The organism is Ramlibacter sp. (genome assembly GCF_035554825.1).
GTDB lineage: Bacteria > Pseudomonadota > Gammaproteobacteria > Burkholderiales > Burkholderiaceae_C > Ramlibacter.
In genome coordinates this window covers 1-114,762 of sequence record NZ_DATMHS010000077.1, presented here as the reverse complement: position 1 = coordinate 114,762, position 114,762 = coordinate 1, and the positions used below count along the sequence as shown (strand labels likewise).

The window sequence follows — 114,762 nt, the reverse complement described above, 5'->3', positions numbered from 1 at the left end:
TGGCCGGCGTCCGGCGCAGGCCGCTCTCGAAGCCGCGGCCGTAGCAGATCTTGCCGTACGCGCCCGGCAGGTTGTCGATGTCCGGCGCGTAGCCCAGCGTCATCCCGTCGAAGGCATAGTCGACCAGCAGCGAAGGCGTGCCGCCGTTGCCCGGGCGCGGTTCGTTGAGCTTCAGGTTGCCGGGCGCGCCGTTGGTGGAGGGGCGCCGGCCCACCGAGAACCACAGGTCGCGTCCGCCGATGTTGCTCCAGGTGCCGTAGGCGCGGTCGACGCTCACCTGGCCGCTGGAGGGCAGGTGTCCCACCGTGCCGTCGAAGACCCCCACCCGGTCGGCGAAGAACGGCGCCGCCCCGCCGTTGACCACGGCGGCATCGTCCTGCGCGCCGAAGGTCTTGTACATCGCCAGGCGCGTCGTCACGCTCACGTCCTGCGTCGCTTTCGCGTGCAGGTCCAGGCGCAGGCGGTTGGTGTAGAGCGTGTCGTTCTTCGGCTTGTGCGCCGGCACCTGCGCGGCGAAGGCGCCTATGCCCTGGGCCATGCCGGCGTTGCGCGGCGCGCCGAGGAACGCCAGCGCGTCGTTGTAGGTGCGCACCGCGTTCATGCCCTGGGCGAACGCCATGAGACCGGACAGCGCGCCGGCCGTGCTCATGCCGCCGGCCTGCGGCGCGCCGAAGTACGCCGACGCGCCGCTGGGGTTGGCGAAGAAGTCGCCCTGCAGCCGGTTCTGCGCATTGGCGAAGGTGGCGCCGACGTCCGTGAAGGGGCGCGTTTCGCCGCGCAGGCTGTCGACGCGGAAGCGGTAGTCGCCGCCGACCGTCAGCCAGCGCTCCAGCGAGCGCTCCTCGCTGCGCCTGGCCTGGGCCTGGACGTCGGCCTGGCTCTTCGCCGCCTTGTCCTCGGTGGCCCGCACCTGGGCCTTCAGCTGCTCGATCTCGCGCGACAGCGCCTCGATCCTCCTCAGCACGTCTTCTTCGGCGGCCGCGGCCGCCATCGGCGCGAGCACGACCGCCACGGCGGCCATGACGCGGGACAGCTTTCTCCTGCTCATCGATTGCTCCTTGTCGGGATGAGCTCCTCCGGGACCGCCGGCGCCCTCGCGCGGTGGCCCCCTCCTCTTCGATGCGGCGCGCCGGTGTGCGCGCTGTTGTTGTCGTGGGCGGCCGCGCGGCTGTCGCCGCGCCGCGCGCCGCGCCCTCATTCCGGCGAAACGCCGGGCACGTTCTTCATGCGGCCGTTCTCGGCGTGACAGGCCTCGCAGGCAAGCGCCTTGGCCTTGGGCGCCACCATGTGCGTGATCGGCCACATGCTGTAGGTCTCGATGAAGCCGACCTGGCCCGAGAACGGCGCGCCGACGGCAGCCATGCCGGTGGCCACGGCCTTGGGCCAGTCGAGGTTGGTCCAGTACGCGGTGCTGTCGTTGCCGGCCAGGTGCGTGACGGCCAGCGTCCGGTTGACCGGGTCCCAGGCCTGCCTGGCGCGGAACACCTTCACCGGCCAGATCTTCGACTTGCCGTCGGTCGGGCTGCCTTCGAACCGGTTGATGGCCACCGGGCCCTTCTTCGGATCGAGCTTGTCGCGCGCCAGGGTGTAGGTCACCTTGCCGTTGAACCAGGCGTACTCGGGCACCACGTTCTCGGCGAGCGTGAAGTCGCCCTTCATGCCGTTGTAGACCTCGTAGCCTTCGGCATTGCGCCGCACCAGCGGCTTGCCGTCCGCGCCGCGCTGGCCGGCGGTCGACCAGTCCCAGACCATCTTGGTCGGCACGCCGCCGCGCGCGAAGGTCGGGATGTGGCAGGTCTGGCACGCGATCTTCGCGTTGTGCCGGTTGATGTCCTTGGAGGCATGGGGCGCCTCGCTGTGGCAGTTGGTGCAGGTCAGGGTCACGCCCATCGGCCCGTAGCGGCTGCCCGGCACGTCGTGGTTGCTGGTGCGGTGGCAGCTGGCGCAGCTGAAGTTCAGGCCCTTGGCATCCATGTGGACGTCCAGGGCGGCGTCGGGCGCTTCCAGCGACGAGTCCATGTCCCCGTGCTTGACGCCGTCGCCGCCGCCGCCCAGGAAGTGGCAGCTGCCGCACGAGGCGCGGCTGCTGCGGCCCACCGCCTGCGCGATCGACGACAGGTTGATCCCCTTGACGACCTTGCCGGAGCCGGGCAGCAGCTCGGTGTCCTGCGTCAGCACGTGGCCGGCCAGGCCGCCAGGCTTGGCATAGCGGCCGGTCGTGTCATGGCAGACCAGGCAATCGACGTTCGCTTCCGAAGTGAAGTCGAAGGTCTTGGCGTCCTTCATGCCGTAGCCGACGTGGCACGACGCGCAGGCGCCCAGGTTGGTGGCCGTGGAAGTGCAGAAGTTGTTGACGACGTGGCGCTTGCCGAGCAGTTGCCCGGCCGGGTTCACGTACTCCCACTTCCAGTGCTGGGTCTTGTGGATCTGCCTGGCCGACTCCTTGTGGCAGGTCAGGCAGGCCCTGGTGACCTCGGGGCCGGAGCGGAAGTCCTGCTTGAGGATCTTGAATCTGGCATGCAGCGGCGGCGCCGCGGAAGATTTGGCCGGCGCCTGGGCGTGCGCGACGCCCAGGAGCAACACGGCCATGGAACAGGCTGCAAGACACCGGGTGAGCATGTGGTCCGACCCCCTTTCCGGACAAAATTAGGAGCCGGATCGCTTTGCCACTTTGATCCAAATCAGCTATATGTCGATACAGTTATGGACTGTCGCCGGACGGGACCACCGGTTTTTGAGGGGATGACGCCATGAAGAACCTCGATGACGACGCGCTGGCGCTGGTCGCCCGCTACTTCGCCGCCCTGTCGGTGCCGATGCGGCTGCGCATCCTCAGGCACCTGCGCGACGGCGAACGCAACGTGGGCGAGATCACGGCGGCGACCGGCTGCACGCAGGCCAACGTGTCCAAGCATCTGGCCGTGCTCGCCCAGTGCGGGCTGGTGGCCAAGACCCAGCGCGGCACGAGCGCCTACTACCACTTCGCGGACGAGACGGTCTACCGCCTGTGCGACCTGGTCTGCACCCAGCTCGATCGCCGCTTCACCGAGCAGGCGGCGCAGCGCCGGGCCGTCGGCAACGCGGCGCGCGCGGCGGGCCAGCGCGGACGCTGACCGCCGGGCGGCGGGCCGGGCGACCACTTCGTGCCGCGCGCCGCGCCGCACCCGGTCGCCGGCCGCGCCGGCGCCGGCCCGACTACTGGTCGACGACGAACCCGTCGAAATGCGGGCGCATGGAGATCGGCTTGGACAGCGGCGGCCGGATCTTCTGCGCGTCCGCCAGCAGGTTCATGCCCAGCCCCGGGCCGGAGGGGATGTCGACGAAGCCGTTTTCGGGCAGCGGCACCTTGTCCACGACATTGCTGCCCAGGTGCTCGGGCCGCGATTCGAAGATCCCGGCCTCGAATCCGGTCGCGTACTCCTGGATCGCGAAGTTCGGGATCGCCGCGGCCACTTGCAGGCAGGCGGCCAGGCCGATGGGCGACAGCGGGTTGTGCGGCACCACCTGCACCTGGTGGGCCTCGGCCATCGCGGCCACCTTGCGCGCGCCGGTGATGCCGCCGCACAGGCACACGTCCACCCGCGCGTACTCGACGCCGCCGCGGGCCATCAGCGCCTGGAATTCGTAGATCGTCGCGAACCGCTCGCCGGTCGCGATCGGGATGTGGATCTTCTCGGCCACGCGCGCCATCGCATCGGCGCTCTCGGGGCGGATCGGATCCTCGATGAACATCGGATGGGTCTCCTCGATGCCGCGGGCGAACACGATCGCCTCGGCCGGCGTGAGCCGGCGGTGGATCTCGACCAGCAGGTCGACGCGGTCGCCGACCACCTCGCGCATGCGCCTGGTGTTGTCGATGGCGTCGCGCATCTTCTTGATGTGGGTCTTGAAATAGACCTGGTCGTGGCCTTCGTCCAGGAACGGGTTGAGGTGGCCGAACGCGTTGAAGCCCGCCTCCATCTTGGCCCGGCACTCGACCAGCATCTTCTCGATCGTGTTCTCGTAGATGTGGCCGTAGATGCGGGCCTTGCGGCGGGCCGCCCCGCCCAGCAGCTCGTAGATCGGCACGCCCAGCGCCTTGCCCTTGATGTCCCACAGCGCGATGTCGATGGCCGAGATCGCGGCGTTCTCGGCCAGGCCCTGGAAGTAGCTGAACCGGTGCATCACGTTCCAGTGATGCTCGATCGCGAACGCGTCCTTGCCCTCGAGGTATTCGGCGAACCGCCGGATGCAGGCGCCCGCGGCTTCGATGTGGCCCCAGGTGCCGGCCTCGCCGTAGCCGACGATTCCTTCGTCGGTGGTCACCCGGGCGTACATGAACTGCCCCACGTGCAGGGGCTCGATTTTGGCGATCTTCATTCGGTCTTTCGTGATCGGTGGCTCAGTCCACCTTGATGCGTGCTTTCTGGATCAGCTCGGCCCAGCGCTGCGCTTCCGTTTCGATGTGGCGATTGGCTTCGGCCGGCGTCATGGACACGGGCTCGGCCCCCGCCGCCAGCAGCTTCTCGCGCACGTCCGGGCGCTTGATCATCTTCTGCACCTCGGCCTGCAGGTAGTTGATGACGTCGGGCGGGGTGCCCTTGGGCGCGGCCAGGCCGAACCAGTTGGCGATGCGGAATTCAGGGAAGCCGGCTTCGGCCGCGGTCGGGACGTTCGGCAGCGAGGACAGCCGCTTGGTGTGCGCCACCGCCAGCGGCCGCATGCGGCCCGAGGCAAGCTGCGCGGACACGGTGGGCGCCGCGGTGATCAGCACTTCCACCTGGCCGCCCAGCAGGTCCTGCACCGCGGGCCCGGACCCCTTGTAGGCGACGTGGGTCATCTCGATGCCGGCCACGCTCTTGAGCAGTTCCCCGGCGATGTGCGGACCGCTGCCGGCGCCGCCCGAGGCGAAGTTGAGCTTGCCGGGCTGGGCCTTGGCGAGCGCCACCAGCTCGCGCAGGTTCTTCGCCGGCACGTTGGCGTTGACCACCAGCACGTAGGGCGCCTCGGCGAAGACCGTCACCGCGGCCAGGTCCTTGATCGGGTCGAAGGCCAGTTTCGGAAAGAGCGACGGCACGATCGTCTGCGTCATCTCGTTGGCCAGCAGGGTGTAGCCGTCGGCCGGCGCCTTGGCGACGTAGCCGGTCGCGATCGTCGTGCTGCCGCCGCCCTTGTTCTCGACGATGAAGGTCTTGCCGGTCGCGGCGCCGAGGGCCTGGGCCGCCAGCCGCGCGACGATGTCCGTGGTGCCGCCCGGCGCGTACCCGACCACGAGCGTAACCGGCTTGGACGGGTAGCTTTGGGCCTGGCCCGCCAGCGGCAGGGCCGACAGGCCGATCAGGACGGAACGGCGCGAGAGGGATGGCAGCGAACGGTTCACTTTGGCTCCTCGGTGGGGCCTTGCGACGGGAAGGCCGTGCGGAAAACTGTACGTTCGCGTTCGGCTGAATAATCGTCAGCGCGCTTACACCATTCTTCAACCGGACTTCACAATGATCGCGATCGCCAACGCCTCGGCGGAAATGGCCTTCTTCCACGTCCTGATGCGGTGCGGCAGCCTGTCCGCCGCGGCCCGCGAGCTGGGGCTGACCACGCCCGCGGTCAGCCGGCGGCTGGCGCTGCTGGAGGCCCGGCTGGGCGTGCAGCTGCTCAATCGCACGACCCGGCGCATCGGCCTGACCCCCGAAGGCGAGGCGTACCTGACCAGGGCCAGGCGCATCCTGGCCGACATCGACGATCTGGAGCAGCAGTTGAGCCGGGCGACCGCCGAGCCGCGCGGCCTGCTTCGCGTCAATGCCACGCTGGGTTTCGGGCGCAGCCACGTGGCGCCGGTGATCTCGAGGTTCTGCAAGGCGCATCCCGAAGTGCAGGTGCAGTTCCACCTCTCGGTCACGCCGCCGCCGCTGTCGGAGGACGCATACGATGTCTGCGTGCGCTTCGGCGAGCCGCCCGACGCGCGCGTGATCGCCCGCAAGCTCGCCGCGAACCGGCGGCTCCTGTGCGCCGCGCCGGCCTACCTGGCCCGGCACGGCACGCCGCGCACGCCGGCCGACCTCGTGCGGCACGACTGCATCAGCATCCACCATGGCGACGATGCCTACGGCATGTGGCGCCTTGCCTCGGCGCGCCGAAGCGCGGCGGTCAAGGTCACCGGCTCGCTCAGCACCAACGACGGCGACATCGCCGTCGCCTGGGCGCTGGACGGCCACGGGATCCTGATGCGCGCCGAATGGGATATCGCCAAGTACCTGCGCAGCGGGCGCCTGCGCCAGGTGCTCGAGCAGTACGCGACGCCGCCCGCGGACATCTATGCCGTCTACCCGCAACGGCACCAGACTTCACGGCGGGTGACGGCCTTCGTCGACATGCTCTGTGCGTCGTTGGATTCCACGGCCCGCAGGATCGCGGCGAACGGGTAGCACGGCGGCCGGCCGGCCAGCGCCGACTGCCGGTGGCGAGCCTGTCCGGCCACGGCGCCTCACCGCTCCCTGGCCGCGAACGCCTCGATGTCCTGGATGGCGTCCTCCAGCGCGCTCGCCTCCAGTTTTCGGCTCCCCCACTTCGGCTTGCCCAGGTAATCGTTCAGCGCCGTCACCCGCTTGATCACTTTCCCGTTCAGCCTGATGGCGTAGCTGCCAAAGCGATCGGCTTCGATCTCGAACTCCGGTCCCGTGGCGCCCTTGGGCGTGTACATCATCTTCATCCGGCGATTGTCTCCAGCCGTCGGCGAACGCCGGCGGTTGATAAGACCTGTTACCACCGGCAGTCACCGGTGCGGGGAGGCGGCACGCCCGCGCGGCACCGCCGCTCAACTGGTGCCGGTGGCCCAGGCCAGGTCCGAGAACGGATCGGCCTGCGCGGCGTCGCGCCGTTCGCACAGCGACTGCAGGTAGGCGAGCACTTCGGCTTCGTGCCTGGCGGCGTCCGGCATCACCCTGATGGGCACGATGCCGTCGGTGGCGCGGGCCTCGCCCGGCGGCGCCGCGAGGTCGGCGTCCCCGGCGGGTGTCGACGGCGGGCACAGCGGAACGTGTTTGCTCATGACGCAGTCTCCCAGTTCACCGGCAGTTCACCGGCAGCTCGCCATGGCGGGTGCCAGGCACGGCCGGCGCGCGTGAACTGCCATCGTGAAGCAACGCGGCAGCGCGGGCGTAGTCGCTTTGTCCCGAACGGGCGTGACAATGCTCTCTAGATGCGGCTGGCGGTCCGCTGGCGGGACGGCTGGCGTCCCCCCTGGCGCGCAAGATAGGCGGAGCCGCTGTCCTCGCCCGTGAAGGCCGCGACCTGCTCGCGCGCGGCGATGTATTCGCGGCGCAGCTCGGACCGGCGGCGGGTCAGCTTCGCCTGCGCGATCGGGTCGTAGGACATCGACCACGGGTCCACGGGCGCGGCCCGCTGCGCCACGGCACGGGACTTCGTCCGTAGATGGGCTGGCGGACGCCGGGCGTGGCGCCGCGCTGCCAGCTCGGCGACGGTCTTCGCTGGCGTGGGAGGCGCCGGGGTGGCCGCCGGCGGCGCTGGCGCTGGCGCCGGCGGCGCTGGCGAGGGCGCCGTCGCCTCGCACGGCGTCGCCGCCGGCTCGCGCGGCCCCTGCAGGTCCACCGCAACCACCTGCGTCAGCCGCGGCGGCGGCAACGGATCCAGCCGGACCATCTCGCCGGGCGGTCGCGCGGCGCGCCAGCTCATCGGCAACATGATGGCCACCGCGAACACGGCCGTGACCAGGCGAGTCCACGGAAAGCGCTCCGGCGCCGCCAGGCCCGGCGGGCCGGGGGATCGAAGGTGCGCACCGCCTTGCATGGATCCTCGCTTGGAACCCCACCATCGTAGTGCGCTTTCCGGGGCCGTGGGGCCATCCGGCGGCGCCATCGCTGCCGCGCTGGGCCGCCATCCCGGCGTTGTGCGCGCCGCGGCGCCGGCGTAATCTGCGGGATCCAACGCGGAGGCGCTTATGGAAGTCGAAGCACGAAGCCCGGACCTCACGCCAGACTGGCAGCGCAGCCTCGAGACGGCCGCCGCATTGGCGCGAGAGCAACTCGACTGCGCGCTGGAGATCGTGCAGGAGGTGCGCCCGCACCACCAGGACGACGCGCTCGTGGCCGCGGTCATGCAGGCGATCGCCCTCAACCAGGCCACGCTGCGCTCGCGCCCCGGCCCGGGCTGAGCCGCCGCGCCGCGGCCGATGCGACGCGGCGCCATCGCGCCGTGCGGCGTCGAGCCCGCGCGGCGGCATGCGTGATCGACGCGTGCGCCGCGGCCCGCCCGAGCGCTCGCGACGAGGTTCGTCGAAACGCACTTACAGGCCGGTAGCACCTCTTACCCCGGTGCAAGCACCATGCCGCTGCCGCCGGGCTTTACTGGTGGAGGGCAAGCCTGATGCGCAGCGCGTCGCGGTGGATCGGCGGCCCGTCGACGGGAGACCAACCATGAGCATCCTCGGCGCCCAGCGCACGCACCCGGCATCGATTGGCGTTGCATGCGTGGTCGCCGCGACGGTGCTCCTCCTCTCGCTGGCTGCCTGCGGCGGCGGGGGCGCGGCCGACCCGCTCGCGCAGCCCCCTGCGGCCAGCAGCCTGGCGGCCCCCAAGGCGGCGGCCGACCCCACCCTGGTTCCCCTGGGCGTGCGCCGCGTGAACACGACCCAGCCCGGCGACCAGACGCTGCGCGCCATGGGCGCGACCGCCGATGGCGGCGTCGCTGTCGCCTGGTTGTCCAGCGGCGAGCCGGGCGGCACGCCCGGCGGCAAGCGGCTGTCGATGCAGCGCTACGACGCCGGCGGCCAGGGTCTGGGCAGCGAAACGCCGATTGCGTTCGACGTCGCGGCCCGTCCCGACGCGAACGTCGCCGTCCTGGCCGACGGCAGCATCCTGCTGGCGTACAGCACCTTCACCGTGGTATCGGTGTCCGCCTCGCAATACCTGGTCCGCCAAAGCGTGTCCACCGAGCGATTCGATACCGGCGGGGCCGCGGTCGGGGGACCGCTCGAGGTGACGGCGCTGCAGAGGAACCTGTTTGCCAACCCGACGCAATTCAGCTTCCTCGATCCGGCCATCACGACCTGGAGCGACGGCAGCTACCTCGTGACCTGGACCGCGAAGGAGCAGGAGCCGGCCTATCCGCCGCTCATGAAATTCTTCGCGCAGCGCTACGACAGCCAGGGCGCGGCGCAGGGCGGCGCCCGGCTGGTCGCGGTCGGCGGTGGCGGCTGGGGCGTGCAATCGACCCTGTTCGCGGCCCTGCCGGACGGTGGTTTTCTGGCCGCCCTGACGCGCCTGGACATGGGGATCCAGTCGACCGCTTTCACCCCCTTCGACAGTGCCGAGCGCACCGCCACCATTCCCGCGGCAGCCAGCGGCCAGACCGACCCGGGTGGGACTTCGCTGCTGCCTTTGGCCAGCGGCGGGTACGTGCGCTGGTCGGTCAAGGCCGGCGCCGGCCCGCTGCAGATCCTGGACAACGCCGGCGCGCTGCTCGCAGCAACGGCGATCGCGCCGGCCGCCGCGATCGCTGCCTTGACCGACGGCGGCTTCGTCGTCTTGCGCAACGACAGCGCGCCGCCCCCCGCCGAGCCCCAGCTGGTTGCGCAACGCTACGACGGCGCCGGCGTGCCGGTGGGCGCCGCCCTCGCGATCGCCACCAACGGCGTCGTGCCGCGTGCGACGGCGCTGGCCGGTGGCGGCCTCGCGCTGGGCTGGACGACAACCGCCGCGGCGGCAGGGGACCTGGACGTGTATCTGGAACTGCTGCAGGCGCGGGCCGCGTCCTGGCAGGCGACGGTCCGTGCCTGCCGGACGGCAGCCGCCGCCTTGCAGGGATCGCAACACCGGCAGTTCATGAGCAACTGCCTGAAGGCCGCGTGAGTCGACCGGCCGCTGCGTGAAGAATGGGAGACCACATGAAGCGCATGCTCGGGGCGCTGGCGATCGCGCTGGCGGCACTGGCCGCCGGCTGCGGCGGTGGCGGCGACGTGACGGTGCAGGTGACAGCCGACGCCGTGGGCGGCGAGCTGCCAGCGCCGGGCAGCCTGCGCCGGGCGCCGTCCGACCCGTCCGCCTGCGGCTATGAACACGTCTACGTCACGGTGATGGCGGTTCGGATCCAGGACCGCCCGGGCGGCGGGCCCGGCACCGCCACCGAGCTGACGCTCGCGCCGGCCCGCCGCATCGACCTGCTGCACCTGGGGGACGGCCTGCTGCGCGAACTGGGGCTGCCGCCCCTGTCGGCGGGACGCTATGCGCAGGTGCAGCTCGTCCTGTCCGCCAACACGGGCGCCGAAGCGGGCATCGCCAATGCCGTGCAACCGGCCGGCGGCAGCCCGCTGCCGCTGGCGATCCAGGGTTCGGGCGGCGTGCTCAAGCTGCAGCGCGACTTCGACGTGCCGGCCGGCGCGCTGGCCGACCTGGCGCTGGACTTCAACGCCTGCCGCTCCGTCGTCAGCGCCGGCCACGGCGGGCGCTACCTGCTCAAGTCCGCGCTGGCCGCCCACCCCATGCCCGCGGCAGCCGTGGTGGACAGCGCGGAACACCAGGTGAACACCACGACGGCCGGCGCGCAGGTGCAGCCGGACGTGGCCGTGCTGACCGGCGGCGGGCCGGTGGTCGTCTGGAGCTCGCCGGCGCCCGCCGGCGGGGCCACCCGCATCTACGCCAGGCGCTACGCGCCGGGCGGCGATCCGGTGGGCGGCGAGACGCCGGTGAGCGCCGCCACCGCCACCGACCAGGCCTTTCCGAGCGTCGCCGCGCTGGCCGACGGCGGCCATGTGGTCGCGTGGGCAGTGCTGGACGGCGTCGGCGCCGCGTCGGGCCGCGGACTGGGCATCCGGTTGCAGCGATTCGGCAGCGACGGCGCGCCGATCGGCGCCGAACAGCAGGTCGACACGCAGGCCGCGCTCGAACAGACGCGGCCCCATGTCGCCGGTCTGGCCGGCGGCGGTTATGTGGTGGTGTGGAAAGTGCAGCACTCCACCGGCGGCGCCTTCCCCGGTGCCCTGCCGGGCATCGTCGCGCGCCGCTACGGCGCCGACGGGATCGCGCTCGGCCCGGAACAGGGCATCAGCAGCAGCTACTGGCTGGCCGACGCGGCGGTCACGCCGCTGGCCGACGGCGGCTACGTGGTGGCCTGGGACGTGATGAGCAAGACGACGATGTACGTCTACCTGGCCCGCTTCGACGCGGCGGGCGGCGCCGCCGGCCCGCTGCGGCAGGTGACGAACTGGGGCGAGCGGCCCGCCGTGGCGGCGCTTCGGGGCGGCGGCTATGTCCTCGCCTGGCGCTCGCTCGCCGGCGTCCTGCAGACGCAGCGGTACGGCGCCGACGACACGCCGCTGGGCGGCGCCGTGGGGATCGACCCCACCGGCGGCGACCCGGGCGAGGCAGCCGTCGCGACGATGGCCGACGGTGGCTATCTCGTGACGTGGACGGCCAACCACGCCGACACGACCGGCAAGGACGTCTACGCCAGGCGCTATGGCGCCGACGGATCGCCGGCCGGCGCCATGCGCGTCAACCTGACCACGCTGTCGGACCAGCAGTCGTCGAGGGTCGCGGCCGGTCCGGCCGGCGGCTTCGCGGTCACCTGGCTGTCGCTCGGCCAGGATGGCGACAGCTGGGGCGTCTTCGAGCGGCAGTTCGACGCCGGCACGCTGCGCTAGCAGGCCCCGTGGTGCACCGCGCCTGGCTCGCCGCGAAGGCGCGCCCGGCGCCGCGCTGCCGTTCACGTTTCGTTCAGCGACCGGCGGGCACAGTGGCTTCATCGCAGCCAGGAGCACCCGATGAACCGCTCAATCCAATCCAGCCTTCGCGCCGCCGCACTGGCGCTCGGCACGCTCGGCGCCGCCGCCGCGGCCAGCGCAGCCACCGACATCCATGTCTCCGTGGGCCTGCCGATGCCGGCGCCGGCACCCGTCGTGAGCGTGGCCCAGCCTCCCGTCTACCTGACTCAGCAGGGCTACGGCCACGACTGGCGCGACGAGCAGCGCGGCGGCCGGCGCGGCGCCTGCGGCGCCGCTCGCTGGAACCCCGACGCGCGCTACCTCCCGGGCGACACCGTCTGGCGGCGCGGCGAGCTGTACGTGGCGCGGCGGGTCTCGGCCGCGGTCTGGAACGTGAACAGCCCGCCCGAGTGGACGCCCAACTACTGGGCGCCGGCGCGCTGCAGTCCCGGCCAGGCGCGCTGGTGACCTGATCCACGGCGGCGCATTCGCGGCGGCCGCGCGCCATCCGTTCAGCCTTCGTTCACCCGGCCACCCGCACCATGCATCCACCAACCAGAGGAGCCCTCATGAAGAAGCACATCGCCCTTGTCCTGATCGCCGCGGCGGCCGGCGCCCACGCCGAAACCTTCGTCGACTCGGCCCGCGTGCGCAACGTCGAGCCGCAGTACGAACGCGTGACCGTGCCGCGCAACGAGTGCAACAGCCAATGGGTCAGCGAGGTGCGGCGCACCGACGACGGCCCGCAGTACGGCGGCGCCATCGTCGGCGGGGTCGCCGGTGCGCTGCTGGGCAACCAGGTCGGCCGCGGCCACGGCCGCGAGGCGGCGACGGCGCTCGGCGCGGTGGTCGGCGCCTTCGCCGGCGATCGCGTGGCCAACGGCAACCGGCCCGCGCCCTATGAAGAGGTGCCGCGCGAAGTGACGACTTGCCGCACCGTCAACGAGGTGCAGTCGCGCATCGCCGGCTACCGCGTCGGCTACGAGTACCGCGGCCAGTACTACACGACGTTCATGCACGAACAGCCCGGCCCGAACCTGCAGGTGCGGGTGTCGGTCGACCCGGTGGTGCGGTAGTACGATCGGCCGACCCATGGACAGGACGATCCGCCCGATGAACATGCTCCGACCGCTGATCCTGGCGTTGGCCGTGATCGCCGTGCCCGCGTGGGCCGACGTCAGCCGCGACGATGCGGCCGCCGCCGCGCAACGGCTCACCAGCGGCCGGGTGCTGGCGGTGGACAAGGCCGAGTCCGCGGGCCGCGCCGTGTGGCGCGTCAAGGTCGTCACGCCGCAGGGCGAGGTCAGGGTGATCCTGATCGATGTCGCCACCGGGAAGGCGCTGTAACGGCCGCCCTGCCAGCGATGCGGCTCCTCCTGATCGAAGACGATCCGGCATTGCGCCAGGGACTGGCACGCCAGCTGGCGGCCGACGGTTACCGCGTCGACGAGGCGGCGGACGGGGCGGACGGCCTGTTCCAGGCGCAGGAGTATCCGGTCGACCTCGCGATCGTCGACCTCGGCCTGCCGAAGCTGAGCGGGCTGGCCGTCGTGCAGCGCCTGCGGGCCGAGGGACGGGCGATCCCGATCCTGATCCTCACGGCACGCGGCAGCTGGCAGGACAAGGTGACGGGGCTGGAAGCAGGCGCGGACGACTACCTGGTCAAGCCGTTCGAATATCCCGAACTGGCCGCGCGGATCAAGGCGCTGCTGCGCCGGTCGCTGAAGGCGACCTCCGATGTCCTGGCGCTCGGTCCGCTCACGATCGATTTCGCGGCGCAGGTGGCGCGCCTGGATGGCGCGACCCTGGAGCTCACGGCGTTCGAATACCGCCTGCTGGAATACCTGGTGCGCGAGCGCGGCCGGGTGGTCGGCAAGCAGGAGCTGTCGGACTACCTGTACCCGCACGACGAGGACCGGGACAGCAACGTGCTGGAGGTGCTGGTCGGCCGGCTGCGGCGCAAGCTCGATCCCGGCGGCACGCTGGTGCCGATCGAGACCGTGCGCGGGCGCGGCTACCGCTTCGCGCTCGGATGAGGCTGGACGCCGTTTCGATCCGGGTCCGGCTGCTGCTCGGCGCCGCGCTGGTGCTGCTCGCGTTCATGGCCGGCGCCGGGCTGGCGGTCCAGCGCGCCCACGGCGACAGCGTGCGGGCCGCGCATTTCGCGCAACTGCAGGGCACCATCTACCTGCTGCTGGCCGGGGCCGAACTGGATGCCGACGGCGCGCTGGTGATGCCGCCCGCGTTCACCGAACCGCGGCTGTCGCTGCCGGGGTCCGGCCTGTACGCGAACGTCGTCAACGTCGCGCGGCGCCAGGACTGGCAATCGCCATCCACCCTGGGCCTGGCGCTGCCGTTCGGGCGCAGCGTGCCGGTCGGCCAGTGGCGCTACGAGACGCTGGCCGGGCCGGGCGCCGGATTTCTCGCCGCCACCTACGCGGTGAACTGGGCCGGCCGCGGCGCCGCGGCCCCGCTGGTGCTGTCGGTCCTCGAGGACAAGTCGCAGTTCGATCGCGAGATCCGGGTCTTCGGCCGCACGCTGTGGGGCTGGCTGGGCGCCGCCGGCCTGCTGCTGCTGGCGTCGCTCACGGCCTTGCTGCAATGGGTGCTGGCGCCGTTGCGGCGGGTGGCCAACGAGATCGCGCGCATCGAGAACGGCCAGCAACTGCAGATCGAGGGCCGCTATCCGGCGGAGATCGCCGCGCTCACCGGCAACCTCAACACCCTGGTCAAGCAGGAACGCATCCGGCAGACGCGCTACCGGGAAGCGCTGAGTTTCCTGGCCCACAGCCTGAAGACGCCGCTGGCGGTCTTGCGCACGGCCATGGCGCAGCCCGCCGAGCTGCCCGCGGCGGTGGCGCAGCAGGTGGGCCGCATGGACGATATCGTGCAGCACCAGCTCAGTCGGGCGGCGGCCAGCGGCGCCGCGCTGTTCGTGCCCCCGCTGCCGCTCGCGCCTGTCCTCCACCGGATCCGCGACTCGCTGGCCAAGGTCTACGCCGACAAGGCATTGAGTTTCGTCATCGACTGCCCCGCCGACCTGAAATGGCGCATCGACGAGGGCGACGCCTTCGAGCTGCTCGGGAACCTCATGGACAACGCGGCGAAATGGGCGAAGCACCAGGTGGCCGCGCAGGCCCGGCACGCTGGTGACCAGTTGGTGATCAGCGTGCAGGACGACGGCCCCGGCTTCACCGACACGCAGGCGATCCTGCAACTGCACGTTCGCATGGACGAACAGGTGCCGGGTCACGGCGTCGGCCTGGCCGTCGTGAGCGACCTGGTGGCCAGCCTCGGCGGCGAGTTGCGCCTGACGCGCGCGGCGCTGGGCGGCGCGCAGGTCGACATCGTCTTGCCCGCGGCCTGAACCGCCGGCCCGCCGCAGGCGCCGCGCACCGCCAAGCGCACTCGGTCGCGACCACCGCCTCTGGCTTGGAGGGTCGCGCGAAAAGACCCTTGGTCGCAGTTGAATGCCAGGAACAAGTCACACGCGACCGGTAAACAAGTGCGTGTTGAGGCACGGGCAGTAAGCGCCGAGCTGCAGGCCTGGCTCAACCTCGCGGCTCGCCCTATCTCAACAGTTGCACATCTGACCGTTTCGTACCGATGAGCTTCGGCCTCGTGTTATCCCTTGCTCACCACGGCTTATTGCTGTTGAGCTGCCGGGCCATTGCGTTTGCACGACCGCTTGCCCTGCCGCGCGCGCAATCTCGAACCCACTCAGCAATGTAAGAAAAACATGGTGGTCACTTACGGTTTGTCAGTATTGGCCTAGTGCGCTGTAGTCCGCGTCTTACTAAGATCGCGGCCCAGGAAGAGGTAGCGCTCGAAGCAGGCCGGACCCGCGGATTCCACGAGACCCGCACCGGATGCAGCACCTCTCCTCCCGGCTCGCTGACGGTTGCCACGCAACCGCAGCGGGCAGGACCGAACCGCGGCTGCAGTCTGCCGGGGCGCGGATCCTTCTTTACAGCCTTTTTGGAAAGAAACATGGGAACACGTGAAATATTCGCGCGCGCCGCTCGTGTGGCGAGCGGCACCTTCGCCGCGGCCGTGGTGCTGAGTGCCTGCGGTGGCGGCGGTGGCGGCAGTGCCAACGAGGGCGCTGTCGGAGCCACCGCTGGCGCCAGTGCCGCCACCGGTACCACTGCCGGGGCTGCAGCCGCCACCGGCCCCGCGGCCGCCACGTCGGTCGCGGCCCCCGCCGCGGCCGCTGCCAGCGGCGCCTCCGCCGGCACCGCCGTGCTGGGCGTGAGCGGGGAACTGGCGACCCGGTCGGCGGCCCTGGTGAGCGCATCGGCATCGACCTCGTCGACTGGCGCCAAGGCGCCGCTGCGCGCCGAATCGGCCAGCCTGAACTCGAATTTCGAGGCCGGCATGACCGACTGGGTGAACTGGAGCAACGCGCAGGTCGTCGACGGCGTCGGCGCCGCCGGCTCCTGGCGTGCCTTGCAGGTGGGCACCGCCGCCGGTGGCGCCGCCCATGACGTCGGCAGCATGGTGGCAGGGACCCAATACCGCCTGACCGGCCAGGTGAAGGTCACGGCCGCGTGGGACCCCGTCTACCTCGGCGTCAACATCCTCGACCAGTGGAACAACACGATCGCGCAGCAGGCGGTGCCGGTCAGCGGCACCGACTACTCGGTCGCGTCCGTGGACATCACCGCCCCGGCCAATGCGGCCAAGGCCGTGGTGTTCGTGTGGAAGAACGCGGGCGGTGGCTACGCGTACGTCGACGACGTCTCGTTCGGGCCGGTCGGCGCAGCGGCGGCCGCGCCGAGCGGCGGCAACCTGGTGTCCAACGCGGGCTTCGAGAACGCGCTCACCGACTGGGGCAACTGGGGCAACGCCACGCCCGTCACCGGCCAATCGAGCTCGGGCGGATACGCGGCCCGCGTCGGCAACGCCGCCGGCGGCATGGGGCATGACATCGCGGGCGTGGTGCCCGGCAAGACCTACCGCCTGGGCGGCCAGGTCAAGGTGAGCGACGGCTCGGAAGTGGCCTTCCTGGGCCTGAGCTTCTTCGACAACTGGGGCTCCAAACTCGCCGAACGCAGCGTGCTGGTCAGCTCGACGGCCTACACCGCCGCGCAGTTGGACCTGGCGGCACCGGCGAACGCGGCCAAGGCGACGGTCTACGTGTGGAAGAACGCCGGCAGCGGCTTCACCTACGTCGACGACGTCTCGCTCAGTGCCATCGACGGCGCTGCGGCTCCCGCACCGGCACCCGCACCCGCACCCGCTCCGGCGCCAGCGCCGGCTCCCGCTCCGGCGCCCGCGCCCGCGCCGGCCACGAACGTGGGCACGGTCCCGGTCGGGGCCTGGCCAGGCACGCTGCTGCAGACCGGCTGGGACAACGACGCGTACTGGGTGGAAGACGGTGTCTGGGCGCCCTGGGGCCTGACCCGCGGCACCTTCACCGGCATCTATGGCAACACGTTCGAGCAGTGGACCGGCGTCAGCGACAAGATGGGTCCGAACGGCGAGGTCGCGTTCCGGCTGGGCTGGAAGATGCCGATCTGCTGCAACGAGATCAAGAGCTTCCCGGCCATCATCAAGGGCCGCAAGCCGGGCTACTTCAACACCTGGACCAAGCCGGGCGGAAACGACGTGCGGCTGCTGAACGGCACCAACTCGCAGACCTATCCGTCGGGCGCGACCCCTGGCACGTTCTTCCCGCTGCAGCTGCCGCTCGCCCCGCTGAACGCGTCCGCCAACTACAAGCACCTGAGCACGCCGAACGGGCGCGGCCACCTGGCCTACGACATCTTCCTGCAGAACTCGCCGGAGCAGATCAACGGGTTCGGGGAGAACATCTCGCACGAGATCATCATTCCGCTGGATTACTGGGGCGGCTATGGCCAGTACCCGACGCGCAATCCGGCCTGGTATGACCACGACGTGACGATCGACGGGATGCTGTTCCACGTCTATGCGGCCAAGGACTGGGACGGCGGGCTGCGGCCCAACTGGGGCGGCGGCTGGAAGTTCATCGTGTTCGAACCGGATCGCCCGATCCCGCCCGGCACGACCCTGGACCTCGCGAAGTTCATCAACTACACGACCCACCGCAAGGACGCCCTCGGCACCCCGTGGTCCACCGGCAGGGAGTACGCCGTCAGCGTCGAACTCGGCGTCGAGCCGGAGTATGGCGAAGGCGACATCCAGGTCGAGAACTATCGGATCTGGAAGTAGCGTTGTCGTCGCCCCCGGCATCGCGCCGGGGGTGGCAATGGCCGGTCGATCCGGCCAGCCGAGCCAAGGCCCCGCCTTCTCTGACGGAGCGCGGGGCCTTGCATTTCGAAGGCGTGCGGCGGCACGGCCACGCGGGCGTCGACCCCGCCATCCCCTACCACATCCATGTAAGCGCCGGACCACGGCACTTGCATCCTTTGACGGCTGTAAGCGCGGTTCTCGAGCACAGAATGCGCGCCTGTTGAACTGAGAGGTAAGACGTGACTGACACGAAGAGAGCGCGTGCGCTGACCCTGATCCTTTGGAGCGCAGCAGTGCTGAGCGCCTGCGGAGGCGGCGGCGGCGGGGATCAGTCCGCGGCCACGGCTGCCGCCGGCGACGGGCTCGCCGCGCCCGCCCCCGCGCCGACCACGGCGGCCGAGGCGTCCGCCCCCGCTCCCGGCGCCACTGCGGCGGCGCCGACCAGCCCGGCGCCGGCGCTCTCGCCGCTGGCCACGGCGGCTGCGCCATCCACGACCGCACCGGCCCCGGCCCCCGCGCCGCTGGCCTCCTCCGGGGCGGTGCCGACGCTGGGCGACTGCGAGCTGTTCCCGGCCAACAACATCTTCAACACCCGCATCGACGATGTGTCCCGCTTCCCGGCCCACCCGAACAGTGCGGCCTGGGTGGACCTGGTCGGCCGCAACGTGCAGTTCCACACCGACTGGGGCTCCAACGACAACCCGGCCAACTACGGCACCTACTACGGGCTGCCGATCAACGTCATCGACGGCACGCCGGCCACCACCGACTGGCCGGTGGTCTCGTTCGACTTCTCGACCTCGGGTGCGTATTGGGAAACCGGCTGGCCCTTCAAGAGCGACTGCGCGGTGTCCGACGGCAACGGCTACGGCATGGTGCGCGACTGCACCTCGGTGCAGCCGTCGCAGCGGCGCTTCCCGTTCCCGCTGGACTGGAAGCTGCAGAGCCAGGGCGGCGCGTGCAACGACCCCGCCACCTGCGGCGACAAGCACGTGCTGGTGGTGGAACAAGGCGCCTGCCGCCTGTGGGAGAGCTACTTCGCCTACAAGCTGGGCGGCCAGTGGTACAGCCTGGCAACCTCGGCCTGGGACCTGAAGTCGAATGCCATGCGGCCCGACGACTGGGCCTCCTCCAACGCCGCCGGCCTGCCGATCACGCCGCTGCTGGCGAAGGCGGCGGAAGCCAACACCGGCGAGATCCGGCACGCGTTGTCGGTCGCCTTCCGCGATTCGGCGCTGGCGCTGAAGCATGCCTGGCCGGGTCGCTTCTCGGCCGGCGGCGACAACCCGGGCGCGATCCCGTTCGGCGCCGTGCTGCGGCTGAAGGCCGATTTCGTGATCCCCGCCAACTGGTCGACCCAGGCCAAGGCCATCGCGACCGCGGCCAAGCGCTACGGCATCTACGTGTCGGACAACGGCGCCGACTTCCACGTCGGCGGCGAGCCGAACTCGGCGTGGAACGAGCAGGCCTCGCAGGACCTGAAGGGCATCACGATGAACGACATGGAGTTCGTGGACCTCAAGTCGGTCACCAGCGATCCGCGCTTCTCGCCCGACTCGATGGCCGCCAGCTGGTGACCGGCCCGGCCGCCCGAAGACGGACCCCGGCCGGCGGTGACGCCGGCCGGGCTGGCTCGATGGGAGGCGGTCAGGCCAGATGCGCCGGCGCCGAGCCGGCCCGCGCTACGAGGCCCCGCCGCTCGCGGCCAGCTCGGGGTGCAGGTCGAGCGGGGCGGTGCCGGCGGGCTGCACGCCCTGCCGGAACTGCTCCTGCGTGATCATGCCGGCATGGAACAGCAGCCCGTGCCGGAACTGCGTTTCGGTGAAGCGCGCGAGCACGTCCTCGCGCGCGCGCGCCGCCATGGCCCGGTAGTGCGCGGCATTGGCCGGATCCATCACGTGGCGGATGGCCGCCCGCAGCCGGTCGATGTCGTGCGGCACGATCACGCCGGTCACGCCGTCGATCACGTAGTCGCGCACCCCGGGGGCATCGATCACGATCACCGGCTTGGCCAGCGCCATCGCATTCAGATAGGTCTGCTGGCCGGCGCTGCGCACCGTCGGGCGCAGCGGCACCACCACCGCATGGCAGTTCGCCAGCAGCGACATGAACTCCTGGTGCGAGGTCGAGCCCGCCTGCAGATGGGGCAGCCCGCGTTGCGGCTGCCAGGCCGCGGCAATGCGCGTGGGCACGCCGGTGCCGTCCAGCGCCGCCTCCAGCAGGTCGTAGTCGCGCACCGAATTGCCGCCGGCGAACAGGTAGCCCTCGTCGCGCGTGGCCATGTTCTCGTACTCGCGCAGCGTGTTGGGAAATGGCTGGAACACCACCCGCTCCGGGGCGACGCCCCAGACCTGGGGAAAGGTCTTCACTTCGCTGGTGCTCAGCACCGCGTAGCGCACGTTCGGCGCATCGACGGCGCGGATCGCCAGGCGCGCCAGCTTGGGCAGCAGCGAGCGCAGCCACGGGAATTCCTTGGCCAGCGCGTGGCTGGTCGGCTCCCAGGTCGCGTCCTGGATCAGCACCGGCGTGCGCCGGCGCATCAGCTTGTGCAGGATCGCGAAGATCAGGTCGCGGTAGCGCTGGCGCCGCCCGACCGACCCGTTGAGGATCAGGATCCGGCGGTCCTTGGAGAGCTGGAGCATGTGCAGGTGGTCGCGCAAGCTGCCCCCATCGGGCGGCAGGCAGTCCTCCACGAAGGTGTTCCACAAGGGATCGTCGCTGGGCATGGTGGCCAGCACGGGCTTTCGGTCGGTGGCGGCGCGGCCGCTGGGCGATTGGATCGGCACTCGTGTCTCCCTGCTACCGCCACGATTATCCGAGCGCGGTGGCGGCCCCGGGTGGTCCGAACGGACTACGCGCCGCCGGCCGTCGCCCAGGCTCAGCACGGCAATAGGCTGAAAGAGCCATCGCGGCGCCCCCACCCGCCAGGTCGCTGACGGAAAATTTCACCCATGAAGTTCACAGTCGTCATCCCGCTGTACAACAAGGCGCAGTTCGTGGCGGAGGCGGTGCGCTCGGTGCTCGCGCAGAGCCTGCCCGCGCACGAAATCATCGTCGTCGACGACGGCTCCACCGACGGCGGCGCGCAGCGGATCGAGGCGCTCGGCTGCGAGCGGGTGCGGGTGGTGCGGCAGGCCAACGCGGGGGTGTCGGCGGCGCGCAATCGCGGCATCGCGCTGGCCACCGGCGACTGGATCGCCTTCCTCGACGCCGACGACTGGCAGCATCCGGAACTGCTCGCGAACCTGGCGCGCGCCCATCGGACCTTCCCCCAGGCCGACGTCCTCGCCGCGGGCTTTCGCTGCGTCTCGGACTCGGAGACCAAGCCGCTCGAGCCGTGGCCGCTGCCCGGCGACGCGGCGCCGGTGGAACTGCTGGAGGACCTGCGGGACCGCTGGATGCGGGAGATCCCATTCTTCAGTGGCACCGTCGCGGTGCGGGCCGAGCGGCTGCGGCGGATGCAGCCGTGCTTTCCGGTCGGCGAATCGTTCGGCGAGGACCTGGACCTGTGGTTCCGGCTGGCCGAGGAGACGCCGGTGGCGCTGGTCCAGGCGCCGCTCGCGGCGTATCGCTGGGCCGTCGCCGGTTCGCTGACCACTTCGCACCGGCGCGAGCTGGCGCCCTACGCCGCCCGCATGCGGCAACGGGCGCTCGACGGCCGGCTGCCGGCCAGCCAGCGCCACTCGGCGCTGTGGTTCGTCGCGCAGCAGGAACTCACGCTGGCGCGCGACCTGCTCGCCGACGGACGGCGCCGCGACGCGCTGCGCTATCTGTGGCGCGCGCGGTATGCGGCGCGCGGTCCGCGCTGGCTGCTCACCGCCTTGCTGGCGATGCTGCCGGGCGGCATCGCCGGACGCTGGCAGCGCTGGCGCGTGAGCGCGATGAGCGCCTTCTCGCACCAGGGCAGCGCGCCCTAGCGCGGCGCCCGCCGGGCGGCCCCGGCGGCCGTCCGTGCGAGAACGGCCCCGGGGTGGCGCTTCAGAACCAGCCGGGCTCGAGCTGCTGGATGCTGCCGGTGAAGCCCACCAGGTGATCGGTGTTGATCGACAGCGACGCGGCGTACGCGACCAGGTCGCCCTGCGTGGCGAACGGCCGGCCGGCGCCGATCTGGTCGACATAGCTTTGCACCGTCGCCGCCGACGGCTCGGCATGGACCAGCTGCACGTACAGATACTGCACCAGCGACGCCGAGGACACGCCTGGCGCGTAGGCATCGATCATCTTCTGCGCCAGCTCGCCCATGGTCGCCGAGCGGTCGGCCTCTGCAGTCCAGTGGCTCAGGTCCGGCCGGCCGGGAATGGTGCCGAAGGCGGCGCGGTACAGGGCCGCCGCCTGCCAGACATGGCCACCCGGATCGGACCCCAGCGGCGCCTGCGTGTCGAAGGCGAACAGCGCGTCGGCCAGCTGCACCCGCTCGACGTTGCTGATCGACTGCGTGCCCGTGGCGGTGGTGACGCTGAGCACGCCGTTGGCGAGCGAATACGACTGCACGCCCGAGAACGGCCCATCGATGACCACCGTGTCGAGGCCGGTGCCGCCGTCGATCAGGTCGTTGCCGCCACGTCCGATCAGGCGGTCGTTGCCGCCCAGGCCGTTCAGGGTGTCGTGGCCGCCGCCGCCGGTGAGCACGTCGTTGCCGCTGGTGCCGGTGAGGAACATCGACGCCGGCGTGCCGTCGGGCTGGGCGGCCGTGGTGAAGTTGTACGCCGTCGTGCCGCCGTAGGCATTGCCGGCGGCGTCGCGCACCGTGCCGGCGCCGATCTCGACCCGGTACCCGGTGCCGAAGGCGAGATCGGCCGTGGGATCGATGGTCAGCAGGTTGCCGCTGACGGTCACGTTGGCGCTGGTGGCGACGTCGAACGACTGGATCACGGTGCCGTCGGCGCTCTTGAGCAGGATGGCGCCGCTGCCTTTTTGCACCGTCTCGCCGAAGGTCACCTGGATGTTGGACTTGACGCCGACGTTGGTGGCCTCGTCCGCCGGAGAAAAGCCCACCACCACCGGCGGCGCCTGGTCGCCCGCCGGGGAAGAGCTGCCCGTGAAGCGTTCGGTGTAGACATCGCCGCCAAGGCGCCCGTCATCCCAGGTGAACACCGCGCCGCCGTCGGCCGTGGCGAGCACCCCGTAGTGCGCGTAGAGCGCCTGGGCCGTGCCGACCAGCACCTGGTCGCCGAATTTCGCGCCGGCGGCGTCGAAGCGTTGCGCGACCAGCACCTGCTGGTCGGCCTGCCACTGCAGCCACGACACCACGAAGCTGCCGTTGCTCAGGGCGGTCACCTTCGCGTCGAGCACCTCGGACGAAAACACGATGGTCTGCTGGGCCGCGAGCGCGTGGCCGGCGCCGTCGAAGCGCTGCGCCGTGATTTCGGTGCGCCCGTCCGGCAGCAGTCCGCGCAGCGAGACCACCAGTTCCCCGCTGCCGGCGAGCACGGCGGCCTCCACGCCCTGGACCGCGAGCGTCGCCGTGCCGGTGGTGGTCACCTCCAGCGGCGCCGACAGCGCGGTGCCCGAGGCGTCGAACCGTTGCGCGTAGACGTGGTAGGTGGAGCCGACGCGAGGGACGAAGGCCGTGGCAGCGGACCAGACAGCCACGTATCCGCCGTCGGCGGTGGCGGCCAGCGCCGCGCTGTTGATGTAGGTGGCGTCACCGAAGGGCGTGCCGTCGGCCTCGTAGCCGAGCACCCGGTTGCCGCCGATGGGAGCGCCGCTGGCGGCGTACAGCTGCCACTCCGGCGCCCAGCCGCTCTGCCCGGCCGGCTGTCCCCACCACTCCACCAGGAAGCCGCCGCCGGCCAGCCCGAGCGGCTCGGCCGAGACCGAGTGGTCGACTTCCGCCGTCGCGTTGGACTGGAATTCGGGCCCCACCGCGGCGCCGCTCGCGTCGATGCGCCTGGCCATGTAGAAGGTCGGGCTCGTGATGCTGGCGCGGGATTCCCAGGTGGCGACGAATCCGCCGTCGGCCAGCGCCACCAGCCCCGGCACCCCGTAGGCCGGCGCCTCGCTGAGCACCATTTCGGCGCCGAGCCGGGCGCCGCCGGCGTCGAAGCGCTGCGCATGCACCTGCGGCTCGCCGGTGGCCGTGGCGCTGCCGGCGACCAGCCAGGCAACGACATAGCCGCCGCCCGCGAGGTTGGCGATGGCCGGCGCGGATTGCCACCCTTCGGCGGTGAGACGGGTGTCCCCGGAGCCGACCCATGCGGCTTGGTTGTCAGTCGTTGCCATGTTCTCCCTTGTTCATCATCGATCCGCCCGGCGCGTCCCAGGTCGCGGGCCGCCGTGCCTCAGCCAGGATCTTGCGAGCAGCGGCCCGGCTGTCGTGTAGGACTGGGGCGCGACGGCACACACCCGCCCCGGGCCACGGTGGCAGCCGCGCCGTTGCGGCGCGGCGACGCGTTCGTGGGACCGGGACTGCCGCCACTGTAGGACCGAATCCAATTTGGGCGCGATAGCTCTTTCGGGCCGACCATGGGGTGGCCCGGCGGTTTCATACTCGGCCGGTCCATTTCCCGCGCCGGAGCACCGGTGCACCTCGAGGTGAAGTCATATGCAGCGACGTGAATTCAACATGGCAGCCGCGGCCGCGGCCGCGCTGGTGAGCGGATGTGGCGGCGGCGGGGCCGACGGCCCGGTTGCGGCGGCCGCGCCGCCGGCCCCGGCGCCCGGCACGGCACCCGCTCCGGCCGAGGCCGCGGTGGACCCTGCGCGCGCCCTGACGCCGGCGGCGGCGCCGGCGGGGCCGGGCTTCCTGATCGGCACCAACCTCGCCAGCATGGAACTGTCGGGCCCGGGCCTGCGCTACGGCGGCAGCACCTTGCCCAACGTCAACTTCACCGTGCCGCGCCGCGAGGACATCGCCTGGCTGGCGGCCAACGGCTACACCAAGACCCGGCTGCCGATCCGCTGGGAGATGCTGCAGCCGATGCTCTACGACACCAACGCCAACGCGGCGTCGCGGGCGGCGATCGGCGAACCCGGCGCGTTCCATCCGGGCTACGAGGCCTACATCACCGGCGTGCTCGATGCGCACGCGGCGGCGGGCATCAAGTGCATGCTCGACTGCCACAACTTCTGCCGCTACACCGATTTCATCTTCCAGCCCGACGGCTCCGTGATCGGACTGGTCAAGCCGCCCAACCCGCTGCTGCGCACCTTCACCACCGACAACCGGCAGGTGCAGACCCGGATCTTCGCGCTGGCGCCCGGCGCCACGCTGCGGGTCGCGCACTTCATGGACTTCTGGTCGCGCGTCGCGACCCGGTGGAAGAACCATCCGGGGCTCGGCGGCTATGGCTTGATGAACGAGCCGTTCTACCTGCCCAAGCCGGGCGACACGGTGGAGACCTTCGAGGGCTGGGGCGAGGACCTGACGATCTGGCCGACCTTCGCGCGCGCGGCCGTCGACACCATCCGCAGCATCGACCCGAGCACGCCCATCTACCTGCCGGGCAACGACTGGAGCGCGCCGTGGTCGCTGGCCACCAACAACCCGGGCTGGCCGCTGGCCGCGCCCAACCTCATCTATGACGTGCACGCCTACCTCGACGCCTTCAGCAGCGGCAACGGCATCGACTGGGACCTGGAGGCTGCGCGCGACTTCACGGCCGGTGTCGGCGCCGTGCCCATCGACGCGCAGACCGGCGTCAATCGCCTGAAACACGCGGTCGATTTCGCCAAGCAGCACGGGTTGCGGCTGGCGCTGAGCGAAACCGGGATGCCGCAGGACGACCCGCGCTGGCAGCAGTCGTTCCAGAACATGATGAACTATGCGCGCGACAACGGCATCGAGATCTACGTCTGGGCCGGCGGCAACCACTGGGACTACCGCAACCGGGCCGTCACCCTGATCCCCGGCTGGCACCAGAACAAGACGCTCGAGCCGCCGATGTCCGGGCCGATGAAGGCCGCCGCCGGCGTGGCCAAGGCCACCGTGTACGACGACGGTCCGGGTTGGGCGCCTGGCGGCGCATCGGTGACGATCACCGTGTACGCCCGCGGCTTCCTGGCCAGCCCGGCCACGCTGACGGTGTCGTCCAACAACGGCGGCAGCTTCAGCAAGACCACGCTGACCATCCCGGCCGGCGCCAACGGCCAGGACAGCTTCACCTTCACGCCGCCGCCGAACGCGGTCGCCACCCTCACCTATGCCGGCGCGTCGGCGCCGAACCTGCCGCCCGCGCGCAAGGTGTACTCGCTGGCCGATCCGGTCGCGTACGCGGCCACCAGCCTGTCCGACGCCGCGATGGCACTGCTGGCGAAATACTCGGCCTGCAAGTGGGAGCTGGTCGACGGCTATACCGACTACCTGCAAGGCGCGCCCGCCGGGGCGGGCCAGCCGGTGCGCGCGATCTCGGACTCCGGCTATGGCTCCAGCGCCGGCAACGCGATGGAGATGCTCAACTGGGTCAACACCGAGGGCGGCAGCGCGATGGGGACGATGGTGCCGCCGGTCATGCGCGTGACCAACGGCCGCAAGAACTCCGACCACAGCGCGTTCGACACGTTCGGGTTCTGGTGCCGCAAGACCCGGCCGGTGGCCGGCCTGCAGCCCAACCCGCACAACCGGGTGCCCTACAACATCAGCGATCCGCACTTCGCGATCGCCGCCGTGAGCGTGCCCGGCAGCGCCAACAGCGGCCTGGTGTTCCAGGCCTCCAGCGCGGACGGCGCGTTCGCCTCCGAGCTGGCCTTTTCCAACAGCCGGCCGCAGGCGAAATGGGTGGACCATCTGGGCAATGCGGTCGAACTGACGGCCCCGGCGGCGCTCGCGCCGAACACGCCGGCCGTGGTCTCGTTCACCTCCGCCGGCGGCGCCCAGCAGCTGCGGCTGAACGGCGCCGTGCAGGGCACGGGCAACGCGACCTTCGCCTCGTCGGAGTACGGCAACGACCAGATGCTGCTCGGCTGGGGGTTCCTCAGCAACTACCCGCGCGAGGGATTCGGCGGCAACATCTACGCCGCCATCACCGGCAAGGGCGTGCCCACGCCGGCCGAGATGGCGGTGCTCGAACGGTACCTGGCCGCCACCGCCGGGATCTGAGCGGCCGGGGCGCGCGGCGGGCCGTCGACCGCGGCCCGCCCGCGGTCAGAAGCTCACGCCGGCCGTCGTCCCGAGGTAACGCTCCAGGACACTCATCTCGGCGGTGGTCGGCGCGCCCTTGCCGCTGATCACCGAGTAGATGTTGCCCATGAAGCCGTCCCGCGGGTAGTACCAGCAGTAGCCCCAGCCGATCATCATCTGGTTGAACACGCTGGGGGCCAGCGTGGCGCTGGCGCTGCCGACGACGGCGGCGTTCACGCGCAGGCGCTGCGCGCCGGGGACCGAGGTGAACGAGATCACCGAAGGCGTGTTCGCCGCCAGCCGCGCGCTGCTGGTCAGCGTCACCGTCTGGTTGTTCTTGTCGATCCACTTCGCCTGCGGCTGGCTGTTGCTGAACAGCAGTTCGGAGCTGTAACCCTCTTCCGTCTTGGAGGCCTGGAACACGACGCCCGTGTTCCAGGTGTCGGGCACGCTCACGGCGGCGATCGCGAAATGCGCGTCGCCCTGGTGGTACGGAATGCGGTTGACCGGATTGGGCTGCACGCCGGCCTGCGGATCGGACTTCTTGCACCAGAAGCCGAAGGTGTTGTAGACGGTGTGGTCGGTGTTCTTCTTGCCGTTGGTGGTCCGCATCACCGGCACGCTCATGGTGCCGTTGTTGGGGTTCTCCTTGTTGATCCAGTTGATCATCTCCATGGCGTTGCCCGGCGTCGAGCCGTAGCCGGAGTCGGCGATCGCGCGCACCGGCTGGCCGTCCGCGGCGGGGACGCCCTGCATGTAGTCGGTGTAGCCGTCGGCCATTTCCCACTTGCACGCGTTGTACTTGGCGATGATCGCCATCGCCGCGTCGGTCAGGCTGGTGGACGCGTAGGCGACCGGATCGGTCAGCGAATACACCTTGCGCGGCGGCGGCACCTGCGCCGCGCCGCTGTACGTCAGCGTCGTGACGGCGTTCGAGGGCGACGTGAAGGTGTAGCTGTCCTGGCCGTTGGCGCCGGCCGGGATGGTCAGCGTCGACTTGCTCAGCGTGCCGCCGTTGCTGGAGGCGACACTGATGGTGACCGGGCTGGCCAGGTAGCCGCGGGCGTAGACCGTGATCGTCACCGAGGTGCCGGAGGACGCATAGCCCGGGCCGTCGTCGAACAGCGTCGCGCCGGTGCTGGCGGTGCCGACCTTCATCGCGCCGGACACCAGCGGCTCCAGCGTCTTGTTCTGGTGCCAGCCGGGCACGTGGTTGATCGGGTAGTTGTGGATCGGCCAGTGGTTGCCGCCCATCCAGCTGTAGACCTCGACGCCCTCCTGGCGCGCCAGTTCCATCGCCTTGGCGAAGCTCTGCTGCCAGCGCGGGTCGTCGATCGGCATGCCGACCTCGGTCAGCGCCAGCTTGACGCCCTTCGCCTTGGCCCAGTCGGTCGCGATCTTCAGCCGGTTGTAGCCGGTGCTGGTGCTGATCGGAACCCCGCCCTCGCCGACGCTGTAGCCCTTGGCCACCTCGGTGTCCCAGTCGAACGCCCAGCCGTTGCTGTAGGCGTCGAGGTACATGTGCACCTCGTAGATCAGGTTGGTGCCGGCCAGCGGCCACTTCGGGTTCATGGTGCCGATCGTCATGGCGGCGTCCCACTCGTTGCCCGACAGGTAGATCGCGGTGTTCGCGTCGACCGCCCGGATGGCGTTGATCGCGGCCTGCGCGAACGTCGGCCAGATCGTCAGGTCCTCGCCGCCCGTCGAGGCCACCGTGCCGCCGGCCACCGGCAGGTCGTGCGGCTCGTTCATCAGGCCGTAGCCGCCGAGGCCGGGGTGGTCCTTCCACTTGGTCGCGACCCGGGTCCAGAAGTCGGTGTAGGCCGCGATGGTGAGCCGGGAGCCGGCCGCGAGCGAGAAGATCCGCTCCTGCACCTGGTTGGCGTCGGTGGTGTAGGGACGGATCAGCGGATCGGCCGGCTTCGTCAGTCCGATCACCGAGCCGTCGGCCTGGTACACGAAGTCCTGGTAGCGGCAGTAGTTGTGCAGATCGATGATGCACTTGATGCCGGCGGCGGCGTGCGCGTCCAGGACGTCCTGGATGTACGACGCGTAGCCGGCATGCAGTTCGCCCGGGTTGCCGATGGCGGCCTTGGCGGCCGTATTCGCCACCGTGGTGCTCAGCATCGGCTGCAGCAGCTCCCACTGGATCGGCAGCCGGTTCTTGGTGAAGCCGGTCTTGGCCAGGTACGTCACGTCGGCCTGGCGCGGCACCGTGAAGTTCAGGTTGGGCATGGTGCTCTGGCCGTAGCGCAGGCTGGGCCGGGTCCACTCCATGCCGGACAGGTTGGTTCCCATGGCCAGACCGGAACTCGCCACCGGCTGGGTGGTGGTGGTGTCGGGCGTGGTCGTGGTGGGGGTGGTGGTCGTGGTATCCGTCGTCGGGGCCGGGGTCGGCGCTGGGGTCGGGGTCGGGGTCGGGGTGTCGGTCACCGGCGCGACGTACTTGTTGCGCTTGGCGTAGACGACGGCGCCCGCCGCGGCGGCGGCGGCGGCGGTGGCCCGCTTGGAAAATTCACGTCTTTGCATCTCTACTACCTGTCTGCAGTTGTTAGAAACGTGTAGGCGCATGGCGCCGCACACTCGCTGCCCCCTCTTCCCGGCTGCAGCAGCGACTGGGTGCAATCAGGTGGGCGTCCGGTTGAGCGGGCCCTTGCGGGACTCCGCAGGCGTGAAACGAACCTCAACCGTGGGGGAAATGTTAGTAGGACAGGGACTACAGGAACAGATCGCAGCCTTAGGCAAAAGACTGCATTTTTTACAGTGTCGGGCAACACTTGCGGGCAAACCCGCAGCGGACGGCGTGAGAAATTTCGAGCCGGGCCTTCCGCGGCCGCGAAGCTCTACAGAGGGAGAAATGGATGAGCGCGGGGCGCGGTCAGCGCGGCCAGGTCGCCCGCGCACGGGACGACCTGCACTACGGGGCCAGCGTCCCACCGGTGGCAATAGTTACGCGATGAAATGAATGTCTGCGCGCAATTACAGTCGATGCGTGATTACGTCACGCCGAGAGCCTGGCGCGATCGTGTAGTTGCGCTGCAAAGTGGGCGAATCTTGCCGCACGCTGCAGAGTTCGTGTAGGAAACCGCTCACACGACTCGAACGCGGGCAGCTGGCCCCCTCGCGCCTGTGATCCCCGCCGATGGAGATGCGGCCGCCGCCAGCGGGCATGCGACATCAGGCTTGCGATGCGCCGCACGGCGCGGCGCCCGGCGCGGACGGGAGGGCATCGCGGAAGCGATGCCAATCGGTGGTTGCGGACCAGCGCGCGGGCGGCAACGAGGCCCCCGCCTCGTCGCCGCGCCGGCCGGCCACTCAGACGATCACCGGCTGCAGTTGGATGCCGATCAGGGCCACCGGGCCCGCATCGCCATCCGCGTCGGTCATCTGCACCGGAAGCTCGAAGCCGGCCGGATTGCCCTGCGTGAGCAGGTCTGCACCGGCGGGTGCGATGTCGAAGTTGGCGCCGCCCAGCACCACGCTGTTGACGGTGTGCCCGGCGTAGTTGGACACCTCGGCCCGGTTGAAGCCGTCGGCGGTCGAGATCTCGATCAGCGGATCGTCGCCGCCCGCGCCGTCGCCCGGGGCACCCTCGTTCAGGCCGGTGATCACCCAGCCCAGGCCGACAGCCGCGGCGTGGACAACGTGACCGTTGATGGTGCGGTCCGTCACCGTGCCGCCGTCCACCAGCACCTGGCCGTCGATCATGACCTTGGTGATCTGGTCGCCGGTATCGTCGGGATCGCCCACCAACGTCTTGTCGTCGTCCGCGTCGAAGGCCATCACCAGCGCGGTGCCGGTCGTGCCGCCAGGGTTGTTCTGCGTCAGCAGGAACGAATAGGCGTTCACGTCCATGTGGGCACCGGCGGTGAAGTCGCTTCCCAGCGGCGAGCCGGCCAGGACGGCGTTCTGCACGAAGTCGATGCGCAGCGTTTCGTCCGGGTTCATGGTCTGGTTATCGGTCCCGGCGCCCTGGGTGCTGACGTTGACGGTGTGGTCCGCCGGCGCCCCGCCGCTCGTGTCGCCGCCCGAGAACAGCAGGTCCAGCTTCGTGCCGCCGACGTTGTCGATGACGTTGTAGACGAGGTTGCCCGACTTCACGGGCGCGCTGCCCAGGAAGTTGATGCCGCCGCCGTCGTCGATCGCGCGGTCGAAGTCGACCGTGTACTGGTCACCCGAGGTGTCCAGCGTGGCCGTGAACACGGTCGCCAGGCCGGTCTCGGTCTTGCCGACGAGCGTGCCCGTACCGAACCCGGACAGCACGATGTTCTCGCCGCCCGAAGTCAGCAGCTTGTTGCCGCTGTCGCGCAGGTAGTTGTCGGCCACCACCGTGTCGACGAAGGCGAGCGTCGCCGGCGTGTCGGCGCCCACGGCCCCGGCCGCGTTCAGATCCTCGGTGCCGACCGCCGTTCCGCTGTTGGACAGCGTGAGCGAATCCGGCAGGAAGGCCACGGGCGTGTCATCGTCCACGTTGACGGTCAAGCTGCCGTCGGCGGTGTCGCCGTCGCCATCCGTCACGCGATAGCCGATCGTGAACGCCTGGTCGTTTTCATCCAGGCCGGCCGCATGCATCACGGCCGCGTTCTGCGTCACCAGGTAGGCGCCCGTCGCGGCATTCAGCGTGAGCGTCATGACCGTGGTCGTCCCCTGCTTGACGAGCAGGCTGCCGCCGGCGCCGGCCTCGTAGCTGAAGCCGCTCGGCGCGCCGCTGGTCAGGTAGGCGACCGAGCCCAGACCGTCCGCGCCGAGGCTATGGGCCAGCGTGCCGCTGGTGTTGGCCGTGTCCGGAGTGACGTCGCCCGTGCCGCCCGGATTGCCGCCCGTGAGGGCATCGTCATCGAGTTGGACCGCCGCATTGGCCGACACCGACGGCCCGTCGTCCTCGAACTTCAGCAGGTCTCCGATGTTCAGCGACGCCGTCGCGGTGTCGCCGTCGCCGTCGGTGACCTTGCCGGTCATGGTGATCAGCGCCGCCGCCGCCAGCATCGCCGGCGAGGTGCTCTCGTCCGGATCGGTCGGGTCGTCATGCACCACCGCGCGCTGCTGGTCGAGCGTGACCACGCCCGCGCTGCTGACGCTGACGGTGAACGCGATCGGGCCGCTGGCGGCGGCTGCCGCATCCGCGCCCTCGCGCCCCACCACCACGCCGCTTTCGAGGCGCAGATACACGTGGTTGTTGGTGGCCGTATCCACCAGGCCGGAGTCCACACCCTCGGCGCTCACGCCCAGCGCGTAGGCCACCGAGCCGGGCCCGTCGGCGCCGAATGCGCCGGTGAAGTTGGTCGAGAAGTCGGCGCTGGCGTCGGTCGCCAGCACCGTCTCGTCGACGATCAGGGTCGGCGGCGTGCCGGTCGTGCTGATGCTCGGCCCGTCGTCCTCGAACTTCAAGAGGTCTCCGATGTTCAGCGACGCCGTCGCGGTGTCGCCGTCGCCGTCGGTGATCTTGCCCGTCAGCGTCACCATGGCTGCCGCCGCCAGCATCGCCGGCGAGGTGCTCTCGTCCGGATCGGCCGGGTCGTCATGCACCACCGCGCGCTGCTGGTCGAGCGTGACCACGCCCGCGCTGCTGACGCTGACGGTGAACGCGATCGGGCCGCTGGCGGCGGCTGCCGCATCCGCGCCCTCGCGCCCCACCACCACGCCGCTTTCCAGACGCAGGTACACGTGGTTGTTGGTGGCCGTGTCGACCAGGCCGGAGTCCACGCCCTCGGCGCTCACGCCCAGCGCGTAGGCCACCGAGCCGGGCCCGTCGGCGCCGAATGCGCCGGTGAAGTTGGTCGAGAAGTCGGCGCTGGCGTCGGTCGCCAGCACCGTCTCGTCCACCACCAGCGCCGGCGGCGTGCCGGTGGTGGCAACGCTCGGGCCGTCGTCGTCGATCAGCATGTGCGAACCGATCTCCAGGGGCGTCGCCACGGTCTTGACCAGGCTGAAGCCGCCGATGTCGAAGCTCGCGCTGGCGCCGGCGGTGGCGGCGTTTTCAATCAGCACCCGGCTGTGCGCGCTCACGGTGTGGTACACGATCGAGTCTTTCGACAGCACGCCGGACACCGAAACCGATCCGCCGGAAAAATCGACGGTGATGCCGGCGGCCGTGCCGTCCGCCGTCAGGTCGAGGATCTTGACGCCGGACTGGTCGTAGACCTGCACACCGTCGATGGCGACCTGGGTGTTGTCATGCAGGTGGTCGACAAATTCGGTGCGATCGTGCATTTCGGTCGTGAAGGCGCTCACCTTCACCGTCCCCGCCTTCACGGGCTGCATCTGCGAGATGGCGAACCTGGCCAGCGTCGTGCCGTACAAGCCGCCGAAATCGATGTTCGCTTCCTGATCGGCTTCGATCGGATTCAGGTTGGGCGCGATGAAATCCGGGTTTGCATTTGTGACGAACGTGAAGTACATGCCCTCGGACGGATCGATCATCTGGTTGTTGGTGCCGATGGTCGTGTTGCCGCCGCCCAGACTGGTGTTGACCGTGTCACCGCTGTTGAATCGTGCGCCCTCCGACTGGTTGGCCGGGTTCTTGCCGGTGACGACGATGGCGACCTCGTCACCGGGATTGGCGGCGTCCGCCGCGTCTCCGAACATCATGAACAGGTTCTGCCCGGCCGGCGCGTTGGCCAGCGAGAAGTCCTGCACCTGCTGCACGTTGACGTACGCCTTGAGCGCGAAATCGACACTGTCATCGGGGTCCGTGTCGTCGGGATGATGGACTGCCTCGTAGCTGACCGTCCACAGCTTCGCGCCGGAGATCGGCGAGCCGATCGGCTCCAGGTAGGCGGCGAAGACCACCTGGTCGGCAGCGGTCTTGCCGAGCAGCACGTTGTTGTCGACGCTGTCGGTCCACAGCAGGATGGGATCGCCGTCGGTCGTGGTCAGCCCGCTGTCCACGCCGTCGAGCGGCGCGCCCGACGATTTGGCGAATGCGATGTCGGTCGTGATGCCCGTGAGGTCCAGCACACTCCCGCTGGAAACGGCTTCGTTCAGGTAGCCGGCGGGAATCCGGGCGGCAAAGGCGGCCGGCAGGGCCGACGAGGTGTCGTCGTCCTGCAGGCCAAGGGTTTCGTCGAGCCGGACGTTCAGTCCGGTGAGGGTAGCGCTCATGGTGAATGACCTCCAGCCGGAGAGGAGCTCTCCGGTCAATGTCAATGGATAGCCCGGAGAGCCGCATTCTCAATACTCCGGAGGGTGTAGGCCGGAGGGTCTCATCGAGCGGCAGGTGCTCGGCGGCTGCGTGGCGCGCGCGTGCGTGTCGGCGTGCGCGTCGGCGTTGCATTGGCAGCAGCAACGACGCGCCGCGCGTCACCCGAAAAGGCAGAGCGAGTCCGGATGTGCGCCAAGCGACGAATGGGAATCAGTCGCGGCCAGCGCGGCGCATCGGCGTCGCGACGATGTGCCGAGTTGCTGCCGCGTTCGCGACCGGCGCGCCGGCACTGCCGGCGCTGGTGAACGGTGCATGCGCCGAGCCAGCGGCCGCAAGGCCCTAGACTCGACCCGTCATGGCCCGATCGACATCCCGAATGAAGTTTCCGTGCAGCGGCCCGTCGGCGGCCGTCGCTGCGATCCTTGCCCTTGCCACCGGCGCCCGATCGGCGCCGGCTGCTCCCGACTTCGACGTGGCCTACCGGGCGTGGGACGTCGTGACCGACGTCGCGCGCCACCACCGCGACCCGAACCTCGGCGGGGAGTGCGGCAAGACCTTCAGGCCGTTCGTCATCCCGGGCCTGAAGCGGCAGACCAGGCAGGAGCAGGACCTGGCCGCGGCGGCCTGTGTCGCGGCCGCCCGGTCGGTCTGCGCGGACGGCGGGCCGCAGCGCACGCCGGACATCATCCGCAAGTGCCGGGAGTTCAGGTAGGCGCGGCCGCCGAGCCGCGCCCGGTCACGGCGCGCCGCGCCCGTCGGTCCGAGAGAGCGCAACCGTTCCATGTGCCACGCCGGCGCAGTGCTGAGTGCCAGCGTCACCGAGCAGCCGGCCAGCGATGGCAGCTCGGCGGGGGCAGCGCAGCAGCGCAGGACCGAAGCGCTGCCTCACCGCGGGACCACGACGCGCCGACTTTCGCGCAGACTATGGGATGGCGATCGCGCCGCTCGTGCGAAGGACAACGGTGATCTACTGGTCCCTCTGGGGCATCGCTTCGCTGGCCCTGCTGTTCCTGCTGATCGCGATCATCTGGTCGATCCGCAGGCATCGCGACGTCAGCCTGCGCGTGGACTGCGGGGAAGGCATCGAGCAATTCCTGCCGTCGCTGGCGGGCCTGACGCTGGGCACCTCGGTACCCGGCAATTCGGTCGAGCTGCTGGAGAACGGCCGTTACTTCGACGTGTTGCTCGGGCGCATACGCGCTGCCGAGCACTCGGTGCACTTCGAAACCTTTCTCTGGAAGGATTGCACCGTCGGGCGGGCGCTGGCCGCGGCGCTCGCCGAGCGGGCCCGCACCGGCTGCCAGGTGCGCGTCCTGCTCGACGCCAACGGCGCCGCGGAAATCGGCCCCGCGACCGTGCGCCAGATGCGCGCCGCCGGCTGCAAGGTGGCGTTCTTCCATGATGGGGCGCTGCGCAACATCGGGCTGCTCAATGAGCGCGACCACCGGAAGCTGGTGGTGATCGATGGCCGCGAGGCTTTCGTCGGCGGCCACTGCATCGTGGACACGTGGCTGGGCAATGCGCAGGACCGCCGGTTCAATGCCGACGTGAGCGTCCGCGTGCGCGGGCCGATCGTGAATACGCTGCAGGGCGTGTTCAGCGAAAACTGGATCGGCGAGACGACGGAGCTGTTCGGCGGCGACGGTTACTTTCCGCGCCTGCCGCGCACCGGCGACGCCTGCATCCACGCCGCCTACCTCAAGCCGGAGGGCTCCGCCCCTGCCGTGAAGATCCTGCACCACGTCGCGATCTGCCTGGCGCGCGCGCGGATCCGCATCCAGAACCCCTATTTCATCCCGCAGCCGGCGGCCATCGACGCACTCGGCGAGGCCGTCAACCGCGGCGTCGACGTCCGCGTGCTGATGCCGTCGACGAGCGGCTCCGACAACCCGATGGTGCAGCATGCGGGCCACCGCAACTTCGAGAAGCTGCTGCGCTGCGGCGTGCGGCTCTTCGAATACCCGCACACGCTGCTGCACCAGAAGGTGATGACCATCGACGGCGTCTGGAGCGCGGTCGGCTCCAGCAACTTCGACGACCGCTCGTTCGAGACCAACGACGAGCTCACGCTGGGCATCCTCGATCGCGACCTTGCCGGCCGGCTCGATGCGATCTTCGACCGGTACGTCGCGCGTGCGGACGAGGTCGACCTGCACGCGTGGCACCGGCGCGGCGCATGGCACAAGCTCAAGGACAACACGTTCTACCTGTTCCACGAGCTGCTGTGAGCGGCCGCACCGCGAGCGGGGTCCTGCCGGCCGACGATCGAACCGTCCTGCATGGCCGGTCTCCTCGATCCGCAGCGCCACGCGCTCGCTGAAAACGAGGACTCCATCGCCGGCGCGCCGTGGCGGATGCCGCCGTCCAGCACCGTGACCGGCGTCGCACCGGGCGCCCCGCCCCGCGCCCCGCGCTAGTTCGCTTTGATCCCCGCGGTCTGCACCACCGGCCCGTACAGCGCGAGCTCCTTGCGGATCACTTCGCTGAAGGTGCCCGCACTGCCGGGCGTGGCGTCGATTCCCGCCACGGCGAGCTTTTCCTTGACTTCAGGGTCGCGCAACGCGGCGTTGAGTTCGGCGTTGAGGCGGTCGAGGATGACCTTCGGGGTCCGCGCGGGCGCGACCAGCCCCACCCAGGAGTTGATGTCGAAATCGTTGACGCCGTTCTCCACGAACGTGGGGATCTCGGGATATTGCGGGGACCGCTTGCCACTGGGCACCGCAATGGCCTTGAGCTTGCCGGATTTCAGGTGCGCCTGCACCGACGCTGCCGAGGCGAACGCCAGCGGAATATGGCCGCCGAGCACGTCAGCCACCGCCGGTCCGCCGCCCTTGTAGGGTACGTGGGTCAGCTTCGCCCCGGTGCGTTGCTTGAGCAGTTCACCGGCGATATGCGTGATGCTGCCGGTGCCCGAGGTTCCGTACGACAGTCCCTCGGGCTGCGACTTCGACAACGCGATCACTTCGGCCAGCGACTTCGCCTTCAGGCCTGGGTTCGCGACCAGGATGATGGTCGAATTGCCGATCTTGCCGATCGAGTCGAAGTCGCGCACGGGATTGAAGTTGACCTTCTCGTAGACGTGCGGATTGATCACGAAGGTCCCGTCCAGCACGAGCAGCAGCGTGTAGCCGTCGGGAGCCGCTGTCGCTGCGGCCTGGCTGCCGATGTTGCCGGAGGCGCCGGGGCGGTTGTCCGGCACGACCTGCTGGCCGAGCTTGCGGCTCAGGAAGTCGGCCACGATGCGGCCGCTCGTGTCGGTCACGCCGCCCGGCGAGAACGGCACGATGAGACGGATCGGTTTGTTCGGGTAGCCGTTCTGCGCGGACGCAGGCGTCGCCGTCCAGCTCGTCAGTGCGAGCGCGGAAGTTCCTGCGAGAAATCGCCGGCGCGGCAAGGAAGTACGGGTCATGGCTTCAAGGTCTCCGTGGCAATGCAGTTTCTTATCAACGGGGCACACGACGGCGAGCGATGCCGTCGACCAGGCGGGCGATGGGGGCGCCCGGATTCTCCAGCAGGCTCATGATGCTGTAATGGTCGTGCCCGGGGAGTTCGACATAGGCGACGCTGGTACCGACAGCTGCACACGCGTTGGCGAAGTCGCGCGACTGCCCGACGAAGCCCGCCGTTTCGCCACCACCGACCACCACGGTGAGCGGGACGGCCGCACTCGGGGGGTGGCGCGTTGGACTCATCGGATCGACCTGCTCCGGCCGCAGCCTGATCTCCGAGTTGACGCTGATGGACAGCACCGGCTCCAGTTCGTAGACACCGCTCACCAGCACCGCGGCCTGCGGCAAGCCGGCCAGCGCCGCCGCTTTCGCGCCGGCGGGCGGCAGCGCCGCCGCGATGAGGTGGGCGCCCGCTGAATGGCCGGACGCGGTATACGAGTCGGGATCGCCACCGAGTTCGGCGGCATGCCCATGAACCCATCGCAACCCCTCGCGCACCTGCTCCACGATCTCGGGGAGTTCCGCCCCCGGGCAAAGCTTGTAGTTCATCACCACGGTGGTGATCCCCAGCGGCACCAGCGCATCGGCGACATAGCTGTAATCGCTTTTGTCGCGGCCGCGCCAATAGCCGCCGTGCAGGAACACGTGCAGGGGCGGCCGCACACCGGAGGCGGGAAACACGTCAAGCGTCGCGAGTGCGCCGCTCCCATAGCTCACGTCCAGACGGCCGGCACGCCGCTGCCGGGTTGCGGCGCTGAGCGCGGCGGCGCGCTGCGCGAACGCCTCCACGTTGGCCACTGCCTTCCGCGGGTTGTACTGGTATTCGATGTCGTCTTTCAAGGAGTCCGTCATAGGCGGCCCGCTTCCCCACCGGTGACCTGCGATCCCGGCACCGGCGTCTCGTGCGCGTGGCGCTGGCGTTGCGCGCTTGCGGCGACGCCCTCACGACCTGGAAAATCGTCCATTCCGATTCCTTTCTGCCCAGCTCACCATGGCCAGGAAACGCTCGTGCCCGAGCCTGTCTCCGACGCCCTCTCGAAAACCAGTCGCGCGACGGTCAGGTCCTGCAGCGCCAGTCCGGTCATGTCAAAGACCGTGATGTCTGCGGCGGCGCGGTCGAAGCTCGCGGTTCCCGTCAACACGTCGCCCAGCTCCACGCACGGCGTTTCGGGAGCCCATTGCAGCTCGCCAAGCCTGAGCGCCTGCTCCTTGTCATCCACGACGACCCGAGCTCTCTCCAGCACACCCGGCGGCAGCTCGCGTTTTCCGCGGGTATCCGCGCCCACGCAGTTCAGGTGAGTGCCTGGCCGCACGGCGGCGGCATCGAACAGCGGACCGCCTCCGGGCGTCGCCGTGATCACGATGTCGCTCTCGGCGACCGCTTCGTCTGCGTTTGCTGCGCTCTCGATCTGGCAGCGGTCCGCAAATTTCGATGCGAACGCCTGGTCGGGCTTTCGGTCGATGGCCACGTAGCGCACCCGTTTGAGCCGCGGCAGCGTACGCAGCGCGAAATTCAGCTGTGAGGCTGCCTGGACACCGGTCCCGAACACCGTGACGGTCTCGCTCTCCGCGCGAGCCAAGGCCGAGATCCCGAGGGCTCCCGCGGCGCCGGTGCGCACTGTCGTGATCGTGTTGCCGTCGATGACACAACGAGGACGGCCCGTTTCCGGGTCGAACAGCACGATCGTGGCTTGGTGAGGTTCGCCCCCGGCACGTCGATTGTTCGGCCAGAAGCCTGCCGCCTTGAATCCGAGCAGCTTCTGTGACTGCACGTCGCCGGCCTTGACGCCGAAAATGCCGCCAGTCGACAGTTGCTCGCGGATCACAGGAAAGACACGCCCTTCCCGGCGGCTGTGCAGCTCGAAAGCTTCGCGCACGGCGCGCACGACGGCGTCCTGGACAAGCACCTGGTCGACCGCGTGCTTGTCGACCAGCAGCAACCTGGCTTCACTTCGCATAGCTGTACACCGATGCACGCGACACGCCCAGGTGGGCAGCGACGGTGTCCGTTGCGCGCCGGAGCTCCAGCAAGCCCGCTGACTTCAGATCCTTGATCAGCGCGCGACGATCCTCGATCTTCAGAGCGCGCGGGGTGGTTGCAAGCCGTGCCGCGAAGTGGTCGATGCGGTCCCGGATCCTCTCTGCGCCGGACGGATCGAGGTTCTCGCTTGCCGGCGAATCCACCTGAACCGAGACGAACTTGTTCACCATGCCCTGGAATCCCTGGAACATCGTCAGATCGATGTTCATGCACAGTGCGGCGATGTATTGACCCTTGGAGTCCTTGACTCCGATGGACGTGCTCTTGACCTGCCGGCCGTCCGAAAAGCGGTTCGGATAGTTCGCGATGACCTGCTCGAAGTCCGGGTTCAGGATCCGGGCAAGTCCGAGTTCGGTCGCCGGATGTCCGACGGTACGGCCAGACAGGTTGTTGTGAATCGCGAGGATGGCGTGCGCGGGCTCGAGCAGATCGTGAACGACCACCTCGCAAAACGGCGCAAACGTTCTGGCCAGCCCATCTGCGATCTGTTTGACCTGTTCGAGCAGCAGTCGCTGCTCCGGAGTCCGCTTCGTCATGGTTGGACACTGTGTCAGCAACCAGACAAAATGTCAAACGTTCCCGTGGATCGGCGCGGCCCGCCGGCAACGGCTCCCCACAAGTTGCACCTCTTGAGTGGAAACCCAGGCTTCAATAGGTGGTCAAGTAAGGCTTCAGCCGTACCAGGTCCGGCTCGACGCCGAGACCGGGTGCATCGCCCAAGCTCACCCAGCCGTCCTGCGGCGCGAGGGGGAACACCTCTTCGCGCAGCGGGTTCGGGTTCGCGTCTACCTCGGCGAAGCCTTCGGCCCCCATGGCCGCGCGCAATTGCAGCGACGCCGCCAGGCCGATGCCGCCGCCCAGCCAGTGGGGGCAGAAGACCGCGCCGTGCCGCCGTGCCAGCAGCGCCACCTCGCGACACTCGGAAATGCCGCCCCACTTCGCGACATCCGGCTGGATGAACGAGAACCAGCCGCCCGCGAGCGCTTGCTCGAACGCGTCCAGACCCCTGAGGTTCTCGCCCCCGGCCAGGGGCGCGCCGCAGTCGCGGGCCAGGCGCTGCCAGGCCGCTGCCGGCTCGTCGGCGGCCAGCGGCTCCTCGACCCATTGCGGGTGGTATGGCGCCAACTCCGCGATGCGCGCGGCCGCCGTGCCGTGCTCCCAGGCCTGATTGGCGTCCACCATGATCGTTGCGTCCTCGCCGAGCGCGGCGCGGATCTCGGCGAAGTTGGTGATGTCCTGGTCCGACCCGAAGCCCACCTTGAATTTGAAGGCGTCATAGCCTTCGTCGCGCTTGCGCGCAGCGTTCACCGCCACGTCCTTCGGACCGAGCCCGCTGGCATACAGGTGCACCCGATTCCCGGCGGTGCCACCATCAGGCGCGAGCAGCCGCCACAGCGGAACGCCCGCCCGCCGGCCCGCCATGTCCCACAGTGCCTGGTCGATCGCGCTGATGATCTGCGCGAAGGGGCCAGGTTCACCGCACTGGATCGCCACGCGGCGGGTCTGCGACTCGAGCTCGCGCCGCAGCCTCGGCGCATCGTCCGAGGGACGGCCTTTGAGCAGCGGCGCGAACATGGAGTCGACGAGCCGCGCCCGGTGCTCCGCGCCCACCTGGGGGAAGTTGCAGAACACTTCGCCCCAGCCCCATGCGCCGTCGGCTGCGCTCACGCGCAAAAAGACGGCGGGCCGGCTGGTCATGATGCCGAAGGAAGTTGCGACTGCCTTCGCCACGGGCGCCCGCAGCACCCAGCATTCGACCTTGGTGATCTCAGTCAAGCGTTGCTCCGATGTCCTTGGCCACCTTCGACCACTTGGCGATTTCGCTGCGGATGTACTTGCCGAACTCATCCGGACCGCCGCCTACCGGCGTCAGGCCGGCGGTGGCCAGTCGCTTGCGAACTTCGGGGTCGGCCTGCACCTTCTGAAACGCTTCGTTCAGACGCCTGAGGATGGAAGACGGCAATCCGGCCGGCGCGGCGATGCCTTGCCAGGCGACCGCTTCGTATCCCGGCAGGCCGCCGGCCTCAGCGACGGTGGGGATGTCCGGATACTCTGGTGAACGCCGCGCGCCGCCGACGGCCAGCGCACGCAATTTGCCGGCCTTCACCTGCGGCATCATGCTCGCCTGGTCCGCAAACGCCACCTGGATGTGGCCCGCCACGAGGTCGCCGACCAAGGCGCCCGTGCCCTTGTACGGCACATGCGTGATGTTGGTGCCGGTCTGCGCCTTGAACAGCTCGGCGGCCATGTGCTGCGCGCTGCCGCTGCCCGATGATCCATACGAGAGCTTGCCGGGATTGGCCTTGGCGTACGCGACGAGTTCGGCAACGGTGCGCACCGGTACGCCCGGACTGACCACCAGCACGTAATTCACCATCACGGTCTGCATGACAGGCGTCAGGTCCTTCACGGGGTCGTACGGCATCTTGGTGTAGATGCCCGCGTTCATCGCCAGCGTCGCCACATTGCCCACCAGCAGCGTGTAACCGTCGGGCGGCGCCTTGGCCACCAGTTCGGCGCCGATCATGCCGCTGGCGCCGGCCCGGTTTTCGATCACGATGGGCTGTCCCAGTGTGTCCGCGAGCGCGGGCTGCACCGCGCGCGCATAGGCGTCGACGGCACCGCCGGGCGGGAACGGCACGATCAGCCGGACGGGACGGCTGGGGTAAGCCTGGGCCGACACAGTCGGGACGATCGCCGCTGCGAGCGCGCAGGCAGCCAGGGTGCGCAACCATCGGGTGAGAAAGGTCATCAAGGTCTCCTTTTGCTAGTTGTTCTGGTCCGCCTCGGCGCCGGCGTTGCACTGCGCATCAGATCCATCTCGATCTGGAACATCTGCGCCGGGTACTCGATTTCGGCGTAATAGATGATCCGGTTTCGGTCGTCGACGATCGTGCGGCACACGTGAGCGACCGGATCACCCACGCCGATGTCGAGATGGCGCGCCGTTGTCTCATTGGCCACCGTGATGCGCATGGTCTGCTTCGCCTGCTCGATCCGCACCCCGCGCAGGGCCACGAGCTGCGGGATGATGGGTTTGCTGCTGAACTCCTGCGGCGCGACGTCGAATATTTCGCCGTCAACGTGCACCGAGATCAGGCAGTACGGCGTGTCGTCGCGATAGTGCACGCGCAGCAGGCGGCGATAGGACGGTCCCAACTCGCCGCAGGCGATCGACGGCGCCGGCCGGCTCGAGCTGCCTTCCTCGATCGGCAGCAGGCGGATCTTGAGATCGGCCACCGCTTCGACCAGCTCGTCGAGCGTGGTTGGCAGCTTGAACCAGCGCTCTTGTGAGAGGTCTTTCGCGACGAACGTGCCCAGCCCCCGCGTGCGGCGCACGATGCCCATCTCCTCGAGCTGGCCGAGTGCCGCGCGCAGCGTGATGCGGGACACGCGGTACGTGCGTTCGAGCTCGTCGAGCGTGGGGATTTGCTCGCCGAATCCCCAGGCCTGGCTTTCGATCTGGTGGCGCATCAGCTTGGCCACCTGCAGATACAGCGGCATCCGGCTCTTCTGGAACACGGTCGTATCGCTGTGCATGGCTGGCAGTTGGCTGGGAGGGAATGGGCTGGAGGCAGGCATTGGCTGCCTCCGGGATTGGCTTCAGTCTACGCGCGCGCCAGAATCCCGGACGACCTTGCCCCACGCCTTCACGTCGGCCGCGATCAGGGCGGAGAACTGTTCCGGCGTGTTGTGCCGCAGCACGTAGCCCTGCGCCTCGTACGGCGTGCGGAACGCGGGGTCGTCAAGCACCGCCACGACCTCCTTGTTCAGCCGCTGCACGATCGGCGCGGGCGTGCCGGCCTTGACGAATAAACCGCTCCACACGATCGATTCGTAGTCCGGCACTCCGGCTTCGACCATCGTTGGCACGTTCGGCAGGCGCGGATTGCGGGTCCGGCTCGTGATGGCAAGCGCGCGCAGCTTGCCGGCCTTGACCAGGTCGACGATCGCCGGCAGGTTGTTGAACATCAAGGGGAGCTGGCCGCCCACCACGTCCTGCAGCGCGTTCGGTCCGCTCTTGTAGGGCACATGCTGCATATCGATGCCGGTGCGCGACTTCATCAGCTCGGCGGCCAGGTGCATGGTGTTGCCGTTGCCTGGCGACCCGAACATCAGGCTGCCGGGCTTGGCCTTGGCGGCGGCGATCACGTCGCGAACCGACTGGTACGGCGTGTTCGGGTTGACGACCAGCACGTTGGCCATCTCGTGCATCAGGCTCACCGGCTGCAGGTCCTTGATCGGGTCGTACGTCATGGACTTGCCGTACAAGTGCGGATTGATGGCGATGGTGCTCGAGGTGCCCAGCAGCACCGTGTAGCCATCGGCTCGGCCGCTGGCAACGGCGGCCGAGCCGATGTTGCCGTTGGCGCCCGGCTTGTTGTCGATGACGACCGGCACCTTCAGACGCTCGCTCAGTTTCTGCGCGAAGCCACGCACGAACGCGTCAGCGGGCCCGCCCGCCGCGTACGGCACGACGAACGTCACCGGCTTGGCGGGGAAAGCTTCGTCCGCCAGGACCGGACCGGCCCAGGACGCGGCGAGTAGCGCGGAGGTAGCGCCCAGAAACTGGAGGGCGTGGCGGCGATGGATCATTGCCTTTTCCTTGAATGTGGGGGTCGAAAGAACGCCGGAGCCTGCGCAGACGGCCGCAGCCGCGCCGGACGATGGTGAGGAAGGCCGGCTCAGCGGCTCGCGGCCGCAGCCAGTTCGCGGTAGCGCGCGGCGCAGGCGTCGGCGGTGTGGACGAGCATCGCCAGGTCGTTCGCGACCGACACGAATGCGAACCCCATCGCGATGTAGCGCTCCGCGGCGGCTGGGTTGGCGGCCAGGATGCCCATCGGAATCTTCGCCCGCCTTGCGCGTTGGAACGCGTCGGCGATGACCTCCTGCACCTTCGGATGGTCCGGCTGCCCGAGATAGCCCATTGTGGCCGACAGGTCGCCGGGGCCGATGAACAAGGCGTCGACGCCTTCGGCGGCGATGTCCTCGAGTTGCGCGATCGCCGCCTGTGTCTCCAGCTGCACGATCAGGCAGATGCCGTCGTTGGCGGTCCGGAGGTAGTCCGGCACGCGGCCGAAGCGGCTGGCCCGGTGCATGACCGCGACCCCGCGCTGGCCCGCCGGCGGGTAGTACATGGCTTGTACGGCCGCCCGCGCTTCGGCTGCGCTCTGCACATATGGAACCATGACGGTGGTCACGCCCGCGTCGAGATAGCGCTTGAACAGGATCGGATCGTTTGTCGCAATACGCACGATCGGCATGGTGGTCGAGGCGGCCAGTGCCCGCAGATGATTCATGACGTCGGCCAGCTCCTGCGGCGAATGTTCGCCGTCCAGGAGCAGCCAGTCGTACCCCGAGTGAGCCAGCGCCTCGACGGCGTTGGTTGAATTCGACATCGACCAGACGCCGACGAGCGGCCGACCGCCCCGGATGGCGGACTTGAAGGGATTGCGAGAGGACTGCATGCGCGTTTTGTTCGTCGTGTGGGTATCGTGCTTAAAGTCATATTAATAAGCACTTTGACCCATGTCAACGGGATGACCCCCGGGGTGAACAACTCCCCGCCCTGGAGTCCTCGCGTTGGCCAGACGCGGCGACGGCTGAACCAGCAACACAGCGGCGTCGTGGTACGAATCGCAGACAAGAGGCGAAATGGCATCAGGTCGGAACCGGAGCGGCGGAGACCGAGTGGGAATCAAGGCGGAAACCAGGGCGGAAACACGCAGGGCAGCGACAACGAGTTCGGAAACACCCAGGCGGAAAGGGCCGCGGCGACAACGACGGCCGGGGCTTTGCGTCGTCGGATCCCGATGGGCAACGCGAGATCGCGGGCGAACCTGAAGGGCGGCCGTGTCATTGCAGCGGCCGCTGCAAGCGCCGCTGGGGAAGCTCTCGCCCTTCGACTCGAAGGGTCCTCGGCCCGCCGTGACCGCAGAAGGAAGCAGGCTTGCTGCAACCACGAACAAAAGGGGTTAGCCCACGAGAGCTAACCCCTTGATCTTTTGGCGGAGTGGACGGGACTCGAACCCGCGACCCCCGGCGTGACAGGCCGGTATTCTAACCAACTGAACTACCACTCCGCGTGGTGCAGCGTCCGCTCTTGCGAGCCAAGTGCTGCCACTTGTGCTTCATTCACTGGCGTGAACTTGGCGACCCTACGGGGATTCGAACCCCGGTACTCACCGTGAAAGGGTGATGTCCTAGGCCTCTAGACGATAGGGTCATAACCTTCGGACGAACCGTTCGACACATTGGTGGAGGTAAGCGGGATCGAACCGCTGACCTCTTGCATGCCATGCAAGCGCTCTCCCAGCTGAGCTATACCCCCGTTGGGTGTCGAGCCTTGAATTATAGCGTGATTTCGGCGCGCTGCTGAGCGCGAGTCCGGCGTCGTCGAATCTTTTTTGTGTCCGTTGCTCAGGCCGCCCGCAGCCGCTCCAGCACCCGGTCGCGCTCGCACAGTTCCAGCACCGCATCGACCGAGGGCGTGTTGGGGGTGCCCATCACGAGCACCCGCACCGGCATCGCGAGCTGCGGCATCTTCAGGCCGGTGGCGCGCAGCACCTCCTTGATCGCCTCGGCGATCGCCTGCCTGTTCCAGGGACAGGCCTCCAGCATCTTGCCCAGCATGCCGATCGCCGGTCGCACGACGTCGGTGAGGTGCTTGGCGACGTCTTCCGCGGTCGGCCGCACCGGCCGGTAGAACTTCTCGGCCCAGTCCGCCAGCGCCACCGTGGTGTCGCAACGGTCCTTGAACACGGCGCAGATGCGCGCCACGTGGTCCTCGAAGAGATTCTCGATCCCGCGCTTCTTCAACTGCTGCGCCACCAGCACGGCCAGCTGGTCGTCCGGCGTCAGCTTGATGTGCTGCGCGTTGACCCAGCGCAGCTTGGCCTCGTCGAACTGCGCGGCGCTGCGGCCCAGGTGGTCGAGATCGAACCAGGAGAGAAACTGTTCGCGCGTGAAGATTTCCTCGTCGCCGTGCGACCACCCCAGGCGGGCCAGGTAGTTGACCATCGCGTCCGGCAGGTATCCCTCGTCGCGGTACTGCGTGACCGGCTTGGCGCCATTGCGCTTGCTCATCTTCTCGCCCTGCTCGTTCAGCACGGTGGGCAGGTGCGCGTAGACCGGCGGTTCCTGGCCGAGCGCGCGGAAGATGTTGATCTGCCGCGGCGTGTTGTTCACATGGTCGTCGCCGCGGATGACATGGGTGATCCGCATGTCGATGTCGTCGACCACGACGCAGAAGTTGTAGGTCGGCGTGCCGTCGGGCCGCGCGATCACCAGGTCGTCAAGTTCGGCGTTGCTGATCTCGATGCGGCCCTTGACCTTGTCGTCCCACACCACCGAGCCGCCGGTCGGATTGCGGAAGCGCAGCACCGGCTGCACGCCTTCGGGCACCGGCGGCAAGGTCTTGCCGGGCTCGGGCCGCCAGGTCCCGTCGTACCGCGGCTTTTCCTTGTTGGCCATCTGCCGCTCGCGCAAGGCGTCGAGTTCGGCCACGCTCATGTAGCAGGGATAGACCAGCCCCTTGGCCTGCATCTGCGCCAGCACTTCGCGATAGCGGTCCATCCGCTGCATCTGGTAGAACGGCCCCTCGTCGGGAGCGAGGCCCAGCCACGACATGCCCTCCAGGATCACGTCGACGGCGGCCTGGGTCGAACGTTCGAGGTCGGTGTCCTCGATGCGCAGGATGAAGTCGCCGCCGGTGGCGCGCGCGAACGCCCACGGATACAGCGCCGAGCGGATGTTGCCCAGGTGGATGAAGCCCGTCGGCGACGGGGCGAAGCGGGTGCGCACGCGCGCCCCGGCGGAAGTGGTGCTGGTGCTCACAGGGTGTCCAGGCCGCGCGCGAGGTCGGCCTTCAGATCGTCGAGATGCTCGAGGCCGACGGCCACGCGGATGAGGCCCTGGCCGATGCCCGCCGCCTGCCGCTGTTCTTCCTTCAGCCGGCCGTGCGAGGTGGTGCCCGGGTGGGTGATGGTGGTCTTGGTGTCGCCGAGGTTGGCGGTGATGCTCAGGATCCGGGTCTGGTCGATGACGTGGAAGGCATTGCGGCGCAGGCCCTCGGGGCCGTCGCCGACGACGTCGAAGGAAACCACGGCGCCGCCCTGCCCCGATTGCTGGCGCATCGCCAGCTCGTGCTGGGGATGCGATGGCAGGCCGGGGTAGTAGACGCGTCCGACCTTCGGCTGCCGCTCCAGCCAGCGCGCCAGTTCCAGCGCGCCCTCGCATTGGGCCCGCATGCGGATGCCCAGCGTCTCCAGCCCCTTGAGCACCACCCAGGCGTTGAAGGGCGACAGCGCCATGCCGGCGGTGCGCACCACCGGATCGAACACGTCGCGAATGTATTTCGCCGGCCCGCAGATCGCGCCGGCCAGCACCCGTCCCTGGCCATCGAGGTATTTGGTCCCCGAATGGATGATCAGGTCGGCGCCGAGCTCGGCCGGCCGCTGCAGCGCCGGCGTGCAAAAGCAGTTGTCGACGGCCAGCAGCGCGCCGCCGGCGTGCGCGATGTCGGCCAGCGCACGGATGTCGCACACGTCGGTGAGCGGATTGGTCGGCGTCTCGGCAAACAGCAGCCTGGTGTCGGGCCGCATCGCGGCGCGCCACTCGCTCACGTCGGTCTGCGAAACGAACGTGGTCTGGACGCCGAACTTGCCGAACATCGTGCCGATCAGGTTGAGCGTGGAGCCGAACACCGAGCGCGAGCACACCACGTGGTCGCCCGCCTTCAGCAGGCCCATGCACAGCATCAGGATCGCGGCCATCCCGCTGGACGCGCCGATCGCCGCCTCCACGCCTTCCAGGGCCGCCAGCCGGTTCTCCAACGCCACCACCGTCGGATTGGACGTGCGCGAGTAGGTGAAGCCTTCCTCCGTGCCGGCGAAGCGGCGGGCGGCGGTCTCGGCGTCGGGCTGGACGAAGCTGCTGGAAAGGTAGAGGGCTTCCGAGTTCTCGCCGTACTGGCTGGGCTCGATGCCGGCGCGCACCGCGAGCGTCTCGCGGTGCAGATCGGGAGGAAGTGCTTTGCTGGTCATGTCGGGCGCTCAGGCGTCCTGCGAGTTCGGCAGGGCCAGGCGGGAATTGCTTTCTTCGAGCGGGTCTTCCTGGCCGACCCGCGCCGCGTTGATCCTGGCGATGTCGTCGGCATTGATGTCGCCGGTCACGTACACGCCGTCGAAGCACGAGGCGTCGAAGCCGTCGAGCTTGGGATTGAGCGAGCCGATGGCCCGCTTCATGCCCTCGACGTCCTGGTAGATCAGCGCGTCGCAGCCGATGATGCGGCGCACCTCTTCGATGGTGCGGCCGTGCGCGACGAGTTCGCCGGCCGTCGGCATGTCGATGCCGTAGACGTTCGGATAGCGCACCGGCGGCGCGGCGCTGGCCAGGTACACCTTGCGGGCCCCGGCGTCGCGCGCCATCTGCACGATCTCCTGGCTGGTGGTGCCGCGCACGATCGAGTCGTCCACCAGCAGCACGTTGCGTCCCTTGAACTCGCTGGCGATGACGTTGAGCTTCTGGCGCACGGATTTCTTGCGCACGCCCTGGCCCGGCATGATGAAGGTGCGGCCGACGTAGCGGTTCTTCACGAAGCCTTCGCGGTAGGGAATGCCGGTGAGCTGCGCCAGCTGCATCGCGCTGGGCCGGCTCGACTCGGGAATCGGGATCACCACGTCGATCTCGTTGGGCGGCACCGTGGAGATCACGCGCTTGGCCAGCGTCTCGCCGAGATTGAGGCGGGCCTGGTAGACCGAGATGCCGTCGAGCACCGAGTCCGGCCGCGCCAGGTAGACGTATTCGAAGATGCAGGGGTACAGCTTGGGCGAGGCGGCGCACTGCTGCGCATGCAACTGGCCCTGCAGGTCGATGAAGACGGCTTCGCCCGGCGCCACATGGCGCTCCAGCGTGTGGCCGGTGCCTTCGAGCGTCACCGACTCGCTCGCCACCATGACGGTGCCGTCCTTGCCGCGTCCGATTGACAGCGGCCGGATGCCATAAGGGTCGCGGAACGCCAGCACGCCGTGGCCGGCGATCAGCGCCACGACGGCGTACGAGCCGCGGACGCGCCGGTGCACGTTGCGCACCGCCTCGAACACGTCCTCGGGCTTGAGGGGCAGCCCGCGGGTGGTCTTCTCCAGCTCGTGCGCGAACACGTTGAGCAGCACCTCCGAGTCGCTCTCGGTGTTGATGTGGCGGTGATCGCTGGAGAACAGCTGCGCGCGCAGCGCCTGGGCGTTGGTGAGGTTGCCGTTGTGCACCAGCACGATGCCGAACGGGGCGTTCACGTAGAACGGCTGGGCCTCTTCCTCGCTGTACGCGTTGCCCGCCGTCGGATAGCGCACCTGCCCCAGCCCCACGTTGCCCGGCAGCGCCCGCATGTTGCGGGTGCGGAACACGTCGCGCACCATGCCCTTGGCCTTGTGCATGAAGAACTTGCGGTCACGCTGGGTGACGATGCCGGCCGCATCCTGGCCGCGGTGCTGCAGCAGCAGTAGCGCGTCGTAGATCAGCTGGTTGACGGGGGCGTTGCTGACAACGCCGACGATTCCACACATGTTGATGCTCTCGTTGGACGGCGGCGCCGCCTCAGCCGCCGTGCTCGCCCGGAAGGTAGCGCCCGAACCGCTCGGGCAATACCGGTTTCAATCCCTTCAGCACCGCCAGCGACAGCGCGGCCCCGTTCGAATCGGTCCACCAGCCGTAGCGCGCGGCCGGCGACATGTTGATCACGATCGCCACGACCAGCAGCAGCACCGCGCCGCGCACCAGCCCGAACAGGGCGCCCAGCGCGCGGTCGATCGGCCGCAGGCCCACGGAGTCCACCAGCTTCTTGGTGAGCCACGCCAGCAGCCCGCCGGTGAACACCACCGCGATGAACACGATCACAAAGCCTACCGCATACCGGCCGGCTTCGGGCGCCCGCTGCACCGGCAGCAGCGCGGCGGCGTCCGGCGCCAGCCATTGGGCCACGACGAAGGCGGCCACCCAGCTCATCACGGACAGCACCTCGTACACCAGCCCGCGCCAGGCGCCGATCACGAACGACGCGGCCAGCACGGCCAGAAACACCCAGTCGAGCGGAGTGATCGCGGCCGTCACGCTACAAGGTGAGGATCGCGGCCGGCAGGTCCAGGCCCTTGATCTTGTGCGCCGCCTTGTCGGCTTCGGCCTTGCTGGCAAACGGCCCCACCCGGACCCGGATGCGGCGGCCATCCCTGGTTTCGGCGACGTGCGTGTAGGTCTTCAGTCCGGCGCGCTCCAGGCGCGCGCGGGCCTCGCGGGCCTTGGCGACGTCGGCGAACGCTCCCACCTGCACCACGAAGCGGCCCTCGGCCGCGGCCTCCCTGGCCGCCGGCTTGCCTTCCAGCAGCGCCTTGGCCTTGGCGCCATCGCCGGCCGGCTCGGCCTTGGCAACGGGCTTGGCCTCTGCCTTGGACTCAGGCTTGGCCTCGGCCTTGGACTCAGGCTTGGGCTCCGTCCTGGCCTCCGCTTTCGCCGGCGCGGCCTCCGCTTTCGCCGGCGGCGATTCGGTCTTGGCTGCGGGCGCCGGGACCACCGGCGCCGCCGGCACCGTGGCGGCCGGCGCCGGCGGCGCGCTCACCCTGCCCGAAGCGACCGGTGCCGGCGCCGTCGCGCGCGCCGGCGCGGGCAGCGGCTTGGCCTTGTGGCGGTCGGGAATCTCGATCGGGATGTCCACCGGGATCGGCCGTGGCTGGGTGTCGAACAGCAGCGGAAAGCCGACCACGCCGGCCAGCACCAGCACCGTGGCGCCGATCAGGCGATGGCGCGCGCGGCGCCGCATGGCTTCGACGCTCTCGGGCTGCCGGGCGGCGGGGGCGCCGTCCGCGGCGGTGCGGAACTTGAAAAAGGCCATGAAACCGGTCGCCTGACGGGGCTCAGCTCGCAAGATGTTTGGCTTGTAGGCGGGGCACGCCGTCCTGCAGGACGCCGCCCACGGTGTGGAACGATCCGAAGACGACGATTCTATCAGTGGGGTCTGCATTGGCCATCGCCGCCCGCAGCGCCGCCATGGGGTCCGCGTGGATGCTGGCGCTCACCTGCGCGCGGTGGCCCTGCGCCTCCCAGCGCGCGAGCAGTCCCTGCGCCGATTCGGCCCGCGCCACCGGCAAATCGGTGAAGTACCAGCGGTCCACCAGCGGGCCGATCCGCGCGAACATCGTCTCGAGGTCCTTGTCCGCCATCGCGCCGAAGACCGCGTGCGTGGTCGGATAGAAGCCCATGGCATCCAGGTTGGCGGTCAGCGCCGCCACCGAGTGCGGGTTGTGCGCGACGTCGAGCACCAGCGCCGGCTGGCCGGGAATCACCTGGAACCGCCCCGGCAGTTCGACCATCGCCAAGCCGTTGCGCACCGCCTGCGCGGTGACCGGCAGGCGCGAGCGCAGCGACTCCAGCGCCGCCAGCGCGCCCGAGGCGTTGATCAACTGGTTGGCCCCGCGCAGCGCCGGATAGGCCAGGCCCGCATAGCGGCGGCCGCGGCCGGCCCAGGCCCACTGCTGCTTGTCGCCCGAGAAGTTGAAGTCGTGGCCGAGCCGCCAGAGGTCGGCGCCGATCTCCACCGCGCGGTCGACCACGCTCTGCGGCGGCACCGGGTCGCTGACGACCGCCGGCCGGCCGGTGCGCATGATGCCGGCCTTTTCGCGGCCGATGGACTCGCGGTCGGGGCCGAGATAGTCCATGTGATCGAGATCGACGCTGGTGATCACGGCGCAGTCGGCATCGATGATGTTGACGGCGTCGAGCCGGCCGCCGAGGCCGACCTCGAGGATGGCCAGGTCGACCGCCGAGGCCGCCATCAGGCTCAGGATCGCCAGTGTCGTGAACTCGAAATACGTCAGCGACACGCCCTCGCGCGCGGCCTCGACCCGTGCGAAATGGGGAACCAGGTCGGCGCCCCGCACGATCTCGCCGTGGATGCGGCAGCGCTCCTCGAAGTGCACCAGGTGCGGCGAGGTGTACACGCCGGTGCGGTACCCGGCCTGCAGCGCGACCGCCTCCAGCATGGCGCAGGTGGAGCCCTTGCCGTTGGTGCCGGCCACCGTGATCACCGGGCACCCGAAGGCGAGCCCCAGCCGCTGTGCGACCGAGCGCACGCGCTCCAGCCCCAGCTCGATCGTCTTGGGATGCAGCCGCTCGCAATGCGCGAGCCAGTCTTCCAGCTTGTCCATGCCGCGATTGTCCTCTGGACGAAGATCCCGGTGCCGCGACGGCCGGCGGCGTTGCTGCCTATCATCGCCGCCATGACCGCGACGCTCTATGGCATCTCCAACTGCGACACCGTCAAGAAGGCCCGCGCCTGGCTGGCCGGACACGGCGTCGACCACCGCTTCCACGACTTCAGGAAGGACGGCGTGCCGGCGGCCGAACTGCGGGACTGGCTGCAGCGCTTCGGCTGGGACAGGGTGGTCAACCGGCAAGGCAGCACGTGGCGGCGGCTCGATCCGGCGGCGCAGGCGCGGGTGTGCGATGAGGCCAGCGCCCACGCCTTCCTGGTGGAACACCCGAGCGCGATCAAGCGGCCGGTGGTGCAGTGGCCCGGCGGCGAACGCACGCTCGGGTTCGATCCCGCCGCCTGGTCGTTGCTGCCGCGTCGCTGACCCGCCACTTTTACCGGTGCTTTACCGGAAAGCGCCGGTGACTGTCGCGCTTGTGCCTAGAATTTCTTCATAGCGGACACAGTGCAAGGAGTCGTCGATGAAGAATTTGGTTCTGCTTTCAACCATGGGCCTGCTGGCGGCCGGTGGGGCCACGATCGCCAATGCGCAGGAACTCGGCCGCGTCCTGTCCGCCACCCCGGTCATCCAGCAGGTCGCGGTGCCGCGCCAGGTATGCACGACGCAGCCGATGGCCGTCCAGCAGCCGGGCGGCACCACCGGCACCGGCGCGGTGATCGGCGGGCTGGCCGGCGGCGTGATCGGCAACCAGATCGGCCACGGCGGCGGCCGGGCCGCGGCCACGGCGCTGGGCGTGATCGGTGGCGCGCTGCTCGGCAACAACGTCGAAGGCAACCAGGCGCAGGCCGCGCAGGTGCAGAACGTGCAGCAGTGCACCACGCAGACCTCCTACGAGAACCGCACCAGCGGCTACAACGTGCGCTACGAATACGCCGGCAAGGAATACCAGGTGCAGCTGCCGTACGACCCGGGTCCGACCATTCGGCTGCAGGTGACGCCGATCAGTTCCTTCGAGTCGGCGCCCGACGTCGCCGCCGCCGTGCCGGTCCAGCCGGCGGTGGTCGCCACGGCGCAGCCGGTGATGGTGGCGCCGGCCTACCCCGCGTACGTGCCGGCCCCGTACTACGGCTACCCGCCGGTGGGCCTGTCGTTCAGCCTCGGCTACATCGGTGGCGGGGGCGGCCACCGCCACCACTGGCGTTGACGCACGGGCCGCGCCAGCGGCCCGTTTCGCTTACAGCGACAACAGCCGCTGGAAGAACGAGCGGTAGCGACGCAGCGCCATGCGCAGGTGCTCGGTGTCGCCCTGCCCCACCTCGCCCTCGATCGCCGCGCGCTCGTCGGCAAAGGTCTCGGCCAGGTTCTTCATGACCTGCGCCACCAGTTCATCGGCCCGGCGCACCGCCTGCTGCGGGTCGTCGACGAAACCGATCTGCACGTCGTCCCATTGCTGACGGAAACTCTGCGCGATCGTCGGCAGGAACAGCGGCGCCAGCTGCTCCTCGTGACGCGGCCCGCCCGCCTGGCCGACCGGCCCATCGCCCATCGGCCGCAGCTCGCCGTCCATCCGGACCTCGTGTTGTGGCGGCCGCATCGCCTGCTCGGCGCGCAACTCCTGGCTGGCGCGCTCGTCGGCGCGCTGGTCGGGCGCGCGCTGTCGCTGGTCGGGGGCGGCGGCGAAGTCCGCCGTGCTCAGGGCCCGCTCTTCGGTCTTGTCCATCAATGCACCTCCATGTGTTTCTGGCTCTCCCGGCCGGCCGCTTCGCGCGCGGGCAGCGGCGACACCTGGAGCAGTTCGTCGAACAGCGCGCGGTAATGCACCACGGCCTGGCGCAGCGCCTCGGTGTCCGCCTCGCCGCGCCGGTCGCGCAGCGCGATCGCCTGGGCCGCCCGGTAATGCTCCACCACGTGCGGGTGATCCACCGAAATGTCGGCCGCCCGCCGGTCGAAGTCGCCCATCGGATAGCCGCGCCGCAGCATCAGCTCGCGCACCAGCTGGTCGGCCTCGCCCACCACGCCCTGGGGGTTGTCGACGAAGCGGGCCTGCAGGGTGCGCCAGCCATCGGCGAAGTGCTGCGCGTCGGCCGGGGCGAGCGGCACGATGTTGAGCTTTTCCACGCGCCGTTCGCGGTCGCGCAGTTCCGCCTCGGCCTTGGCGACATCGCCGTGGCGTTCGACGGCGTGCCGGTACTCCGGCCCGAAACGCTGCTCGAGCCGCTTCGACTGCTCCCTTCGGCTCCACAGCCAAACCGCCACGGCGGCCAGCGCGAGGACGACGACGACGGCAATGATCAGCGACTGGTTGTCCATCTGCTTCTCCTGAGAATGTATGAATGCAATCTAGGCAATGGCAAGGCGTTGCCATGTCGGCGCCCGCGCCGATCTCGGCTGGGCCGGTCCGACAGGCGGGTAGGAGCCGTCGGGTCAGCAGCAGCGCGGCGGGGCACACCCGGGCGGTAAAATCGCAGGTTTTCCCGCGGGCGCGCCCGGCTCGCGCCGTCACCCGAGCTCCACATGACCACCGACCACCTCGACGCCGCGCGCGTCACCACCCAGGCCAACGTCTACTTCGACGGCAAGTGCGTGAGCCACACCGTCACGCTCGCCGACGGGCAACGCAAATCGGTCGGCGTCGTGCTGCCGGCGCAGCTGACCTTCAAGACCGGCGCGCCCGAGATCATGGAGTGCGTCGCCGGCGCCTGCGAATACCGCCTGGCGGGCAGCGGCGAGTGGCGCGCCAGCCGGCCGGGCGAGCGCTTCAGCATCCCCGCCAATTCCAGCTTTGACATCCGGGTGACCGAGCCCTACCACTACATCTGCCACTTCGGCTGAATCGCATGACGACGACCATCCTCGAACACCTGCCCGTCGGCCAGAAGGTCGGCATCGCCTTTTCCGGCGGCCTGGACACCAGCGCCGCGCTGCACTGGATGCGCAAGAAGGGTGCGATCCCCTACGCCTACACGGCCAACCTGGGCCAGCCCGACGAGCCCGACTACGACGAGATTCCGCGCAAGGCGATGCAGTACGGCGCGGAACTCGCGCGGCTGGTCGACTGCCGCGTGCAGCTGGTGCATGAGGGCATCGCCGCGCTGCAGGCCGGCGCCTTCCACATCTCGACGGCCGGCGTGACCTACTTCAACACCACGCCGCTGGGACGGGCCGTGACCGGCACCATGCTGGTGGCGGCGATGAAGGAAGACGAGGTCCACATCTGGGGCGACGGCAGCACCTTCAAGGGCAACGACATCGAGCGCTTCTACCGCTACGGGCTGCTCACCAACCCGGGCCTGCGCATCTACAAGCCGTGGCTCGACCAGCAGTTCATCGACGAACTCGGCGGCCGGGCCGAGATGTCGGCGTTCATGACCCAGTCGGGCTTCCAGTACAAGATGTCGGCCGAGAAGGCGTACTCGACCGACTCCAACATGCTGGGCGCCACGCACGAGGCGAAGGACCTGGAGCACCTGAACAGCGGGATCCGCATCGTCAATCCGATCATGGGCGTGGCCTTCTGGAAGGACGAGGTCGCGATCAAGGCCGAGGAAGTGTCCGTGCGCTTCGAGGACGGCCAGCCGGTGGCGCTGAACGGCCGCACCTTCGACGACCCGGTGGCGCTGATGCTGGAAGCCAACCGCATCGGCGGCCGCCACGGCCTGGGCATGAGCGACCAGATCGAGAACCGCATCATCGAGGCCAAGAGCCGCGGCATCTACGAGGCCCCCGGCATGGCGCTGCTGTTCATCGCCTACGAGCGGCTGGTGACCGGCATCCACAACGAGGACACCATCGAGCAGTACCGCGACAACGGCCGCAAGCTCGGGCGCCTGCTCTACCAGGGCCGCTGGTTCGACCCGCAGGCGATCATGCTGCGCGAGACGGCGCAGCGCTGGGTGGCGCGGGCCGTGACCGGCGAGGTGACGCTGGAGCTGCGCCGCGGCAACGACTACTCGATCCTGAACACCGATTCGCCCAACCTCACCTACAAGCCCGAGCGGCTGACGATGGAGAAGGGCCAGGAGTTCTTCTCGCCGCGCGACCGCATCGGCCAGCTGACGATGCGCAACCTCGACATCGTCGACACCCGCGAGAAGCTGGGCATCTACACCAAGACCGGGCTGCTCTCGGCCGAGGGCACCGGACTGCCGAGCCTGGGCCACGAAAAGGACGATTGACGCTTCGGCGGGGCGCCGGCCGGCGCCCGGTTGACGCCGCGCCGCCCCTCGGCCTATTCTGCTGTCGAGCCGAACCGAATCCCTCGGTCGCGGCTCCAACACATGCCGTCGATCACTCACGACGGCAGGAGGCAAACCATGAAGCAGGTGAAACATTGGCAGGACCCAGTGAACGCCGTGCTGGGCGCGTGGTTGATGCTTTCCCCGTGGGCGCTGGGCTTCGCGGGCGACCGGCTGGCGATGTGGAACTTCCTCATCGTGGGCGTGTTGCTGCTGGCGGCGGCGCTGGGGGCCATCTTCCTGCCGCGCGCGTGGGAGGAATGGACCGAAAGCGTGCTGGGCTTGTGGATGGTCGTCTCGCCGTGGGTGGTGGGCTATGCGGCCATCGAAGCGGCCAAGACCGATGCCATCCTCTCGGGCCTCGTCATCCTGACCCTCGCCCTGTGGGCGCTGCAGGATGAAGGCGGCTGGCTGGCCCGCGACACGACCGCGCCGTAGCCGCTAGTCGAACGTGAACGTGAAGATCAGGTCCATGGCCGTGCGGGTGCCGGCCTCGGCCCGCACGGTCACGCGGCGCGTCAGGTCGTAGAACACGAACAGGGTGCCCAGGGCGCCGGACAGGCTGCGTTCGTACGCGGCGTAGAAGTTGCGGCCCAGGCGCTTGCCGAAGGTCACCGCCGGCCCTTCCGGGCCGCTGCGGTTGAAGGTCAGTTCGTCCAGCCCCAAGGAAGCCGCGACGCCGCGCTTGCCGCTGCCGGAACGGCCGGACAGCAGGGCCAGCGCCGCCCGTTGCACCAGTGCCGCCTCGGCGCCGCCGGCGGCGCTGGCGCGGCCGACCACCAGCCACGACAGCTTTTCCGCGTCGGGCAGCTCCGGCTCCGAATACAGCCGCACGTAGGGCGTCAGCACGCTGCCGGTGATCTGCACGCCCACGCGCTGGGCCAGGTTCGGCCGGACCGCCAGGATGTCGAGGGACGGGTTGTCGACCGGGCCGGTGAAGCGCAGCACCCCGCGCTCGATGTCCAGCCGCTGGCCGTAGGCCTGGTACTCGCCACCGGCCGTGCGGATCGTGCCGGTCAGCCGCGGCGCGGCCAGCGACTGGCCGGACACCGCCAGCGTGCCGCGCAGGCGCGTGTCGATGCCGTGGCCGCGCACCCGGAAGTCATTGCCCAGGTCCAGGTCGACCGCGATCCGCAGCCGGCGCCCGCCCGGGCGTTCCGCCTCCGCGGCGCGGGCCTGGGTGCGGGTCGGCCGGGTCGCCGCCCCGCGCACCACCACGTCGTCGCCCAGCTGCGGCGTGCTTTCCTCCGGCAGCACCAGCAGCGCCCGGTCGATCGCCAGCTGGCCGGTGACCTCGGTCTGGGCGGCATCGACGCGGGCCGCCAGCTGGCCCGAGACGGTGAGCTGGCGGTCCGAGCGGATGCTGGCCCGCAAGCGGTTCAGGCGGGCCGTGAGCTGCGCCTGCGGCCCGTTCGCGGTCCAGGCGCCTTCGCCGGTCGCCACCAGCGTGCCGCCGTCGCCGCCGCCGGCGGGTGAGCCGCGCAACATGAACTCGTCGACCAGCAGCCGCTGGCCGTCCAGGTGGGCACGCAGCCGTCCGCCCTGCAATTCGATGCCGTCGACCACCGAACGCAGGGCGAGGTCGTCCGCACCCAAGGTGCCGCTCAGTCGCGGATCGCCGCGGGTGCCGGCCACGGTGATGTTCGCCGCCACCGAGCCGCGCAGGCGCCAGCCGGGCGGCGCCAGCAGCGACCAGACGCCGATCCGCGGCAGCTGGGCCTGCAGCGTGCCGGCCAGCGGCGCGTCCTGCGGCCAGTTCCAGCCGGCGGCGCCGCCGGCCGCCAGCCGCGTGGCCAGCTGGCCGTGCGCGCTGCCGCCGCGCTCGCTGTCCCAGCGCAGCGACAAGCTCAGGGCGTCGCCATCGCTCTCAAGCGCCAGCCGCGCCTCGCGCACGCCGGCCTGCACCCGGGTCGAACTGCCGTCGGCCGACTCGGCCAGCACCGTGACGTCGCCGCGGCTGCGCACCAGCGCGGCACGGACCCGGGGCGTGGCGCCCAGGCTGGCGTCCCACTGCCCGTCGAACACCATGTCGCCCGACAGCGCCGACCCGGCCAGTTGCGGCCCGCCGAGCAGGCCGATCCATGCCATCGGCAGCCCGGTGAGCCGGCCCGCCGTGCGCAGCTCGCCGCCACCCCAGCGCACCGGCTCCCAGGCCAGCCGCGCCGGCGCACCCGCCGCCGCGCCGGATGGCGCCGGCGGGCGCAGCAGCGCCTGCCCGGCGCCCGCCTCGAACTGGCCGGCCGACCAGCGCCAGCCGAACGCATCCTGCAATTGCAGCGTCCAGGTCCCGGCGCCGAGCGAGGGGTCGGTGGCGCTCAGATGCAACGCGCTCACCTGCCCTTGCCACGCGGCCGGCGCCTGGCTCCGCCGGCCGCCCTGGCCGGCGACTTCCAGGCCGATCCGCCGGTCGCCGAACTCGGCCCGGCCGCGGCCGTCGACCCGGGCGTCGCTCAGGCGCCCGGAGACGTTCGCCACCGCGTCGCGCAGGCTCCACGGCGCCGGCTTCTTCGCGTCGCGCCCGGCGCCGTCGGCCGCCAGCTCCAGCAGCGGCACTTCGATCCGCCCCTGCACGGCGGGATCGCGCCAGCCGCCCTGCCACGCCAGCCGGGCATCGGCCCGCCCGTTGGCGGCCATCCCGGCCAGCGCCTCGCCGGCGCGCGGCAGCCCCTGCAGCCAGCGCAGCGCCGCGCCCAGGTTGGCGGCCTGCAGCTGCACCGTGCCGGCTCCGGCCGCCTCCGCCAGCCGGCCTTCGGCGCGCCCGCGCAGCCCCGGCGCGTCCAGTGTCACCTTGCCGCCGCCGGACCAGTCGGCCGGTCGCAGCTGCAGTTCGCCCGCGGCGCGTGCGTCGGCCGTGCGCACCTCGAACGCCGGCATCGCCAGCAGCGCGCCATCCCAGCGACCGCGCGCCGTCGCCCGGCGCAATTCCAGCGCCTGCACCGTGGCCGCCAGTTCGTCGGCGCGGCGCTCGCGCCGCCTACCGCCCGCCGCCTGGAGCTCGACTTCGAAGTCGACCGCCCGGCCCTCGCCGTGCAGGTCGGCGGTCCCGCTGACGGGCACCGGCGCCACCCCGCTGTAGAGAGCCGCCGGATCGACGCCGGCAAGCCGGCCCGTCGCCGCCCACTGGCCGGCGCTGCGCCAGCGGCCGTGCGCCTCGAGTTCGCCGCCGCCGACCTGGGCGTGCAGCCGCCGCACCAGCGCCTCGCCGCCGGCGCGCCACTCGCCTTGCGCGCTGAGTTTGGCGACCGGCAGCCGCTGCTCGTTCCACGGGCCCGGCAGCGCGTTGGCGATGTCCGCCGTGAGCGCCCAGGAGGCGGTTCCGGCGGGCTGCACCCGGACCTGTCCGGCCAGGCTGGTGCGCGGCGCCTGCGGCCACAGGGCGCTCACGTCGAGCTGCTGGAAGTCGGCTTGCGCCTGCGGCACCGGCTGCTCGGCCCACAGCGTGAGCCGGGCGCTGCCGCTGGCCCGGGTCCCGGCCGCCGCCGAGCCGGTGCCCACCTGCAGCCGGCCCTTGGCCTGCAGGTCGGCCAGCGGCCCGAGCAAGGTCACCGCGAAGTCGAGCGGCAGCGCCGCGGCGTGGCCAGGCACCTCGGCTTCGAAGCGGCCGTCCAGCGCCGCCCTGACGTGCAGGGCCCCGGCCGCACCGATGGTGGCGCTGCCGCGGTAGCTGCCGGTGCCCCAGCGCAGGCTGTCCACCTGGACCTGGTGCTGCAGGCCGTTGAAGCTGTAGTGGCCGGCGAGCTGGCTGGCGGTCACGGCGTTGCCGGCGGTGATCCATTCCAGCCGATCGACCCGCAGGTCGTCGACCGCCGGGCGCAGGCGCAGCGCCAGCGACTGCGGCAGCACCCTGGGCTGGGGCGGGCGGCGGTCCTCGATGCGGATCGCGGCCGCGGACAGCCGGTCGAACTGCAGCGCCCCGGTCAACAGCTCCAGCGGCTTCCACTCGGCCTGGACGCCCCGCGCCTCCACCTTCAGGCCGCCCCGCTCCCACACCAGCCGCTGCACGCTCAGTCCGGAGCGCAGCGAGCCGGTGGCGCCCTCCACCAGCAGCGGCTGCGAGCGGGCGACCTGCCGCAGCATCCACGCCAGCGAGCCCTCGGTGCCGGCCCACCACCAGAAGGCCGCCCCGGCCGCGGCCAGCAACAGGGCCACCGACCCGAGCGCCAGGACGATCGCCTTCAGGCTGCGCGTGACCCAGCGGCGGCTCAAAACGTGGCACCGATGTTGAAGTGCAGGCGCAGCCGCCTGACCTTGACGCCGTACGCGAGGTCGACCTGCAGCGGCCCCAGCGGGCTCTTCCAGCGCACCCCGGTGCCGACGCCGACCCAGGGCCGCAGCTTCGCCAGCTGGTCGCTGACGGCGCCGGCATCGACGAACAGCGCGCTCTCGAAGTTGGTGGCCAGCCCGTCGCGGCGGATCGGGCGTTGCCACTCGACGCTGCCCAGCGCCATGTAGCGGCCCGGACCGACGCCGCCGCCCGGCAACGCAACGCCGATGTCACGGTAGCCGTAGCCGCGCACGGTGGTGTCGCCGCCGGTGCGAAACAGCTGCGTCGAAGGCACCCGGGCGCGGGCCGGCGCCAGCACGGCGCCGCCTTCGGCGCGCAGCTGCAGCCGGCCTTCGGCGAGCGGGCGGATCCCGAGCCACCGCAGCACCGAGCGCTGGAACGGGCTCTTGCTGCCGGTCAGCGTCAGGCCGCCGCCCAGCTCGAAGCCGACGCCGAAGCCACGCGCGGGAAACGGCGTGCGGTCGAAATAGCGGCCGGTCCAGACATAGTTGGCGCTGATCGCCGCGCCGTCGCCGGTGTCGGCGGGCGTCGCCGTCACCCCGGGCTGCGCCTGCACCGTGGCCCGGTCGTACTGCGCGTACACCGAGCGGTCGATCCGCTCCTCGGCCCGGCTGCGGCCGACGCGCAGCCGCTGGCCGTTGGTGATGAACTGGCCGTCGTCGACCCGTTCGGCGCGCGCCAGCACGCCCCAGCGCCAGAGCCTGGCGTCGGGCACCGCCGTCCACTCGGTCTCCACGAACGGCGACTTGCGCTCGATCTGCAGCTTGGTGAGCGCGCGCCAGCCGATGCCCGGCACCCGGTTGTTCAGGTATTCGACGCTGGCGCGCGGGCCGCTGTCGGTCGACAGGCCCAGCCCCAGCACCACCTTGTGCAGCGGCGCCTCGCGCACGTTCACCTGCACCGGCGCCGCCTTGGGGTCGGCCTGCGGGTCGACGAAGATGAAGGCCGAATCGAAGTAGCCGCTGCCGGCCAGCCGCAGCTGGGCGTCGCGCAGGCGCTCCTGGTCGTAGGCGCTGCCCTCGGGCAGCCGGGCGATGCGCGGCACCAGCCGCGGGTCGTAGCGGCTGATGCCCGTGACCTGCATCGGGCCCAGCCGAAAGAGCGGCCCGGAATCGAGCCGCACTTCCAGGTTGGCCCAGCCGGCCGGCGCGTCGATGTCGGCCAGGCTGTAGCTGATCCGCCCGGCCGGATAGCGGCGCGTGACCAGCTGCCGCAGCGCGGTGGTCTTGGCGCCGTCCCAGGCCTCCTGCGTGAAGCGGTGGCCCGGCGGCAGGCGCCAGCCGGCGCGGATCTCCTCGCGCTGCGCGGCGACGCCGCTGTCGCCTTGCTCGGTGATCTCGCCTTCGAACGAGACCGCCGCCTTGGCCACGATGGCGACCGCGCCGGGGTCGACTTCGACCACGATCCGCGGCCGCTCGGCGCTGCCGCCTTCGCGCCGAACGGAGATCTTGGGGTCGAAGAAGCCGAGCGTGCCCACCAGTTCGCGCACGTCGCGCTCGGCCAGCACCATCAGCCGGGCGAGTTCGGCGTCGTCCAGGTCGCTCACTTCCTGGTAGCGCTTGAGCTCCATGTGCTGCCGCAGCAAGGGCGCGACCGACGCCGGCGCCCGCAGGTCGAGCTCGAAGGAAGGGCCGGCGGCAGGGGCGCCGGCCGGCGGCGAAGCGGGCTCCTGCGCCCACGCCGCGGCGCCGAGTCCGAGCGCCAGCGCCGCCGTGACGGCGGCCCGGAGCCGGTGGAGCGACCCGCGGATCCGGGCGAGCGAACGAACAGGCATGCCGATGAGCACTGGATGGGCTTGCCCGAACTATGAAGAGTTTCTCCGACGCGGCGCGTAGGTCAACGCCGACAGTGACCTCGTGGTAAGCCCGCGGGCCGGCTCGACGCGTCGCGGCGCCGGCGTTGCATGCGCGCGATGCGGCGACGGCAGCGCGCGCTTACACCACCACCGGTTCCGGCTCCAGGCGGATGCCGAAGCGCTCGTACACGCTGGTCTGGATCGCGCGGGCCAGGGTCACGACCTCGCCGCCGGTGGCGCCGCCGCGGTTGACCAGCACCAGGGCCTGCTTTTCGTACACCCCGGCGTTGCCGACCGACTTGCCTTTCCAGCCGCAGGCGTCGATCAGCCAGCCCGCGGCCAGCTTCACGCTGCCGTCCGGCATCGGGTAGTGCACGATCCCCGGCTCGCGGGCGATGATGTCCTGGCACTGCTCCGGCGTGACCGTGGGGTTCTTGAAGAAGCTGCCGGCGTTGCCGATCACGCGCGGGTCGGGCAGCTTGGCGCTGCGGATCGCGCACACCCAGTCGCGCACCTGCCGCGGCGACGGCTCGCCGATGCCGCTTTCCTGCATCTTGCGCTCCAGGTCCACGTAGCCGAGCACCGGCTTCCACGGCTTGGGCAGCCGGAAGCGCACCCGCAGGATCAGGGCCCGGCCCGCCAGCCCGAAATCGCCCTCCTTGGCGGCCACGTGCTTGAACACCGAGTCGCGGTAGCCGAACGCGCACTGGGCGGCGTCCAGCGTGAACGGCTTGCCGGTGACCAGGTCCACCGCATCGAGCGAATCGAAGCGGTCCTGCAGTTCCACCCCATAGGCGCCGATGTTCTGCACCGGCGAGGCGCCCACCGTGCCGGGGATCAGCGCCAGGTTCTCCAGGCCGGGGCAGCCCTGCGCCAGCGTCCAGTCGACGAACTCGTGCCAGTTCTCGCCGGCGCCGGCTTCCAGCAGCGTGCCCCGGGGCCCGTCCTCGATCAGGCTGCGGCCGGGCACCTCCACCTTCAGCACCAGCGGCTTGACGTCGCCCGTCAGCACGATGTTGGAGCCGCCGCCCAGCACGAACTTGGGCATCGGCCCGAATTCGGGGTCGTGCAGCAGCTGCTGCACGTCGGCGGCGCTGCGCACCCGCACCAGCGCCCGCGCCTTGGCGACGATGCCGAAGCTGTTGTGCGGCTGCAGCGGGACGTTGCGCTCGACGATCATGGGAGAATTGTCGCATCCGCACATTGCCCCGCTGGAGGGACGTTCATGCCTTCGTTCGACACCGTCTGCGAACCCAACATGGTGGAAGTGAAAAATGCTGTCGACAACAGCAGCAAGGAAATCGGCACCCGCTTCGATTTCAAGGGCACTTCCGCCGCACTCGACCTGAAGGACAAGGAGATCACGGTCTTTGGCGACGCGCCGTTCCAGCTGACGCAGGTCGAGGACATCCTCACCAGCAAGCTGGCCAAGCGCAACGTCGACGTGCGCTTCCTGGACAAGGGCGAGGTGCAGAAGATCGGCGGCGACAAGGTCAAGCAGGTGATCAAGGTGCGCAGCGGCATCGAAGCCGAGCAGGCCAAGAAGATCAGCCGCCTGATCAAGAACAGCAAGCTGAAGGTGCAGGCCCAGATCCAGGGCGACGCGGTGCGCGTCAGCGGCGCCAAGCGCGACGACCTGCAGGCGGCCATGGCCCTGATCCGCAAGGAGATGGCCGACATGCCGCTGTCCTTCAACAACTTCCGCGACTGACGTGGCCGGCCCGGTGCCGCGCCTGCTGGCCGCCGCGCTCGTGCTGGCCGGCGCCGCCGCGTCCGCGCAGACGGTGTCGCTGCAAGGCATGCTGGGCCGCCAGGCGCTGCTGATCGTCGACGGCGCCCCGCCCCGCGGGGTGGCGCCCGGGGCCAGCCACAAGGGGGTGAAGGTGGTTTCCACCGCCGGCGACGAGGCGGTGGTCGAGATCGGCGGCAGGCGGCACACCCTGCGGGTGGGCGAGGCGCCCGCCAGCGTCGGGCCCCCGGCGGGACCGCGCGGCAGCCGGATCGTGCTGACGGCCGCCAGCGGCGGCCACTTCCTGGCGCAGGGCGCGATCAACGGGCGGGCCGCCAATTTCGTGGTCGACACCGGCGCCACCTATGTGTCCATGGGCGCCGCCGAGGCCCAGCGCCTGGGCGTCAATTACCAGGGCGGGCCAAAGGGCTTCGCCAGCACCGCCAACGGCGTGGTGCCGGCCTGGCGCGCGAAGATCGATTCGCTGCGCATCGGCGACGTGGAGGTCTTCGACGTCGACGCCCTGGTGTCGCCGCAGCCGGTCCCGCAGATCCTGCTGGGCAACAGCTTCCTCAACCGCTTCCAGATGAAGCGTGACAACGAGCAGATGGTGCTCGAACGCCGGTACTGACGTTCCCGATGCCGGACCAGACCACAGCGCCCGCGGCCGCCGCCGATCACGATCTGTCGCCGCTGGCGCCCTTGCGCCGCCCGGTCTTCCGCATGCTGTGGCTGACCTGGCTGGCGGCGAACACCACGATGTGGATGAACGACGTGGCCTCGGCCTGGCTGATGACGTCGCTCGCGCCCTCGCCGCTGTGGGTGGCGCTGGTGCAGTCGGCCGGCACCTTGCCGGTGTTCCTGCTCGGACTGCCGAGTGGCGCGCTGGCCGACATCCTCGATCGCCGGCGCTTCCTGATGATCACCCAGTTCTGGGTGGCCGGCATCGCCACCGTGATCTGCATCACCGTGGCGCTGGGCTGGATGAGCGCCCCGCTGCTGCTGGCGCTGACCTTCGCGAACGGGGTCGGGCTGGCGATGCGCTGGCCGGTGTTCGCGGCGATCGTCCCGGAACTGGTGCCGCGGGCGCAACTGCCGCTGGCGCTGGCGCTCAACGGGGTGTCGATGAACGCCTCGCGCATCATCGGCCCGCTGGTGGCCGGGGCCATCATCGCCGCCGCCGGCAGCGCCTGGGTGTTCGCGCTGAACGCCGCCCTGTCGCTGGTGGCCGGCTTCACCATCATGCACTGGCGGCGCGAGCACAAGGAGAGCCCGCTGGGGCGCGAACGGCTCGGCAGCGCGATGCGGGTGGGCGTGCAGTACGTGCGCCAGTCGCGCCGCATGCGCGGCGTGCTGGTGCGCATCGGCCTGTTCTTCTTCCATTCGACGGCCCTGCTCGCCCTGCTGCCGCTGGTGGCGCGCGCCCTGCCCGGCGGCGGTGCCGGCACGTTCACGGTGCTGCTGGCGTCGATGGGCGGCGGCGCCATCATCGCGGCGCTGTCGGTCGGCCGCATCCGCAGCCTGATGCCGGTGCAGCAGCTGCTGGTGGCCGGCACCGCCCTGCAGTCGGCGGCGATGCTCGCGGTCGCCTACGCGCCCAACATCTATGTCGCGGTGCCGGCCATGGTCTTCGCCGGCGTGGCCTGGATCACGGTGGCCAACACCCTCACGGTGACCGCGCAGATGGCGCTGCCCGACTGGGTGCGGGCCCGCGGCATGTCGATCTACCAGATGTCGCTGATGGGCTCGACGGCCGCCGGGGCGGCGCTGTGGGGCCAGGTCGCGACCTGGACCACGATCCACCAGAGCCTGGCGATCGCCGCCGTCACCAGCAGCGCGCTGATGGCGCTGGCGCAACGCCTCCTCACCGACCGCGGGATCGAGGAGGACCTGACGCCGGCGCGCGTGTTCCAGGTGCCGCACGCCGACGCGCCGCCGCGCACCGGCCGCGTCCAGGTGCAGATCGAGTACCGCATCGACCCGGCCCGCAGCGCGGACTTCATGGCGCTGATGCAGGAAAGCCGGCGCAGCCGGATGAGCCAGGGGGCGCTCGATTGGCAGGTGATGCGCGACCTGTACGAGCCGGGCCGGATCGTCGAGCAGGTCACGGATGAGTCGTGGACCGAGCACCTGCGCCGGTTCGACCGCGTGACGGCGGCCGACGTGCGGCTGCGCGACCGCAAGCTGGCGTTCCATGTCGGCCAGACGCCGCCGGTCGTCAGCCGCTTCATCATCGATCCATAGGCCGCCGCGGGCATTGCCGGGCCGGCGACGGGCGCACCTAGAATGGGCCGCTTCCAAAGAAGGACCCAGCCCGCATGTTTTCCCACGAGGCGCTCGCCGAACACGTCGAACATCTGCAACGCGTGCTCGAGGGCGCGACGCTCGGCACCTTCGATTACGACCTCGCCAGTTCGCAGGTGCAGGTCTCGCCCCTGACCTGCCGCATCTACGGACTGCCGCCGGCGCCGGCGGTTCCGGTGCAGCAGTTGCTGGCGCACATCGACGAGGCGGGCCGCGAGTCGCGGCAGGCCGCCTATGTGGCCGCGCTCGACCCGCAGGGCGAAGGCGTGTACCAGACCGAGTACCGGCTCACCGGCCCGGGGGCCCCGCGCTGGGTGTCGGTGCGCGGCCGGGTGGTGTTCGGGACCGGCGCGCCAGGCGCCCGCGTGCCGCGGCGGCTGGTCGGCGTGGTCTCGGACATCACGCCGCAAAAGACCCAGCAGGAGGCGCTGGAACAGTTCACCGCCATGACGACCGCGATCGGCAACTCCACCGACGCGTTCATGTACGTCAAGGACCGCGAGAGCCGCATGCTGTTCTGCAACGGCGCGGTGCTGCGGGCGCTGGGCAAGCGCAGCGACCAAGTGCTGGGCAAGACCGACCGCGAATTCGCCGGCCCCGGTCCGGCGACCGACGCGATCATGGAGCACGACCGCCAGGTGATGGCGCAAGGCACCGCGCAGGTCTACCACGAGTCGATCGAGAGTCTCAACCGCGTCTACTATTCCACCAAGACGCCGGTTCGCAACGCCCGCGGCGAAGTGATCGGGCTGGCCGGCGTCTCGGTCGATGTCACCGAGCTGCACGAAGCCAGGCGCGCGCTGCAGGAAAGCGAGGAGCGCGCCGCGATGGCGGCCGAAGCCGCCGAGATCGGCGTCTACGACTGGGACGTGGCGGGCGACCGCCTGGTGTGGTCGCAGGCGCTGCGCGAGCAGTTCGGCATCGACATGGCCGAAGTCGTCACGCTCGACACGGCCGTCCGGCGCATCCACCCCGAGGACCAGCCGCGGCTGAAGGAAGCACTGCGGCAGGCGATGGACCCGGCCAGCGACGGCCGCCTGTCGATCGAATACCGCACGGTGCCGGTGGCCGGCGAGACGCGCTGGCTGCACGTGCTGGGCAAGGCGGAGTTCCGCGGCACCGGCGCGCAGCGCACCGCCCGGCGGGTGGCCGGCGTGTCGATCAACATCACCAAGCGCAAGGCGCTGGAGCAGGCGCTGCGCGATGCCGACCGGCGCAAGGACGAATTCCTGGCGATGCTGGCGCACGAGTTGCGCAATCCGCTGGCGCCGGTGCTCAATGCGACGGCGGCGCTGGAGCGCGGCGACGTGCCGGCCGGCCAGATCGCCCGCATCGCGCGCATCGCCAATCGCCAGACCCGCCACATGGCGCGGCTGATCGACGACCTGCTCGATGCCTCGCGCCTGACGCTCGGCAAGATCTCGATCCGGCGCGCGCCGCTGCGCTTCGGCGACATCGTGACCGCCGCCGCCGAACACGCCATCGCCCCGGACCTGCGCGCGCGGCGCCGCGTCCGGGTCGACGTGCAGCCAGAGGCGATCTGGGTTGACGGCGACAACGTGCGCCTGATGCAGCTGGTGAGCAACCTGCTGAACAACGCGGCCAAGTTCACGGCCGACGGCGGCGCGATCCGGGTGCAGCTCGCGCGCGAAGGCGACGAGGCCGTGCTGACGGTGGAAGACGACGGCCAGGGCATCGGCCCCGACTTGCTGCCGCGCATCTTCGAGCTGTTCGTGCAGGGCGACAGCAGCCTCGATCGCGCGTCCGGCGGACTGGGCATCGGGCTGTCGCTGGTCAAGGCGCTGGCGCAACTGCATGGCGGCTCGGTGCAGGCCGAGAGCGATGGCCCGGGCCGCGGCGCCCGCTTCCGGGTGCGGCTGCCGGTCGGCGCCGCGCCGCTGCCGCCGCAGCCGGCGCCCAGGCCGACCGCGGCCAGCGCGCGCCGGATCCTGATCATCGAGGACAACATCGACGCGGCGGAGACGCTCAAGCTCATGCTGGAGCTGCAGGGGCACGAGGTCGCCACCGCCGGCGACGGGCCGGCCGGGCTGCAGGCGGCCAGGGACTCGGCCGCCGACACCATGCTGATCGACATCGGCCTGCCCGGCATGACCGGCTTCGAAGTGGCGCAGCGGATGCGCTCGCAACTGGCCGGGCAGCCGGCCCGCCTGATCGCGCTGACCGGCTACGGCAGCCCGGAGGACAAGCGGCGGGTGCTGGAGGCGGGGTTCGACCTGCACCTGGTCAAGCCGGTGTCGCTGGAAGACCTCACGCTCGCCCTCGATTCCTCCACGGCGGCGGCATGAAGCTCAACATCCTGTCCGATCTCCACCTCGGGCAGGGTGGGCTGGCGCCGCCGGCCAACGACGCCGACCTGGTGATCCTCGCCGGCGACATCGCGCGGCCCGGGCCGGCCATCGCCTGGGCGGCGCAGCTGGGCAAGCCGGTGCTGTACGTCGCCGGCAACCACGAGTTCTACGGCGCCAGCCTGGCCGGCACCGCGCGCGCCCTGCGCGAGGCCAGCGCCGGCACCCAGGTGCGGGTGCTGGACGACGAGCAGGTGGTGATCGGCGGCGTGCGCTTCCTGGGCACCACCTTGTGGACCGACTTCCTGCTGTTCGGCGACGGCGAGGGGCGGGCCCGCGCGCAGGTCGAGGCCCAGCGCTTCATGCGCGACTTCAGCCGCATCTTCGTCGACGACGAACAGCGCCAGCCGCTCTCGCCGCAGCACTCGGCCCGGCTCTTCGAGCGGCATGCGGCCTGGCTCGCGCAGCGGCTGGCCGAGCCGCACGCCGGGCCGACAGTCGTCATCACGCACCACGCGCCGGCGCGCGGCAGCATCCATCCGCGCTTCGCCGGCTCGCCGGTCAACGCCTGCTTCGTCTCGGACGCGCAGGCCCTGCTCGGGGCGGACCGGGTGCAGCTGTGGATCCACGGCCACACCCACGACAGCTTCGACTACCGCGTCAACGGCACGCGCGTGGTCTGCAATCCGCGCGGCTATGCCCGCGACGGCGTGAACGAGAACGCGAACTTCGATCCCGACTTCACCGTCGACATCGGCTGAGCGCCGGGTCCGGCCCGGCCCTGCCGGCGACAAGGGCTTGTCACCTTTGCCGCCGCTCGCGCGTCTAACGACCAACACAGCGAGAAACCTGCGATGCCAGCCCACCCCGAACCCGCCAGCGGCCTGCCGGCCGCCGCCGCCGACACCGACGTCCAGCTCGCCCTGAGCGCCGCGGCCGGCAATGCGATGGCCTTCGAGACGATCGTGCGGCGCCACAACCGCCTGCTGTTCCGCACGGCGCGCGGGGTGCTGGCGGACGACGACGAGGCGCAGGACGCGGTGCAGGAAACCTACCTGCGCGCATTCACCAACCTCGGCTCCTACCGCGGCGACGCGGCGCTGGGCACCTGGCTGGCGCGCATCGCCATCAACGTCGCGCTCACGTCGCAGCGCAGGAAGGGCCGCGTGGTGCAGCTGGAAGACAGCGGCGACGCCGAGGACGGGTCCGAACCGGAGCACCCCATGGCCGACCACGGCAACGACAGCGAGCGCCCCGACGAGGCGGCCCATCGCCACGAGCTGCGCCAGGTGCTGCAGGCGTCGATCGAAGACCTGCCGCCGATCTATCGCAGCGTGTTCATGCTGCGCGCCGTGGAGGAACTCAGCGTCCAGGACACCGCCTATGCGCTGGGCATCAGCGACGACGTCGTCAAGACCCGGTTCCTGCGGGCCCGCGCCATGCTGCGCGACCGGCTCGCCCTGCGCGTGGAGGGCGGCGTGGCCGCCACCTTCGCCTTCGCCGGCGCCCGCTGCGACGCGGTGCTGGCCCACGTCATGGCCGAACTGGTCCGCCAGGGACTGGTGCGGCTGCACTGACCATCGCCACGCTTTGATTCAACCCAGGGAGACCACATGACATCGAAACTGATCGTTCCTTCCAGTGACCTGATGCTGGCCGGCCGGCGCACCTTCGTCGCCTCGGGCATGCTGTCGGCGGCGGCCGTCGCGCTGCTGGGCGGCCAGGACGCCCTCGCGGCCAAGAGCAAGGCCGGCGCGCAGGGCGACGTCGACATCCTCAACGCCGCGCTCGGGGCCGAACTGCAGGCCATCGCCGCCTACCAGGTCGGCGCCGAGAGCGGCCTGCTCAGCGCCGGCGTGAAGCCGGTCGCCCTCGAGTTCCAGGGCCACCACAAGGCCCATGCCGACGTGCTGGCCGGCACGGTGAGAAAGCTTGGCGGCCGTCCGGTGGCCGCCAAGCCGAAGTACGACTTCCCGCTGCAGCAGCTGAAGAACCAGAGCGACGTGCTGCAGTTCGCCGCCGGGCTGGAAAAGGGCGCCGTGTCGGCCTACCTCGCGGCCGTGCCCAGGTTCGCCGACCGCGCGCTCTCGCAGGCCGCCGCCAGCATCCTGGGCGACGAGGCGATGCACTGGGCGGTGCTGCGGCAGGTGCTGGGCGAGCGGCCGGTGCCGTCGGCCTTCGTCGGCTGACGGCGCGCCGAGCCGGGAGCCATCACATGCACTGCGATCATCGGGACTCGGCCGCGGCCGGGCCGGGGACCACTCGCGCCGCGGCGCGGCGCGCCGCCCTCCTTCCCCTGCTGGCGGCGCTGGCCGCCTGCGGCGGCGGCTCCGCGGGCGAGAGCCCGCAGGAGCTGGCCCTGCGCGGCCGGCAGGTGTTCCGCTTCGACACCTTCGGCGACGAGGCGTTCTGGACCGGCAAGCTGAAGATGCACGAAGTCATCGGCCAGGCGGTCGATCCGACCACGGCCCTGGCCGTCGGCCTGAAGGTCGACACCGACGCCCTGCCGGCGGCCGTGGTGCAAGGCATCCGCGATGGCAGCGTCGACCTGCACAGCCCGGCGACCACCGTCACCCTGCTCAAACTCGGCGCGGTGGTCGGGCTCCAGGGCACCGTGCAGGCCGTGAACGGCAAGGACACGCTGACCCAGGTCGGCGTCACCTGCGCCTTGTGCCATTCGACCGTCGACGACTCGTTCGCGCCCGGAATGGGCAAGCGCCTGGACGGCTGGCCGAACCGCGACCTCGATCCGGGCGCCATCATCGCGCTGTCGCCGGCCCTGCCGACGGCGACCAAGGCGGTCTACACCTCCTGGGGCAAGGGCCGCTACGACCCGCGCTTCAACCTCGACGGCAAGAGCAAGCCGGTGGTGATCCCGCCAGCCTACGGGCTGCAGGACGTCCACAGGATCACGCTCACCGGTGACGGCGACGAGCTCGCCTACTGGAACCGCTACGTCGCGGTGACGCAGATGGGCGGCCTGGGCACCTTCACCGAGCCGCGGCTGAACCTGTCGGTGACCAACGGCACGGTGGATCTGGTCACCGGCAAGCTGCCGGCGCTGCAGGCCTACCAGCTGACGCTGCAGGCGCCGCCGGCCCCGGCCGGCAGCTTCGACGCCGCCGCCGCCGGGCGCGGCAAGGCGGTGTTCGAGGGTCCGGGACGCTGCGCCAGCTGCCACGGCGGGCCGCGGTTCACCGACGCCAACACGACGCTGCATCCACCCGCCGCCTCGATGGTCGAACCGGAGACGCCGAGCTACGCGGCGCGGTCGGCGACTAGGCAGTACCGCACCAGTCCGCTGGCGGGCGTGTGGCAGCATGCGCCGTATTTCCACGACGGCTCGGCGCCGACGCTGGAAGCGGTGGGCCAGCGCTACAACGAGAAGATGGGCCTGGGCCTCAGCGCGCAGCAGATCGCCGACCTGGCGCAGTACCTGAAGTCGCTCTAGTGATGATGATGGCGGTGGTGGTGCGGATGATGATCCGGCGCCGCCTCCGCCTTCTTCGCCCCCAGCCGCGACTCGGTGCCCTTGAGCAGGCGCCCGATGTTCTCGCGGTGCCGGTAAAACAGCAGCATCGCCATCGCGAACAGCGCGATCGCCACCGCCGCATCGACGTACCAGGCCACCCGGTCGCCCAGCAGGTAGTAGACGAAGGCGAACACGGCGGCCACCAGCGACGCCAGCGACGAATAGCGGAAGAAGAAGGCCACCAGCAGCCAGGTGATGGCCGTGGCCAGCCCCAGCAGGGCGTCGATGCCGAACACCACGCCGATGAAGGTGGCGACGCCCTTGCCGCCCTTGAAACGGAAGAAGGCCGGATAGAGGTGGCCGAGGAACGCGGCCACCGCGACCAGGGCCATCGTGCCCTCCTCCAGCCCATAGGGCTTGCCCAGCACCCTGACCAGGAACACCGGAAGGAAGCCCTTCACGCCGTCGAGCAGCAAGGTGATCGCGGCGGCGGCCTTGCTGCCCGAGCGCAGCACGTTGGTGGCGCCCGGGTTCTTGCTGCCGAAGGTGCGCGGATCCTGCAGTCCCATCAGGCGGCTGACGATCACGGCGAAGGACAGGGAGCCGGCCAGGTAGCCGATGACGGTGGCGATGACGGTGTAGACAGGTTGCAAGGAGACCTCCGGCGGGACGAGGCGGCTGCCCACGCTCGCGCGTATTTTGCCAGCGCTACTCTTCGATGGCGCAATGCACCGGCCTGGCGGCCAGCAGGCGCACGCACACCTGCGGATCGATGCCCACCAGGTAGCCGCGGCGGCCGCCGTTCAGGACGATCCGCGGCAGCGCGAGGATGGTGTCCTCGACGAACACCGGCATGGTGCGCCGGGTGCCGAAGGGCGAGGTGCCGCCCACCAGATAGCCGCTGTGGCGGTTGGCGACCTCCGGCTGGCACGGCTCCACCGACTTCGCGCCGATCTGGCGCGCGAGGTTCTTGGTCGACACCTTGCGGTTGCCGTGCATCAGGACGACCAGCGGCCTGCTCTTCTCGTCCTGCATCACCAGCGTCTTGACGACGGTGAACGGGTCGAGTCCGAGCACCTTGGCGCTGTGCTGCGCGCCGCCGTGCTCCAGGTATTGGTAGGGATGCTCGGTGAATTCGACGCCGTTGGCCTTGAGGAAGGCGGTGGCCGGCGTCTCGCTGACATGCTCTTTCCTGGCCATGGCTGGATTGTCTCTCCAGGGATCAACAGCCAAACCCAACAGCCGAACGCAGAGGACGCAGAGGGGAGCCAGAAGAGGCAGAAGAATTCAAGAAATCCTCTTGTCCCTTCTGCGTCCTTTGCGTGCTTTCGCGTCCTTTGCGTTCGGCTGTTGGGTTGCCTGTCCCCCCTCAGTGCGCCGGGTCCCGGATCTCCCAGCGGATGCGGTCGATTTCGGCAAGCACTTCCGGGGACAGCTTGGTGCCCCACACATCCAGGTCCTCGTCCAGCTGGGCCAACGAGGTCACGCCGATGATGGTGCTGGCCACCTGCCACCTGGTGTAGCACCAGGCCAGCGCCATCCTGGTGGGCGTCAGGCCATGCTCGCGCGCCAGCTGGTTGTAGCGGCGCGCCGCGGCCAGCGCGTCCGGGCGGCCCCAGCGCTGCTGGCGCACGGTTTCGTACCGCGCGATCCGGCCGTTCGGCGCGTCCGGTCCCTCGAACCCGGACTGGTCGTACTTGCCGGTGAGCAGCCCGAAGCCGAGCGGCGAATACGCCAGCAGCGACACCCCCAGCCGGTGCATCGTCTCGTCCAGGCCGTTCTCCAGCGCCCGGCTCACCAGGCAGAACACGTTCTGCACCGTCGCGATCCGCGGCAAGCCGTGCTGCTCGGCGAGCCGAACGAACTCGTGCACGCCATACGGCGTCTCGTTGGACAGGCCGATGTGGCGGATCTTGCCCGCCCGCACCAGTTGCTCCAGCGCCAGCAGCTGCTCGTGGATCGAGGTCGTCGACCGTTCCTTCGCCGGGTCGTAATAGAGCTGCCCGAACGCCGGCACGTGGCGCTCCGGCCAGTGGATCTGGTACAGGTCGATGACGTCGGTGTTCAGGCGCTTGAGCGAGGCATCGCACGACGCGACGATGTCGCTGGCCGTCATGCCGCTGCCGGCCCGGATCCACGGCATGCCGCGCGACGGGCCGGCGACCTTGGTGGCCAGCACGATCCGGCGCCGCACGTCCGGCCGCCGGCGCAGCCAGTTGCCGATGATCGTCTCGGTGGCGCCGAAGGTGGCGGCGCGGGCCGGCACCGCGTACATCTCCGCGGTGTCGAGGAAGTCGATGCCGCGCTCGAGCGCGCGATCCAGGATGGCGTGGGCGGTGGGCTCGTCGACCTGCTCGCCGAAGGTCATCGTGCCCAGGCAGATGGGCGTGACGTCCAGGTCGCTCTGGCCGAGGCGGATTCTTTGCATGTGGTGACAGACGCTCGAGTTCTCAGGGCCCAGCATCTTACCGACGCGGCACGGCCGTGCAGGGAGCGTATGCCGGAAGGACCTTCGATCGTCATCCTCAAGGAACAGGCCAGCCCGTTCGCGGGCCGGAAGATCCTGCGCGTGGCGGGCAACACCAGCATCGCCAAGGAGCGGCTGCAGGGGCGGCGCATCGAGGCGCTGCGCAGCTGGGGCAAGCACTTCCTGATCGACGTCGGCGACTTCTCGCTGCGGGTCCACTTCCTGCTGTTCGGCAGCTACCGCATCAACGAGCGCAAGGAAGACCGCGAGCCCCGGCTCGCGCTGGGCTTCGGCCGCGGCGCCGAGCTCAATCTCTACAGCTGCTCGGTGCGCTTCATCGACCAGCCGCTGGACGCGGTGTACGACTGGCGCGCCGACGTCATGTCGGACGCGTGGGACCCGGCGCTGGCACGCAAGCGGCTGCGCGCCGCGCCGCAGACGCTGGCCTGCGACGCGCTGCTGAACCAGGACTGGTTCGCCGGCGTGGGCAACATCATCAAGAACGAGGTGCTGTTTCGCATCCGGGTGCACCCGCTCTCCACGGTGGGCGCGTTGCCCGCCAGGCAGCTGCAGGCCCTGGTGCGCGAGGCGCGCCAGTACAGCTTCGACTTCCTGGCGTGGAAGAAAGCCTTCGTGCTCAAGAAGCACTGGCTGGCGCATACCCGGCGGATCTGCCCGCGCTGCGACATCCCGCTGGTCAAGGCGCACCTGGGCGTGACCAACCGGCGCAGCTTCTTCTGCGAGAACTGCCAGGTGCGCTACTGAGCCTGCCTGGCGCGCTCCTCCTCGCGCAGCCGCAGCACGCGCCGCTGCACCTTGCCGGTGGTGGTCATCGGCAGGGCGTCGATGAACTCGATCTCCTTCGGGTACTCGTAGGGCGCCAGCTTGCCCTTCACGTGCGCCTGCAACTGGGCGATCAGCTCGGCGTCGAATCCCGCCGTCCGGCGCCGCGCCAGGTAGTCCGGTGCCAGGACGACGAAGGCCTTCACCACGGCGCCGCGCTCGCGGTCGGGCTTGGGCACGACGGCGGCGTTGACCACGGCCGGATGCTTGACCAGGCAGTTCTCGATCTCGCTCGGCCCGATGCGGTAGCCGGCGGCCTTGAACACGTCGTCGGCGCGGCCCTGGTACCAGAGATAGCCGTCGGCGTCGCGGGTGGCGAGGTCGCCGGTGCGGCACCAGTCGCCGGTGAACTTGGCCCGGGTGGCGCCCTCGTTGCGCCAGTAGCCGAGAAAGAAGATCGGGTCGGGATCGCCGTGCACGTCGTAGCGGTTGACGGCGACGTCGCCCGGCACGCCGACCGGGCATTCATGGCCGTCGTCGTCGATGACGGCGATCCGGTGGCCGGGATACGGCCGTCCCATGCTGCCGGGGCGGGCCGGCCAGCCGACCGCCGGATGCCGCACCACCGGCGCGCCGCCGGTCGGGTCGCTCCAGGCCATGCTGCAATTGCCCACCACATAGTTGATCTCGGTCTGGCCGAACATCTCGTTGACCACCACGCCGAGCTGGTCGCGGCAGTAGCCGAACACCGCGTCGCCCACCGCCTCGCCGGCGCTCATGATGGCCTGCAGCTGCAGCCGGAACCGGCGGCGGGGCTCGGGAAACGCCTTCATCATGGCCTTCAGCGCGGTCGGGAACAGGAAGGTGTGCGACACGCGGTGCTGCTGCATCAGCTCGAAGGCGAGCTCCGGGCTGAAGCGGCCGTTGTAGCCGACGATCGTGCAGCCGAAATACAGCGTCGGCAGCAAGGCGTCCATCAGGCCGCCGGTCCACGCCCAGTCGGCTGGTGACCAGAACACTGGCGTGTTCCGGTCAGAGCCGCTGGGCGTCGCGCTCGTGGCTTCGCCCGAGCGCGTGCCCGCATTGGGGCTCCCCCCCACCCCAGCCCTCCCCCTCGAGGGGGAGGGAGTCACGGTCGCGCCCGTGTCTGCTCCCTCCCCCGTGCGGGGGAGGGCTGGGGTGGGGGCGGGCACATGCGGGGAAGCCCCGGCTTCGCCGGGGAGGGCTGGGGTGGGGGCGGGCACATAGGGCCCGATTCGGGCTGGGACCTCCCCGGCCAAGTCATTGGCCGGGTCCGGTCCCGGATCGAATCCGAACCAGTTCTGGCTGCAGACGAAGCCGGGCAGGTTGCCGATCAGCGCGCGGTGCGGAATCAGCGCGCCCTTGGGCGGGCCGGTCGTGCCGCTGGTGTAGATCAGGACGGCGCCGTCGTCGGCCCTGGTGGCGACGGCGGGAAAGCGTCCGCGATGGCGGTCCAGTTCCGCCCGCCAGTCGAGATCGGCCCGCAGCGCCGCCGCGCCGACGCCGATGACCGCGCGCAGCGACGGGCAGCTCGCCCGGATCGACGCCACGTTGCCGATCGAGCTGTCGTCGCAGATCGCCACCGCCGCCTCGCCGTTGCGCAGCCGGTATTCCAGCGCGTCGGGACCGAACAGCATGGACAGCGGCATCGCGACGGCGCCCATCTGGAACACGGCCATGTAGGCGATCGCGGTCTCGAAGCGCTGCGGCATCACGATCGCCACGCGGTCGCCGCGGCCCACGCCGAGCGCCGCCAGCGAATGGCTGAGCCGGTCGGCGGCCTGTTGCAGCGCCTGGTAGGACAGCGCACCGGCCTCGCCGACCACCCCGTGGGCGCGGATGGCGATGCGCTGCGCGGCATCGGCGCGGTTCGCCCAGCGCGTGCAGCAGGCCTGCGCGATGTTGAAATCGACCGGGACCCGCCAGCCGAAGCCCGCGTGCATGCGCGCGTGGTTGTCCCTGCATTGACTGGCGCTCATGGCCCGGCTCCTTATGATGGGCTGAATGTACCAAGCGAAGAACGCCGCGCGCAGCGAGTTTGTCCCGATCCGCCAGCTCGACTACCACGTGTGGGTCTGGGGCGAGCCGGCACCGGACAAGGTGCCGCTGGTGATGGTGCACGGCTGGATGGACGTGGCCGCGTCCTGGCAGTTCATGGTCGACGCGTTCGCCGGCGACCCCCACGTGATCGCGCCGGATTGGCGCGGCTACGGCCTCACCCGCTCGGCGCCGACGGACGCCTACTGGTTTCCCGACTATCTGGCCGACCTCGACCTGCTGCTCGACCACTACGCGCCGGACCGGCCGGTGAACCTGGTGGGCCACAGCATGGGCGGCAACGTCGCGATGCTGTATGCGGGGGTGCGGCCGCAGCGCGTGCGGCGGCTGGTGAACCTGGAGGGCTTCGGGATGCCGGCGACCACGCCGTCGCAGGCGCCGCGCCGGCTGGCCAAGTGGATCGACGAGCTCAAGGCCTTCCACCGCGGCGAACTGGACCTGAAAAGCTACGACTCGGCCGACGGAGTGGCCCAGCGGCTGATGAAGACCAACGCCCGGCTTGGCCGCGACAAGGCGCAGTGGCTGACGCAGCACTGGGCGCGGCCCGACGCCGGCGGCCGCTGGCGCATCCTCGGCGACCCCGCCCACAAGGTCATCAATCCCCAGCTGTCGCGCGTGGACGAGGTGCTCGAGATCTACCGGGCGATCACCGCCCCGGTGCTGGCCGTCGAAACGACCGAGGACAGCCTCGCGGGCTGGTGGCGCGGCAAGTACAGCCTCGACGAGTACCACCAACGGTTGACGGTCCTGTCCGACGTCAGGGTCGAGGTCGTGTCCGACGCCGGCCACATGGTGCATCACGATCAACCTCAGCTGCTCGCCGGCCTCGTCGAAGCCTTCCTGGCAGCGTGAATGCAGCATCCGCGCGAAAAATTACCGATGTGTTGTGCCGCCACCAGCTCAAGAAGTAACAGCGCTTGAGGTAGGAACCGTCCTACGTCAGACTGCTGTCACCAGGTGTGTGCGAGGTGACGGATGCGACGGATCTGTTGGGGACTGTGTCTTGGCGTGCTGCTGCCGACGGCCGCGCTTGCGGATGAGTTCGATCAAGGCCTTGCCACCTTGTGGGAGGTGCTGTGGCACCAAAGCGGCACGCCGACCAGGATCGTCCGCTGGGAGAACGACATCCGCGTGCGGATCGGCGGGGTCAACGTCGGCGCCCACCGCGAACACACGCTGCAGGCGCTGCGCGAGGTGACCTCGATCGCCGGCGTCAAGCTGACCGACGTCACCGACCTGCCGCAAGCCGAGCAGCTCGCCAACCTCAGCGTCGAGATCACCGCCGACAACCAGCTGGAAGACAACCAGCCCTGCGTGACCTACCTGGACTTCCGCACCGAGACCCGGATCGACAGCGCCACGGTGCAGATGCGCGAGAAGGACGCCTGGCGCTGCGCCTACCACGAGTCGATGCACGTGATGGGCGTGCGCGGCCACCCCGCCGGCCAGACCGTGCTCAGCTACTTCCCCTGGAAGATCGACGGCCTGCTGCCGCTCGACAAGGTGATGCTGCGCGCCTGGTACTCCAACAAGATGGCGGCCGGCATGACGCCGTTCGAGGCGCTGCCGGTGCTGGCCGACGAGCTGGTGGCCACGCAGCAGGACAAGCAGTCGGCGGGCCGCTCGCGCGACCAGTTCTTCGCCACGATCGTCCAGAAGATGCATGCCTACGCCAACGGCCAGGGCGACGTGCCGAGCGTGGTCAAGCGCTCGGGCAAATCGACGGCGGACGGCATCAAGTTCGGCCGCGGCGAGATGAGCTACTTCCTGGGCATCGCCTACCTCGAGGGCGTGACCGTGCCGCGCGACGCCACCCAGGCCGTCAAGTGGCTGGAGCGCGCCGCCACGCTGGGCAACCGCAGCGCGCAGACCAAGCTGGGCGCCTTCAAGTAACAAAGCCCGGTCCCGGCGCCCGCGCCGGGCCCCGGCGCCGGCAGCCGAGCTGCCGAGCTGCCGTCGTGAGAAAATGGTCGGTTCACTACAACGAATCGCCATGGAAGCAGAACGCATCAATCAGATCGGCACGCAGCTGGCCGACCTCGCCGCCCGGACCGCCGCCCTTCGGGGGTATCTTTGACTTCGATGCCAAATCGGAGCGCCTGAGAACCGTCAACGCGTCGCTGGAAGACCCGCAGGTCTGGAACGACCCCAAGAAGGCCCAGGAACTGGGCAAGGAAAAGAAGCAGCTCGACGACGTGGTCGTCATGCTGTCCAACCTCACGCGCGAGCTCGGTGACAACCTCGAGCTGTTCGAGATGAGCAAGGAGGAAGGCGACGAAGCCGGCCTCGCCACCATCGAAAGCGAAGCCGGCAAGCTCGCCAAGGACGTGGAAGCGCTGGAGTTCCGCCGGATGTTCAACAAGCCGGCCGACCCGCTCAACTGCTTCCTGGACATCCAGGCCGGTGCCGGCGGGACCGAGGCCTGCGACTGGGCCAGCATGCTGCTGCGCCAGTACCTGAAGTACGCCGAACGCAAGGGGTTCAGGAGCACCGTCGAGGACGAGACGCCGGGCGACACCGCCGGCATCAAGAGCGCCACCATCAAGGTCGAGGGCGAGTACGCCTACGGCCTGCTGCGCACCGAGACCGGCGTGCACCGCCTGGTGCGCAAGTCGCCGTTCGACTCCTCGGGCGGGCGCCACACCAGCTTCGCCAGCGTGTTCGTCTATCCCGAGATCGACGATTCGATCGAGATCGACATCAACCCGGCCGACGTGCGGGTCGACACCTACCGCGCCAGCGGCGCCGGCGGCCAGCACATCAACAAGACCGATTCGGCGGTGCGCCTGACGCACATGCCGACCGGCATCGTGGTCCAGTGCCAGGACAGCCGCAGCCAGCACAGCAACCGAGACGTCGCCTGGAAGCGCCTGCGCTCGCGCCTGTACGACCACGAGATGCGCAAGCGGATGGAAGAGCAGCAAAAGCTGGAGGACACCAAGACCGACGTCGGCTGGGGCCACCAGATCCGCAGCTACGTGCTGGACAACAGTCGCATCAAGGACCTGCGCACCGGGGTCGAGATCTCCGCCACCCAGAAGGTGCTGGACGGCGACCTGGACGCGTTCATCGAAGCGTCCCTGAAGCAAGGCGTATGACCGCAGCGCCGAGCACCGCCGGGCCGCCCCGAGCCGCGCAAGCCACCTTCCGGACCGGGGAGGACGCGCAGTGACGACCGTGGGGGCCATTCTGTTCGACATGGACGGGACCATGGTCGACTCCATGCCGGTGCATGCCAGGAGCTGGGAGGAATTCGCCCGCCGCCACGGCATCGCCCTTGACGTCGCCGAGATCCTGCGCCGCACCACCGGCCGCACCGGCGTCGAGTGCATGCGCGAGATCTTCGAGCGGCCGCTGGCCGAGGACGAGGCGCGCGTCCTGGCCGACGAGAAGGAGGCGATCTACCGCGACCTGTTCGCGCCGGTGTTCCGCGAGGTGGCGGGCTTCCGCTCCTTCGCCGCCGCGGCGGCGCGGCGCGGCCTGAAGGTCGCCGTGGCGACCGCGGGCGACCGCCACAACATCGCCTTCGTGCTGTCGCGGCTGCGGCTCGAGCCGCCGCCGCATGCGATCGTGGGCGGCGACGAGGGTCTGCCCGGCAAGCCCGACCCCGCCCTCTTCCTCGAGGCCGCCCGCCGCGTGCAGGTGCCGCCGGCGCGCTGCATCGTGTTCGAGGACGCGCCGTTCGGCATCGAGGCGGCGCGCCGCGCGGGCATGCGCGCCGTCGCCATCTGCACGACCCATTCCGCCGGAGAACTGGCGGGCCCCCACGTGGTGGCGCAGGTGCGCGACTACGACGAACTCAAGACCAAGAATTTCCTGGAGACCCTCCATGCTGCGTGAAGGCCAGAACAACGTGATCCATCGCGCCGACTACCAGGCGCCCGGCTTCTGGATCGACGCGGTGGAGCTGTGCTTCGACCTCGATCCGGCCAAGACCCGGGTGCTGAACCGGATGAAGGTGCGGCGCAACCTCGACGCCGCCGCGCAGCCGCTGCGCCTGGACGGCGAGGAACTGAACCTGGCCCGGGTCCTGGTCAACGGCCAGGGCACGTCCTTCAAGCTGGACGGCAACCAGCTGGTGCTGGAGAACCTGCCCGAGGGCGGCGATCCGTTCGAGCTGGAGATCCTCACCACCTGCCAGCCGGCGAAGAACACCAAGCTGATGGGCCTGTACGTCAGCAACGACTCGTTCTTCACCCAGTGCGAGGCCGAGGGCTTCCGCCGCATCACCTACTTCCTGGACCGGCCCGACGTCATGGCCAGCTACACGGTGCTGCTGCGCGCCGACAAGGCCAGGTATCCGGTGCTGCTGTCCAACGGCAACCTGGTGGACCAGGGCGAGCTGCCCGACGGGCGGCACTTCGCCAAGTGGGTCGATCCGTTCCGCAAGCCCAGCTACCTGTTCGCGCTGGTCGCTGGCCGGCTGGTGGCACGCGAGCAGCGCATCCGCTCGCGCGGCGGCAAGGACCACCTGCTGCAGGTGTTCGTGCGCGCCGGCGACCTGGACAAGACCGAGCACGCGATGAACTCGCTGATGGCGTCGATCGCCTGGGACGAGGCGCGGTTCGGCCTGCCGCTGGACCTGGAGCGCTTCATGATCGTCGCCACCAGCGACTTCAACATGGGGGCGATGGAGAACAAGGGCCTGAACATCTTCAACACGAAGTACGTGCTGGCCAGCCAGGCCACCGCGACCGACACCGACTACGCCAACATCGAGTCGGTGGTGGGCCACGAGTACTTCCACAACTGGACCGGCGACCGCGTGACCTGCCGCGACTGGTTCCAGCTGAGCCTGAAGGAAGGCCTCACGGTGTTCCGCGACCAGGAGTTCAGCCAGGACCTGGCGGGCGAGCCCTCGGCCCGCGCCGTCAAGCGCATCGAGGACGTGCGCGTGCTGCGCACCGCGCAGTTCCCCGAGGACGCCGGCCCGATGGCGCATCCGGTGCGTCCGGACCAGTACCTCGAGATCAACAATTTCTACACCGTCACGGTCTACGAAAAAGGCGCCGAGGTCGTGCGCATGATGCAGACCCTGGTGGGCCGGGAAGGCTTCGCGCGCGGGCTCAAGCTCTATTTCGAGCGTCACGACGGCCACGCCGTCACCTGCGACGACTTCGCCCAGGCAATCGCCGACGCCAATCCCGATTCGACGCTGGCGCGCCTGCTGGAGCAGTTCAAGCGCTGGTACAGCCAGGCCGGCACGCCGCGCGTGCGCGCTGCCGGCCAGTGGGACGCCGACGCCCGCAGCTACCGGCTCACGCTGTCGCAGAGCTGCGCGCCGACGCCGGGCCAGCCGACCAAGGAGCCGTTCGTGATCCCGATCGGCCTGGGCCTGGTCGGCGCCGACGGCGCGCAGCTGGCCAGCGGCATGCACGTGCTGACGCAGGAGCGCGAGACCGTCACCTTCGAGGGCATCGACCGCGAGCCGGTGCCCTCGATCCTGCGCGGCTTCAGCGCGCCGGTGATCCTGGAGTTCGACTACAGCGACGAGCAGCTGATCGCCCTGCTGGCGCACGACAGCGATCCCTTCAACCGCTGGGAAGCCGGCCAGCGTCTGGCGGTCAATCGCGCCCTGGCCTTCATCCGCGGCGCCACGCCGGCGCCGGAGATCCGGCTGGACGCCGCCTATGTCGACGCGCTGCGCGGCATCCTGCGGCACCCGGCGCTCGACGCCGCCTTCAAGGAACTGGTGCTGACCCTGCCGGCCGAGACCTACATCGCCGAGCAGCTCGAGACGGTCGATCCGCAGCGCATCCACGCGGTGCGCGAGGCGATGCGCGAGCAGCTCGCGCGCGAGCTGTTCGCCGACTGGGAGTGGGCCTTCGAGGCGCACCGCGAAAACGGCGCCTATCGCCCCGAGCCGGTGTCGTCGGGCCGCCGGGCCCTGGCCGGCATGGCGCTGTCCAACCTGTGCCTGGCCGCGCGCGCCAGCGGCGACGCGGTCTGGCCGGGCAAGGCCTACCAGCGCTTCAAGGACGCCGGCAACATGACGGACCGCTTCAACGCCCTGGCAGCCCTCGTGACCTCGGGCCACGAGCTGGCGGCGCCGGCGCTGCAGCGCTTCCACGCGATGTTCAAGGACGAGGCGCTGGTGCTGGACAAGTGGTTCGCGCTGCAGGCCGGCGCGCCCGACCGCGGCGGCAACGTGCTGCCGGCCGTCAGGCAGCTCATGAACCACGCCGACTTCAACATCCGCAACCCGAACCGCGCGCGCAGCGTGATCTTCAGCTACTGCAGCGCCAACCCGGGCGGCTTTCACCGGCCGGATGCGGCCGGCTACGTGTTCTGGAGCGATCGGGTGCTCGAGCTCGACGCGATCAACCCGCAGGTGGCGGCGCGGCTGGCGCGGGCGCTGGACCGCTGGAAGAAGCTCGCCGAGCCGCTGCGCGGCGCCGCGCGCGAGGCGATCGCGCGGGTGGCGGCGCGCCCCGACCTGAGCAACGACGTGCGCGAGGTGGTCACCCGCGCGCTCGCGGATTGAGTACAGTGCCGGCAGGAGACCACCGATGACCCCCCAGCGAATTTCACTGACCCGCTACCTGGTCGAGCAGCAGCGCGTCGACGGCCTGATCCCCGGCCAGCTGCGCCTGCTGATCGAAGTGGTGGCCCGCGCCTGCAAGCGCATCAGCCAGGCCGTCAACAAGGGGGCGGTGGGCGACATCCTGGGCGTCGCCGGCAGCGAGAACGTGCAAGGCGAGATGCAGAAGAAGCTGGACATCATCGCCAACGAGGTGCTGATCGAGGCCAACGAATGGGGCGGCCACCTGGCCGCCATGGCCAGCGAGGAAATGGAAGGCATCTACGTGGTGCCCAACCGCTACCCGCAAGGCGAGTACCTGCTGCTGTTCGATCCGCTCGACGGCTCCAGCAACATCGACGTCAACGTCAGCATCGGCACCATCTTCAGCGTGCTGAAAAAGCCCGAAGGGCACCCCGGCGTGACCGAGCAGGACTTCCTGCAGCCGGGCAGCCGGCAGGTGGCCGCCGGCTACTGCGTGTACGGGCCGCAGACCACGCTGGTGCTGACCGTGGGCGACGGCGTGGCCGAGTTCACGCTCGATCGCGAGCAGGGTTCGTTCGTCCTGGTGCAGGAGAACCTGCGCATCCCCGAGGACACCCGCGAGTTCGCGATCAACATGAGCAACATGCGGCACTGGGCGCCGCCGGTGCGCCGCTACATCGACGAATGCCTGGCCGGCCGGGAAGGCCCGCGCGGCAAGGACTTCAACATGCGCTGGATCGCCTCGATGGTGGCCGACGTGCACCGCATCCTGACGCGCGGGGGGATCTTCATGTACCCCTGGGACAAGCGCGAGCCGGAAAAGCCCGGCAAGCTGCGCCTGATGTACGAAGCCAACCCGATGGGGTGGCTGATCGAGCAGGCCGGCGGCGCCGCGACCAACGGCATGCAGCGCATCCTGGACATCCAGCCGTCCAAGCTGCACGAGCGGGTGTCGGTGATCCTGGGCAGCAAGAACGAGGTCGAGCGGGTCACGTCGTACCACAAGCAGTGACGCTTGCCTGGCAACCCGACGGCCGGTAACCCAACAGCCGAACGCAGAGGGCGCAAAAGTACGCCAAGAGCGCAGAAAAAGCCGTTGGCAATGGGTTCCGCGCGGCGCCTGGTCGCAGCCGATTGGCTGCACACCCAAGACATTCCTTCGGCTGTTCTTTGGCGTCCTCTGCGGACCGCTGCGCCCTCTGCGTTCGGCTGTCGGGTTTTGTGGCCGTTGGGTTACCCGCGAACCAACTCCCGCGCGATCCAGTCCTCGATCACCCGCTCCAGCACGTCCAGCGGCAGCGCGCCCTGGTCGATCACGGCGTTGTGGAAGCGCCGCAGGTCGAAGCGCGGCCCCAGCCGCTGCTGCGCCCGCTCCCGCAGTTCGGCGATCTTCAGCTTGCCCACCATGTAGCCCAGCGCCTGGCCCGGGATCGAGGTGTAGCGGTCCACTTCCGACGTGACGAAACCGCGGTCCATGCCGGTGCGCTCCACCATGAACTCGATGGTCCGCTCGCGGCTCCAGCCGAGGTGGTGGATGCCGGTGTCGGCCACCAGCCGCGCGGCGCGGAACGCCTGCCATTGCAGATGCCCGAAGAGGCTGTACGGGTCCTCGTAGAGGCCGATCTCGCGGCCCAGCGTCTCGGCGTAGACGGCCCAGCCCTCGACGAACGCGTTGTACCCGCCTTGCCGCCGGAACTCGGGCAGCCCCTCGAGCTCCTGCCCGCGCGCGATCTGCAGGTGGTGGCCCGGCACGGCTTCGTGCGCGGTGAGCGTCGCCATCTTCCACTTCGGCCGGGTGCGCCAGCCCACCGTGTTGGCGTTGAAGTAGCCGGCCCGGCTGCCGTCGCGCGCCGGCCCGTTGTAGTACTCCGCCGCGTCGGGCCCCTGGAACGCCGGCATGGCGCGCACGCCGTACGGCGCGCGCGGCAACTGCGCGAACAGGCGCGGCAGTTCGGCGTCGATGCGTTTGGCGACCGCGCGGTAGCCGTCCAGCAATTCCTCGGGTGAGCGGTGGAAGAACCGCGCGTCGGTGTTCAGGAAGCGCACGAAGTCGGCAAAGCCGCCATCGAAGTTCACCTGCCGCAGCACGCCGTCCATTTCGGCGCGGATGCGGGCGAGTTCGCGCTGGCCCATCTCGTGGATCTCGGCCGCGGAAAGCGCCGTCGTCGTCTGCCGGCGCACCAGGAATTCGTAGACGCGCGCGCCGTCTGGATAGTCGCGCATCGCCCCGCCGGCCGGCGCCTGCTGCGCGTACTCGCCGGCGAGGAAGGCCCGCAGCCGGCCCATCGCCGGCAGCACCTGCGCCTGCACCGCCTGCTCGCCGCGGGCCTGCAGCGCGGCGCGCTGCGCAGCCGGGATGTCCGCGCCCAGGCGCCGGAACGGCTCGGTGTAGGGGCTGGACGCCAGCGGCGCGGCGAGCTGTTCGTCGATCTGCGCCAGGGCGCGCCGGAGCACCGGCCGCGACGACACCCAGCCCAGGGCCGCGCCGCGCCGCATCTTCGCGATTTCCTGCTCGACCAGCGCCGGGTAGCTGGCGATGCGCTGCAGCAGTTGTTCCACCTGCGCCGAGGTGCCCACCGGGACCACCCGCATCAGGTCCGCGAAGTCGCTCTGCACGCCGCCGAGCGCCCCGACCACCAGCGTGCGGTAGCCGGGAAACGCCTGCTGCTGCACCTGCCGCTCGAGCTGGCCGATGAACAGTTCGCGCGACAGCTGGTCGGCCCGGCCGAGCCGCTCGGGGCGGATCGCCTGCGCCTCGCGCAGCCATTCGCGGCTGCGGGCGTCCCAGGCGGCGATCGCCTCGGGCGTCTGGTCGGCGAAGCGGTCGTTGTAGCGCAGGTCGCCGCGCTGGGTGGCGTCCTCCGGGAAGCGGCGAGCCAGCTCTTCCCAATGCCGCTGGAACAGGGCGTGCAGCGCCGCCGCCTCCTGCGCATCGGCAGCGGCCGCCGCCGGCGCCGCGAGCGACAGCGCCAGCGCGGCGGCGGCCAGCAGCCGCCTCACGGCCGCGACCCGATGGCCGCCAGCGCCCGAGCCGGGTGGATCAGCGTGCGCCGGCCATCGTCGGTGCGGTCGGCCGTGCGGCGCATGATCGCGATCGCCTCGGCCGGCGTGAGCGAGGGCCGCACCGCGAACATCTTCGCGGCCAGGTTCGCCACCTGGGGCGCGGCCATCGAGGTGCCGGAAAACGCGACCCGGCCGCCGCCCGGCACCACGCTCGGGACCTGGTAGCCGTTGGCGTGCAGCAGCACCGTCGGCCCGTAACTGGTGAACGCGGCCTCGTCGCCGGCCTGGTCCACCGCGCCCACCGTCACCAGGTTCGGCAGCACCAGGCTGGAGGGAAACGACTCGTTGAACGTCGGATCGTTGGCCGAGTTGCCGGCCGCGGCGACGAACAGCACATCGGGCAACGAGGCGATCGCCGCCGCCAGCGCCTGCCGCTGCAGGTCGAAATAGCGGCGCGCCGTCGCCCGGCGCGCGCCGGCGTCGGCGCCGATGCCGCACTGCTCCAGCTCGCCTTCGATCGAGCGCAGGCTCTCGCTCCAGCTCATGTTGACCACCCGCGCGCCGGTCTGCCGGATGAAGCGCGCATAGCCGGCGAAGTTGTCGGCGATGCGCTGCGCCAGCTCCGCGCTCGGGCAGGGGTCGGGCCGCAAGGTGTGGCCGAACTCGATGCGGGCGTTGGCGACCCGTGCCGCCGGATTGCCGGCCATCGCGATGCCGGCGACGTGGGTGCCGTGCTGGTAGACGCTGGCCAGCCGCATCTCCTCCAGCACCGACCGGTATTGCTGCGGCTGCAGGTTCGACAGCTGCTGGCGCACCGCGGCGGCCTCGGCGCTGTCGATGTTCGCCTGCAGGTCCGACAGGCCCTTGCTGCGCGCGAGCATGGCCGGCAGCCGGTTCGCCATCGACGCCGGGATCGGCTTGAGCGGCTGCGTGGCCGGCCGGCCGTGCAGGTCGAAGGCCACCAGGGCCGGCTGGCCGCCATCCATCACCACGCGGCCCGGAAACAGCGCGGTGTCGACGCCGCTGTCCCACACCACGATCGTCACCGGCGCCAGCGCCGGGGCGGCCGGCAGCACGGCTTCGCGCGCGGCCCAGATGTCGGGCTTGTCGACGCGATGGCGCGCCAGGTAGCGGGCGTAGGCGTCCACCAGCGGCTGCTTCAGGGGCAGCATGTATTCCAGCAGGTAGCGCGCCGACACCAGCGTGGGCGCCAGGTCCGAGCTGAGCGAGCCCTGGGCCTGCGCCACCGGCTGCAGCACCGTGCGCACGCGCCCGAGCGCGAGGGCCTCGCCGAGGGTCTCGATGCCGGCCTTGGCGCTCATCACCTCGTTGCGGACCACCGGGTACGGCAGGCGCTCGAGCTCTTCGTCGACGAAGCGGGCCACCTCGGCGGCGTACGCCGGCGAGCCGCGGCCGCCGGTGCGCTGCACGGCCGCCGCGATCGCCCGCACCGTCAGGCCGGAGAGCAGCTTGTCGGCCGGTTTTTCCTGCAGCTCGCGCACCAGCGCCGAGCGCCGCAGCGCCTCGTCGTAGCGGCCCTCCAGCAGGTCCAGCTGCACCAGCACGCCGAGCCAGCGGCGGCGCGTCGCGCGTTCGGCGATGTCGTACTGCGCCAGCATGCCCTCGACGTCGCGCCGCAGCTGCGCGGCCAGCGGCGCGAACCGGGCCGGGTCGCGCACCACCGGCTCCAGCTCGCCGGGCACCGCGTAGCTGAAACGCGGCAGGTCGTCGGCCCTGTCCACGCGCTTGGGCGCCTGGGTGCAGGCGGTGGCCAGCGCCAGCGCGCCCAGCGCCAGTGTCCAGCGCGCCTTCATGCGGCCCCCGCCACGGCGGCTGCGTGCACGTCGCCGCGCGGGATCGCGGCCAGCAGCTGCTGCGTGTACGGATGGCGCGGATGGCGGTAGATCTCCTCGGACGCCCCCCGCTCCACGATCTCGCCGCGGCTCATGACCAGGATGTCGTCGGCCATGTACTTCACCACCGCCAGGTCGTGGCTGATGAAGACGTAGGTGAGGCCGAACTCCTCCTGCAGGTCCAGCAGCAGGTTCAGCACCGTGGCCTGCACGCTGACGTCGAGCGCGCTGACGCTCTCGTCGCAGACGATGATCTCCGGCTGCATGGTCAGGCAGCGCGCGATGGCGATGCGCTGGCGCTGGCCGCCGGAGAACTCGTGCGGATACTTGCCGAAGGCTGCCGCCGGCAGGCCCACCTTGTCCAGCCAGTTCAGGGCCAGCCGGGCCCGGTCGTCCTCGGTCGCGCCGATGCCGTGGATGCGCATCGGCTCCATCAGGATCTGGCCCACGGTGAAGCGCGGATTCAGGCTGGCGTAGGGGTTCTGGAAGATGATCTGGATGCGGCGGCGGTACGGCTGCAGCTCGCCGCCGTGTAATGTCGCCAGGTCGGCGCCTTCGAACATGATGCGGCCCGCGCTGGCCGGCGTGAGGCGCGTCAGCATCATGCCGATGGTCGTCTTGCCCGAGCCCGATTCGCCCACCACGCCGAGCGTGCGTCCCTTGTGCAGCACGAAGTCCGCCTGCTTGACGGCTTCGATCTCGCGGCGCTTGAACAGGCCCTCCTTCAGGCGGTAGGCCTTGCGCAGGCCGGCCACCTCGATCAGCGGGGCGCCGGTCACCGGCACCGGACTGCGCTGCTCGGTCACGAGCGGGCGGCCGTTGACGATGTCGTCGATCACCGGCAGCCGGCGCGGCCGCGAGTCCAGGCGCGGCCGGCAGGCCAGCAGCGCCCGCGTGTAGGCGTCCCTGGGCGCGCGGAACACCTCGGCGATCGGCCCGGCTTCGCGCACCTCGCCGTGGCGCATCACGATGACGTTGCTGGCCACCTCCCCCACCAGCGCCAGGTCGTGGCTGATGAACAGGATGCTCATTTTCTGGCGCTCCTGCAGCCGCGCCAGCAGGTCGACGATCTGGCGCTGCACCGTGACGTCCAGCGCCGTGGTCGGCTCGTCGGCGATCAGCAGCTTGGGCTCGCACGCGATCGCCATCGCGATCATCACGCGCTGCTGCTGGCCGCCGGAGAGCTCGTGCGGATAGGCGTCCAGCCGGGCCCGCGGCTCGGGGATGCCGACTTCGTTGAGCAGGTCCAGCGTGCGCTCGCGCGCCTGCCGCGCCGACAGGCCGGCGTGGATCCGCAGCACCTCGGCGATCTGCTCGCCGACCGTGAAGACCGGATTGAGCGAGCTCATCGGCTCCTGGAACACCACCGAGATGTCCTTGCCGCGCAGCCCGCGCATGTCCTCCTGGCTGGCCCGCAGCAGGTCGCGGCCCTGGTAGAGGACGCGGCTGGCGGCGTCGACGATGGCGTTCTCGGGCAGCAGCCGCACGATGCTCATGGCGCTGACGCTCTTGCCGCTGCCGGATTCGCCCACCAGCGCCACGCTGGCGCTGGCGGGGATGTCGAAACTCACGCCGCGCACGGCCTCGTGGGTTTCCCGGCCCAGGCGGAAGGACACGCGCAGGTCCCGCACTTCGATCAGGGATGTCATCGTGTCCTCGTCAACGCAGTTTCGGGTCCATCGCGTCGCGCAGCGCATCGGTCAGCAGCGCGAACGCGGTCACGAAGGTGGCCATGAAGAAGGTCGCGGTGGCCAGCTGCCACCACTTGCCCAGCACCAGCTCGGTCTGGGCCTCGGCCAGCATCGTGCCCCAGCTGACCATGTCGATCGGCACGCCCATGCCCAGGAACGACAGGATCACTTCGGCCTTGATGAAGCCCACCACGTGCAGGCTCAGCTGCACCAGGATCACGTGGCTCACGTTGGGCAGGATGTGGCCGAACATGCGCGCGGCATGGCCGGCGCCGATCGCCTCGGCCGCCCGCACGTACTCGCGCGAACGGTGCTTCATGTACTCCGCCCGCACCAGCCGGTAGATGCCGGTCCAGCCGACCACGCCCAGGATGATCACCACCGGGGCGATGCCGCTGGAAAAGTGCTTGGCCAGCGGCCCCGACTTGAACACCGCCGCCAGGGCGAAGATCAGCAGGATGTACGGCACCGAGGTGAAGACGTTGTAGACCCACTCCAGCAGGTCGCCGGCCCTGCCCCCGAAATAGCCGCCGACGGCGCCGAGCACCGTGCCGATCAGGGTGGCCAGCAGGGCCGCAGCGATGCCCACCAGGATCGACACCTGCGCGCCCTTGATCGCCTTGTCCAGCACGTCGCGGCCCAGCCGGTCGGCGCCGAAGGGCAGCGTCTGCGACTTGTGCTCCACCACCGTCTTCACTTCGGCCGCGCGCTTGTTCCATTCCGGATAGCGCGGGGCGAGCGGGTCGATGTCGGAGAGGTCGACGTTGGGCGGCTGCGCTTCCTTCACCGCCGCCTGCTCGCGGGCGTCGGCGCCGACCACGTGCGGCGGCGCGAACGGTTCGCCCGTTTCCTTCTGCCAGCCGGCAGCCAGCAGGCCGACCTGCGCCGCCAGCACCATCACCAGGAAGGCGACGACGACCACCAGCGAGATCATGCCGACGCGGTCGGCGCGCAGCCGGGCCCAGGCCTGCGCCCACACGCCGGGCGAACGCGGCAAGGCGGCCAGCACCGGGCCGGCGGCGCCGGCCGGCAGCAGATCGGGAGTGGCTTTCGCCAGGGGCGGCGCCGCGCTCATTTGAGCACCACCCGCGGGTCGGCGAACTTGTACAGGACGTCGGTGATCAGGTTGATCACCATGGTCAGCGCCGCCAGGTAGACCGTCACCGCCTGGATCACGGGGTAGTCGCTGCGGCCCACCGCCTGGTACACCTCGCGGCCGAGTCCCGGCACCGAGAAGAAGACTTCGATCAGGAACGAGCCGATGAAGACGCCAGGCAGCTGCGTCGCGACGTTGGTCAGGATCGGGATCATCGCGTTGCGCAGCACGTGCTTGAACAGGATGGTGCGCTCGGCCACGCCCTTGGCGCGCGCCGTGCGCACGTAGTCCTGGCCGATCTCGTCGAGGAAGAAGCTGCGGTACAGCCGGGTCTGCGGCGCCAGGCTGACCAGCACCGCCAGCAACACGGGCAGGGGGGCGTACACGGCGAGGTTGGTCCAGACGCTGTGGCTCCAGCCCTGCACCGGGAACCAGCCGAGCCGGAAGGCGAAGACGTACTGGCCGACGATCACGTAGACCAGGAAGCTGATGGACAGCGCCACCGTCGAGATGATCATCACCGCCCGGTCGGTGAGGCTGCCGCGCACGTAGGCCACCGCCATGCCGGCGGCGATGGCGAGCCCCACTTCCAGCACCAGGATCGGGATCATGATCGTCAGCGTCGCCGGCAGCCGCGTGACGAAGATGCTGGAGACCGCCTCGTTGGTCGCCCAGCTGCGGCCCCAGTCGAAGGTGGCGACCTTGACGACGAACAGCCACAGCTGCTCGGTCACCGGCTTGTTCAGCCCCAGCTGGTTGCGGATCGATTCGACCTGCGCGGCCGAGGCCTGCAGGCCGCCGAGGATCTCGGCGGGGTCGCCCCCGAAGTACTTGAACAGGAAGAACACCAGCAGGATCACGCCGGCGAGGGTGGGGATCATCTGCAGGATCCGCCGCAACAGGTAAGAGAACATCCAGGGCTTTCTTGGGTCCCTCGGGCGCGCTGGGTGCGGCGCCTTAGGGGAAACCGCTCGTGGCAGGCTTCAGGGCGGGCATTATGCTTGGGGCTTCAAGTTTCCCGTATTGGTGTTTCCAAGAATGATCAAGAGCCACTGGGCACTGGCCACCAGCCTGTGCCTGGCCTGGGGTGCTATCGCGCCCGCCATGGCCCAGACGCCCGCCAAGCCGCCCGAAAAGGTGCTGCGCTACGCGTTCCCCGTCGCCGAAACCGGGTTCGACCCGGCCCAGCTGTCCGACCTGTATTCGCGCATCATCACCGCGAACATCTTCGACGCGTTGTACGGCTACGACTATCTCGCCCGCCCGGCCAGGATCAAGCCGAACCTGGCGGACGGCATGCCGAAGATCTCCCCCGACTTCCGCACCTTCACCGTGACCCTGCGGCGCGGCATCCTGTTCGCCGACGACGCGGCCTTCGGCGGCAGCAGGCGCGAGGTGACGGCCCAGGACGTGGTCTACACCTTCAAGCGCATCTACGACCCCAAGAACAAGAGCCCCAGCGTCAGCGGCCTCGAGGAAGAGAAGATCCTGGGCGCCGACGAACTGCGCAAGCAGGCCCAGGACACCGGCAAGTTCGACTACGACCGCGAGATCGAGGGGCTGCGGGCGCTGGACCGCTACACGGTGCAGTTCAAGCTGGCGCAGCCGCGGCCGCGCTTCGTCAACACGCTGGCCGACCCCGGGATCCTGGGCATCGTGGCGCGCGAGGTGGTGGAGAAGTACGGCGACCAGATCATGGAGCACCCGGTGGGCACCGGCGCCTTCATGCTGCACGAGTGGCAGCGCTCGTCCAAGATCACGCTGGTGCGCAACCCGAACTACCGGGCCGAGTTCTACGACGAGCAGCCCGACCCGAAGGACCCGCAGTCGCAGGCGATCGCGGCGCGCATGAAGGGCAAGCGCCTGCCGCTGCTGGACAAGGTGGTGGTCTCGATCATCGACGAGCCGCAGCCGCGCTGGCTGTCGTTCCTGAACAACGAGCACGACCTGATGGAGCGGCTGCCGCAGAACTTCGCGACGCACGCCATCCCGAACAACCAGCTGGCGCCCAACCTCGCCAAGCGCGGCATCCAGATGGAGCGGGTGCCGCTGTCGGACATCACCATGTTCTATTTCCGCATGGACCACCCGGTCGTCGGCGGCTACACGCCCGACAAGGTGGCCCTGCGCCGCGCCATCGCGCTCGCCTACAACGGCGAGGAGGAAGTGCGGCTGCCGCGGCGCGGCCAGGCGATGGTGGCCCAGGGCTTCGTGATGCCCAACACCTCCAGCTTCGATCCGAACTTCCGCTCCGAGATGGGCACCTTCGACCGCGCCCGCGCCATCGCCCTGCTCGACATGTTCGGCTACGTCGACAAGGACGGCGACGGCTGGCGCGACCTGCCGGACGGTTCGCCCCTGGTGCTCGAATACGACACGCTGGGCACCTCCGACTACCGCGAACTGGACGAGATCGTCAAGAAGAACCTGGACGCGGTCGGCATCAGGATCAACTTCCGCATCGGCAAGTGGCCCGAGCAGCTCAAGGCCTCGCGCGCCGGCAAGCTGATGATGTGGGGCTACGGCCTTTCGGCCAGCTCCCCGAACAGCGGCGGCGTGCTCGAACTGGGCTACAGCAAGTCTATCGGGCAGCAGAACCACTCGCGCTTCAAGAACGCGAAGTTCGACGAACTGTACGAGAAGCAGAGCGTGATGCCGGACGGGCCGGAGCGCGACGCCGTGATCCGCGACGCGGTCCGCATCATGGTGGCCTACATGCCGCTGAAGGTGCGGGTGCACCGGATCGGCACCGACCTGATGCAGCCCTGGCTGGTCGGCTACAAGCGCCATCCCAACGCCCGCGAGTTCTGGCGCTACGTCGACATCGACACCGCGCGCCTGCCCCGATGACAACCGAGATGCCCATGAAGCACATCACCGCCTCCCGCCTCGCCGCCGCCATCGCGCTGGCGCTCGCCCTGCCCGCCGGCGCGGCGATCGTCCCGCCGGGCGTGCAGCTGCATCCCACCCAGACGCTGATCCGCAACAACGGCTCGGAGCCCGAAACGCTGGACCCGGCCCTGGCCGAGACCGTGGGTTCCAACAACATCACCCGCGACCTGTTCGAAGGCCTGACGGCCAACGACGCCGACGGCAAGATCATTCCCGGCGTCGCCGAGAGCTGGAAGCGCACCAACGCGACCACCTGGGTGTTCAAGCTGCGCCAGAACGCCAAGTGGTCCAACGGCGACCCGGTCACGGCGCAGGACTGCGTCTACGGCATCCGGCGCTTCCTCGATCCGAAGACCGCGTCCAAGTACGCCACCACCTACGGCGTGTTCCTGCTCAATGGCAAGGAAGTGGCGATGGGCAAGAAGCCGCCGGCCGAAGTCGGGGTGAAGGCGCTGGACAAGTACACCGTCGAAGTGAAGACCGCGTTCCCGGCCTCCTTCCTGCCGCAGCTGATGTCGAACAACAACCTCGGCCCGCTGCACCAGGCGTCGGTGGAGAAGTTCGGCCGGGACTGGACCAAGCCCGGCAACATGGTGAGCAACGGCGCCTTCGTGCTCAAGGAATGGGTGGTCAACAGCCGCGTGGTGATCGAGAAGAACCCGCAGTACTGGGACGCCAAGAACGTGCAGCTGACGCGGGTGACCTACCTGGGCGTGGAGGACGGCAACGCCGACGTCAAGTTGTTCGCGGCCGGCCAGAACGAGATGGTCTACCAGCTGCCGCCGGGCACCTACGAGCAGGCGAAGAAGCAGTTCCCCAAGGACGTGCGCAATGCGCCGATGCTCGGGCTGCGCTACTACACGCTGCAGACCAAGAGCCCGGCGATGAAGGACGTGCGCGTGCGCAAGGCCCTGTCGCTGGTGATCGACCGCGACATCCTGGCGCAGAAGGTCACCGCCGACGGCCAGCTGCCGGCCTACGGGCTGGTCGTCAAGGGCATGGAAGGCGCGGACATGACCGAGTACGAGTGGGCGCACTGGCCGATGGCCAGGAAGGTCGAAGAGGCGAAGAAGCTGCTGGCCGAAGCGGGGGTGAAGCCCGGCACCAAGTACACCTTCTCCTACAACACCAGCGAATACCACAAGAAGATGGCGATCTTCGCCCAGTCGGAATGGAAGTCCAAGCTGGGCATCAACATCGAGCTCGAAGCGATGGAGTTCAAGGTGCTGGTCAAGAAGCGCCATGACGGCGCCTTCGAGATCGCGCGCGACGGCTTCATCGCCGACTACAACGATGCCAGCAACTTCCTGGCGCTGGTGCGCTGCGACTCGGACCAGAACCTGAATTTGAACTGCAACCGCAAGGCCGAGGAGCTGATCAACCAGGCCGAACAGAGCGACGACGAGGGCAAGCGCAAGCAGCTCCTGACCCAGGCGACCAAGATGATCATGGACGACTACCCGATGGTTCCCCTGCTGCAGTACTCCTTGCCCCGGCTGGTAAAATCGTACGTCGGCGGGTATTCGCTGCTGAACGCCCAGGACCGGTTCCGCAGCAAGGACCTGTACATCATCAAGCACTGAGCGCCCACCAGGCGCTTTCTCCGGTTCCGCAACCCGCGCGCCCTCCCCGGCGCGCCGCCCGAGTATGTGGTCCTATACCCTGCGCCGCCTGCTGGCGACGATTCCCACGCTGCTGATCGTCATCACCGTGTGCTACATCCTCGTGCACGCGGCGCCGGGCGGACCGTTCGACAGCGACAAGCAGGTCTCCGAGGCGGTGCTGGCCAACCTGCAGGCCAAGTACCACCTCGACCAGCCGGCCTGGAAGCAGTACCTGTTCTACCTTGGCAACCTGCTGCGCGGCGACCTCGGCGCGTCCTTCCGCTATGCGGACTGGTCCGTCAATGACCTCGTCGCCGCCGCGCTGCCGGTGTCGCTCTCCATCGGCGGGCTGTCGCTGCTGATCTCGTTCCTGGTCGGCACCGGCCTGGGCGTCGCCGCGGCGCTGCGGCAGAACAGCGCCGCCGACTACGGCGTGATGCTGATCGGCAACCTGGGCAGCGTGGTGCCCTCGTTCGTGATCGGGCCGGTGCTGATCCTGGTCTTCGCGCTGTGGCTGCAGTGGCTGCCGGCCGGCGGCTGGGACGCCTTCGCGCCGCAGTTCATGATCATGCCGGTGGCCCTGCTCACGTTCATCAACGTGGCCACGATCGCCCGGGTGATGCGCGGCAGCCTGATCGAGGTGCTGCACAGCAACTTCATCCGCACCGCCCGCGCCAAGGGGCTGCCGACCCGCGTCGTCGTGCTGCGCCACGCGCTGAAGCCGGCGCTGCTGCCGGTGGTGTCGGTGCTCGGCCCGCTGGCGATCTCCTCGATCACCGCCGCGCTGGTGACCGAGACCGTGTTCTCTCTGCCGGGCCTGGGCAAGCTGATCGTCAACGGCGCCGGCAACCGCGACTACACGCTGGTGCTGGGACTGGTGGTGCTGATCACCGTGCTGGCGGTGCTGCTCAATCTGCTGGTCGACCTCGCGTATGCCGCGCTCGATCCCAAGATCCGCTACTGAACGCCATGCACCTTGCCAAGAACCGCCGCGAACTCGTGGACCAGCTGCAGCAGGCCGCCGCGCCCGCACCCGGCCGCAGCCCCTGGCGCGACGCCCGCACCCGTTTCATGCGCAACCGGGCGGCGGTGGTCAGCTTGGCCGCCCTGCTGCTCATCGCCCTGGCCTGCATCGTCGGGCCGTTCCTGCTGCCGCACGAATTCGACTCCGCCGACTGGGACGCGATGAAGCTGCCGCCCACCTGGCAGAACATGCACTGGTGGGGCACCGACGAATCCGGGCGCGACTTGCTGGTGCGCTGCCTGATCGGCGGGCGCATCTCGCTGATGGTGGGCCTGCTCGCCACGCTGGCCTCGGTCGCCGTCGGCATCGCCTGGGGCGCGACGGCCGGCTTCCTCGGCGGCAAGGTCGACAGCTTCATGATGCGGATCGTCGACATGATGTACGCGATTCCCTACCTGCTGATCGCGATCCTGCTGGTGACGATCCTCGGCCGCGAGTTCTACCTGGTGGTGCTCGCGATCACCGCGTTCTCCTGGATGGACATGGCCCGCGTGGTGCGCGGCCAGACGCTGTCGCTGCGCAACATGGAGTTCGTGGAGGCGGCGCGCTCGATCGGCGTGCCCACGCGCCGCATCATCTTCTCCCACGTGGTGCCGAACCTGCTGGGCGTGGTCGTGATCTACACCACGGTCACGGTGCCGGCCGTGATCCTGACCGAGTCCGTGCTGTCGTTCCTCGGCCTGGGCATCCAGGAGCCGATGACCAGCTGGGGCGTGCTGATCGAGGACGGCACCAAGGTGATGGAAGTGGCGCCCTGGATGCTGCTGTTCCCCGGCGCGCTGCTGTCGGTCACCCTCTACTGCTTCAACTTCATCGGCGACGGCCTGCGCGACGCATTCGACCCCAAGGAACGCCTCGCATGACGTCCCGCCAGCCAACCGGAGCACTGCTCGAGGTGGACGACCTCTGCGTGCGCTTCAAGACCGAGGACGGGGAAGTCACCGCCGTCAACGGCCTGTCGTTCCAGCTCCAGCGCGGGCAGACCCTGGGCATCGTCGGCGAAAGCGGTTCCGGCAAGAGCCAGAGCATGTTGTCCCTCATGGGACTGCTGGCGGCCAATGGCCGCGCGAGCGGCCGCGCCCTGTTCCAGGGCAACGACCTGCTGGCGATGCCGACGGCCGCCCTCAACCGCATTCGCGGCGACCGGGTGGCCATGATCTTCCAGGACCCGATGACGTCGCTCAATCCGTACCTCACGATCGAGCGGCAGATGACCGAGGTGCTGGAGCTGCACAAGGGCATGTCGCGCGCGGCGGCCCGCGCCCGCGCGATCGAGGCGCTCGACGCCGTGCGCATTCCCGATGCCGCCCGCCGCATCCGCCGCTATCCGCACGAGTTCTCGGGCGGCATGCGCCAGCGGATCATGATCGCGATGGCGCTGATGTGCGAGCCGGACGTGCTGATCGCCGACGAGCCGACCACGGCCCTGGACGTCACGGTGCAGGCCCAGATCATCGCGCTGCTGCGCGACCTGCAGCGCGATTTCGGCACCGCCATCATCCTGATCACCCACGACCTGGGCGTGGTCGCCGGGCTGTGCGACGAGGTGATGGTGCTGTACGGCGGCCGCATCATGGAGCGCGGCAACGCCGAAAGCATCTTCTACCGCCCGACCCACCCGTACACGCTGGGGCTGCTGGGCGCCGTGCCCCGGCTCGACCACGAAGGCGAGCGCCTGGTGGCCATTCCGGGCGTGCCGCCCAACATGGCGCACCTGCCGGCCGGCTGCCCGTTCAGCGAGCGCTGCGGCTTCGTCCTGGCGCGCTGCGCCACCGAACGGCCGCCGCTGGCGGCGGCGGCGCACGACCGCGCCGTGCTGCGGGCCTGCCATGTGGAGGCCGGCCTGGTCGCCGCGCAGGCCATGGGGGTGCGGCCATGACCGCCCCGCTGCTGTCGGTGCGCGACCTGCACGTGCATTTCAAGGTGCGCGGCGAAGGCCTGCTCTTTCCGGCGCACCGCACGCTCAAGGCGGTGAACGGCGTCAGCTTCGATCTGCAGCCGGGCGAAACGCTGGGGATCGTCGGCGAGTCCGGTTGCGGCAAGTCCACCCTCGCGCGCGCCCTCCTCAACCTGATTCCGGCCACTTCGGGCCAGATCGCGTGGCTGGGCCAGGACATGCGCGGCGCGGGTGCCGAGGGCTGGCAGCAGGTGCGCCGCCACGTGCAGATGGTGTTCCAGGATCCGCTCGCCTCGCTCAATCCGCGGATGAACATCGCGCAGATCATCGGCGAGCCGCTGCGCACGCACCAGCCCCAGCTGGCCGGAGCCGAGGTGCTGCGCCGGGTCAAGGAGATGCTGGTCAAGGTCGGCCTGTCGGAGGCCCACCTGTACCGCTATCCGCACGAATTCTCCGGCGGCCAGTGCCAACGCATCGGGATCGCCCGCGCGCTGATCCTGAAGCCGCGCCTGATCGTGTGCGACGAGCCGGTGTCGGCGCTCGACGTCTCGATCCAGGCCCAGGTCATCAACCTGCTGCAGGACCTGCAGCAGGAAATGCAGCTGGCGCTGATCTTCATCGCCCACGACCTGGCCGTGGTCAAGCACGTGAGCCAGCGCATCCTGGTGATGTACCTGGGGCGCACCATGGAGCTCGCGCCCAAGCAGGCGCTGTACGCCGATCCCAAGCATCCCTACACGCGGGCGCTGCTGTCGGCCGTGCCGCTGGCCGACCCGCGCCGCGAGCGGGCCAAGTCGATCGAGCTGCTCTCGGGCGACCTGCCGTCGCCGCTCGACCCGCCGTCGGGCTGCGTGTTCCGCACGCGCTGCCCGCACGCGTTCGCGCGCTGCCCGGTCGAAGTGCCGCCGCTGCTGGCGACCGGCAGCCCCTCCCAGGCCGCCTGCTGGCTCTACGCCGGCACCGAAGGAGCCGCTCTTCGACACGCCGGCTGAACGCGCCGCCCGGAGCCGCGCCGCGCCGCTGCGGCGCGTGCTGGCCCGGCTGGTGCCGGCCGGCGACCTGCTGCGCGAGCGGCTGTACCGCCGGTTGTGGACCTCGATCCTGATCAGCAGCTTCGGCGGACAGATCACGATGCTGGCGCTGCCGCTGACCGCGGCGGTGCTGCTGCACGCCACGCCGACGCAGATGGGGCGCCTCACGGCGATGGAACTGGCGCCCTTCGTGCTGTTTTCGCTGCCCTCCGGCGTCTGGCTGGACCGCGTGCGCAAGCTGCCGGTCTACGTCACGGGCGAACTGCTGATCGCGCTGGTGCTGGCCAGCGTGCCGGCGGCATGGGCGCTCGGCGTGCTCGACATGGGCTACCTGTACGGCGTCGCCTTCGTGATCGGCTGCGTGTTCGTGACCGCCGGCAGCGCCGCCCAGATCGTGCTGACGCAGGTGGTGCCGCGCGCCCGGCTGGTCGAAGCGCACGCCAAGAACGCGCTCGCCAGTTCGGCCGCCGAGGTCGCCGGGCCGGGCGCCGCCGGCGCGCTGATCCGGCTGGCGGGCGCGCCGCTGGCGCTGCTGGCCGACGCGTTGCTGCTGCTGGTGAGCGTCTTCATCCTGCGCGGACTGAAGGTCCACGAGAACCCGTCGGCGACCGCGCCGCGCGCGTTCTGGCGCGCGCTGGCCGACGGCCTGCGTTTCGTGCGCAGCCAGCGGCTGCTGCTGGTCATGGCGCTGCTGGTGGGGATCTGGCAAATGAGCCATCAAGCGGCGCTGGTGGTGCAGATCCTGTATGCCACGCGCGAGCTGGCGCTCACCGAGGGCCAGGTCGGCCTGTGCTATGTCGGCGTGGGCGTGGGCACGGTCACCGCCAGCGCCCTGGGCCACCGGCTCTCCGGCCGCCTCGGCGTGGGTCCGTGCCTGCTGCTCGGCCTGGCCCTGTGCGGGGCCGGCTGGCTGCAGCTCGCGCTGGCGCCGGCCGGGCGCTGGGGCGTCGCGTCGTTCGTGTTGATGCTGGTGGGCTTCGGTGCCGGCGCGGTGCTCATCTTCATCAACTTCCTGGCGTTGCGGCAGGCGGTGACGCCCGAGCCCCTGCTGGGCCGCATGACCAGCACAATGCGCTGGCTGATCCTGCTGCCGGGCCTGCCCGGCGCATTGCTGGGCGGCTGGCTGGGCGAGACCCTCGGCTTGCGCTGGGCCCTGGCGGCGGCCGGGGCCGGGGCCCTGGCCCTGGCCTTCGCCGGCTGGCGGTGGACGCTGTTGCGCCCGCTGCGGCGCCTGCCGGAGTTGCCGGCGGCGGGCCACGGTCCGAGCTAGCGTCCCCCGCCTGCGGCAGCGTTCGCGTCGCGCGGCACGCCGCTGACCGGCCGGCCGACCCGCGTGGGCGACCAGTGCACGCCCGCGGCCGCGCTGTCCGCAGGCGCCACGCGAGGTGGGGCCACGGGCCCTGCCGGCGGTTGGATTCCCGGCTGGCCCAAGGTCAGGCGGAAGACCGCTCCTTCCCCCGGGGCGCCCTCGGCCCAGATCTGGCCGCCGTGGGCGGCGACGACGCGCTGGGCGATGCACAGGCCGATGCCGGTCCCGCTGAACTCGTTCTCGCTGTGCAGGCGTCCGAAGGGAACGAACAGGTTGTGCGCGTATTCCATGTCGAACCCGGCGCCGTCGTCCCGGACGAAGAACACGGCACCGTCCGGGTCATGGGCGCACCCCACCGTGATGCGAGCGCATGGTTGGCGGGACGTGAATTTCCAGGCGTTCGCCAGCAGATTGTCGAAGACGTGGCGCAACAGCTCGCGGTCGGCGACCGCGCGCATTCCCGGCTGGATCTCCACCGTGACCTCGCGCTCCGGCTCGACGTTGCGCAGCGCGGCGACCACGTCGAGGCACATCGCCGTCACGTCGCACACCCGCCGTTGGACGCCACCCTCGGTCACCCGGGCCAGGCGCAGGAGCGAGGCGATGGTGGTGTCCATGCGCCGGCTGGCCGCGTGCGCCCGCCTGAGCAACTGGCGCGAGCGATCCTGGAGCGTCGCCCCCTCGTCCTTGAGGACCTTGCCCACGAAGCCGACCACGGCGGCGGCAGGCGCCCTCAGATCATGCGACACGCTCTGGGCGAAGGTCTGGAGATCGCGATTGGCCGCCTGCAGCTGCCTGGTGCGGCGCTGCAACCGCTCGATCAGCTCGTGCCGCTGGGTGTCGTCGTGCGCGATTGCATAGAATTCCTGGACCGTGTCGGACCACACGAGCGACAGGAGCGCGGGCGTCACCTTGCCGTCCGCGCGCAGCAGCTGGATCTCGTGCCCTTCCAGTGGCGTGCCGGCGCGAACCTCCTCGAGCAGGCTGCGCGCTGTCGGTCTGCGTTCGGGCGGGACCCAGTCCAGAACGCTCTTGCCGACCAGTTCCTCCGGCCGGAACCCGAGCAGCTTCTCGCACGCGCGGCTGACGCGGCGGACGCTGAAATCCGCGTCGAACACGGCGATCAGGTGCAGCGAGTTGTCGGTGATCCGGTCCAGGTCTTCGTGGGTCCGGCGCAGTTCGCGTTCGCTGGCCGCGATGCGCGCCGCCGCCCGCCGCACGGTCAGGACCCAGCCGAGCAGGAGCGCGACGATGAGCAGCGCCCCCGCCGCGCCCCAGGAGACCCACCCCGGCACCCGGGCGTCGCGCGCGTCGCTTCTTTCGAGCTTTTGCAGTGCCTGGTAGTAAAACGAGCTCGGGTCGGTCTTGAGCAGCAGCAGGTGAACGTCGAGTGCGTCGAGCAGGCGTTCGGCGGCCGGATCGCGCTTGCCGGCATAGCGGAAGCCGTAGGGCGCCAGCAGGACCGGGGTGGCCCGCAGCCCCAGGTCGCGCGCGTAAATGGCTCCCGAAAAGCCATTGCACAGGACGGCATCGGCGCGGCCCGCCGCCACCGCCCGGAAACCATCGGCCACGTCGTCGTATTCGATCAGTTGCGCGGCCGAGCCGCCTTCCGACGTTCGCTGCAACAGGGTTCGCTGCAGGATGCTCCCCTTGATCAGCGCAACCTTCTTGCCGGCCAGGCCCTGGACGGTCCCGATGGTGCTGGAGCGCTTCACGTAGATGCGGCCCCACGAGGTCGCCAGCGTCTCGCGGGTGAACGTCAGCGCGTCCTCGCGCGCCCGTGCATAGGGCGTCGCCGGCATGATGTCGACCTCGCCCGCCTCGAGCCGCTGGAGTCCCTGCGCATAGGTGCCGGGCACGTATCGGACATCCCAGCCTTCGTGCGCCGCCGTGTCGTGCAGCACCTCCATGAAGATGCCGCCGGCATGGCCTGCCTTCACGTCATAGGTGATCAGCGGCGGATTGTTGAAGACGGCGACCCGCACCGTCGGTGCCGCGAGCAGGGGACCGGCAGCCGCGAACAGCAGGAGGAGAGCGACGGAGCGCACAAACTTCGACATCCGGTCGATCTCGCGTGGCGAATGGTGAAACGAATGCATTTGTAGCCGGGGTCGCCTGCCGGGGCCTGACAAATCGCAAAGGCGCGCGTCGCGTTGTCGCGTTCGATCGACGGGCGCGCGCAAAAAGACACGGCGCGCCCCCGGAAATGGCCAATCTGCACGATGCGGGCTGTTCCGGCCCGCAGCCGCAGGCGTTGCCCGGGACGGCACCGCAACGGCTCGGAGCGACGAAAAAAAAACCACCGCCGAAGCGGTGGTTTCGTGTCTGGGGACAGCGGCGAACGCCGCTGTGCCGATCAGAACTTGTGGCGGATGCCGATGCGGAAGAAGCGGCCGATCGCGCCGGAGTAGTCCAGCGGGTTGTAGCCGATCGCGCCGTAGGTTTCGAAGTCAGCCGGCGGCTTGTTGTCGAACACGTTCTGGATCGAACCGAAGATCTCGGTGTTCTGGCGGAATTTCCACGCCGCCGACAGGTCCAGGGTCGTGAACGCCTTCACCTTGCAGCCGCCGGGGAAGTCCGTGCCGTCCGCCAGCGTCTGGGCGCAGGAAGTGTCGGCCTTCTCGAACTTGTTGGACATGCTGCCACGGTAGTTGACGTTCGCGCCAAGACGCCAGGCGCCCATTTCCCAGGTGCCGGTCAGCTGGATGCGGTCGCGCGGCGAGCCGATGCAGTTCGTGATGTTGCAGTCACCATGGGTGCCAGCGTAGTCATGAACGGTGCCGCTCGCTTCGGTCACGCGCTGCGTCAGCAGGTGGGTCCAGGTCAGGCCGGTGGTGAAGCGGCCGTAGCCGTTGCCCAGGTCCCAACGATGGCGCGCTTCCAGGTCGATACCGCGGGTCAGGCTTTCGGCGGAGTTCTGGAACACCACGAAGCCGGACAGGATCGCACCCGGGTCACCGGGGGTGACCGCGGTGGCCGGGTCGCGCGTCACGCGGCCGGCGTCGACGGCGGCTTGCGGATCCTCGATCACCGGCAGGCCGCGGCGCTTGATCTGCCAGGCGTCCACGGTCAGGCTCGTCTTGGGCGTGATGTCCCACACCGCGCCCAGGGTCCAGCTCTTGGACTTTTCCGGCTCCAGGCTGGGGTTGCCGCGCTGGACGAACGTGGGGGCCACGCCCTTGCACAGCGCATCCGGCACGCCGGCGGCGCAACGGGCGTTGTCGTCCACCGTGGCGCCACCGAAGGCAGCCATCGACGAAGCGCTGTTCTCGGTCGAGGACGGGGCGCGGAAGCCTTCGGCGAAGGTGCCGCGCAGCGCCAGGTTGGGCAGGGCCTTGAACTTGGCGCCGATCTTCGGGGTCACCGAGTTGCCGGCGTCCGAGTAGCGGTCATAGCGCAGCGCGCCGTTCAGCTCCAGCTTCTTGGTGACCGGCAGCAGCACTTCGCCGTACGTGGCGACGATGTTGCGATCGCCGCTGTAGGTGGTGAGCGACAGGCCGATGAAGTTGCCCAGGCCGGTGTACAGCGGCAGGCTGTTCGCCTCGTGGCGAGCTTCCAGGCCGAACGCGACGCCGATCGGGCCGCCGTCGAGCTTGCCCAGCTCGCGCGACACCTTCAGGTCGGCCCCGTAGGTGCGCGAGAAGCCGCTGCGTTCCTGGTTCTGCAGCAGGGCGCGGTACATCTCGGGCGAGTTCAGCGAGGCGTTCTCGCCGATGCGCCAGAAGGTGCCGGCCGGCAGCGCCGCATAGGCGGGGCTGAAGGCGCGTGCGGCAGCGACGTTGGCGGCGGTCGGGTTCAGCAGGGCGTCGGCGACGCGCCAGTTGATCCGGTTCTCCGACGTGTCGGTCTGCTTGGCTTCCGAGTAGTGGATCGCGGTGTCGTAGTCCCACGCGGCGACCGTGCCCTTCAGGCCGGCGACCAGTCGCGTGGAGTGGCTCTTGGAGCTGACGACGCCGGGGCCCAGGTCGAACACGGGGTTGTACTGCAGGCGCGCGGCGGTGCCGAAGTACGGGTTGTCCGGGTGCGTGGCGCCGAGCTGGGCGACCGCGGTCCGGGAGATCACGTTGCCTTCGGGCGTGAAGAAACCGCCGCTCGGCGCCAGCGGCAGGCCGGTGACGCGCGACTCGGAGGTGTAGTAGCCGACTTCCGCGAACGCTTCCATGTTCGCGTTGATCTGCTTGGTGAAGCGACCGAAGAAGTTGGACGTCTGGTGCTCGGGCTGGATCTGGCCCACCTGGCGCCACACGTCGCTCAGGCAACCGCCGGCCGGGTTGTTCTGCGGCAGGTTGGCGTTGGCGTTGCAGTAGGCCTGCGCGCCCGGGAAGGTGCGGGTGAAGCCCACGCCGGCGGCGTCGCCGCGGCTGTAGTAGTTCAGCGTGCTGGGGTTGCGAACGTTGCCGATGAACGACGGCGCGGCGCTGTTGTTGATCCGGCCGGCGGCATTGTTGGCCGTCGGGATCCAGCCGTTGCCGCCCGCACGCGGGATGTTGTTGGTCGGGCCGGTGTTCGGGTTGAAGCCCCAGCCCTGGCCGATGGCCGACACGCCCACCGGACCGCGGCCGTCGCGGTCACGGTAGTAGATCGGGTCCTTCTTGCCGAACTCGGCGTTCAGCAGCAGGTTCCAGCCGTTCTTGTCCAGGTCGCCCATGCCATGGGTGATGGCGATGCGCGGCTCGTTGCCGTCGCCTTCCTGCGACACGCCGTAGGTGGCCTTGACGACCGTGCCCACGAAGTTCTTCTTCAGGATGATGTTGACCACGCCGGCCACGGCGTCCGAGCCGTAGATCGACGAGGCGCCGTCCTTCAGCACTTCGACGCGCTCGACGGCTTCCAGCGGGATCTGGTTCAGGTCGACGTAGGTGCGCTGCGCATCGTCGGCCAGCACGGCGGACGAGACGCGGCGGCCGTTGATCAGGACCAGGGTGGCGTTGGCGCCCAGGCCGCGCAGGGAGATGCCCGAAGACGTGGCGCCGGAGAAGCCGCGGCCATACGTGAACGGAACGGAACCCTGGGCGTCGGCGGTCAGCGTCTGCAGGTATTCGGCGACGGTGCCCTTGCCCGACTGGTCGATCTCCTGCTTGGTGATCACCTGCACCGGCGAGGCGGTCTCGGCGTCGGTGCGCTTGATGTTCGAGCCGGTGATCTCGACCCGGCCGAGGGACGAAGAGCTCTGCTGGGCCATGGCCTGATGGGCCATCATCATCGAGGCGGTGCCGCAGGTCGCGGCGATCAGGGCACGGAAGATGACCGTGTGCCTGAACTTGTGTCTGTCTTTGTTCAAGGTTCTTCTCCAGGGCGGTTGCTGGTTATTCAGGCCCGGCGTTACTGCTTGACCCGGCAATTGGCAGGGTCGGCGGCCAGCAACGGAAAACCGCCTCCCTCGTGCAGTGTGCATTTCTACACAAGCGGTGACACCGCGTCACCCCGGCGAAACCCGGCCCGAGCCCCTTTGTTGTCCAAATACATCAGACCTGAAGCATCGGCCGGGGCGCGGTCATTCGATCTTGAATACGAATTCCTGCGTCGCCAGCACGTCGCCGGCGCCGCTGACGCAGCGGTACTGCATCATGGCGTCGCGCACCGCCTCGTGATAGACGCGCGGACCGGACAGGATCGTCACCTGCTTGACGGCGCCGTCGCGGATCAGGGCCTGCGCCTTCACGATGCCCTCGGTGCCCTCGCGCAATGCCTTGCGCGGCATCTCGGGCTTGACCTGCGTCGGGCAGGCCACGCCCATGTCCTGGCGGGCCGGGCCCGGCGGCGCCGCCGGCGGCGCGGGCGGCGGGGGCGGCGCGATCACCGGCGCGGTCAGCGGCGGGGTCGGCACCGACTGCACCGCCACCGCGGACGGTGACGGCGGGGGCGCCACCTCGGGCGGCGGCACGTACGGCGGCGGCGGGGCCACCACCTTGGGCGCGACCGGTTTGGGCGGTTCGATCTTCTTGGGCGGCGGCGGGGGCGGCGGCGGGATGATCACTTCCTGGATCACGGCCGCTTCCATCGGCTTCTTGATCAGCTCCAGGCCCTTGCGGGCGGTGCCGCTGATCAGGGCCCAGCCGATGAGGGCATGCACCCCCACGACGACGCCCCAGCCGACAGCCTTGCGCTTCGGGTCGTTGCCGCGATAGCGGCGGCGTTGGATGGCGGTGCTCATTGGACGAACTGCTCGCTGCCGATCACGGCGACCTTGTTCAGGCCCTTGCGCTTGGTGGTGGACAGCACGTTGGCGAACACCGCGTACTGGCACAGCTTGTTGGGCCGCAGGTGGATTTCCGGCGGCACCGGCTGCTGCGCGACCAGGCTCATCTTCTGATCGAGCTCCTCGGCGCTGACCGGCAGGCCCTGCCAGTAGACGACGCTCTTTTCGTCGATGTCGATCTGCACCTTCTCGGGCTTGATCAGGTTGTCGGGCGGCACGCCGACCGGCATTTCCAGGTTGACGGCGTGCAGCTGGATCGGGATGGTGATGATCAGCATGACGAGCAGCACCAGCATCACGTCGATGAGGGGCGTGGTGTTGATGTCCATCATCACTTCGGGATCGCCCTTGCCAAAACGCCGGGATTTGAGGCCCATGTGCGTCTTCCTTGTACTTAGCTTCGCCCCGCGGGGCTTCAGCCGCCCAGTGGCGGCGGTTCGGTGATGAAGGCGACCTTGGTGATGCCGGCCCGCTGGCACGCGTACATGACGCGGCCGATGCCGTCGTAGCGGGCGCTCAGGTCGCCCCGGATCTGCACTTCGGGCTGCGGCTTCATCTGGGAGACGGCCTTGAGCTTCACCACCAGGGCGTCGGCGTTGGCGACCCTGGCGTCGTACCAGAAGATGCCGCCGGTCTTGTCGACCGAAATGATGATGTTCTCGGGCTTGGTCTCGCGCACCTCGACCCGCTCCTTCGGCAGCTGGAGCGGGATCGACGTGGTGACGACCGGAATCGTGATCAGGAAGATGATCAGCAGCACCAGCATCACGTCCACCAGGGGCGTGGTGTTGATGTTGGAGATGACTTCGTCCTCGTCCCCGCTGGACGGGCCGACGGCCATGGCCATGGCGGTCTCCTTGCCGGCCGCTTACGCGGCCTTCCCGGCCGAGCCGAGAATCACCGCATTGAGTTCATCGCTGAACTCGCGCACTTCGTCCATCACCGCCTTGTTGCGGCGGGCCAGCCAGTTGTAGCCGAGCACCGCGGGGATCGCCACCGCCAGGCCGATGGCCGTCATGATCAGCGCCTCGCCCACGGGGCCGGCCACCTTGTCGATGGAAGCCTGGCCGGAGATGCCGATCGCCGTCAGCGCGTGATAGATCCCCCACACGGTGCCGAACAGGCCGACGAACGGCGAGGTGGAACCGACGGTGGCCAGGAATGCCAGGCCGCCCTGGGTCGTGGCGTGCACCCGGTCGACCGCGCTGGTGATGCTCATGGGAATCCACTCGGCCATCGGGATATGGCTCTTGAGGCCGCCGTGGTCGCTGGTCGCCTGCACGCCGCTCTCGGCGATGAAGCGATACGCGCTGTTCTTCTCGAGGCTGTTCGCGCCGGCGCTGACCGAGGGCGCGGCCCAGAACTTCTCGTCCATCGTGCGGGCGTGGCGCTGCATCTTCGCCTGCTCCAGCAGCTTGGTGATCATGATGTACCAGCTGCCCACGCTCATGATCGCGAGCAGGATCAGGACGCCGCGCGCGATGTTGTCGGAGCCCTTCCAGAGCGCCTCAAGGCCGTACGGGTTCTCGACGCTGTCGCCGTTCTTCTTGGCGGCGGGAGCGGCGGGCGCGGGGGCGGCCGGCGCGGGGGTGGCGGATACGGGGGCGGGGGCCGCTGCGGCACTGGCCGCGGGGGCAGCAGGCGTCTGCGCCTGGGCCGACACGGCGCCCAGCACGAAGGCAGCCGGCAGGAGGACGGCGGCGGCGGCGCGGAGGAGGGAGGCCTTGAGAGGGATCTGCAAGATGAATCCTTTGTGTGTCGATGCAGAAGGTGGTTGTATGCGCGCTGCTTGTGGCACCGCGACGCAACAGACGAGTATAAGTTCGGGATTTTTTGTAACCGAGGGGGATTACCACCGAGGCGCAAGGGCGCCGGATCAGGTATACCGTTGAAGTGTCAAATACCGGCGCGCGGCCGCGGTCCCTGCGCCCGCCGGACCGGCTCGCGACTCGACGCTATAATCGCTGCTTCACGAAAATGCCGGTGTAGCTCAGTCGGTAGAGCAGCTCATTCGTAATGAGAAGGTCGGGTGTTCGAATCATCTCTCCGGCACCACTCACAAAGCCCCCTGGCTGTCACGGTCAGGGGGCTTTTCTACGGCGCTGGCGCGTAGCTCCTCGGATTTTCGGCCGACCGGCCGAACCCTCGATCGCACCCGCCTTCGTCGGAACCGAATCGTCTTGAGGCCGCGGGCCACGGGAGCACGTCCACTCGCGCCGGAGCCCGGGTTTGCCCTGGCCGGCGCCGCCGCGGAGCCCCTCCGCCCATAGGAAAACGCCTTATCCCGCCGAGGCGAATGACGGAAGCGTGGGCGCGGCGCACGGGCAAGACTGCGCACAAGCAGTTTCTTCACTTCCATGTCCGTCGCCACGCTCTTTCACTGGGCCCGCCGCACGCCCGCGTTCGCTGCGCGCTCCTGGCTGCCTTCCCGGGCGGAGGTGGAACCGCCGGCGGACGACGGCATGGTGTACCGGCTCAAGCACTGGCCCGACCTGCCGAGCGCCAGCCGCACCGCCGACATCTACCGCGTGCTGTCGATGATGAGCCACCGGCCGGTGACCCGGCGCTGGATGTCGACCCACACCAAGCTGGAACTCGCGCAGATCGACCAGCTGCTGACACTGCTGGTGCGCCGCGGCGACGTCGAGGTGATCGACACCGCCACCTTCAAGGCCGCCTAGGCGCGGGCCTCGCGGCCGTCGGCCGGCTCGGTCGCCGCCAGCTGCCGGGCCAGCACCCGGTCGATGCGCTTGCCTTCCAGCGCCACCACCTCGAACTGCCACTCGCCGCACTCGATGCGCTCCCCCGCCGCCGGCAGGCTGCCCGAGACCGACATCAGCAAGCCCGCGACCGTGTTGTAGCGGCCCCGCTCCTCTTCGGGCAGGTCGCGGATGTCCAGGCGCGACTTCAGCTCCGAGATCGGCATCGTGCCATCGAGTTCCCAGGCGCCATCCTCCAGGCGCCGGGCCCAGGCGTCGGCCTGGGCACTGGGCTGCAGCTCGCCGGTGATCGCCTCCAGCAGGTCGTGCGGCGTCATCACACCCTGCACGACGCCGTACTCGTCGACCACGAACACCATCCGCCCCGACTTCTGCCGGAACTGCTCCAGCAGCTCCATGCCGGAAAGCGTCTCGGGCACGAACACCGCGGGCGACGCCAGCGACTCGACGCGCGACGCGTCCTCGGCGCCCAGCGCCAGCAGCCGCGCGACGCTGACCACCCCGACCACGTCGTCGAGCGAGCCGCGGCACACCGGATACCAGGAGTGGGCGCCGTCGCGGCCCACCTGGCGCAGGCACTCGCCGGTGCTCAGGCCGGCATCGAGCCAGCGGATCTCGGCGCGCGGCACCATCATCGACGTGAGCGGCCGGTCGTCGAGGTGGAACACGTTCTGCACCATCTGGTGTTCGTGCTCCTCGATCACGCCGGCGTCCACACCCTCCTCCAGGCTGTGCGCGATCTCCTCCTCGGTCATGCCGCGGGCGCGGGTGAGGTCGATCGGCAGCACCTTCAGCACGGCCACCGTCGAGGCCGACAGCAGCTTGACGAAAGGCCCGGCGGCGCGCGCCAGCCAGCCCATGGGCCGCGCCAGCCAGCGCGACACCGCTTCCGGATAGATCTGCCCGATCCGCTTGGGCACGAGCTCGCCGAAGATGATCGTGACGTAGGTGATCGCCGTGACGACGATGGCGGTGGCGAGATAGGACGAGGGACGCGCGCCGATGCCGACGCTTTGCAGCCACTTTCCCAGCGACTCGCTGAAGGCGGCCTCGCCCACGATGCCATTGAGCATGCCGATCGAGGTGATGCCGACCTGCACGGTCGACAGGAAGCGGGTCGGCTGCTCCATCAGCTTGAGCGCCGCGCCGGCGCCGTGGTCGCCCGCCTCCGCCAGCGCCGCGAGCCGCGCCTTGCGGCTCGAGGCCAGCGCCATCTCCGACATCGCGAAAATCCCGTTCAGCACCGTCAGCAGCGCGATCAGCAGGATTTCCATGGATCAAGGAGAGAATCGAACACCATGGCACTTTACTTGATCGGGGATGTGCAGGGCTGCGATACGGCGCTGCAGCGGCTGCTGGACAAGCTCGACTTTTCGCCCAGCCGGGACCACCTGTACCTGCTGGGCGACCTGGTCAACCGCGGTCCGGCCTCGTCGGCCGTCCTGCGCCGGGTCATGGGCTACGCAGCGGCGGCCACGTCGCTGCTGGGCAACCACGACCTGAGCCTGCTGGCCATCGCGCATGGCCAGCGGCCGCCGCATCGCAACGACACGCTGGACGAGGTGCTGCTGGCGCCGGACCGCGAGGCGATGCTGGAGTGGCTGCGCTGCCAGCGCCTGGCCGTGCAGGCGCACGGGCTGCTGATGGTGCACGGCGGCGTGCTGCCGCAGTGGGACGTGGCGCAGACGCTGGCGCTCGCCGGCGAGGTGGAAGCCGTGCTGCGCGGCCCGCAGCTGGTGGACTTCCTGTCGCGGATGTACGGCAACCAGCCGGATCGCTGGGACGACGCGCTGGCCGGCGCGCAGCGCCTGCGCGTGATCGTCAATGCGCTCACGCGGCTGCGCTTTTGCACGCCGGACGGCGTGATGGAACTGCGCGCCTCGGGCGGCCTGCGCGAGGCGCCGCCGGGCACGCTGCCGTGGTTCGACGTGCCGGGCCGGCGCACCGCCACGGCCACGATCGCGTTCGGTCACTGGTCGACGCTGGGATTCCTGCGCCGGCCGGACATCATCGCGCTGGACACGGGCTGCGTCTGGGGCGGCTGCCTCAGCGCGCTGCGGCTCGATCGCGCCGAAGGCCGGCACGAGTTGATCCAGGTCCAGTGCGAGCAGGCGCGGGTGCCAGGCGAGTGAGCGCTGGCCGCGCCTCCGCTGCCGTCACCCCGCCTTGAACAGCGCCGCCACCTTGCGCTTCGGCTTGATGTTCGACGAGACCCGGCTGGCGTTGGCCGGCGGCGCGGCCGCCTCCCAGCTCGGCGCGGCGGCGGTCGCCGGCGGCTGGTACGGCTGGTCGAAGAACGGGTCCTTCGGCGGCGCCGGCGGCCGGTAGTCGCGGCGGCCGGCCTCGCGCCGACCGTCCAGCGCATCACGCGGATCGCCCAGCTCGCCGGCCTCGCGCCAGGTGCGGCGGCCGTCGTTGATGCGGCCGCGCGGCCGGTCGTCCTCGAATTCGATCGGCTCGAGCTCGATCTTGCGTTTGAGCAGCTTCTCGATGTCGGCCACCAGCCGGGTGTCGCTGCCGGAGACGAAGGTCACGGCCAGGCCGGTCGCGCCGGCGCGACCGGTGCGGCCGATGCGGTGCACATAGTCCTCGGCGTTGAACGGCACGTCGAAGTTGAAGACCGCCGGCACGTCCTTGATGTCCAGGCCGCGGGCCGCCACGTCGGTGGCCACCAGCAGGTCCACCTTGGCCTGCTTGAAGGCGTCCAGCGACTTGAGCCGCTCGTCCTGGCTCTTGTCGCCGTGCAGCGCCGTCGTGTTCAGGCCGTCGCGCTCCAGCGAACGCGCCAGCCGCGCGCAGCCGAGCTTGCTGTTGACGAACACGAACGCCTGCGACAGGCCGCGCTGGCGAATGATCTGCTTGAGCGCGCGCCGCTTGTCGTCGTCCTCGACCCGGTAGAAGTGCTGCTCCACCGTCGAGGCCTCCTGGTTCGGCCGCGCCACCTCGATGGTGACCGGGTCGTTGAGGTAGCTGTTGGCGAGCCGCTTGATCTCGGGCGAGAACGTCGCCGAGAACAACAGCGTCGTGCGCTGCTTGGGCAGGAACGACAGGATGCGCTGCAGGTCCGGCAGGAAGCCGATGTCGAGCATCCGGTCGGCCTCGTCCAGCACCACGTACTCCACCTGGTTCAGGACGGCGTTCTTGGCCTCGATGTGATCGAGCAGCCGCCCCGGCGTCGCCACCAGCACCTCGACGCCCTTCTTCAATTCGGCCGTCTGCGGCTTCATGTCGATGCCGCCGAACACCACCGTGCTGCGCAGGCTGGTGTGCTTGGCATAGAGCTTGATCTGCTGCGCGACCTGGTCGGCCAGCTCGCGCGTGGGCAGCAGCACCAGCGCGCGCACCGGGTGCCGCGCCGGCGAGGTCGACGTGTTCTCGTGCTTCATCAGCCGCTGCAGCAGGGGCAGCGCGAACGCGGCGGTCTTGCCGGTGCCCGTCTGGGCGGCCCCCATCACATCCTTGCCCGTGAGAACCACGGGAATGGCCTGCGCCTGGATCGGGGTCATCTGCTCGTAGCCCATCTCGGCCACGGCGCGGGCCAGCGGCTCGGCCAGCTGGAGGGTCTTGAACGAACTAGGCATCAACCGCGTATTGTCCCACGGCGGAAAAACCCCCGACGGGCGCGCCCCTGCAGCGCTGCCGCGGTCATGGCCGGCGGCGGCGCCCCGACCCCCACGCCGTCAGAGGCTA

At 69.9% G+C, this 114,762-nt stretch carries 93 protein-coding genes and 4 tRNA genes (1 of these 97 only partly in view); 46 read left to right on the top strand and 51 right to left on the bottom strand.

Going from position 1 to position 114,762, the window contains the following annotated elements; translation table 11 throughout:
- Positions 1-1,048 carry the 5' portion of a DUF3373 family protein gene (locus tag VNT59_RS09815; RefSeq protein ID WP_325498151.1) on the bottom strand. The gene continues 722 nt to the left of window position 1, outside the view, so the window shows 1,048 of its 1,770 coding nt (coding positions 1-1,048); the start codon lies at positions 1,046-1,048; the stop codon falls past the left edge of the window.
- 146 nt (positions 1,049-1,194) lie between these two features.
- The gene (locus VNT59_RS09810) at positions 1,195-2,589 is read right to left on the bottom strand and encodes a tetrathionate reductase family octaheme c-type cytochrome (protein ID WP_325498150.1); all 1,395 of its coding nucleotides are present in this window, start codon (positions 2,587-2,589) and stop codon (positions 1,195-1,197) included.
- 161 nt (positions 2,590-2,750) lie between these two features.
- Between VNT59_RS09810 and VNT59_RS09805 the strand changes: the two genes are divergently transcribed.
- Positions 2,751-3,113: a metalloregulator ArsR/SmtB family transcription factor gene (locus VNT59_RS09805; protein WP_325498149.1), complete on the top strand. Its 363-nt coding sequence runs from the start codon at positions 2,751-2,753 to the stop codon at positions 3,111-3,113.
- Between the two features lie 82 nt (positions 3,114-3,195).
- Here the strand turns inward: VNT59_RS09805 and VNT59_RS09800 are convergent, their stop codons facing one another.
- Both VNT59_RS09800 and VNT59_RS09795 read right to left on the bottom strand, forming a co-directional pair.
- Complete coding sequence (locus VNT59_RS09800) at positions 3,196-4,359, bottom strand: mandelate racemase/muconate lactonizing enzyme family protein (RefSeq protein ID WP_325498148.1); 1,164 nt, start codon at positions 4,357-4,359, stop codon at positions 3,196-3,198.
- A 22-nt stretch (positions 4,360-4,381) separates the two neighbouring features.
- Complete coding sequence (locus VNT59_RS09795; protein ID WP_325498147.1) at positions 4,382-5,359, bottom strand: tripartite tricarboxylate transporter substrate binding protein; 978 nt, start codon at positions 5,357-5,359, stop codon at positions 4,382-4,384.
- Positions 5,360-5,471: 112 nt separating this feature from the next.
- Between VNT59_RS09795 and VNT59_RS09790 the strand changes: the two genes are divergently transcribed.
- The gene (locus VNT59_RS09790) at positions 5,472-6,398 is read left to right on the top strand and encodes a LysR family transcriptional regulator (RefSeq protein WP_325498146.1); all 927 of its coding nucleotides are present in this window, start codon (positions 5,472-5,474) and stop codon (positions 6,396-6,398) included.
- Between the two features lie 59 nt (positions 6,399-6,457).
- Here the strand turns inward: VNT59_RS09790 and VNT59_RS09785 are convergent, their stop codons facing one another.
- From VNT59_RS09785 to VNT59_RS09775, 3 genes are all read right to left on the bottom strand, one after another.
- Positions 6,458-6,682 carry a hypothetical protein gene (locus VNT59_RS09785; RefSeq protein ID WP_325498145.1) on the bottom strand — a complete coding sequence of 75 codons (225 nt, stop codon included), beginning with the start codon at positions 6,680-6,682 and terminating at the stop codon, positions 6,458-6,460.
- A 105-nt stretch (positions 6,683-6,787) separates the two neighbouring features.
- Positions 6,788-7,021, bottom strand: coding sequence for a hypothetical protein (locus tag VNT59_RS09780; protein ID WP_325498144.1), 234 nt, complete (start codon positions 7,019-7,021; stop codon positions 6,788-6,790).
- 146 nt (positions 7,022-7,167) lie between these two features.
- On the bottom strand, positions 7,168-7,779 hold the full coding sequence (locus tag VNT59_RS09775; RefSeq protein ID WP_325498143.1) for a hypothetical protein: 612 nt from the start codon (positions 7,777-7,779) through the stop codon (positions 7,168-7,170).
- Between the two features lie 151 nt (positions 7,780-7,930).
- Here VNT59_RS09775 and VNT59_RS09770 point away from each other — a divergent pair, with 151 nt between their 5' ends.
- From VNT59_RS09770 to VNT59_RS09725, 10 genes are all read left to right on the top strand, one after another.
- Positions 7,931-8,143 carry a hypothetical protein gene (locus VNT59_RS09770; RefSeq protein ID WP_325498142.1) on the top strand — a complete coding sequence of 71 codons (213 nt, stop codon included), beginning with the start codon at positions 7,931-7,933 and terminating at the stop codon, positions 8,141-8,143.
- 262 nt (positions 8,144-8,405) lie between these two features.
- The gene (locus tag VNT59_RS09765; protein ID WP_325498141.1) at positions 8,406-9,839 is read left to right on the top strand and encodes a hypothetical protein; all 1,434 of its coding nucleotides are present in this window, start codon (positions 8,406-8,408) and stop codon (positions 9,837-9,839) included.
- Between the two features lie 35 nt (positions 9,840-9,874).
- Positions 9,875-11,629, top strand: coding sequence for a DUF4382 domain-containing protein (locus tag VNT59_RS09760; protein ID WP_325498140.1), 1,755 nt, complete (start codon positions 9,875-9,877; stop codon positions 11,627-11,629).
- Positions 11,630-11,749: 120 nt separating this feature from the next.
- Positions 11,750-12,157: a hypothetical protein gene (locus VNT59_RS09755; protein WP_325498139.1), complete on the top strand. Its 408-nt coding sequence runs from the start codon at positions 11,750-11,752 to the stop codon at positions 12,155-12,157.
- 101 nt (positions 12,158-12,258) lie between these two features.
- Positions 12,259-12,765, top strand: coding sequence for a glycine zipper 2TM domain-containing protein (locus VNT59_RS09750; RefSeq protein ID WP_325498138.1), 507 nt, complete (start codon positions 12,259-12,261; stop codon positions 12,763-12,765).
- A 37-nt stretch (positions 12,766-12,802) separates the two neighbouring features.
- Entirely contained in the window at positions 12,803-13,036 is a 234-nt protein-coding gene (locus VNT59_RS09745; RefSeq protein WP_325498137.1) for a PepSY domain-containing protein, read from the top strand.
- A 17-nt stretch (positions 13,037-13,053) separates the two neighbouring features.
- Positions 13,054-13,725 carry a response regulator transcription factor gene (locus VNT59_RS09740; RefSeq protein WP_325498136.1) on the top strand — a complete coding sequence of 224 codons (672 nt, stop codon included), beginning with the start codon at positions 13,054-13,056 and terminating at the stop codon, positions 13,723-13,725.
- Positions 13,722-15,056: an ATP-binding protein gene (locus tag VNT59_RS09735; RefSeq protein WP_325498135.1), complete on the top strand. Its 1,335-nt coding sequence runs from the start codon at positions 13,722-13,724 to the stop codon at positions 15,054-15,056. Before VNT59_RS09740 ends, VNT59_RS09735 begins: the two co-directional genes overlap by 4 nt.
- Before the next feature lie 623 nt (positions 15,057-15,679).
- Complete coding sequence (locus VNT59_RS09730; protein WP_325498134.1) at positions 15,680-17,884, top strand: carbohydrate binding domain-containing protein; 2,205 nt, start codon at positions 15,680-15,682, stop codon at positions 17,882-17,884.
- Between the two features lie 314 nt (positions 17,885-18,198).
- Positions 18,199-19,482 (top strand): hypothetical protein, encoded by a 1,284-nt coding sequence (locus tag VNT59_RS09725; protein ID WP_325498133.1) that lies wholly within the window; start codon positions 18,199-18,201, stop codon positions 19,480-19,482.
- 105 nt (positions 19,483-19,587) lie between these two features.
- On the opposite strand, the gene VNT59_RS09720 is transcribed toward VNT59_RS09725, so the two are convergent.
- The gene (locus VNT59_RS09720; protein ID WP_325498132.1) at positions 19,588-20,691 is read right to left on the bottom strand and encodes a glycosyltransferase; all 1,104 of its coding nucleotides are present in this window, start codon (positions 20,689-20,691) and stop codon (positions 19,588-19,590) included.
- 165 nt (positions 20,692-20,856) lie between these two features.
- On the opposite strand from VNT59_RS09720, the gene VNT59_RS09715 reads away from it, so the two are divergent.
- Positions 20,857-21,822 carry a glycosyltransferase family 2 protein gene (locus VNT59_RS09715; protein WP_325498131.1) on the top strand — a complete coding sequence of 322 codons (966 nt, stop codon included), beginning with the start codon at positions 20,857-20,859 and terminating at the stop codon, positions 21,820-21,822.
- Between the two features lie 61 nt (positions 21,823-21,883).
- Here VNT59_RS09715 and VNT59_RS09710 read toward each other — a convergent pair whose 3' ends face one another.
- Entirely contained in the window at positions 21,884-24,127 is a 2,244-nt protein-coding gene (locus tag VNT59_RS09710) for an Ig-like domain-containing protein (RefSeq protein WP_325498130.1), read from the bottom strand.
- 322 nt (positions 24,128-24,449) lie between these two features.
- On the opposite strand from VNT59_RS09710, the gene VNT59_RS09705 reads away from it, so the two are divergent.
- Complete coding sequence (locus VNT59_RS09705; RefSeq protein WP_325498129.1) at positions 24,450-26,942, top strand: glycoside hydrolase family 5 protein; 2,493 nt, start codon at positions 24,450-24,452, stop codon at positions 26,940-26,942.
- 45 nt (positions 26,943-26,987) lie between these two features.
- Here VNT59_RS09705 and VNT59_RS09700 read toward each other — a convergent pair whose 3' ends face one another.
- Together VNT59_RS09700 and VNT59_RS09695 are read right to left on the bottom strand one after the other, a co-directional pair.
- A complete protein-coding gene (locus tag VNT59_RS09700; protein WP_325498128.1) occupies positions 26,988-29,492 on the bottom strand; it encodes a cellulase family glycosylhydrolase in 2,505 nt (834 codons plus the stop codon).
- Positions 29,493-30,278: 786 nt separating this feature from the next.
- Positions 30,279-34,064: a DUF5801 repeats-in-toxin domain-containing protein gene (locus VNT59_RS09695; RefSeq protein WP_325498127.1), complete on the bottom strand. Its 3,786-nt coding sequence runs from the start codon at positions 34,062-34,064 to the stop codon at positions 30,279-30,281.
- 416 nt (positions 34,065-34,480) lie between these two features.
- Between VNT59_RS09695 and VNT59_RS09690 the strand changes: the two genes are divergently transcribed.
- Entirely contained in the window at positions 34,481-34,816 is a 336-nt protein-coding gene (locus tag VNT59_RS09690; RefSeq protein WP_325498126.1) for a hypothetical protein, read from the top strand.
- A 250-nt stretch (positions 34,817-35,066) separates the two neighbouring features.
- Positions 35,067-36,332, top strand: coding sequence for a phospholipase D-like domain-containing protein (locus tag VNT59_RS09685; protein WP_325498125.1), 1,266 nt, complete (start codon positions 35,067-35,069; stop codon positions 36,330-36,332).
- A 185-nt stretch (positions 36,333-36,517) separates the two neighbouring features.
- On the opposite strand, the gene VNT59_RS09680 is transcribed toward VNT59_RS09685, so the two are convergent.
- The 18 genes from VNT59_RS09680 to folC form a co-directional block, all read right to left on the bottom strand.
- Complete coding sequence (locus tag VNT59_RS09680) at positions 36,518-37,513, bottom strand: tripartite tricarboxylate transporter substrate binding protein (protein ID WP_325498124.1); 996 nt, start codon at positions 37,511-37,513, stop codon at positions 36,518-36,520.
- A 34-nt stretch (positions 37,514-37,547) separates the two neighbouring features.
- Complete coding sequence (locus tag VNT59_RS09675) at positions 37,548-38,393, bottom strand: alpha/beta hydrolase (RefSeq protein WP_325498123.1); 846 nt, start codon at positions 38,391-38,393, stop codon at positions 37,548-37,550.
- Between the two features lie 146 nt (positions 38,394-38,539).
- Entirely contained in the window at positions 38,540-39,511 is a 972-nt protein-coding gene (locus VNT59_RS09670) for an ornithine cyclodeaminase family protein (RefSeq protein WP_325498122.1), read from the bottom strand.
- Entirely contained in the window at positions 39,501-40,130 is a 630-nt protein-coding gene (locus tag VNT59_RS09665) for a helix-turn-helix transcriptional regulator (protein WP_325498121.1), read from the bottom strand. Before VNT59_RS09665 ends, VNT59_RS09670 begins: the two co-directional genes overlap by 11 nt.
- A 112-nt stretch (positions 40,131-40,242) precedes the next feature.
- Positions 40,243-41,370: a mandelate racemase/muconate lactonizing enzyme family protein gene (locus tag VNT59_RS09660; protein WP_325498120.1), complete on the bottom strand. Its 1,128-nt coding sequence runs from the start codon at positions 41,368-41,370 to the stop codon at positions 40,243-40,245.
- Positions 41,363-42,346 (bottom strand): tripartite tricarboxylate transporter substrate binding protein, encoded by a 984-nt coding sequence (locus VNT59_RS09655; RefSeq protein WP_325498119.1) that lies wholly within the window; start codon positions 42,344-42,346, stop codon positions 41,363-41,365. Before VNT59_RS09655 ends, VNT59_RS09660 begins: the two co-directional genes overlap by 8 nt.
- Positions 42,346-43,134: a GntR family transcriptional regulator gene (locus VNT59_RS09650; RefSeq protein WP_325498118.1), complete on the bottom strand. Its 789-nt coding sequence runs from the start codon at positions 43,132-43,134 to the stop codon at positions 42,346-42,348. Before VNT59_RS09650 ends, VNT59_RS09655 begins: the two co-directional genes overlap by 1 nt.
- 63 nt (positions 43,135-43,197) lie before the next feature.
- Positions 43,198-44,190, bottom strand: coding sequence for a tripartite tricarboxylate transporter substrate binding protein (locus tag VNT59_RS09645; protein WP_325498117.1), 993 nt, complete (start codon positions 44,188-44,190; stop codon positions 43,198-43,200).
- A gap of 89 nt (positions 44,191-44,279) precedes the next feature.
- Positions 44,280-45,062 carry an HpcH/HpaI aldolase/citrate lyase family protein gene (locus tag VNT59_RS09640; protein WP_325498116.1) on the bottom strand — a complete coding sequence of 261 codons (783 nt, stop codon included), beginning with the start codon at positions 45,060-45,062 and terminating at the stop codon, positions 44,280-44,282.
- A gap of 538 nt (positions 45,063-45,600) precedes the next feature.
- Positions 45,601-45,677 (bottom strand) — tRNA-Asp (locus VNT59_RS09635).
- A gap of 67 nt (positions 45,678-45,744) precedes the next feature.
- Positions 45,745-45,820, bottom strand: a tRNA-Glu gene (locus tag VNT59_RS09630).
- A gap of 29 nt (positions 45,821-45,849) precedes the next feature.
- Positions 45,850-45,925 (bottom strand) — tRNA-Ala (locus tag VNT59_RS09625).
- 89 nt (positions 45,926-46,014) lie between these two features.
- Positions 46,015-47,430, bottom strand: a complete 1,416-nt coding sequence (gltX, locus tag VNT59_RS09620; RefSeq protein ID WP_325498115.1) for a glutamate--tRNA ligase — start codon at positions 47,428-47,430, stop codon at positions 46,015-46,017.
- Positions 47,427-48,638, bottom strand: a complete 1,212-nt coding sequence (locus VNT59_RS09615) for an O-succinylhomoserine sulfhydrylase (protein ID WP_325498114.1) — start codon at positions 48,636-48,638, stop codon at positions 47,427-47,429. The genes gltX and VNT59_RS09615 overlap by 4 nt, the downstream gene beginning before the upstream one ends.
- 9 nt (positions 48,639-48,647) lie before the next feature.
- A complete protein-coding gene (gene purF, locus VNT59_RS09610) occupies positions 48,648-50,156 on the bottom strand; it encodes an amidophosphoribosyltransferase (protein ID WP_325498113.1) in 1,509 nt (502 codons plus the stop codon).
- 31 nt (positions 50,157-50,187) lie between these two features.
- Entirely contained in the window at positions 50,188-50,688 is a 501-nt protein-coding gene (locus VNT59_RS09605) for a CvpA family protein (RefSeq protein ID WP_325498210.1), read from the bottom strand.
- A 13-nt stretch (positions 50,689-50,701) separates the two neighbouring features.
- Entirely contained in the window at positions 50,702-51,475 is a 774-nt protein-coding gene (locus VNT59_RS09600; protein ID WP_325498112.1) for an SPOR domain-containing protein, read from the bottom strand.
- A gap of 22 nt (positions 51,476-51,497) precedes the next feature.
- Entirely contained in the window at positions 51,498-52,787 is a 1,290-nt protein-coding gene (gene folC / locus VNT59_RS09595) for a bifunctional tetrahydrofolate synthase/dihydrofolate synthase (protein ID WP_325498111.1), read from the bottom strand.
- Positions 52,788-52,859: 72 nt separating this feature from the next.
- Here folC and VNT59_RS09590 point away from each other — a divergent pair, with 72 nt between their 5' ends.
- Together VNT59_RS09590 and VNT59_RS09585 are read left to right on the top strand one after the other, a co-directional pair.
- On the top strand, positions 52,860-53,216 hold the full coding sequence (locus VNT59_RS09590; RefSeq protein WP_325498110.1) for an arsenate reductase: 357 nt from the start codon (positions 52,860-52,862) through the stop codon (positions 53,214-53,216).
- A 97-nt stretch (positions 53,217-53,313) separates the two neighbouring features.
- Complete coding sequence (locus VNT59_RS09585) at positions 53,314-53,997, top strand: glycine zipper 2TM domain-containing protein (protein ID WP_325498109.1); 684 nt, start codon at positions 53,314-53,316, stop codon at positions 53,995-53,997.
- A gap of 30 nt (positions 53,998-54,027) precedes the next feature.
- Here the strand turns inward: VNT59_RS09585 and VNT59_RS09580 are convergent, their stop codons facing one another.
- Both VNT59_RS09580 and VNT59_RS09575 read right to left on the bottom strand, forming a co-directional pair.
- A complete protein-coding gene (locus VNT59_RS09580; RefSeq protein ID WP_325498108.1) occupies positions 54,028-54,513 on the bottom strand; it encodes a hypothetical protein in 486 nt (161 codons plus the stop codon).
- Positions 54,513-55,103: a hypothetical protein gene (locus tag VNT59_RS09575; RefSeq protein ID WP_325498107.1), complete on the bottom strand. Its 591-nt coding sequence runs from the start codon at positions 55,101-55,103 to the stop codon at positions 54,513-54,515. The genes VNT59_RS09580 and VNT59_RS09575 overlap by 1 nt, the downstream gene beginning before the upstream one ends.
- Positions 55,104-55,307: 204 nt before the next feature.
- On the opposite strand from VNT59_RS09575, the gene VNT59_RS09570 reads away from it, so the two are divergent.
- From VNT59_RS09570 to VNT59_RS09560, 3 genes are all read left to right on the top strand, one after another.
- Positions 55,308-55,625 (top strand): pyrimidine/purine nucleoside phosphorylase, encoded by a 318-nt coding sequence (locus VNT59_RS09570; protein WP_325498106.1) that lies wholly within the window; start codon positions 55,308-55,310, stop codon positions 55,623-55,625.
- A 5-nt stretch (positions 55,626-55,630) separates the two neighbouring features.
- On the top strand, positions 55,631-56,968 hold the full coding sequence (argG, locus tag VNT59_RS09565; RefSeq protein WP_325498105.1) for an argininosuccinate synthase: 1,338 nt from the start codon (positions 55,631-55,633) through the stop codon (positions 56,966-56,968).
- A 138-nt stretch (positions 56,969-57,106) separates the two neighbouring features.
- Entirely contained in the window at positions 57,107-57,466 is a 360-nt protein-coding gene (locus VNT59_RS09560; protein WP_325498104.1) for an SPW repeat protein, read from the top strand.
- Positions 57,467-57,469: 3 nt separating this feature from the next.
- Here the strand turns inward: VNT59_RS09560 and VNT59_RS09555 are convergent, their stop codons facing one another.
- From VNT59_RS09555 to murB, 3 genes are all read right to left on the bottom strand, one after another.
- Positions 57,470-61,234 carry a translocation/assembly module TamB domain-containing protein gene (locus VNT59_RS09555; protein WP_325498103.1) on the bottom strand — a complete coding sequence of 1,255 codons (3,765 nt, stop codon included), beginning with the start codon at positions 61,232-61,234 and terminating at the stop codon, positions 57,470-57,472.
- The gene (locus VNT59_RS09550) at positions 61,231-63,087 is read right to left on the bottom strand and encodes an autotransporter assembly complex protein TamA (protein WP_325498102.1); all 1,857 of its coding nucleotides are present in this window, start codon (positions 63,085-63,087) and stop codon (positions 61,231-61,233) included. The genes VNT59_RS09555 and VNT59_RS09550 overlap by 4 nt, the downstream gene beginning before the upstream one ends.
- 160 nt (positions 63,088-63,247) lie before the next feature.
- A complete protein-coding gene (murB, locus tag VNT59_RS09545; protein ID WP_325498101.1) occupies positions 63,248-64,288 on the bottom strand; it encodes a UDP-N-acetylmuramate dehydrogenase in 1,041 nt (346 codons plus the stop codon).
- Between the two features lie 45 nt (positions 64,289-64,333).
- On the opposite strand from murB, the gene VNT59_RS09540 reads away from it, so the two are divergent.
- From VNT59_RS09540 to VNT59_RS09505, 8 genes are all read left to right on the top strand, one after another.
- Positions 64,334-64,819, top strand: a complete 486-nt coding sequence (locus VNT59_RS09540; protein ID WP_325498100.1) for a YajQ family cyclic di-GMP-binding protein — start codon at positions 64,334-64,336, stop codon at positions 64,817-64,819.
- 1 nt (position 64,820) lies between these two features.
- On the top strand, positions 64,821-65,468 hold the full coding sequence (locus tag VNT59_RS09535) for a retropepsin-like aspartic protease (RefSeq protein ID WP_325498099.1): 648 nt from the start codon (positions 64,821-64,823) through the stop codon (positions 65,466-65,468).
- A gap of 8 nt (positions 65,469-65,476) precedes the next feature.
- Positions 65,477-67,081: an MFS transporter gene (locus VNT59_RS09530; RefSeq protein ID WP_325498098.1), complete on the top strand. Its 1,605-nt coding sequence runs from the start codon at positions 65,477-65,479 to the stop codon at positions 67,079-67,081.
- 74 nt (positions 67,082-67,155) lie between these two features.
- Positions 67,156-69,447 carry a hybrid sensor histidine kinase/response regulator gene (locus VNT59_RS09525; protein WP_325498097.1) on the top strand — a complete coding sequence of 764 codons (2,292 nt, stop codon included), beginning with the start codon at positions 67,156-67,158 and terminating at the stop codon, positions 69,445-69,447.
- Complete coding sequence (locus tag VNT59_RS09520; RefSeq protein WP_325498096.1) at positions 69,444-70,208, top strand: metallophosphoesterase; 765 nt, start codon at positions 69,444-69,446, stop codon at positions 70,206-70,208. The genes VNT59_RS09525 and VNT59_RS09520 overlap by 4 nt, the downstream gene beginning before the upstream one ends.
- Positions 70,209-70,301: 93 nt before the next feature.
- A complete protein-coding gene (locus VNT59_RS09515) occupies positions 70,302-71,024 on the top strand; it encodes an RNA polymerase sigma factor (RefSeq protein ID WP_325498095.1) in 723 nt (240 codons plus the stop codon).
- 36 nt (positions 71,025-71,060) lie between these two features.
- A complete protein-coding gene (locus VNT59_RS09510; protein ID WP_325498094.1) occupies positions 71,061-71,636 on the top strand; it encodes a ferritin-like domain-containing protein in 576 nt (191 codons plus the stop codon).
- Positions 71,637-71,662: 26 nt separating this feature from the next.
- On the top strand, positions 71,663-72,898 hold the full coding sequence (locus VNT59_RS09505; protein ID WP_325498093.1) for a c-type cytochrome: 1,236 nt from the start codon (positions 71,663-71,665) through the stop codon (positions 72,896-72,898).
- On the opposite strand, the gene plsY is transcribed toward VNT59_RS09505, so the two are convergent.
- The 3 genes from plsY to VNT59_RS09490 form a co-directional block, all read right to left on the bottom strand.
- Positions 72,895-73,572, bottom strand: coding sequence for a glycerol-3-phosphate 1-O-acyltransferase PlsY (gene plsY, locus VNT59_RS09500; RefSeq protein ID WP_325498092.1), 678 nt, complete (start codon positions 73,570-73,572; stop codon positions 72,895-72,897). The two genes, VNT59_RS09505 and plsY, sit on opposite strands and share 4 nt — an antisense overlap.
- Before the next feature lie 55 nt (positions 73,573-73,627).
- Complete coding sequence (locus VNT59_RS09495; protein ID WP_325498091.1) at positions 73,628-74,119, bottom strand: aminoacyl-tRNA deacylase; 492 nt, start codon at positions 74,117-74,119, stop codon at positions 73,628-73,630.
- Positions 74,120-74,288: 169 nt separating this feature from the next.
- Positions 74,289-75,347, bottom strand: coding sequence for an aldo/keto reductase (locus VNT59_RS09490; RefSeq protein ID WP_325498090.1), 1,059 nt, complete (start codon positions 75,345-75,347; stop codon positions 74,289-74,291).
- A 69-nt stretch (positions 75,348-75,416) separates the two neighbouring features.
- On the opposite strand from VNT59_RS09490, the gene VNT59_RS09485 reads away from it, so the two are divergent.
- Positions 75,417-76,151 carry a DNA-formamidopyrimidine glycosylase family protein gene (locus VNT59_RS09485; protein ID WP_325498089.1) on the top strand — a complete coding sequence of 245 codons (735 nt, stop codon included), beginning with the start codon at positions 75,417-75,419 and terminating at the stop codon, positions 76,149-76,151.
- Here the strand turns inward: VNT59_RS09485 and VNT59_RS09480 are convergent.
- The gene (locus VNT59_RS09480) at positions 76,145-78,169 is read right to left on the bottom strand and encodes an acyl-CoA synthetase (protein ID WP_325498088.1); all 2,025 of its coding nucleotides are present in this window, start codon (positions 78,167-78,169) and stop codon (positions 76,145-76,147) included. The genes VNT59_RS09485 and VNT59_RS09480 overlap by 7 nt on opposite strands.
- 25 nt (positions 78,170-78,194) lie before the next feature.
- Here VNT59_RS09480 and VNT59_RS09475 point away from each other — a divergent pair, with 25 nt between their 5' ends.
- The 6 genes from VNT59_RS09475 to VNT59_RS09450 all read left to right on the top strand — a co-directional run bounded on the left by VNT59_RS09475 (position 78,195) and on the right by VNT59_RS09450 (position 85,765).
- Positions 78,195-79,100 (top strand): alpha/beta hydrolase, encoded by a 906-nt coding sequence (locus tag VNT59_RS09475; RefSeq protein WP_325498087.1) that lies wholly within the window; start codon positions 78,195-78,197, stop codon positions 79,098-79,100.
- Positions 79,101-79,223: 123 nt separating this feature from the next.
- Entirely contained in the window at positions 79,224-80,141 is a 918-nt protein-coding gene (locus VNT59_RS09470) for a hypothetical protein (RefSeq protein WP_325498086.1), read from the top strand.
- 100 nt (positions 80,142-80,241) lie between these two features.
- Positions 80,242-81,346 (top strand): peptide chain release factor 2 gene (prfB, locus tag VNT59_RS09465; protein ID WP_325498085.1). Its coding sequence is split into 2 segments (ribosomal slippage): positions 80,242-80,322 and positions 80,324-81,346, totalling 1,104 coding nucleotides; the frame shifts between segments, so codons are not numbered across the junction.
- A gap of 70 nt (positions 81,347-81,416) precedes the next feature.
- A complete protein-coding gene (locus tag VNT59_RS09460; RefSeq protein ID WP_325498084.1) occupies positions 81,417-82,088 on the top strand; it encodes an HAD family phosphatase in 672 nt (223 codons plus the stop codon).
- A complete protein-coding gene (gene pepN / locus VNT59_RS09455) occupies positions 82,078-84,732 on the top strand; it encodes an aminopeptidase N (RefSeq protein WP_325498083.1) in 2,655 nt (884 codons plus the stop codon). Before VNT59_RS09460 ends, pepN begins: the two co-directional genes overlap by 11 nt.
- Before the next feature lie 25 nt (positions 84,733-84,757).
- A complete protein-coding gene (locus VNT59_RS09450) occupies positions 84,758-85,765 on the top strand; it encodes a class 1 fructose-bisphosphatase (RefSeq protein WP_325498082.1) in 1,008 nt (335 codons plus the stop codon).
- 221 nt (positions 85,766-85,986) lie between these two features.
- Here the strand turns inward: VNT59_RS09450 and VNT59_RS09445 are convergent, their stop codons facing one another.
- The 5 genes from VNT59_RS09445 to VNT59_RS09425 are packed head-to-tail and all read right to left on the bottom strand — an operon-like array spanning position 85,987 to position 93,310.
- Positions 85,987-87,753, bottom strand: a complete 1,767-nt coding sequence (locus VNT59_RS09445) for a DUF885 domain-containing protein (RefSeq protein WP_325498081.1) — start codon at positions 87,751-87,753, stop codon at positions 85,987-85,989.
- The gene (locus VNT59_RS09440; protein WP_325498080.1) at positions 87,750-89,570 is read right to left on the bottom strand and encodes a S8 family serine peptidase; all 1,821 of its coding nucleotides are present in this window, start codon (positions 89,568-89,570) and stop codon (positions 87,750-87,752) included. The genes VNT59_RS09445 and VNT59_RS09440 overlap by 4 nt, the downstream gene beginning before the upstream one ends.
- A complete protein-coding gene (locus VNT59_RS09435) occupies positions 89,567-91,258 on the bottom strand; it encodes a dipeptide ABC transporter ATP-binding protein (RefSeq protein WP_325498079.1) in 1,692 nt (563 codons plus the stop codon). Before VNT59_RS09435 ends, VNT59_RS09440 begins: the two co-directional genes overlap by 4 nt.
- 10 nt (positions 91,259-91,268) lie before the next feature.
- Positions 91,269-92,375, bottom strand: coding sequence for an ABC transporter permease (locus tag VNT59_RS09430; RefSeq protein WP_325498078.1), 1,107 nt, complete (start codon positions 92,373-92,375; stop codon positions 91,269-91,271).
- Positions 92,372-93,310, bottom strand: coding sequence for an ABC transporter permease (locus VNT59_RS09425; protein WP_325498077.1), 939 nt, complete (start codon positions 93,308-93,310; stop codon positions 92,372-92,374). The genes VNT59_RS09430 and VNT59_RS09425 overlap by 4 nt, the downstream gene beginning before the upstream one ends.
- Before the next feature lie 124 nt (positions 93,311-93,434).
- Between VNT59_RS09425 and VNT59_RS09420 the strand changes: the two genes are divergently transcribed.
- From VNT59_RS09420 to VNT59_RS09390, 7 genes are all read left to right on the top strand, one after another.
- On the top strand, positions 93,435-95,246 hold the full coding sequence (locus tag VNT59_RS09420; protein ID WP_325498076.1) for an ABC transporter substrate-binding protein: 1,812 nt from the start codon (positions 93,435-93,437) through the stop codon (positions 95,244-95,246).
- 14 nt (positions 95,247-95,260) lie between these two features.
- Entirely contained in the window at positions 95,261-96,871 is a 1,611-nt protein-coding gene (locus VNT59_RS09415; RefSeq protein WP_325498075.1) for a peptide ABC transporter substrate-binding protein, read from the top strand.
- Positions 96,872-96,935: 64 nt separating this feature from the next.
- Positions 96,936-97,856: an oligopeptide ABC transporter permease OppB gene (gene oppB, locus VNT59_RS09410; protein ID WP_325498074.1), complete on the top strand. Its 921-nt coding sequence runs from the start codon at positions 96,936-96,938 to the stop codon at positions 97,854-97,856.
- 5 nt (positions 97,857-97,861) lie between these two features.
- The gene (locus tag VNT59_RS09405) at positions 97,862-98,779 is read left to right on the top strand and encodes an ABC transporter permease (protein WP_325498073.1); all 918 of its coding nucleotides are present in this window, start codon (positions 97,862-97,864) and stop codon (positions 98,777-98,779) included.
- Positions 98,776-99,795: an oligopeptide/dipeptide ABC transporter ATP-binding protein gene (locus VNT59_RS09400; protein WP_325498072.1), complete on the top strand. Its 1,020-nt coding sequence runs from the start codon at positions 98,776-98,778 to the stop codon at positions 99,793-99,795. The genes VNT59_RS09405 and VNT59_RS09400 overlap by 4 nt, the downstream gene beginning before the upstream one ends.
- Entirely contained in the window at positions 99,792-100,805 is a 1,014-nt protein-coding gene (locus VNT59_RS09395) for an oligopeptide/dipeptide ABC transporter ATP-binding protein (RefSeq protein ID WP_325498071.1), read from the top strand. Before VNT59_RS09400 ends, VNT59_RS09395 begins: the two co-directional genes overlap by 4 nt.
- A 37-nt stretch (positions 100,806-100,842) precedes the next feature.
- Positions 100,843-102,114 carry an MFS transporter gene (locus VNT59_RS09390; protein WP_325498070.1) on the top strand — a complete coding sequence of 424 codons (1,272 nt, stop codon included), beginning with the start codon at positions 100,843-100,845 and terminating at the stop codon, positions 102,112-102,114.
- Here VNT59_RS09390 and VNT59_RS09385 read toward each other — a convergent pair.
- The 6 genes from VNT59_RS09385 to VNT59_RS09360 form a co-directional block, all read right to left on the bottom strand.
- Complete coding sequence (locus VNT59_RS09385; RefSeq protein ID WP_325498069.1) at positions 102,111-104,336, bottom strand: ATP-binding protein; 2,226 nt, start codon at positions 104,334-104,336, stop codon at positions 102,111-102,113. The genes VNT59_RS09390 and VNT59_RS09385 overlap by 4 nt on opposite strands.
- 173 nt (positions 104,337-104,509) lie before the next feature.
- Positions 104,510-107,434 (bottom strand): TonB-dependent receptor, encoded by a 2,925-nt coding sequence (locus VNT59_RS09380; RefSeq protein ID WP_325498068.1) that lies wholly within the window; start codon positions 107,432-107,434, stop codon positions 104,510-104,512.
- A 213-nt stretch (positions 107,435-107,647) separates the two neighbouring features.
- Positions 107,648-108,307, bottom strand: coding sequence for an energy transducer TonB (locus VNT59_RS09375; protein WP_325498067.1), 660 nt, complete (start codon positions 108,305-108,307; stop codon positions 107,648-107,650).
- Positions 108,304-108,729 carry a biopolymer transporter ExbD gene (locus VNT59_RS09370; protein WP_325498066.1) on the bottom strand — a complete coding sequence of 142 codons (426 nt, stop codon included), beginning with the start codon at positions 108,727-108,729 and terminating at the stop codon, positions 108,304-108,306. Before VNT59_RS09370 ends, VNT59_RS09375 begins: the two co-directional genes overlap by 4 nt.
- Positions 108,730-108,767: 38 nt before the next feature.
- Positions 108,768-109,199, bottom strand: coding sequence for a biopolymer transporter ExbD (locus VNT59_RS09365; RefSeq protein ID WP_325498065.1), 432 nt, complete (start codon positions 109,197-109,199; stop codon positions 108,768-108,770).
- 21 nt (positions 109,200-109,220) lie between these two features.
- The gene (locus VNT59_RS09360; protein WP_414708372.1) at positions 109,221-110,093 is read right to left on the bottom strand and encodes a MotA/TolQ/ExbB proton channel family protein; all 873 of its coding nucleotides are present in this window, start codon (positions 110,091-110,093) and stop codon (positions 109,221-109,223) included.
- A gap of 238 nt (positions 110,094-110,331) precedes the next feature.
- On the opposite strand from VNT59_RS09360, the gene VNT59_RS09355 reads away from it, so the two are divergent.
- Both VNT59_RS09355 and VNT59_RS09350 read left to right on the top strand, forming a co-directional pair.
- Positions 110,332-110,407 (top strand) — tRNA-Thr (locus VNT59_RS09355).
- Between the two features lie 302 nt (positions 110,408-110,709).
- Complete coding sequence (locus VNT59_RS09350) at positions 110,710-111,033, top strand: hypothetical protein (protein ID WP_325498064.1); 324 nt, start codon at positions 110,710-110,712, stop codon at positions 111,031-111,033.
- On the opposite strand, the gene VNT59_RS09345 is transcribed toward VNT59_RS09350, so the two are convergent.
- Positions 111,030-112,346 carry a hemolysin family protein gene (locus VNT59_RS09345; RefSeq protein WP_325498063.1) on the bottom strand — a complete coding sequence of 439 codons (1,317 nt, stop codon included), beginning with the start codon at positions 112,344-112,346 and terminating at the stop codon, positions 111,030-111,032. The genes VNT59_RS09350 and VNT59_RS09345 overlap by 4 nt on opposite strands.
- 24 nt (positions 112,347-112,370) lie before the next feature.
- Here VNT59_RS09345 and VNT59_RS09340 point away from each other — a divergent pair, with 24 nt between their 5' ends.
- On the top strand, positions 112,371-113,204 hold the full coding sequence (locus VNT59_RS09340) for a symmetrical bis(5'-nucleosyl)-tetraphosphatase (RefSeq protein WP_325498062.1): 834 nt from the start codon (positions 112,371-112,373) through the stop codon (positions 113,202-113,204).
- A gap of 24 nt (positions 113,205-113,228) precedes the next feature.
- Here the strand turns inward: VNT59_RS09340 and VNT59_RS09335 are convergent, their stop codons facing one another.
- Entirely contained in the window at positions 113,229-114,653 is a 1,425-nt protein-coding gene (locus tag VNT59_RS09335; RefSeq protein WP_325498061.1) for a DEAD/DEAH box helicase, read from the bottom strand.
- Positions 114,654-114,762 lie beyond the last annotated feature (109 nt).

What these genes read in the sequence shown, in the direction of transcription:
- VNT59_RS09810 (WP_325498150.1), bottom strand. Translation starts at nt 2,589, where the DNA reads ATGGCCGTGTTGCTCCTGGGCGTCGCGCACGCCCAGGCGCCGGCCAAA.
- VNT59_RS09805 (WP_325498149.1), top strand. Translation starts at nt 2,751, where the DNA reads ATGAAGAACCTCGATGACGACGCGCTGGCGCTGGTCGCCCGCTACTTC.
- VNT59_RS09800 (WP_325498148.1), bottom strand. Translation starts at nt 4,359, where the DNA reads ATGAAGATCGCCAAAATCGAGCCCCTGCACGTGGGGCAGTTCATGTAC.
- VNT59_RS09790 (WP_325498146.1), top strand. Translation starts at nt 5,472, where the DNA reads ATGATCGCGATCGCCAACGCCTCGGCGGAAATGGCCTTCTTCCACGTC.
- VNT59_RS09785 (WP_325498145.1), bottom strand. Translation starts at nt 6,682, where the DNA reads ATGAAGATGATGTACACGCCCAAGGGCGCCACGGGACCGGAGTTCGAG.
- VNT59_RS09780 (WP_325498144.1), bottom strand. Translation starts at nt 7,021, where the DNA reads ATGAGCAAACACGTTCCGCTGTGCCCGCCGTCGACACCCGCCGGGGAC.
- VNT59_RS09775 (WP_325498143.1), bottom strand. Translation starts at nt 7,779, where the DNA reads ATGCAAGGCGGTGCGCACCTTCGATCCCCCGGCCCGCCGGGCCTGGCG.
- VNT59_RS09770 (WP_325498142.1), top strand. Translation starts at nt 7,931, where the DNA reads ATGGAAGTCGAAGCACGAAGCCCGGACCTCACGCCAGACTGGCAGCGC.
- VNT59_RS09765 (WP_325498141.1), top strand. Translation starts at nt 8,406, where the DNA reads ATGAGCATCCTCGGCGCCCAGCGCACGCACCCGGCATCGATTGGCGTT.
- VNT59_RS09760 (WP_325498140.1), top strand. Translation starts at nt 9,875, where the DNA reads ATGAAGCGCATGCTCGGGGCGCTGGCGATCGCGCTGGCGGCACTGGCC.
- VNT59_RS09755 (WP_325498139.1), top strand. Translation starts at nt 11,750, where the DNA reads ATGAACCGCTCAATCCAATCCAGCCTTCGCGCCGCCGCACTGGCGCTC.
- VNT59_RS09750 (WP_325498138.1), top strand. Translation starts at nt 12,259, where the DNA reads ATGAAGAAGCACATCGCCCTTGTCCTGATCGCCGCGGCGGCCGGCGCC.
- VNT59_RS09745 (WP_325498137.1), top strand. Translation starts at nt 12,803, where the DNA reads ATGAACATGCTCCGACCGCTGATCCTGGCGTTGGCCGTGATCGCCGTG.
- VNT59_RS09740 (WP_325498136.1), top strand. Translation starts at nt 13,054, where the DNA reads ATGCGGCTCCTCCTGATCGAAGACGATCCGGCATTGCGCCAGGGACTG.
- VNT59_RS09735 (WP_325498135.1), top strand. Translation starts at nt 13,722, where the DNA reads ATGAGGCTGGACGCCGTTTCGATCCGGGTCCGGCTGCTGCTCGGCGCC.
- VNT59_RS09730 (WP_325498134.1), top strand. Translation starts at nt 15,680, where the DNA reads ATGGGAACACGTGAAATATTCGCGCGCGCCGCTCGTGTGGCGAGCGGC.
- VNT59_RS09715 (WP_325498131.1), top strand. Translation starts at nt 20,857, where the DNA reads ATGAAGTTCACAGTCGTCATCCCGCTGTACAACAAGGCGCAGTTCGTG.
- VNT59_RS09710 (WP_325498130.1), bottom strand. Translation starts at nt 24,127, where the DNA reads ATGGCAACGACTGACAACCAAGCCGCATGGGTCGGCTCCGGGGACACC.
- VNT59_RS09705 (WP_325498129.1), top strand. Translation starts at nt 24,450, where the DNA reads ATGCAGCGACGTGAATTCAACATGGCAGCCGCGGCCGCGGCCGCGCTG.
- VNT59_RS09700 (WP_325498128.1), bottom strand. Translation starts at nt 29,492, where the DNA reads ATGCAAAGACGTGAATTTTCCAAGCGGGCCACCGCCGCCGCCGCCGCC.
- VNT59_RS09695 (WP_325498127.1), bottom strand. Translation starts at nt 34,064, where the DNA reads ATGAGCGCTACCCTCACCGGACTGAACGTCCGGCTCGACGAAACCCTT.
- VNT59_RS09690 (WP_325498126.1), top strand. Translation starts at nt 34,481, where the DNA reads ATGAAGTTTCCGTGCAGCGGCCCGTCGGCGGCCGTCGCTGCGATCCTT.
- VNT59_RS09680 (WP_325498124.1), bottom strand. Translation starts at nt 37,513, where the DNA reads ATGACCCGTACTTCCTTGCCGCGCCGGCGATTTCTCGCAGGAACTTCC.
- VNT59_RS09670 (WP_325498122.1), bottom strand. Translation starts at nt 39,511, where the DNA reads ATGCGAAGTGAAGCCAGGTTGCTGCTGGTCGACAAGCACGCGGTCGAC.
- VNT59_RS09665 (WP_325498121.1), bottom strand. Translation starts at nt 40,130, where the DNA reads ATGACGAAGCGGACTCCGGAGCAGCGACTGCTGCTCGAACAGGTCAAA.
- VNT59_RS09655 (WP_325498119.1), bottom strand. Translation starts at nt 42,346, where the DNA reads ATGACCTTTCTCACCCGATGGTTGCGCACCCTGGCTGCCTGCGCGCTC.
- VNT59_RS09650 (WP_325498118.1), bottom strand. Translation starts at nt 43,134, where the DNA reads ATGCACAGCGATACGACCGTGTTCCAGAAGAGCCGGATGCCGCTGTAT.
- VNT59_RS09645 (WP_325498117.1), bottom strand. Translation starts at nt 44,190, where the DNA reads ATGATCCATCGCCGCCACGCCCTCCAGTTTCTGGGCGCTACCTCCGCG.
- VNT59_RS09640 (WP_325498116.1), bottom strand. Translation starts at nt 45,062, where the DNA reads ATGCAGTCCTCTCGCAATCCCTTCAAGTCCGCCATCCGGGGCGGTCGG.
- VNT59_RS09615 (WP_325498114.1), bottom strand. Translation starts at nt 48,638, where the DNA reads ATGACCAGCAAAGCACTTCCTCCCGATCTGCACCGCGAGACGCTCGCG.
- purF (WP_325498113.1), bottom strand. Translation starts at nt 50,156, where the DNA reads ATGTGTGGAATCGTCGGCGTTGTCAGCAACGCCCCCGTCAACCAGCTG.
- VNT59_RS09600 (WP_325498112.1), bottom strand. Translation starts at nt 51,475, where the DNA reads ATGGCCTTTTTCAAGTTCCGCACCGCCGCGGACGGCGCCCCCGCCGCC.
- folC (WP_325498111.1), bottom strand. Translation starts at nt 52,787, where the DNA reads ATGGACAAGCTGGAAGACTGGCTCGCGCATTGCGAGCGGCTGCATCCC.
- VNT59_RS09590 (WP_325498110.1), top strand. Translation starts at nt 52,860, where the DNA reads ATGACCGCGACGCTCTATGGCATCTCCAACTGCGACACCGTCAAGAAG.
- VNT59_RS09585 (WP_325498109.1), top strand. Translation starts at nt 53,314, where the DNA reads ATGAAGAATTTGGTTCTGCTTTCAACCATGGGCCTGCTGGCGGCCGGT.
- VNT59_RS09580 (WP_325498108.1), bottom strand. Translation starts at nt 54,513, where the DNA reads ATGGACAAGACCGAAGAGCGGGCCCTGAGCACGGCGGACTTCGCCGCC.
- VNT59_RS09575 (WP_325498107.1), bottom strand. Translation starts at nt 55,103, where the DNA reads ATGGACAACCAGTCGCTGATCATTGCCGTCGTCGTCGTCCTCGCGCTG.
- VNT59_RS09570 (WP_325498106.1), top strand. Translation starts at nt 55,308, where the DNA reads ATGACCACCGACCACCTCGACGCCGCGCGCGTCACCACCCAGGCCAAC.
- argG (WP_325498105.1), top strand. Translation starts at nt 55,631, where the DNA reads ATGACGACGACCATCCTCGAACACCTGCCCGTCGGCCAGAAGGTCGGC.
- VNT59_RS09560 (WP_325498104.1), top strand. Translation starts at nt 57,107, where the DNA reads ATGAAGCAGGTGAAACATTGGCAGGACCCAGTGAACGCCGTGCTGGGC.
- VNT59_RS09550 (WP_325498102.1), bottom strand. Translation starts at nt 63,087, where the DNA reads ATGCCTGTTCGTTCGCTCGCCCGGATCCGCGGGTCGCTCCACCGGCTC.
- murB (WP_325498101.1), bottom strand. Translation starts at nt 64,288, where the DNA reads ATGATCGTCGAGCGCAACGTCCCGCTGCAGCCGCACAACAGCTTCGGC.
- VNT59_RS09540 (WP_325498100.1), top strand. Translation starts at nt 64,334, where the DNA reads ATGCCTTCGTTCGACACCGTCTGCGAACCCAACATGGTGGAAGTGAAA.
- VNT59_RS09530 (WP_325498098.1), top strand. Translation starts at nt 65,477, where the DNA reads ATGCCGGACCAGACCACAGCGCCCGCGGCCGCCGCCGATCACGATCTG.
- VNT59_RS09525 (WP_325498097.1), top strand. Translation starts at nt 67,156, where the DNA reads ATGTTTTCCCACGAGGCGCTCGCCGAACACGTCGAACATCTGCAACGC.
- VNT59_RS09520 (WP_325498096.1), top strand. Translation starts at nt 69,444, where the DNA reads ATGAAGCTCAACATCCTGTCCGATCTCCACCTCGGGCAGGGTGGGCTG.
- VNT59_RS09515 (WP_325498095.1), top strand. Translation starts at nt 70,302, where the DNA reads ATGCCAGCCCACCCCGAACCCGCCAGCGGCCTGCCGGCCGCCGCCGCC.
- VNT59_RS09510 (WP_325498094.1), top strand. Translation starts at nt 71,061, where the DNA reads ATGACATCGAAACTGATCGTTCCTTCCAGTGACCTGATGCTGGCCGGC.
- VNT59_RS09505 (WP_325498093.1), top strand. Translation starts at nt 71,663, where the DNA reads ATGCACTGCGATCATCGGGACTCGGCCGCGGCCGGGCCGGGGACCACT.
- VNT59_RS09495 (WP_325498091.1), bottom strand. Translation starts at nt 74,119, where the DNA reads ATGGCCAGGAAAGAGCATGTCAGCGAGACGCCGGCCACCGCCTTCCTC.
- VNT59_RS09490 (WP_325498090.1), bottom strand. Translation starts at nt 75,347, where the DNA reads ATGCAAAGAATCCGCCTCGGCCAGAGCGACCTGGACGTCACGCCCATC.
- VNT59_RS09485 (WP_325498089.1), top strand. Translation starts at nt 75,417, where the DNA reads ATGCCGGAAGGACCTTCGATCGTCATCCTCAAGGAACAGGCCAGCCCG.
- VNT59_RS09480 (WP_325498088.1), bottom strand. Translation starts at nt 78,169, where the DNA reads ATGAGCGCCAGTCAATGCAGGGACAACCACGCGCGCATGCACGCGGGC.
- VNT59_RS09475 (WP_325498087.1), top strand. Translation starts at nt 78,195, where the DNA reads ATGTACCAAGCGAAGAACGCCGCGCGCAGCGAGTTTGTCCCGATCCGC.
- VNT59_RS09470 (WP_325498086.1), top strand. Translation starts at nt 79,224, where the DNA reads ATGCGACGGATCTGTTGGGGACTGTGTCTTGGCGTGCTGCTGCCGACG.
- pepN (WP_325498083.1), top strand. Translation starts at nt 82,078, where the DNA reads ATGCTGCGTGAAGGCCAGAACAACGTGATCCATCGCGCCGACTACCAG.
- VNT59_RS09450 (WP_325498082.1), top strand. Translation starts at nt 84,758, where the DNA reads ATGACCCCCCAGCGAATTTCACTGACCCGCTACCTGGTCGAGCAGCAG.
- VNT59_RS09440 (WP_325498080.1), bottom strand. Translation starts at nt 89,570, where the DNA reads ATGAAGGCGCGCTGGACACTGGCGCTGGGCGCGCTGGCGCTGGCCACC.
- VNT59_RS09435 (WP_325498079.1), bottom strand. Translation starts at nt 91,258, where the DNA reads ATGACATCCCTGATCGAAGTGCGGGACCTGCGCGTGTCCTTCCGCCTG.
- VNT59_RS09430 (WP_325498078.1), bottom strand. Translation starts at nt 92,375, where the DNA reads ATGAGCGCGGCGCCGCCCCTGGCGAAAGCCACTCCCGATCTGCTGCCG.
- VNT59_RS09425 (WP_325498077.1), bottom strand. Translation starts at nt 93,310, where the DNA reads ATGTTCTCTTACCTGTTGCGGCGGATCCTGCAGATGATCCCCACCCTC.
- VNT59_RS09420 (WP_325498076.1), top strand. Translation starts at nt 93,435, where the DNA reads ATGATCAAGAGCCACTGGGCACTGGCCACCAGCCTGTGCCTGGCCTGG.
- VNT59_RS09415 (WP_325498075.1), top strand. Translation starts at nt 95,261, where the DNA reads ATGAAGCACATCACCGCCTCCCGCCTCGCCGCCGCCATCGCGCTGGCG.
- oppB (WP_325498074.1), top strand. Translation starts at nt 96,936, where the DNA reads ATGTGGTCCTATACCCTGCGCCGCCTGCTGGCGACGATTCCCACGCTG.
- VNT59_RS09405 (WP_325498073.1), top strand. Translation starts at nt 97,862, where the DNA reads ATGCACCTTGCCAAGAACCGCCGCGAACTCGTGGACCAGCTGCAGCAG.
- VNT59_RS09400 (WP_325498072.1), top strand. Translation starts at nt 98,776, where the DNA reads ATGACGTCCCGCCAGCCAACCGGAGCACTGCTCGAGGTGGACGACCTC.
- VNT59_RS09395 (WP_325498071.1), top strand. Translation starts at nt 99,792, where the DNA reads ATGACCGCCCCGCTGCTGTCGGTGCGCGACCTGCACGTGCATTTCAAG.
- VNT59_RS09375 (WP_325498067.1), bottom strand. Translation starts at nt 108,307, where the DNA reads ATGAGCACCGCCATCCAACGCCGCCGCTATCGCGGCAACGACCCGAAG.
- VNT59_RS09370 (WP_325498066.1), bottom strand. Translation starts at nt 108,729, where the DNA reads ATGGGCCTCAAATCCCGGCGTTTTGGCAAGGGCGATCCCGAAGTGATG.
- VNT59_RS09365 (WP_325498065.1), bottom strand. Translation starts at nt 109,199, where the DNA reads ATGGCCATGGCCGTCGGCCCGTCCAGCGGGGACGAGGACGAAGTCATC.
- VNT59_RS09350 (WP_325498064.1), top strand. Translation starts at nt 110,710, where the DNA reads ATGTCCGTCGCCACGCTCTTTCACTGGGCCCGCCGCACGCCCGCGTTC.
- VNT59_RS09345 (WP_325498063.1), bottom strand. Translation starts at nt 112,346, where the DNA reads ATGGAAATCCTGCTGATCGCGCTGCTGACGGTGCTGAACGGGATTTTC.
- VNT59_RS09340 (WP_325498062.1), top strand. Translation starts at nt 112,371, where the DNA reads ATGGCACTTTACTTGATCGGGGATGTGCAGGGCTGCGATACGGCGCTG.
- VNT59_RS09335 (WP_325498061.1), bottom strand. Translation starts at nt 114,653, where the DNA reads ATGCCTAGTTCGTTCAAGACCCTCCAGCTGGCCGAGCCGCTGGCCCGC.